The organism is Flagellimonas sediminis, assembly GCF_010500845.1.
Taxonomy (GTDB): Bacteria; Bacteroidota; Bacteroidia; order Flavobacteriales; family Flavobacteriaceae; genus Flagellimonas; species Flagellimonas sediminis.
Genome location: NZ_JAAAMI010000001.1, coordinates 864,494 through 979,836, shown reverse-complemented (window position 1 = coordinate 979,836; position 115,343 = coordinate 864,494). Strand labels below are relative to the sequence as shown.

Annotated in this window: 106 protein-coding genes, 1 tRNA gene and 1 pseudogene (2 of these 108 running past the window's edge); 61 read left to right on the top strand and 47 right to left on the bottom strand. The window is 43.2% G+C overall.

All coding sequences use genetic code 11. From position 1 onward, the window contains the following. From GTK07_RS04385 to GTK07_RS04370, 4 genes are all read left to right on the top strand, one after another. Nucleotides 1-1,800, top strand: partial view of a hypothetical protein gene (locus GTK07_RS04385; RefSeq protein WP_163633352.1) — the 3' portion only. The gene continues 384 nt to the left of window position 1, outside the view; 1,800 of the gene's 2,184 nt are visible here — the last part of the coding sequence; its start codon lies off the left edge, out of view; the stop codon is at nt 1,798-1,800. Nucleotides 1,801-1,889: 89 nt separating this feature from the next. Beyond that, entirely contained in the window at nt 1,890-2,465 is a 576-nt protein-coding gene (locus GTK07_RS04380) for an RNA polymerase sigma factor (RefSeq protein ID WP_163633350.1), read from the top strand. After that, nucleotides 2,455-3,183: a tetratricopeptide repeat protein gene (locus GTK07_RS04375; RefSeq protein ID WP_163633348.1), complete on the top strand. Its 729-nt coding sequence runs from the start codon at nt 2,455-2,457 to the stop codon at nt 3,181-3,183. Before GTK07_RS04380 ends, GTK07_RS04375 begins: the two co-directional genes overlap by 11 nt. 6 nt (nt 3,184-3,189) lie before the next feature. Next, nucleotides 3,190-6,420, top strand: a complete 3,231-nt coding sequence (locus GTK07_RS04370) for a CHAT domain-containing protein (protein ID WP_163633346.1) — start codon at nt 3,190-3,192, stop codon at nt 6,418-6,420. Nucleotides 6,421-6,436: 16 nt separating this feature from the next. On the opposite strand, the gene GTK07_RS04365 is transcribed toward GTK07_RS04370, so the two are convergent. The 4 genes from GTK07_RS04365 to GTK07_RS04350 form a co-directional block, all read right to left on the bottom strand. Continuing rightward, nucleotides 6,437-7,204, bottom strand: a complete 768-nt coding sequence (locus tag GTK07_RS04365; protein WP_163633344.1) for a hypothetical protein — start codon at nt 7,202-7,204, stop codon at nt 6,437-6,439. 96 nt (nt 7,205-7,300) lie between these two features. Then, nucleotides 7,301-8,167 carry a sigma-70 family RNA polymerase sigma factor gene (locus tag GTK07_RS04360; RefSeq protein ID WP_163633342.1) on the bottom strand — a complete coding sequence of 289 codons (867 nt, stop codon included), beginning with the start codon at nt 8,165-8,167 and terminating at the stop codon, nt 7,301-7,303. Nucleotides 8,168-8,182: 15 nt separating this feature from the next. Continuing rightward, nucleotides 8,183-8,917, bottom strand: a complete 735-nt coding sequence (locus tag GTK07_RS04355; protein WP_163633340.1) for an NYN domain-containing protein — start codon at nt 8,915-8,917, stop codon at nt 8,183-8,185. Nucleotides 8,918-8,921: 4 nt separating this feature from the next. Then, entirely contained in the window at nt 8,922-9,116 is a 195-nt protein-coding gene (locus tag GTK07_RS04350; RefSeq protein WP_163633338.1) for a small ribosomal subunit protein bS21, read from the bottom strand. 702 nt (nt 9,117-9,818) lie between these two features. On the opposite strand from GTK07_RS04350, the gene GTK07_RS04345 reads away from it, so the two are divergent. Beyond that, nucleotides 9,819-10,949, top strand: coding sequence for a fatty acid desaturase family protein (locus GTK07_RS04345; protein WP_203583715.1), 1,131 nt, complete (start codon nt 9,819-9,821; stop codon nt 10,947-10,949). Nucleotides 10,950-11,000: 51 nt separating this feature from the next. Next, on the top strand, nt 11,001-11,198 hold the full coding sequence (locus GTK07_RS04340) for a cold-shock protein (protein WP_163633336.1): 198 nt from the start codon (nt 11,001-11,003) through the stop codon (nt 11,196-11,198). 110 nt (nt 11,199-11,308) lie between these two features. Here GTK07_RS04340 and GTK07_RS04335 read toward each other — a convergent pair whose 3' ends face one another. The 4 genes from GTK07_RS04335 to GTK07_RS04315 all read right to left on the bottom strand — a co-directional run bounded on the left by GTK07_RS04335 (nt 11,309) and on the right by GTK07_RS04315 (nt 14,127). Next, nucleotides 11,309-11,521 carry a hypothetical protein gene (locus GTK07_RS04335; RefSeq protein ID WP_163633334.1) on the bottom strand — a complete coding sequence of 71 codons (213 nt, stop codon included), beginning with the start codon at nt 11,519-11,521 and terminating at the stop codon, nt 11,309-11,311. Between the two features lie 33 nt (nt 11,522-11,554). Further along, the gene (locus GTK07_RS04330; protein WP_163633332.1) at nt 11,555-11,887 is read right to left on the bottom strand and encodes a cupin domain-containing protein; all 333 of its coding nucleotides are present in this window, start codon (nt 11,885-11,887) and stop codon (nt 11,555-11,557) included. Between the two features lie 715 nt (nt 11,888-12,602). Continuing rightward, nucleotides 12,603-13,163 carry a helix-turn-helix domain-containing protein gene (locus GTK07_RS04320; RefSeq protein ID WP_163633328.1) on the bottom strand — a complete coding sequence of 187 codons (561 nt, stop codon included), beginning with the start codon at nt 13,161-13,163 and terminating at the stop codon, nt 12,603-12,605. Between the two features lie 58 nt (nt 13,164-13,221). Then, nucleotides 13,222-14,127 (bottom strand): SAM-dependent methyltransferase, encoded by a 906-nt coding sequence (locus GTK07_RS04315; RefSeq protein WP_163633326.1) that lies wholly within the window; start codon nt 14,125-14,127, stop codon nt 13,222-13,224. Nucleotides 14,128-14,694: 567 nt separating this feature from the next. Between GTK07_RS04315 and GTK07_RS19465 the strand changes: the two are divergent. Then, nucleotides 14,695-14,856, top strand: a pseudogene (locus tag GTK07_RS19465) (Arm DNA-binding domain-containing protein); the annotation flags it as partial. Nucleotides 14,857-14,877: 21 nt separating this feature from the next. Beyond that, nucleotides 14,878-15,768, top strand: a complete 891-nt coding sequence (locus tag GTK07_RS04310; RefSeq protein ID WP_235932427.1) for a site-specific integrase — start codon at nt 14,878-14,880, stop codon at nt 15,766-15,768. 100 nt (nt 15,769-15,868) lie between these two features. Here GTK07_RS04310 and GTK07_RS04305 read toward each other — a convergent pair whose 3' ends face one another. The 8 genes from GTK07_RS04305 to GTK07_RS04270 form a co-directional block, all read right to left on the bottom strand. Next, nucleotides 15,869-18,172: a hypothetical protein gene (locus GTK07_RS04305; RefSeq protein WP_163633322.1), complete on the bottom strand. Its 2,304-nt coding sequence runs from the start codon at nt 18,170-18,172 to the stop codon at nt 15,869-15,871. A gap of 305 nt (nt 18,173-18,477) precedes the next feature. Continuing rightward, nucleotides 18,478-18,933 carry a DUF6730 family protein gene (locus tag GTK07_RS04300; protein ID WP_163633321.1) on the bottom strand — a complete coding sequence of 152 codons (456 nt, stop codon included), beginning with the start codon at nt 18,931-18,933 and terminating at the stop codon, nt 18,478-18,480. A gap of 10 nt (nt 18,934-18,943) precedes the next feature. Further along, the gene (locus GTK07_RS04295; RefSeq protein ID WP_235932426.1) at nt 18,944-19,804 is read right to left on the bottom strand and encodes a relaxase/mobilization nuclease domain-containing protein; all 861 of its coding nucleotides are present in this window, start codon (nt 19,802-19,804) and stop codon (nt 18,944-18,946) included. 5 nt (nt 19,805-19,809) lie between these two features. Then, a complete protein-coding gene (gene mbpA, locus GTK07_RS04290) occupies nt 19,810-20,106 on the bottom strand; it encodes a mobilization protein MbpA (protein ID WP_163633316.1) in 297 nt (98 codons plus the stop codon). 45 nt (nt 20,107-20,151) lie between these two features. Further along, nucleotides 20,152-21,039 (bottom strand): CHC2 zinc finger domain-containing protein, encoded by an 888-nt coding sequence (locus GTK07_RS04285; RefSeq protein ID WP_235932425.1) that lies wholly within the window; start codon nt 21,037-21,039, stop codon nt 20,152-20,154. Nucleotides 21,040-21,270: 231 nt separating this feature from the next. After that, complete coding sequence (locus tag GTK07_RS04280) at nt 21,271-22,479, bottom strand: virulence-associated E family protein (protein ID WP_163633312.1); 1,209 nt, start codon at nt 22,477-22,479, stop codon at nt 21,271-21,273. Then, the gene (locus GTK07_RS04275; RefSeq protein WP_163633311.1) at nt 22,479-22,763 is read right to left on the bottom strand and encodes a helix-turn-helix domain-containing protein; all 285 of its coding nucleotides are present in this window, start codon (nt 22,761-22,763) and stop codon (nt 22,479-22,481) included. The genes GTK07_RS04280 and GTK07_RS04275 overlap by 1 nt, the downstream gene beginning before the upstream one ends. Nucleotides 22,764-23,246: 483 nt before the next feature. Further along, nucleotides 23,247-23,328: transfer RNA gene (locus tag GTK07_RS04270), tRNA-Leu, on the bottom strand. Nucleotides 23,329-23,486: 158 nt separating this feature from the next. Here GTK07_RS04270 and GTK07_RS04265 point away from each other — a divergent pair. The 3 genes from GTK07_RS04265 (at nt 23,487) to pth (ending at nt 25,883) form a co-directional block, all read left to right on the top strand. Next, nucleotides 23,487-24,428 carry a ribose-phosphate pyrophosphokinase gene (locus tag GTK07_RS04265; protein ID WP_163633309.1) on the top strand — a complete coding sequence of 314 codons (942 nt, stop codon included), beginning with the start codon at nt 23,487-23,489 and terminating at the stop codon, nt 24,426-24,428. A 101-nt stretch (nt 24,429-24,529) separates the two neighbouring features. Beyond that, nucleotides 24,530-25,165, top strand: a complete 636-nt coding sequence (locus GTK07_RS04260; RefSeq protein WP_163633307.1) for a 50S ribosomal protein L25/general stress protein Ctc — start codon at nt 24,530-24,532, stop codon at nt 25,163-25,165. Nucleotides 25,166-25,256: 91 nt separating this feature from the next. After that, the gene (gene pth / locus GTK07_RS04255; protein ID WP_163633305.1) at nt 25,257-25,883 is read left to right on the top strand and encodes an aminoacyl-tRNA hydrolase; all 627 of its coding nucleotides are present in this window, start codon (nt 25,257-25,259) and stop codon (nt 25,881-25,883) included. A gap of 1 nt (nt 25,884) precedes the next feature. Here the strand turns inward: pth and GTK07_RS04250 are convergent, their stop codons facing one another. Together GTK07_RS04250 and GTK07_RS04245 are read right to left on the bottom strand one after the other, a co-directional pair. Next, nucleotides 25,885-26,571 (bottom strand): hypothetical protein, encoded by a 687-nt coding sequence (locus GTK07_RS04250; protein WP_235932424.1) that lies wholly within the window; start codon nt 26,569-26,571, stop codon nt 25,885-25,887. Further along, nucleotides 26,568-30,233: a reprolysin-like metallopeptidase gene (locus tag GTK07_RS04245; RefSeq protein ID WP_235932423.1), complete on the bottom strand. Its 3,666-nt coding sequence runs from the start codon at nt 30,231-30,233 to the stop codon at nt 26,568-26,570. Before GTK07_RS04245 ends, GTK07_RS04250 begins: the two co-directional genes overlap by 4 nt. Nucleotides 30,234-30,394: 161 nt before the next feature. Here GTK07_RS04245 and GTK07_RS04240 point away from each other — a divergent pair, with 161 nt between their 5' ends. The 19 genes from GTK07_RS04240 to GTK07_RS04150 all read left to right on the top strand — a co-directional run bounded on the left by GTK07_RS04240 (nt 30,395) and on the right by GTK07_RS04150 (nt 43,422). Beyond that, the gene (locus tag GTK07_RS04240; protein ID WP_163633301.1) at nt 30,395-31,327 is read left to right on the top strand and encodes a bifunctional riboflavin kinase/FAD synthetase; all 933 of its coding nucleotides are present in this window, start codon (nt 30,395-30,397) and stop codon (nt 31,325-31,327) included. Nucleotides 31,328-31,435: 108 nt separating this feature from the next. Then, entirely contained in the window at nt 31,436-32,707 is a 1,272-nt protein-coding gene (gene serS / locus GTK07_RS04235; RefSeq protein ID WP_163633299.1) for a serine--tRNA ligase, read from the top strand. Between the two features lie 127 nt (nt 32,708-32,834). After that, complete coding sequence (locus tag GTK07_RS04230) at nt 32,835-34,571, top strand: tetratricopeptide repeat protein (RefSeq protein ID WP_235932422.1); 1,737 nt, start codon at nt 32,835-32,837, stop codon at nt 34,569-34,571. 153 nt (nt 34,572-34,724) lie between these two features. Next, nucleotides 34,725-35,039: a DUF4286 family protein gene (locus GTK07_RS04225; RefSeq protein ID WP_163633297.1), complete on the top strand. Its 315-nt coding sequence runs from the start codon at nt 34,725-34,727 to the stop codon at nt 35,037-35,039. A 4-nt stretch (nt 35,040-35,043) separates the two neighbouring features. Further along, nucleotides 35,044-35,352 (top strand): gamma-glutamylcyclotransferase family protein, encoded by a 309-nt coding sequence (locus GTK07_RS04220; RefSeq protein WP_163633295.1) that lies wholly within the window; start codon nt 35,044-35,046, stop codon nt 35,350-35,352. Between the two features lie 18 nt (nt 35,353-35,370). Then, complete coding sequence (rsmA, locus tag GTK07_RS04215) at nt 35,371-36,243, top strand: 16S rRNA (adenine(1518)-N(6)/adenine(1519)-N(6))-dimethyltransferase RsmA (RefSeq protein WP_163633293.1); 873 nt, start codon at nt 35,371-35,373, stop codon at nt 36,241-36,243. After that, entirely contained in the window at nt 36,230-37,585 is a 1,356-nt protein-coding gene (gene mgtE / locus GTK07_RS04210; protein ID WP_163633291.1) for a magnesium transporter, read from the top strand. The genes rsmA and mgtE overlap by 14 nt, the downstream gene beginning before the upstream one ends. 14 nt (nt 37,586-37,599) lie before the next feature. Further along, nucleotides 37,600-37,959 (top strand): nuclear transport factor 2 family protein, encoded by a 360-nt coding sequence (locus GTK07_RS04205; protein WP_163633289.1) that lies wholly within the window; start codon nt 37,600-37,602, stop codon nt 37,957-37,959. Nucleotides 37,960-37,971: 12 nt separating this feature from the next. Next, nucleotides 37,972-38,337, top strand: a complete 366-nt coding sequence (locus GTK07_RS04200) for a cupin domain-containing protein (protein WP_163633287.1) — start codon at nt 37,972-37,974, stop codon at nt 38,335-38,337. Nucleotides 38,338-38,355: 18 nt separating this feature from the next. Next, nucleotides 38,356-39,288, top strand: a complete 933-nt coding sequence (locus GTK07_RS04195; protein ID WP_163633285.1) for a 2-hydroxyacid dehydrogenase — start codon at nt 38,356-38,358, stop codon at nt 39,286-39,288. A gap of 9 nt (nt 39,289-39,297) precedes the next feature. Further along, nucleotides 39,298-39,714 (top strand): response regulator transcription factor, encoded by a 417-nt coding sequence (locus GTK07_RS19395; RefSeq protein WP_163633283.1) that lies wholly within the window; start codon nt 39,298-39,300, stop codon nt 39,712-39,714. An 87-nt stretch (nt 39,715-39,801) separates the two neighbouring features. Beyond that, nucleotides 39,802-40,317 carry a DUF4199 domain-containing protein gene (locus GTK07_RS04185; RefSeq protein ID WP_163633281.1) on the top strand — a complete coding sequence of 172 codons (516 nt, stop codon included), beginning with the start codon at nt 39,802-39,804 and terminating at the stop codon, nt 40,315-40,317. Further along, nucleotides 40,314-40,772, top strand: a complete 459-nt coding sequence (locus GTK07_RS04180) for a DUF1801 domain-containing protein (protein ID WP_163633279.1) — start codon at nt 40,314-40,316, stop codon at nt 40,770-40,772. The genes GTK07_RS04185 and GTK07_RS04180 overlap by 4 nt, the downstream gene beginning before the upstream one ends. Further along, complete coding sequence (locus GTK07_RS04175; RefSeq protein WP_163633277.1) at nt 40,769-41,155, top strand: VOC family protein; 387 nt, start codon at nt 40,769-40,771, stop codon at nt 41,153-41,155. Before GTK07_RS04180 ends, GTK07_RS04175 begins: the two co-directional genes overlap by 4 nt. Nucleotides 41,156-41,207: 52 nt before the next feature. Continuing rightward, entirely contained in the window at nt 41,208-41,588 is a 381-nt protein-coding gene (locus GTK07_RS04170; protein ID WP_163633275.1) for a TM2 domain-containing protein, read from the top strand. Nucleotides 41,589-41,665: 77 nt separating this feature from the next. Next, nucleotides 41,666-41,989 carry an ArsR/SmtB family transcription factor gene (locus tag GTK07_RS04165; RefSeq protein WP_163633273.1) on the top strand — a complete coding sequence of 108 codons (324 nt, stop codon included), beginning with the start codon at nt 41,666-41,668 and terminating at the stop codon, nt 41,987-41,989. A 2-nt stretch (nt 41,990-41,991) separates the two neighbouring features. Continuing rightward, nucleotides 41,992-42,480, top strand: coding sequence for a DUF6428 family protein (locus GTK07_RS04160; RefSeq protein WP_163633271.1), 489 nt, complete (start codon nt 41,992-41,994; stop codon nt 42,478-42,480). A gap of 10 nt (nt 42,481-42,490) precedes the next feature. Further along, nucleotides 42,491-42,982: a GNAT family N-acetyltransferase gene (locus tag GTK07_RS04155; RefSeq protein WP_163633269.1), complete on the top strand. Its 492-nt coding sequence runs from the start codon at nt 42,491-42,493 to the stop codon at nt 42,980-42,982. Nucleotides 42,983-42,999: 17 nt separating this feature from the next. Continuing rightward, nucleotides 43,000-43,422 carry an arsenate reductase ArsC gene (locus GTK07_RS04150; protein ID WP_163633267.1) on the top strand — a complete coding sequence of 141 codons (423 nt, stop codon included), beginning with the start codon at nt 43,000-43,002 and terminating at the stop codon, nt 43,420-43,422. Here the strand turns inward: GTK07_RS04150 and GTK07_RS04145 are convergent. The 3 genes from GTK07_RS04145 to GTK07_RS04135 all read right to left on the bottom strand — a co-directional run bounded on the left by GTK07_RS04145 (nt 43,419) and on the right by GTK07_RS04135 (nt 47,084). Next, nucleotides 43,419-45,242: a GNAT family N-acyltransferase gene (locus GTK07_RS04145; protein WP_163633265.1), complete on the bottom strand. Its 1,824-nt coding sequence runs from the start codon at nt 45,240-45,242 to the stop codon at nt 43,419-43,421. The genes GTK07_RS04150 and GTK07_RS04145 overlap by 4 nt on opposite strands. Nucleotides 45,243-45,321: 79 nt before the next feature. Then, complete coding sequence (locus GTK07_RS04140) at nt 45,322-46,572, bottom strand: aspartate kinase (RefSeq protein WP_163633263.1); 1,251 nt, start codon at nt 46,570-46,572, stop codon at nt 45,322-45,324. Between the two features lie 29 nt (nt 46,573-46,601). After that, nucleotides 46,602-47,084, bottom strand: a complete 483-nt coding sequence (locus GTK07_RS04135) for a GNAT family N-acetyltransferase (protein ID WP_163633262.1) — start codon at nt 47,082-47,084, stop codon at nt 46,602-46,604. Between the two features lie 110 nt (nt 47,085-47,194). Here GTK07_RS04135 and fbp point away from each other — a divergent pair, with 110 nt between their 5' ends. After that, a complete protein-coding gene (gene fbp, locus GTK07_RS04130; RefSeq protein WP_163633260.1) occupies nt 47,195-48,208 on the top strand; it encodes a class 1 fructose-bisphosphatase in 1,014 nt (337 codons plus the stop codon). On the opposite strand, the gene GTK07_RS04125 is transcribed toward fbp, so the two are convergent. Further along, on the bottom strand, nt 48,205-48,633 hold the full coding sequence (locus tag GTK07_RS04125) for a tellurite resistance TerB family protein (protein ID WP_163633258.1): 429 nt from the start codon (nt 48,631-48,633) through the stop codon (nt 48,205-48,207). The genes fbp and GTK07_RS04125 overlap by 4 nt on opposite strands. A gap of 98 nt (nt 48,634-48,731) precedes the next feature. On the opposite strand from GTK07_RS04125, the gene GTK07_RS04120 reads away from it, so the two are divergent. The 5 genes from GTK07_RS04120 (at nt 48,732) to mfd (ending at nt 56,538) form a co-directional block, all read left to right on the top strand. Continuing rightward, nucleotides 48,732-51,197, top strand: a complete 2,466-nt coding sequence (locus GTK07_RS04120) for a ligase-associated DNA damage response DEXH box helicase (protein WP_163633502.1) — start codon at nt 48,732-48,734, stop codon at nt 51,195-51,197. A gap of 30 nt (nt 51,198-51,227) precedes the next feature. Continuing rightward, nucleotides 51,228-51,581 carry a TfoX/Sxy family protein gene (locus GTK07_RS04115; protein ID WP_163633256.1) on the top strand — a complete coding sequence of 118 codons (354 nt, stop codon included), beginning with the start codon at nt 51,228-51,230 and terminating at the stop codon, nt 51,579-51,581. A 13-nt stretch (nt 51,582-51,594) separates the two neighbouring features. Continuing rightward, entirely contained in the window at nt 51,595-52,110 is a 516-nt protein-coding gene (locus tag GTK07_RS19390; protein ID WP_163633254.1) for a T9SS type B sorting domain-containing protein, read from the top strand. 4 nt (nt 52,111-52,114) lie between these two features. After that, nucleotides 52,115-52,747: a ligase-associated DNA damage response endonuclease PdeM gene (pdeM, locus tag GTK07_RS04105; protein WP_163633252.1), complete on the top strand. Its 633-nt coding sequence runs from the start codon at nt 52,115-52,117 to the stop codon at nt 52,745-52,747. Between the two features lie 329 nt (nt 52,748-53,076). Then, nucleotides 53,077-56,538, top strand: a complete 3,462-nt coding sequence (gene mfd / locus GTK07_RS04100; RefSeq protein WP_163633250.1) for a transcription-repair coupling factor — start codon at nt 53,077-53,079, stop codon at nt 56,536-56,538. A gap of 420 nt (nt 56,539-56,958) precedes the next feature. Here the strand turns inward: mfd and GTK07_RS04095 are convergent, their stop codons facing one another. From GTK07_RS04095 to GTK07_RS04080, 4 genes are all read right to left on the bottom strand, one after another. Then, nucleotides 56,959-58,113, bottom strand: a complete 1,155-nt coding sequence (locus GTK07_RS04095; RefSeq protein WP_163633248.1) for a serine hydrolase domain-containing protein — start codon at nt 58,111-58,113, stop codon at nt 56,959-56,961. A 474-nt stretch (nt 58,114-58,587) separates the two neighbouring features. Continuing rightward, complete coding sequence (locus tag GTK07_RS04090) at nt 58,588-60,570, bottom strand: DUF3352 domain-containing protein (protein ID WP_163633246.1); 1,983 nt, start codon at nt 60,568-60,570, stop codon at nt 58,588-58,590. A gap of 73 nt (nt 60,571-60,643) precedes the next feature. Further along, on the bottom strand, nt 60,644-61,303 hold the full coding sequence (locus GTK07_RS04085) for an aspartate kinase (RefSeq protein WP_163633244.1): 660 nt from the start codon (nt 61,301-61,303) through the stop codon (nt 60,644-60,646). 52 nt (nt 61,304-61,355) lie between these two features. Then, the gene (locus GTK07_RS04080; protein ID WP_163633242.1) at nt 61,356-61,715 is read right to left on the bottom strand and encodes a YraN family protein; all 360 of its coding nucleotides are present in this window, start codon (nt 61,713-61,715) and stop codon (nt 61,356-61,358) included. A gap of 171 nt (nt 61,716-61,886) precedes the next feature. Between GTK07_RS04080 and GTK07_RS04075 the strand changes: the two genes are divergently transcribed. The 7 genes from GTK07_RS04075 to GTK07_RS04045 all read left to right on the top strand — a co-directional run bounded on the left by GTK07_RS04075 (nt 61,887) and on the right by GTK07_RS04045 (nt 73,282). Further along, nucleotides 61,887-63,401 (top strand): DUF1800 domain-containing protein, encoded by a 1,515-nt coding sequence (locus GTK07_RS04075; RefSeq protein ID WP_163633240.1) that lies wholly within the window; start codon nt 61,887-61,889, stop codon nt 63,399-63,401. Between the two features lie 7 nt (nt 63,402-63,408). After that, entirely contained in the window at nt 63,409-65,127 is a 1,719-nt protein-coding gene (locus GTK07_RS04070) for a DUF1501 domain-containing protein (RefSeq protein WP_163633238.1), read from the top strand. A 144-nt stretch (nt 65,128-65,271) separates the two neighbouring features. Beyond that, nucleotides 65,272-67,398: a methionine--tRNA ligase gene (gene metG / locus GTK07_RS04065; protein WP_163633236.1), complete on the top strand. Its 2,127-nt coding sequence runs from the start codon at nt 65,272-65,274 to the stop codon at nt 67,396-67,398. A gap of 85 nt (nt 67,399-67,483) precedes the next feature. After that, a complete protein-coding gene (locus GTK07_RS04060) occupies nt 67,484-69,607 on the top strand; it encodes a Tex family protein (protein WP_163633234.1) in 2,124 nt (707 codons plus the stop codon). A gap of 8 nt (nt 69,608-69,615) precedes the next feature. Next, nucleotides 69,616-70,518, top strand: coding sequence for a histone deacetylase family protein (locus GTK07_RS04055; RefSeq protein ID WP_163633232.1), 903 nt, complete (start codon nt 69,616-69,618; stop codon nt 70,516-70,518). A gap of 30 nt (nt 70,519-70,548) precedes the next feature. After that, complete coding sequence (locus tag GTK07_RS04050) at nt 70,549-71,376, top strand: phosphatase PAP2 family protein (RefSeq protein WP_163633230.1); 828 nt, start codon at nt 70,549-70,551, stop codon at nt 71,374-71,376. Nucleotides 71,377-71,722: 346 nt separating this feature from the next. Beyond that, the gene (locus GTK07_RS04045; protein ID WP_163633228.1) at nt 71,723-73,282 is read left to right on the top strand and encodes a M20/M25/M40 family metallo-hydrolase; all 1,560 of its coding nucleotides are present in this window, start codon (nt 71,723-71,725) and stop codon (nt 73,280-73,282) included. A 61-nt stretch (nt 73,283-73,343) separates the two neighbouring features. Here GTK07_RS04045 and GTK07_RS04040 read toward each other — a convergent pair whose 3' ends face one another. Both GTK07_RS04040 and GTK07_RS04035 read right to left on the bottom strand, forming a co-directional pair. Next, entirely contained in the window at nt 73,344-73,778 is a 435-nt protein-coding gene (locus GTK07_RS04040; RefSeq protein WP_163633226.1) for a hypothetical protein, read from the bottom strand. Nucleotides 73,779-74,002: 224 nt separating this feature from the next. Continuing rightward, nucleotides 74,003-74,335, bottom strand: a complete 333-nt coding sequence (locus GTK07_RS04035; RefSeq protein ID WP_163633224.1) for a single-stranded DNA-binding protein — start codon at nt 74,333-74,335, stop codon at nt 74,003-74,005. A 222-nt stretch (nt 74,336-74,557) separates the two neighbouring features. Between GTK07_RS04035 and GTK07_RS04030 the strand changes: the two genes are divergently transcribed. The 4 genes from GTK07_RS04030 (at nt 74,558) to GTK07_RS04015 (ending at nt 76,757) form a co-directional block, all read left to right on the top strand. Next, nucleotides 74,558-74,782: a hypothetical protein gene (locus GTK07_RS04030; RefSeq protein WP_163633222.1), complete on the top strand. Its 225-nt coding sequence runs from the start codon at nt 74,558-74,560 to the stop codon at nt 74,780-74,782. Nucleotides 74,783-75,053: 271 nt separating this feature from the next. After that, nucleotides 75,054-75,548 carry a Dps family protein gene (locus GTK07_RS04025; protein WP_163633220.1) on the top strand — a complete coding sequence of 165 codons (495 nt, stop codon included), beginning with the start codon at nt 75,054-75,056 and terminating at the stop codon, nt 75,546-75,548. A gap of 49 nt (nt 75,549-75,597) precedes the next feature. Further along, a complete protein-coding gene (locus GTK07_RS04020; protein WP_163633218.1) occupies nt 75,598-76,047 on the top strand; it encodes a hypothetical protein in 450 nt (149 codons plus the stop codon). A 107-nt stretch (nt 76,048-76,154) separates the two neighbouring features. Continuing rightward, nucleotides 76,155-76,757, top strand: coding sequence for a GNAT family N-acetyltransferase (locus GTK07_RS04015; protein ID WP_163633217.1), 603 nt, complete (start codon nt 76,155-76,157; stop codon nt 76,755-76,757). A gap of 10 nt (nt 76,758-76,767) precedes the next feature. Here GTK07_RS04015 and GTK07_RS04010 read toward each other — a convergent pair whose 3' ends face one another. The 5 genes from GTK07_RS04010 to GTK07_RS03990 form a co-directional block, all read right to left on the bottom strand. Continuing rightward, nucleotides 76,768-77,904 (bottom strand): glycerate kinase, encoded by a 1,137-nt coding sequence (locus tag GTK07_RS04010; protein WP_163633215.1) that lies wholly within the window; start codon nt 77,902-77,904, stop codon nt 76,768-76,770. A 104-nt stretch (nt 77,905-78,008) separates the two neighbouring features. After that, nucleotides 78,009-79,928 (bottom strand): carboxypeptidase-like regulatory domain-containing protein, encoded by a 1,920-nt coding sequence (locus tag GTK07_RS04005; RefSeq protein WP_163633213.1) that lies wholly within the window; start codon nt 79,926-79,928, stop codon nt 78,009-78,011. A 92-nt stretch (nt 79,929-80,020) separates the two neighbouring features. Further along, nucleotides 80,021-80,116 (bottom strand): glycerate kinase, encoded by a 96-nt coding sequence (locus GTK07_RS19225; RefSeq protein ID WP_163633211.1) that lies wholly within the window; start codon nt 80,114-80,116, stop codon nt 80,021-80,023. A 60-nt stretch (nt 80,117-80,176) separates the two neighbouring features. Continuing rightward, on the bottom strand, nt 80,177-81,028 hold the full coding sequence (locus tag GTK07_RS03995) for a TIR domain-containing protein (RefSeq protein WP_235932421.1): 852 nt from the start codon (nt 81,026-81,028) through the stop codon (nt 80,177-80,179). Between the two features lie 173 nt (nt 81,029-81,201). Continuing rightward, the gene (locus GTK07_RS03990) at nt 81,202-82,053 is read right to left on the bottom strand and encodes a hypothetical protein (protein ID WP_163633209.1); all 852 of its coding nucleotides are present in this window, start codon (nt 82,051-82,053) and stop codon (nt 81,202-81,204) included. Nucleotides 82,054-82,276: 223 nt separating this feature from the next. On the opposite strand from GTK07_RS03990, the gene GTK07_RS03985 reads away from it, so the two are divergent. The 5 genes from GTK07_RS03985 to GTK07_RS03965 all read left to right on the top strand — a co-directional run bounded on the left by GTK07_RS03985 (nt 82,277) and on the right by GTK07_RS03965 (nt 87,673). Next, nucleotides 82,277-82,978, top strand: coding sequence for an SIMPL domain-containing protein (locus GTK07_RS03985; protein ID WP_163633207.1), 702 nt, complete (start codon nt 82,277-82,279; stop codon nt 82,976-82,978). Nucleotides 82,979-82,997: 19 nt separating this feature from the next. Further along, a complete protein-coding gene (locus GTK07_RS03980; protein ID WP_163633205.1) occupies nt 82,998-83,489 on the top strand; it encodes a DUF6265 family protein in 492 nt (163 codons plus the stop codon). Between the two features lie 99 nt (nt 83,490-83,588). Then, nucleotides 83,589-86,738 (top strand): VPS10 domain-containing protein, encoded by a 3,150-nt coding sequence (locus tag GTK07_RS03975; protein ID WP_163633203.1) that lies wholly within the window; start codon nt 83,589-83,591, stop codon nt 86,736-86,738. Next, nucleotides 86,738-87,310, top strand: coding sequence for a pentapeptide repeat-containing protein (locus GTK07_RS03970; protein ID WP_163633201.1), 573 nt, complete (start codon nt 86,738-86,740; stop codon nt 87,308-87,310). The genes GTK07_RS03975 and GTK07_RS03970 overlap by 1 nt, the downstream gene beginning before the upstream one ends. Nucleotides 87,311-87,319: 9 nt before the next feature. Beyond that, nucleotides 87,320-87,673 carry a hypothetical protein gene (locus GTK07_RS03965; protein WP_163633199.1) on the top strand — a complete coding sequence of 118 codons (354 nt, stop codon included), beginning with the start codon at nt 87,320-87,322 and terminating at the stop codon, nt 87,671-87,673. Nucleotide 87,674: 1 nt separating this feature from the next. On the opposite strand, the gene GTK07_RS03960 is transcribed toward GTK07_RS03965, so the two are convergent. Then, nucleotides 87,675-88,145 (bottom strand): CBS domain-containing protein, encoded by a 471-nt coding sequence (locus tag GTK07_RS03960; protein WP_163633197.1) that lies wholly within the window; start codon nt 88,143-88,145, stop codon nt 87,675-87,677. Nucleotides 88,146-88,266: 121 nt separating this feature from the next. Here GTK07_RS03960 and GTK07_RS03955 point away from each other — a divergent pair, with 121 nt between their 5' ends. The 3 genes from GTK07_RS03955 to GTK07_RS03945 all read left to right on the top strand — a co-directional run bounded on the left by GTK07_RS03955 (nt 88,267) and on the right by GTK07_RS03945 (nt 92,120). Further along, entirely contained in the window at nt 88,267-90,537 is a 2,271-nt protein-coding gene (locus tag GTK07_RS03955; RefSeq protein ID WP_163633195.1) for a M28 family peptidase, read from the top strand. Further along, entirely contained in the window at nt 90,530-91,339 is an 810-nt protein-coding gene (locus tag GTK07_RS03950) for an SDR family oxidoreductase (RefSeq protein ID WP_163633193.1), read from the top strand. The genes GTK07_RS03955 and GTK07_RS03950 overlap by 8 nt, the downstream gene beginning before the upstream one ends. An 82-nt stretch (nt 91,340-91,421) precedes the next feature. Next, nucleotides 91,422-92,120, top strand: coding sequence for a hypothetical protein (locus GTK07_RS03945; protein ID WP_163633191.1), 699 nt, complete (start codon nt 91,422-91,424; stop codon nt 92,118-92,120). Here GTK07_RS03945 and GTK07_RS03940 read toward each other — a convergent pair. Further along, on the bottom strand, nt 92,117-92,626 hold the full coding sequence (locus tag GTK07_RS03940; protein ID WP_163633189.1) for a nuclear transport factor 2 family protein: 510 nt from the start codon (nt 92,624-92,626) through the stop codon (nt 92,117-92,119). The two genes, GTK07_RS03945 and GTK07_RS03940, sit on opposite strands and share 4 nt — an antisense overlap. After that, nucleotides 92,616-93,116, bottom strand: a complete 501-nt coding sequence (locus tag GTK07_RS03935; protein ID WP_163633187.1) for a hypothetical protein — start codon at nt 93,114-93,116, stop codon at nt 92,616-92,618. The genes GTK07_RS03940 and GTK07_RS03935 overlap by 11 nt, the downstream gene beginning before the upstream one ends. Before the next feature lie 64 nt (nt 93,117-93,180). Between GTK07_RS03935 and GTK07_RS03930 the strand changes: the two genes are divergently transcribed. Continuing rightward, entirely contained in the window at nt 93,181-94,122 is a 942-nt protein-coding gene (locus tag GTK07_RS03930; protein ID WP_163633185.1) for an NAD-dependent epimerase/dehydratase family protein, read from the top strand. Between the two features lie 7 nt (nt 94,123-94,129). Here GTK07_RS03930 and GTK07_RS03925 read toward each other — a convergent pair whose 3' ends face one another. Continuing rightward, complete coding sequence (locus GTK07_RS03925) at nt 94,130-94,558, bottom strand: DNA primase (RefSeq protein WP_203583713.1); 429 nt, start codon at nt 94,556-94,558, stop codon at nt 94,130-94,132. Between the two features lie 272 nt (nt 94,559-94,830). On the opposite strand from GTK07_RS03925, the gene GTK07_RS03920 reads away from it, so the two are divergent. The 3 genes from GTK07_RS03920 to GTK07_RS03910 all read left to right on the top strand — a co-directional run bounded on the left by GTK07_RS03920 (nt 94,831) and on the right by GTK07_RS03910 (nt 101,063). Next, nucleotides 94,831-97,125 (top strand): TonB-dependent receptor, encoded by a 2,295-nt coding sequence (locus tag GTK07_RS03920; protein WP_163633183.1) that lies wholly within the window; start codon nt 94,831-94,833, stop codon nt 97,123-97,125. A gap of 211 nt (nt 97,126-97,336) precedes the next feature. Next, on the top strand, nt 97,337-98,239 hold the full coding sequence (locus tag GTK07_RS03915) for a serine hydrolase (protein ID WP_163633181.1): 903 nt from the start codon (nt 97,337-97,339) through the stop codon (nt 98,237-98,239). An 88-nt stretch (nt 98,240-98,327) separates the two neighbouring features. Continuing rightward, nucleotides 98,328-101,063, top strand: a complete 2,736-nt coding sequence (locus GTK07_RS03910) for a hypothetical protein (RefSeq protein ID WP_163633178.1) — start codon at nt 98,328-98,330, stop codon at nt 101,061-101,063. On the opposite strand, the gene GTK07_RS03905 is transcribed toward GTK07_RS03910, so the two are convergent. The 5 genes from GTK07_RS03905 to GTK07_RS03885 all read right to left on the bottom strand — a co-directional run bounded on the left by GTK07_RS03905 (nt 101,050) and on the right by GTK07_RS03885 (nt 108,580). Continuing rightward, nucleotides 101,050-102,312, bottom strand: a complete 1,263-nt coding sequence (locus tag GTK07_RS03905) for a serine hydrolase (protein WP_163633175.1) — start codon at nt 102,310-102,312, stop codon at nt 101,050-101,052. The two genes, GTK07_RS03910 and GTK07_RS03905, sit on opposite strands and share 14 nt — an antisense overlap. After that, entirely contained in the window at nt 102,313-105,231 is a 2,919-nt protein-coding gene (locus GTK07_RS03900; RefSeq protein ID WP_313790685.1) for a PEP/pyruvate-binding domain-containing protein, read from the bottom strand. Between the two features lie 149 nt (nt 105,232-105,380). Further along, nucleotides 105,381-106,460 (bottom strand): sensor histidine kinase, encoded by a 1,080-nt coding sequence (locus GTK07_RS03895; RefSeq protein ID WP_203583712.1) that lies wholly within the window; start codon nt 106,458-106,460, stop codon nt 105,381-105,383. A 167-nt stretch (nt 106,461-106,627) separates the two neighbouring features. After that, entirely contained in the window at nt 106,628-107,224 is a 597-nt protein-coding gene (locus GTK07_RS03890) for a Pycsar system effector family protein (protein WP_203583711.1), read from the bottom strand. A 15-nt stretch (nt 107,225-107,239) separates the two neighbouring features. Further along, nucleotides 107,240-108,580, bottom strand: coding sequence for an adenylate/guanylate cyclase domain-containing protein (locus GTK07_RS03885; RefSeq protein ID WP_163633173.1), 1,341 nt, complete (start codon nt 108,578-108,580; stop codon nt 107,240-107,242). Between the two features lie 237 nt (nt 108,581-108,817). Between GTK07_RS03885 and GTK07_RS03880 the strand changes: the two genes are divergently transcribed. Together GTK07_RS03880 and GTK07_RS03875 are read left to right on the top strand one after the other, a co-directional pair. Next, nucleotides 108,818-110,731: an ATP-binding protein gene (locus GTK07_RS03880; protein WP_163633171.1), complete on the top strand. Its 1,914-nt coding sequence runs from the start codon at nt 108,818-108,820 to the stop codon at nt 110,729-110,731. 20 nt (nt 110,732-110,751) lie between these two features. Next, nucleotides 110,752-111,396 (top strand): response regulator, encoded by a 645-nt coding sequence (locus tag GTK07_RS03875; RefSeq protein ID WP_163633169.1) that lies wholly within the window; start codon nt 110,752-110,754, stop codon nt 111,394-111,396. Nucleotides 111,397-111,445: 49 nt separating this feature from the next. On the opposite strand, the gene GTK07_RS03870 is transcribed toward GTK07_RS03875, so the two are convergent. The 5 genes from GTK07_RS03870 to GTK07_RS03850 all read right to left on the bottom strand — a co-directional run. Then, nucleotides 111,446-111,631 carry a hypothetical protein gene (locus tag GTK07_RS03870; protein WP_163633167.1) on the bottom strand — a complete coding sequence of 62 codons (186 nt, stop codon included), beginning with the start codon at nt 111,629-111,631 and terminating at the stop codon, nt 111,446-111,448. Nucleotides 111,632-111,642: 11 nt separating this feature from the next. Continuing rightward, nucleotides 111,643-113,037, bottom strand: a complete 1,395-nt coding sequence (locus tag GTK07_RS03865; RefSeq protein ID WP_163633165.1) for a radical SAM protein — start codon at nt 113,035-113,037, stop codon at nt 111,643-111,645. Further along, entirely contained in the window at nt 113,027-113,770 is a 744-nt protein-coding gene (locus GTK07_RS03860; protein WP_163633163.1) for a prolipoprotein diacylglyceryl transferase, read from the bottom strand. Before GTK07_RS03860 ends, GTK07_RS03865 begins: the two co-directional genes overlap by 11 nt. A gap of 261 nt (nt 113,771-114,031) precedes the next feature. Next, nucleotides 114,032-114,688 carry a response regulator gene (locus GTK07_RS03855; RefSeq protein WP_163633161.1) on the bottom strand — a complete coding sequence of 219 codons (657 nt, stop codon included), beginning with the start codon at nt 114,686-114,688 and terminating at the stop codon, nt 114,032-114,034. A 16-nt stretch (nt 114,689-114,704) separates the two neighbouring features. Beyond that, nucleotides 114,705-115,343 carry the 3' end of a tetratricopeptide repeat-containing sensor histidine kinase gene (locus tag GTK07_RS03850; RefSeq protein WP_163633159.1) on the bottom strand. 1,296 nt of this gene lie beyond the right edge of the window, so the window shows 639 of its 1,935 coding nt (coding positions 1,297-1,935); the start codon falls outside the window, past its right edge; its stop codon occupies nt 114,705-114,707.

Sequence of the window (115,343 nt, the reverse complement as noted above, 5' to 3'; positions counted from 1 at the left end):
TTGCCTCCTTCGGCCAAGAAAGCCTTTTTGAACGGCGTGGGCCAGATTACGGATTTTGATGGATGGGTGAACAACCTAGGAACACTTTTCGCCAACGACCCGCTCATGTATTCCAAAGGGGCCTATCTTGAACTTTTGAATGATAAAATCGAACAAATATCCAGCAAAAATGGAAACTCTTCGGAAAACAGGATCTTCATCAACGACGTCTTGAATAAAAGTGGGATCGTAATCCAAAACCCGGATTCCGTACACGTGCAATTGCAAAATTTCTTTCCAAGGAGAACACATGCCTTTGTGTATAAAAAATTGGTATATGATCGTGATGGCAACCTGACCGAAATACCCGATTATTCCGAAAACCCCATGGTGCATTTTAATCTTAAGCCAGGAAAAAAACAACAGATAGACGCCTTTCAGGTAGGCAACCAGTTGAGTCAGGTTGGCACTCAAGCCTCTATCATAGAGAATGCCTCCGTCAGTGACCCCATTGCATTGCCCTTTAGCGGAAATACCGAATTTGTTGCGGAATATGAATTGGTAGTAGTGGGCTCCGGGGCAGAAAAGACCATTTCAAGGGACCTATCCTCCGTTGAAAAAGAGGCTTATGAAACATTGAATGTCAAGACTTATATTTTGGATTATTTTCTTCCAACCCTTTTGGATATTGGCGGCAACAAGGACTTACTACCTGCTTTCGGAGACGCCAAGGAAGATGCCCTCTATGATGCGGTACTCCCAGCATTACAGGCCAACAGCACTGTTTTGGATGCGGTAAAACAGAACAAGTTCAAGGAAGCGTCCGAAGTCTTTTTGCCGGAACTTTATGGGAATATTCGCCTGTCCGATGACTTGAGGAACATATTGACAGATGTGTACAACATCATTTCCAATGGAGGATCCATGCCCAACACCTTTGTGCAAAGCCATGAATTGGTGGAAACCGGCATACAACGTATGGAAATGGTCATGGATGCCCTTTACAAGAACATGAACTTGGGGCAAAAAACCAATGTAAAAATGCTCAATACGGAAGCTAATGCAGTGGAGAGTTGGATTATGGATTCCATTAATGCCGAGGTCACCATTTTTCCCACAGAAGCCGACGTATGTTTAGGCGACCCCTTGGAAATCCGGTCAGGATATTACACCTTCTACGAACCTGAAGTGGAAGATTTTGAATACCACTGGAGCACCTCGAACAAATTCGGAGGAAGGATACAGGACATTGAAGGTGATCCAAGTAACTATGGGGTTTCCATCGTGACCACAAGTAATATTGTATCCTATATCAGTGTGGCAACCGAGTCCGATCTCACCGATGGTGACAATTTTGAAACCGTGGAAGTTGTGGTCTATACCAAAAACCTGCAATCAGGGCAACTTACGGAAGTGGGCCGTACATCCATGGTCGTAAACAACAAGAAAACCTGTATCTCTTTCTTCGCCCCATTTGAGAAAGAGGTATTGATCACCACGTTCAGCTCGCAATTGCTTTGCGGCGGAGGACTTGTTTATACTGTAGGCGTACCAGGTTATATAGCCAGATTCAAGGCTGTGGAAGGAGCCACTTCCTACATGGGCAAAATCCTGAAAAAAGATGGGACATATGGCGATGAATTTGTCCTTTCGGATCTGGAAGATATTGGGGATGATATGTTGGAATACCATTTGGGGGTAGGCCCAATAAACGTTTTACAAACTTGCGATCAAGCCGAAGCCGAGCAGGAGCAACAGAGAAAATTGGACTACATGGATAACATTGGACATCAAGGAATTGAGATAACGCCCATATTTTAACAATTAAAACGGATTTACGGTAATTTTTATCGATGCCGCTTTTAATTTGAAGAAGAGAATATTAAATTCCCCATGCTTTCCAACAAAGTATGGGGAATACACACCAACAGGTAGATAAAATAGTCAATGGTTTCAGAAAAAATGATTCGGAAACCATGCGGGAAACCTACCAAGAAGTGTATCCAAAAGTGCGCGCCCATATCTTAAAGAACAATGGCAATGAAGACCAGGCCAAGGATATTTTCCAAGAGGCATTCGTGGCCTGTTGGAGAAACATCAAGGAGGATAGGTTTGTGGAAGGAAATGTTTCTGGGTATCTCTTTACCATAGCCAAGAACAAATGGACGGATTTTTTACGTTCATCGGATTATAAAAAAACCATCAACACGGATTCACAATCCTTTTTAAAGGTGGTACAGGATGACCCCATGCCCAAGGAAGACATCCTTGAGGAAGAACAGAACAGAAACGCCATGAAGGCCGCATTGGCCCAATTGGGGGAAAATTGCAGGAACCTCCTCAAGATGTTCTACTTTGAAAGGAGGTCTATGGAAGAGATTTCAAAAGAGATGGGAATGGCTCCCAATTCGGCGCGCAACCAAAAATACCGGTGCATGGAAAAACTGAGAAACCTTTGCCTTCAAATCAAGAACAATGAACGATAGCTCCTACATATCACAAGAACGCCAAGAAACCTTTGAAAGGTATCTTATGGACCAAATGGACAATCGGGAACGTTCCCAATTTTTGGAAAATTTGGAGCAAGACGCCCAATTGATACAGCAATTCAATGAATTCAAGGCCTTGTTCCATAACGTTGAGGAAGCTGCACTTCGGGAACAGATGGAATCTTTTCATACCGAATTGAAATCGCCATCCAAAAAAATAACAAAAGGCCGCACCTTCCCCATTTATAAAATTGCCGTAGTCATCACAGTTTTGGCAGCCATGGGTCTATGGCTCCTTTATCAGAAAGACCCCAATGAAAAACTCTACCAAGAATATTTCACCGTAGACCCCGGACTTCCAACCGTTATGGGAAACAGCAGCAATTATGACTTTTATGAAGCCATGGTGGATTATAAACAGGGGCATTACAAAACCGCCATCAGCAAATGGGAACAGCTATGGGCTGAAAAAAAGGACAACGATACCCTCAACTATTTTTTAGGTTCCGCGTATCTGGCAGATGGGGAGGCAACCAAAGCTATTTCCTTTTTTGATTTGGTGGTAGAAGACGAAAACGCCTCATTTAAAAACGAAGCTGCCTTCTATCAAGGACTTGCCCACTTAAAAAATGGTGACCCCCAAGCAGCCCTGAAAAGTCTTGAAAAAGCACAAGATGAAAAAAGTCGGGAATTGGTTAAAAAACTTAAGGACTGATCGGTGATGTTCAAGGGCCTATCACCTTTTCTCTTGATGTTTGCCCTTTTGTTGCAGGCATCCATATTCAGCCAACAACATCCTGCTCTAAAAAAACTGGATAGCCTTATATCCATCGATGCTTTTCAGGAAGCACAAGCTCTTATTGCCCAACAAATAGGGAATGACCAAAAAACTCCTTTACTGAATTTGGGCAAATTGGTATATCCACTTGCCAAAACGGAATTTTTGCAAGACCACCAGACCAGCTTTCCAAAAGCACAAGAACTATTGAAAGACCTTGAGGGTAGTCACCAACCGGATTCTGTTCGTTTTGATGCCCTCATGGGTATGGGTCTTGCCCAAATAGATAAGGGAAATGTCATCCAGGCCAATGAAACGGTCCTACGGGCCAATACCATTGCCGCAACCATGCAGGACCCGGAAAGAAAGCTTACATCGGAATACTATTTGGGAGAGATTGGTTTAAAGTTGGGGGATTTTGATCAACTCATGGACCGGACCGAAAAAGCGCTGCGAGTGATGAACGACCATCCAAAAGCCAAATTCCGATTGGCCCCACGAGTATTGAATTACAAGGCATCACTCATGCATTTTATGGGAAAGCCAGATAGTGTCAACTTCTATTTTGAAAAAGCCATCCAAAGTATTGACAAAACCGATGAAGATCCCGAATACCAATATTATCTTCCGAGTGTGATCTATGGCAACTGGACCTTGGCCAAGCAAACGGCCGGAGACTATGAAGCAGCCATGGAATTTACCCTGAAATGTATTTCCAGCTACAATACCTTTTTGCAAAAGACCCACAACCATCCGTTGACCGAAAAGGTTCACGGCAATCTTTCCATTGCATACCGAAATCTGGGGAGTCTTTATAACGATTTGGGAGACAAAGAAAAAGCCATTCAAGTGGCCACTTTGGGATACCATCATGCCAAAAAATACCTGTTTCCCAACACAGTGCAATATTTCAGTGCTATAGTGATGATGGGGGAAGCATACCTCTACGGGGAAAATCCTGAAAAGGCAAGAATGTATCTAGAGGAGGCCAAGGCATCATTGCAGACCATCCCTGGGGACAATTGGCTGTATGCAGCAAACCTGTATTCGGTTTTGGGCGACCTTGAAAAAAAGGACGGGAATATTTCCGAGGCCATCGTTTACTACCAAAAAACTTTGGAGGCGTATGAAAACAGTAGTCCTGACGAGTTCAGCCAAAATGTGGTCTATGCCCAGTTCAACTTGGCCCAGTCCTTTGCCGATGATCATCAGTTCAACAAGGCCGAAAATCTGATTGACGAAACCTATACCGAAACGGCAAAAATATATGGTACAGAAAGTTTTTTGGCCAAAACGGCCTTGCTCACCAAAATTCGGATTTCCTATTTAGAAGGGGATTTTGAAAAGACCATACAACTGTGCGAACAGTTGTTGCCTTCCCAAGAAAACGAAACAGAAGGTCAGGAACGGCTTTACCAATGGGGGGATCGAGCCGAGATTTTATTGTATTTGGCAAAATCCAAATTCCAATTGTTGCCCCATTCCTTGAAAAATCTTCAGGATATTGCCCAAACTTTAGATTGGGCAACAGATTTTGTTGAAAAACGAAAATCATTGGTCTCCTCCCAAAACGGTGTGGCCAACCTCATCGAAAACAATAGGGAAATATTCAATTTTGCCAAAAAGGTATATCTGGAACTGTACCAACAGACCCATGATGAAAGGTATCTCGAAAAGGTCATGACCCGCAACGAATCTTCCATTTACAATCGGATCAGGGCCAGGCTGAACCTTGCCAACAATGGCTTTTCACCAGTTGAAATCAGAGAGAAGGAAAACCGGCTGCGAGAACAGATTGATGAATTTTTCAACCTTGGGGAAGATCAGACCCAGTTCAACGCGGCAAAATGGGATTCCCTTTCCACCGCTTGGCAAGAACATCTGTCCTTGCTTCAAAAAGAATATCCGGAGTATTACAAGATGAGGTATGCCTCCATTTTGCAACCCTTGAAAAATCTCAAGCAACAAGTGCCTGCCAACACCACACTGGTCCGTTATTTTTCTGATGGCGACAAGGCCTATGCATATGTTTACCATGATGGCATGACCAAACTGACACAATTGGGAAACCTTAAAAACTTATGTACTTCTTCCATTTCAGATTATAGTGTTCCCGAGAACGAACTGTTCGAATGTCTGCATCAATTGTTTAAGATTTTGTGGAAACCGATTGAAGAACAAGTGAAAACGGAGAACGTCATTATTTTTCCTGACGGCGAACTTTTTAATCTGAGCTTTGAACTGCTCACGCCCCAAAAAATAAGTTCCTTAAAACAATTGGCCACCAACAGTCTTTTGGCCAAGCACAATATTTCATATAATTATAGCCTGTTCATGCTGGATCAGCAGCAGAAAGTCCTGGAATTTGAAAATAATTTCATTGCCTTTGTGCCAGAGTTTGACGAGCAAATGAAAAGTGAATATGTAATGGCCATCATGGACTCCCTTTATCTGGACAGGACCTATCTTACCTTGTTACCCCAACCCTTCAGTTATGATCTGGCCGAAAAATTCGGAAAAGTGTTCCATGGCGATACGTTTCTCAATGAAAGGGCATCCAAACAAGTCTTTTCCAAAATGGCCAAGGAACACAAGATCATCCATATTGCCACCCATGCCGAATCGAACAACCTGAGCCCGGAACTCTCCCGTTTGGTATTCGCCAAGAATACTTCGGACCTGGAAGACATCAACGACAATTATTTGTACACCTATGAGATTTATGACGAAAACTTAAGCTCCAACCTGGCCATATTGACGGCCTGCGAAACCGGAAAACCAACCTATCAACCGGGAGAAGGGATGATTTCCTTGGCCCATGCCTTTAACTATGCGGGCAGTGAAAGCATTTTGACCAGTTTATGGCAGATCGATGAAAAATCCAGTGCACAAATCCTAGCTTCCTTCTACAATTATCTTTCCGAAGGAAAGCGCAAGGACGAAGCCATTCGGTTGGCCAAATTGGATTATTTAAGCCAATCTGAGGGACGGACCCTGCACCCCCAATATTGGGCAGGCCTAATCTTGATGGGCAACACTGCCCCTATTGATCTTCACCGACCTATGCATTGGACCATTTGGGCCACTCCATTGATCGTAGTTTTGATCCTTGCCTTGGCTTTCTTCCGTAAAAGTAAAACCCCCGCAAAAACGGGGGCAAACTCAAACAACTAACTAACTTCGAAAAATCTTATCCCCCGGTATTGTTGGGAACATTGGGATCGTTATCATCCGGGTCCTCATTGGCGGGAACACCATCATTGTCATTGTCCACAAAAGTTCCGTCCCTACCCACAAAAAGCTGATAATTAATGGGAAAAAACGTGTCCATAACCTGGGTTTCATATTCGTTAGTGGGTGCCGTGGTCACCGAAATGGCAGAAAATGTGCCCCCTGCGGCATAGGTGGAGCGCACCCAAATCTGTGCAGTGATGCCATCAAAACGGAGCAAACGGGCTGTGAACTGAGAAGAAATACCTTCAAAAGTATTGTTGGCCGTGGTAGTGCAGAGCACTTCCGGGGTACCAGAAAATCCGTAGTGGGCAAATACCCCATTGATCTCATTGGCGATGATGCTCGTGGCGGACACTTGACCTGCTACCTGGGTATTGGGAACCCATCGAAATACCACCATATTATCATCGCGGACCAAGTTGACCCCGAGGGTCGCGGTCTGGGCGTCAGTGACCTCAAAGGCGGTAAAACCTGTTGGGTAGGTAAACCCGATCAATGGTTGCAAGCTGTGGATAAACTGTCCGCCCGGATTTTTGATGACGGGCACTTGGGCCAAAGGAGCGGGAATGGAATGGGCAAACTCCCAATAAACACCTGTAATACCGGACACATTGGAACAAAGACCCTGTGGTTCTGCATTGAGCTGCCCGTTGTCAGAATCCGAACTACAGCCCAAGCAAAAAAGAAAAATAAAAATGGCAATTAAAGTTTGAATGGTTTTCATGATGATTATGCTTTTTCCCTTTTATCGGTCAAAAAGAAAAATGTCATCATGTTTTACAAAACAATGCAGTCCATGATTTTTTGGCAGAACAATCGCTTATTCCAAATACTGCTTCAAAAGTCCAATTTTGGAGGAGTTCCTTAACCTGTTCAAAGCTTTTATTTTTATTTGTCTTACTCTTTCGGTTGTCAGGTCTAAATGAAATGCTATTTCTTCCAATCCCATGGAATCTTCTGCTCCAATCCCGAAGGACATTTTAATGATGTAGGCTTCCCGGTAGGATAGTATCTCCAAAATATCATCGATTTCCAGTTGCAACGATTGATTGATCAGCTTTTGTTCCGGACTGTCAAACTCATTGGAATGTATTGTATCATGTAAACTCAACCCACCATCTCCAATCTTTAACGGTTCATCCATAGAAAGGGGCCATGAAGATTGTTTTAAACAAATCTGAATCTCTGATAGCGAGAAATCGATCATTTCTGAAATTTCTTCCGCCGTAGGCAACCTTTGATGCATTTGCTCAAAATGGGAAGAGAAGTTGTTTATCTTGTTAATGACATTTATTTTGTTCAAAGGCAATCTGACCATTCTTGATTTTTCAGTAATTGCCTGTATGATCCCTTGTCGGATCCACCATACCGCATACGAAATAAACTTGAAACCACGTGTCTCGTCAAATTTGGATGCTGCCCTGACCAATCCAACATTCCCTTCGTTAATAAGATCATGTAAATTGAGACCTCGCGACTGGTATTGTTTCGCCACGGAAACAACAAATCTCAAATTGGCCGACACCAATTTTTCCAGGGCCATGTTGTCGCCCTGCCTTATAAGAACGGCCAAATTAACCTCTTCCTCCTCGGTAATCAAAGGGATACGGCTTATATCACTAAGATATTTGTTCAAGGAAAGGGTATCCCTTGCTGTAATTTGTTTTGATATTGAAAGAGGTCTCATAGGTTTTGTTTTTCATTAGGCCATTGTCCTTACATAAATCAGGTTTCCATTGCCCTTTGGATTTTTCCTGGAGCCAATTTCAATTTGACCCATGGATTTGACCAAAGGAGTCAACTTTTTGAATCCGTAGTTCCTGGCATCAAAATTGGGCTGCTTCTTTTGCAATAATGTACCCACCTCGCCCAAAAAGGCCCATCCCTCCTCATCCTCAACATCGGCAATGGTGGAAAGGATAAGATCAACGACCTTAGGGGTAATCTTATCTATCTTGTTCTTATCACTTTTCTCAGGAGTATTGGATTCCCCTACTTGGGTCTTATGAAGTATCTCAAGGTATATGAATTTATCACATGAAACGATGAAAGGGTCCGGGGTCTTTCGTTCACCAATACCAAAAACGGTCATTCCCGCCTCTCTTAGCCTAATGGCCAGCCTAGTAAAGTCACTGTCGCTGGAGACCAGTGAAAAACCATTCACCTTTCCGGAATACAGGATGTCCATCGCATCAATGATCATGGCACTGTCCGTAGAGTTCTTGCCCGTGGTATATCCGTATTGCTGTACAGGGGTAATGGCATTCTTTAGCAGGACATCCTTCCATTTAACCAAGCTTGGCTTTGTCCAATCCCCATAAATCCTTTTAATACTGGGGTTGCCATATTTGGCAATTTCCTCCAGCATTTCCTTTACATATTTAGAGGGAATATTGTCACCGTCTATTAGGACGGCAAGGTTTAAATCTTTGTTCATAAAATCACTCCTCGTTCCTTTTCAAATATTCTTTCCTATGAATCGCCTTTTTCAGGCCCTCTCTCTTCTCCTCGGATTTTTTGGTAAACTCTTCGTTGTCCCTGATACGTTTTAACTGCTGGGTACTCCTCACCTTGTTCCTATATCTTTTTAAAGCCCTATCTATATTCTCTCCTGGGACTATCTTAATTATCAACATATTTTCTTGTTATTAAAATTACTAAATACTGCCACTCAGGGCCAACATTTAAAAATGGCCTCTTTTTCAGGGACATGGCTGATTCCCTGGCATATACAACTTTGGACTTTGACCTATCTAGTCTGGCCTTTAAAAATGCGGATATTCGTTCAAGCAAAAAATAACTAAGAAGTGGCCCTTTGTGAATTGGAAATGGGAAAATTAGAGGGCTATCTTTTTATTTAAGGATTTGAGCAATCATCGTCCATGATCCGTGATGCGCTGTAAAGGAAAGGATTTAAATTGGAACTAAACTCGTTTGTTCTGTTTATTTTAGAATACGGAATGGTTCTACTTTCATAGTACAAAATCATTTTTTTGCTTTCAATTGCCATTGAAACGGCAACAGCACCTTTCAAATAGTTTGCCCCCTAAAACTCCTATTCTCAACAATTAACACATTATTGGGGAATACTCGTCAAATAAATGGTAAGTTTGACAGGTTAAAATCCGGAAAGCCCAAGTCAATTTAGTCTTCGCAGATCCTCAATTCATTTTCAGCTCTCTTCTTTTTAATTTATAACGTAGTCAAATATTTTAAGCCAAACGTTAAGGATGGTGAAGCCCGAGTGGATTCGGACAATTATGTAATGGTCCCCATATTTGGATAATTCTTCTACATGCCCAAGCCAATTACGCTTATCCATTATCCCATTACAACACATGCGCGACCAAGACCGAACCGCAATTAACTGCACTAACAAACCAAGATTTTCGAAAAACTCAGATTCTGATTTTTCAAAAACCCTGAGAAACAGGGTCAGCACCTATTTTAAAACGAACAATATCAGTAGGCATGCCAACAAGAGCATGGTTTTGAAGACCACGATTATGCTCACTGTTTTTTTTGCCCCCTTGATTTTCATAAATACCGGAATGGTGGTAGCCCCCTTGTTGCTTTTTGGTCTTTATATAATAAGTGGAATTGGAATGGCCGGAATTGGAATGGGCATCATGCACGATGCCATCCATGGATCTTATTCCAAAAATCAAAAAGTGAACAAATATCTTGGATATACCATGAACCTTATAGGTGGTAATGCCGCCGTTTGGAAGATCCAACACAATGTACTCCATCATACCTATACCAACATAGAAGGCGCGGACGACGACATCAACGCTCCTTTTTTCCTAAGGTTTTCCCCGCATGCCAAAAAGAATGGACTACACAGGTTCCAATACTTGTATGTGTGGTTTTTTTATGGCCTGTCCACCGTCTCTTGGATTACTACCAAAGATTTCATCAGACTTGACCGGTATAGGAAAATGGGATTTTTCGACAAAAAGAATGGCTACCGAAATGCACTAATGAAGATTGTTGGATGGAAGTTGATATACTTTTCATATGCCTTGGTCATACCCTTGTTGGTTGTGCCTCTGGCCCCATGGATCATCATCTTGGCCTTTCTAAGTATGCATTTTGTTACAGGCCTGTTGATCAGTATCGTGTTTCAAGTGGCGCACATCATGCCCAACACGGAATTCCCGCTTCCTAATGAAGATGGAATGATTTCAAGTGACTGGGCAGACCACCAACTGGCCACAACAACGAATTTTTCCCCAAAGAGCAGACTGTTTTCTTGGCTAATAGGTGGGCTGAACTATCAAGTGGAGCATCATCTATTACCCAATGTCTGTCATATACATTACAGAAAAATATCTGGTATTGTAGCGGATACTGCCAGGGAATATGGGTTTCCTTATAACACAAAAAGAACATTTATAGCTGCCATCATGGACCATGTTGGGGTCTTACGAAAGTTGGGGAAGGCGCAACCTGTTCTTGCCGGATAGAAAGGTGATTGTATAAGAATTGAACAGAATATTAATATTAAATATAAAGTAATGCAAGAAGGAACAGTAAAATTTTTTAATGAAGCAAAGGGTTTTGGTTTTATTCAGCCCAATGACTCCAATGATGATGTATTTGTACACCAAACCGGTCTTATAGACAAGATCCGTGAAAACGATAAGGTAAAATTTACCGTGGAAAGAGGTCAGAAAGGCATGAACGCCATAAATGTTGAATTATTGATCAACTAAGATCCCATAATCCAAGAACAAATAAAAACCATCTTTAAAAGATGGTTTTTTTGTGGGGCAAGGTCCCAAATTTGCTTTCACAATAATCCAATGCTACCTCCTTCATACTGTCATCTGCCCTGTTTAACAGTAGATAGATTACCCAAATACGGTCTAAGTTCACTGTCCAAATAAACCATTTCATTTGCACAGGTGTTGTTCTGGATCATACAGTAATAGACCTTACGCACATACAATCGCACAACAAGAATGACACTGGGCCTTACCTTTGCATAAACAAGATCGCCTTTTTTATATCTTTTTGCTATGTAATTCTTTTTCATAGGATATGCTTTTGTGTAGATAAAATCGATGCGTCATTCATTTTTTATAGTGGCACATAGCATCTTAAACTTATGATTTGCTTCAAAGGAACAGGGTGTAGAGGCGGGGATGATTATGGAATCCCCTCTGCGCATAAAGGTGGAATTACCGTTTATGACAACCTCGGCCCTCCCTTCAATGATGTGGATGAATCGAACAAAAGGTGATTCATTATGGGACAGTACCTTACCAAAATCAAAAGCGAATGCCTGTATGATACAGCTGTTCTGTACACTTATGTTTTTTACCACAATGGAATTGGAATTGAACTCCAGTATATCCGTTAGGTTAAATGTCTTGGATTCCTCAAATTCACCCTTCTCCATGATTAAACAATATAAGATTAGTATCTTTCCCCTATTCCGAACTATTTTTGGTGTTCCGCTTGGCCTTTTTGGCCGCCTTTTTTTCTTTAGGGGTTTTTGAGGCTGGGGTTTTTCCCGATTTTTTCTTTCCTTCTTTTTCTTTAGACATTGTGTATTTATTTAGGTTATCAATGCTTCACGGTAATATGCTGGCCAATACAAGCATTGTAATGAACAGAATAAAATAGATGGCACATTTTCTCATGACTGTATTTATTATTGACTTAGGATAATTTGGGATGGCCCTGACAATGACCATTAATTGTATTGGGGAAAGGGAAGGTAGCACCAAAAAAAAAGAGCAGTATTTTTTAGTTCCTGCTCTTTTTTGGGCTTTTAAAAATTAAAAGCACGTATCAACAAATTAAATTGCTTCAAAGCATATGAGCTAGCATTGCGTTAAAGATTACTTTCAGTTATTTTTAATTCGGATCAACCCAGGTACTAAACTTCTGTGTAATTCACTTTCTTCTTCATATTTAAATCTTAGCCCTTTTACAATTGCTTCGGGAAGACTGAGAAGTTTTTCCAGAATCCCTTTAACCGATATATCTTTTTTAAAAATGTCCATAGCATGGTTTATTATTAAGCTGATCATATAATAGCCAGCAATGAACAAAGATGCGCAAGAACTAGGTTAGGTTTACTACATAAATAATCCCAAGGTTTACACATATCACAGGTTTTCCAAGTTTTGTGTCCTTTTTTCCTTTAATTTTTTAAAATAGGAAGGGGTAAGACCGGTAACCTTTTTAAATTGATTGGAAAGATGGGCGGAACTACTATAATGCAGCTTGTATGCTATTTCAGTAAGATTGAGTTCGTCATATAAAAGCAACTCTTTCACCCTTTCAATTTTATGTTTAATGATATAATGTTGTATGGTGATCCCTTTTACTTCAGAAAACGTGTTGGACAAATACGTGTAGTCATATCCTAATTTCTCGCTCAAATACCCCGAGTAATTGATTTTTGGGATTTCATCAGTATGATGAATCATTTCCACCACTACATTCTTGATTTTTTCAATCAATATGCTCTTCTTGTCATCCAACAGTTCCAACCCAGACTTGAGTAGATTATTTTTTAGTTGGACACGTTTTTCATGGGTAATCTCCCCCATGGTTTCAACCATGCCCAAATTCAACGAGGCATAGCCCAATCCCAACTTTGTCAGCTCTTCCTTTACCAACATTTTGCAACGAAGACTGACCATATATTTGATGTATAATTTCATTCATTCATTTTAAAGGCTTTTCTCGATTGCGAAGATTTAATCAATAAACCTTAATAGCCTAAATTTTCTCAAACACCAATCGATAATGGTCCATTATTTCCTTCTCAAAGCATATTTTGTTCGGGCTGATCTTAAAGACGGCCACTTGATGTCTAAATTCCTTGTCCATAATGTATTTGGGAACCAGGGATAGATAGAGCCAATATTTTTTCAGGTTAAACTTCCTGAACTTCTTCCGCCATTGGCTTATCGTCTCAATGTAATCCAGTCTTCCACTACTTTGCGAGATCAACTTAAAACTCGGTTCGGCATTTCGTATCACCATTTCAGGGCCATAGGGTAGCCATGAACCCGGAAACTCCTTGACCATCAGCGCCATGACATGGGCCGCCGAGCCTTTTTTGGCCTTGACATCCAGTTCTTCATAATCGATCATATTTTTACTGAACGTCATGGTCTGCATATAGAACCTGCCTCCTTTTGGCAACAAATCGGCAACGGTCTTAAAAAAGTCACCGTACACTTTTTCCTGTTTCCCTTCTTTCCACTCCTCAACGGAACAGAAATGTTCCAATCCCCCAATGCAGCTAATGGCATCAAACATTCCAAAATCTTCCGGTACTACATAGCGACAATCCTTCACAAGGACCTTCATTCCATTTTTTTGGCAGGCTTCCGCCTGTCCCTCTGACAAGGTCAGGCCGGTACAAATGCCCCCCCGATCTTTGGCGGCATATTGGATAAAGGGTCCCCATCCACAGGCCATGTCCAAGACCTTACTTCCATATTTAACGTTTATGCTATCCGCTATAAACCTGTGTTTTTCCCTTTGGGCCTCTTCCAAGGAGATCGAAAAATCGCCATCATACTTGGCCCCGCTGTAATCCGCATTTTCACCCATGCTCAAACGGAATATCCTGTCTATGGTGGTGTAGGTAAAATCCAAATCCTTTTTATCGGCCATTTTGCAAATTTTAAGTTTAAGTACTTGTTATCAGGGCACATTATTAAGGACATTGCTTTGCCATACAAAGTCATGAATGCCACTTTTATATTAAACATCAAAGCCAAGAAAGGAAACGCCACTTCATTTTTGTTTCCTGTACCCTGAAGAATTGTGAAGTAATTGTAAATAGATGCGTAAAAAACCTTTGCCCAATTGGTGATAGGAAATATATAAGGCCTTGGCAAAGGATTTGAACAAAAAATATTCCTATAAAGGTAATCATTAAACTGTTCCCTCTAACCAGATATCCTGGCAACATTCGAACAATTTCCCATTGATGGGTACCACTTGAGTGTTTTTCATCCCACCACCGACACACAATTGTCCATAAAAAAATAAACCCCGACAATCAATTGATTGTCGGGGTTTTTCAGTACCTTGGGTGTGAATTTCAGTTTAATTTTATTTGATGCTATTTGTTTATAATTAGTTGTATATCAATTATTTATATAGATTTATCTCTTGTTTATTTTCCCTTCATTTCGTATTTTTAGACAAAAACCGTCACTCTTACGTCACTTTTTTATGTCAGTACAACTTCGAAGCAGAACTTTAAAATCAGGAGCAAAAAGCCTCTATCTGGACATCCATCATAACGGAGAAAGGTGGAGGGAATTTCTAAAAATAAAAATACTACCCAAGGACCCTTCCAAATTTGAAAAAAAAAGAATTGCCGAAAGAATTCGTGCCAACAGGGAATTGGAAGTTTTGTCCGATGAAACAGGGCATATTCCGCAGCACCTAAAGAAGATTAATTTTTTTGTTTTTGCAGAAAAATACATTCAGGATTATAAAAACAAGGATGTACGCATTGTAGCAAGCTCTGTGGAGAAATTTAAAGAGGCTGTCAACAATCCGAGGTTAACCATTACGGGGATCGGTCCCAAAACCATGACCTTGTTCAAAGATTATTTGATACATGATGCAGGTCTGGCCGGTGAAACGGCACATAACTATTTCACTAGGTTCAAGAAAGTTTTAAAAGCCGCAAAAATTCAAGGTTACCTGAATGAAATGCCAACAGCAGACATAAGGTTTTCCAATCCGAACAAAGACGATACATTAAAAAAACAAGTTTTGGATAAGGATGAACTTCAAATACTTGCCAATACCAAATGTGGAAATACTGCAGTAAAAAGAGCCTTTCTATTTGCTTGCTTCACTTCCCTTGGCCTTGCCGAAATCCGAAAGCTCAAATGGAGAAATATAAACAAGGGCCGACTGATAACAACTAGAAACAAAACAGGGGAACTGATTAATAACAGACTTAATCAAACAGCTCTTGACATCTTGGGCAAACCAGGGGAAAAAGATGATTTTATTTTCAATATACAATCATTAAGTGATAATGGAGCCAACAAAGCAATACGCTACTGGGTTAATAGGGCCCAAATTGAAAAGCACATTACCTTTTATTGTGCCCGGCATACTTTTGCCTGTCAATTACTTATCAATGGAGCCAACCTCAAAACTGTTGCCGATGCCATGGGTCATAGCTCAACCAGAAGTACTTTGAAATACCTTAATCATGTTCAACGATTACAGGATGAAGCAATTGACAAACTACCTTCTCTTAATGTTGATTTAATTACCCTATAGCACATTACTACAAGAAACCATCACTTTTAAAGTAGATAGGTCTATTGATTATGGATAAGAGATACTTGACCGATATCTTATACTATAATTATCATATGGATTAGTTTTCGGAATAATTACTTTCTAAAAGCCTGCAGATTTGTTCGGTATAGAATAATAATCCATTTGAAGACATCCCTTCAATAATAACCCTCACCTCTTTCTGTTCATTTAAGGGTACAGTGATTGAATATGGAATTTTTGAGTTGACCTCAATTTGGCTTTCCCACCAAATGGCACCATATCTCTTGTACAAAAATGAGGTGTAATCTGGATAATTTGGGCTAAAATAGCTTTGTGTTCGACTGAAACCCCCAAGCACGGAAAGACTTGTAAACCTTACTCTGTCAAACAATTCATCATAATCATACCGTAATGACAGTGAAATAAAAGGTCCTTGTCTGCTTTTGCTATAAATCATTGATTTTATAGAAGAAAGTGGCATGTTCATCAGCTCAACCGGGCTGGCCATCATACCTTCAACAAACACCGGTACAGCCCTAAGGCCAGGAGGGTCAATAATATATACCCCAATACCCCCTTCTTCTGGTTTCAGACGAGTAAGAAAGCCCAATATATGGACATAATTTTGAAAAGACCTATATCGATTCACTGTCTCTTTATCAATTATTCGTCCTTCAGCCAAAGCGGTTATTTGGAATTTGGTGTTATCCTTCATTTTTTCCGAAACAACGACTTCATCAAGGGATATCGTCCTTTCTGCTAGGTTCAGGTCTTCATCTATTTCTAAAACCAAAGCTTCTGGTTCAATCTGACTCAAATTCACCAACCATTTTGAATATTCAAAAGTGTCCACATGGTAATCGTCAAAATACAGTTCCGCTTTAGGTTTTCTGAGTTTTCCTTTTTCGTTCAAGACACTTACCAAGATAGAATCTCCCTCAAACAAAGGAAGGTCTCCTTTGAAGTTCTTATCTTTTGAAAGGTCAAAAAGATTTATGGCGCCTAATGTTTGCGACATTAAAGAAACTTGTTTTTCATTTTTGAGGTCGGCATCCAAAATCTTGCCTTTAAAAGCAATGTTTTTCTCAAATTCATATCTATTACTTTGGTTATGCCCCGACTTAACATATTGGTTAAACTTTTCAGTTCCTTCCATGAGCAATCTAGTATCCATTTGATAATCCCTTGAACGTTCTTTACCTTCAAAAAAATAGCGACCATCAATAAACTGTTGCCTGAGAAAAGGCTGTACCAAGAAGGATGAAGCTATAGAATTGTTAGGAAAATATGCATTTGATTCAGAGGGAAGCACCGACATACTTATATCAGCCGTTGGGCTTCCATTAGGAAGGATTAAATCTATCTGAAGGGAATCTTGGCTTTGGTTAAGGCAATAGCTCACTTCTATTGAATGTACATCTTTACCCCATCTCGGTTTGTTAAAAAACATACGTTGCGATACGGGTCGCATAGTTTCGTCCAAAATTACTGCTGTGTTGATTCCGTTGGGAATTTGATTACGGTCTACAGAAATAGGATTGTTATCCTTATCGAGCTCATACCGAAGAATGAAATTACCGTTTATATAGTTATAGATAGCCATTGAAAATTTCTCGGTATCACTTGAATCCAAAACAGATTTTGACCTTTTAGGGCTTAGAACAACAACGTCTTTTGCTGTGTTATCCACACTGATGCCCGTCCCCTGTTCTAGCTCAATTTCCAGTTTTTTGGTATTCCAAAGACCGTTTGCATCTTGGAATTTAAGAAGATATGATTTGGTAGGATCCGCAAAAAATCCAAACCTACCTTGACCCAACTGATTTGTTTGAATATTTGACTGAATTTGTTCGCCATCTCCCGTCATCAGCTGAATTCCATCCGTCTTTATTGGATGTAGATTCTCATTAAAAATCATCAAACCTACACTATTGTAGGCGTCTGCTACAATGTGTTGCCCTTCGGGATAAATCAAAATAGAAACATCGTTATTGGTATTTATTGTCGATTGCTTGGTTATTCCGATTATTTTTATCTTTTGAAGAAATGGTGTGGCAACCTCAAAATTCTTCATATAGTTGGTCCATGCCATCAAATAGTATGAATCTTCAACAAATGTCGAATCAATTGCTAAATCACCATGGGAAATACCATTGTCGGCCATAAACATTTTATGCATTAAAACCTTCCCATCGTTTGAAAAAAGGCCAACGTGTAGATTCGTGGTGGTTGCTGAGGGTAACCCCTGGTTTTGATTCTTTATATAGGCCTTAAACCAAAGGCGTTCACCTTTGAAAAAAGTCGTTTTATTCAAGTGTAAATGTATACTTTCAAGCAATCTTGGGGCTTCTGTATCTATGGTTGCTGCTTCTTGTCCATACGCAGCAACAGACAGAATCAAAAAAAAGAAGATTTTATTTATGCTTTTAGTACCTATCACAATGAAATAAAGATAACACATTCTCATTGGAGATTAAACTGTTGAACGCCTGCCAAATGTCTATTATATAAGATTAGGGCCTTGTAAAGCATTTTGAACTTTAATCATCCTCTCAAGCTATTTTAAAAACCATTAAAAGTAGCATGTGAAAAATGTAATAATCCGTAAATCCCAAATCTTACCCCGACTTCAGCGCATGGATCCTGTCCTATTTTTGTAGCGTTCGGGAAGAAAAGCGTTTATCAAAAATAGGATAGGGCGCTGTCCTACTTTTTGCCTTTTTCTTCCAACCATTTTTGGTAGAGTTCCTTTGCCTGTGGGCTCTCATCAAGGAATGCCCCATAATGTCCCATGGCACTGTCCCCTCCTTTGATATATGCTACCTCTTCCTTCTTTAATATCCTTGATAACTGAAAGACCGAAAATCCAAGTACCAACAGCACACAGACCAACAATCCCCAGGACAGTTTTATGGCCCAACTGGGCAATAGAATTGATTTCTCCACCTTGTGAAGGATACTTTGCATCAAACTTTGCTGTTCCTCAATGGTCTTCTTTTGATCGTTACTGTATTCTTTTAGAAGTGCTCTGATCTCAGTGGTATCAGGCCTCAATGGGAGATTTTGCAAATTTTCATGTACCCTTTCCAATCGGCCGATGCTCTTCTCAAAGCCGTTGATCTCCTCGGTCAGCAGTTCCGCTATTTCATCCAGTTTTGCCATGATGTTCTGTTTAGATTCCTATTCCAGTGTCCCTGACCACTTTTATGGCCAGCTTGATGGTTTTATTGATGATGGTCTTGGTGAAACTCATTGGGACATTCACTGTCCTACCCAAAAGTTCCATGCTCTTGTCCTTGGCAATCCGCTGTGCCCTTTCCTTTTCAAAGTTCATTTGGCCCGCTATCCTGCCCATGGACATGGAACGGTGCACTTCGCTTCCCTTTAGGTTGGTTCCCTTGTACTCAAAACGGAAGCCCTGTAACCGGTTCTGTTTGTTGATGCTCGGGATGACCTTTATATTGTTTTGCTCCATCGATTTGATGTACTGGTCAAAGTCCCCTGGCCTGTCCCTGGCCATGACCCTTTCATGGATCCGCTGTATTTCAGACCGGAGTTCCTGCATCCGGTACAGTTTTTCCTGCTGTGCCTCCCTTACCGTGGTAAGTTCCATCTGTCTGGCCACCCGCTCGGCCATCTGTTGACTACGTTTTCCAATGAAACTGTCATTGTAGGTCTTGCCCTCAAAACTTATACGGTTCGCATACAGGTGGACATGTAGATGCTCCTTGTCCCTATGGACAAATGCCACGGCCTGATGTTCCCTCAGCCTCATTTCCTTAAGGAACCGTTCGGTCATTTCCTTGAGCTGCTCTGCTTCCAATTTCTTGCCGTCCTCGATGGTGGGACTCAGCACAAAGCTGAGCGTGTTCTTTTTGCACAGCTCGTTCTGCTCTTGGATGATCCTGAACTCCTCGGTGATCTCCCTTGGGGTCTCCCCGGCCAGATATTGGCTGTGGATGATTTCGGCTTCTTTCTCCTCGTTCATTCCGTAGCTCATGGAGGCTGCGGTGTGCGATATGGATTTTCCCATGCCTATCATTTCCTGAAGTTTAAAAGGTGTTGTCGTATCTCTTTGGCCAGTTGGGCCGTTTCCTCCGCTAATCTGGGGTTCCGCTTTCTGAACATATTGGTGATCAACTTAAAGTTGCGTTGGTACTTCACCAATAGCTTATAGGCCTCTATCTGTTCGTCCGTCATCCGCTCCACAATACGGTCTTCGAAGGCGGCACGGCGACAGTACTCACTAATGGAAAGACCGCTCTTCCGGGCCTTGACCTTCAGCAGTTTCTTCTCGTAGACCGAGCATCGGAACTGGACGAACTCCTTCTTCATTTTCCTATCAACTTTTGCGACCTTCGGGAGCAAAAGCAAGATTTGTCATGACAATGACACATCTTGAATTCGTTGCCAAACTTCATCCTTCGCGCTTTTTACCTTCCATTCGTTTATATCTTTAAAACCTTCATAGAGGAAGGACAAATCCCTACTGTTCGGACACCTTTCCAATAAAAGTTCCGTCATTCTCATCCCCGTTCTGTCCCTATCAAGAAACAGTTCCACACTTTCATATTCCCCTATTTCAGAAATCATCCGTTTTACAAAGGCCGTGGTGTTCAATATCAAAAGGTCATGGCTGTTTCCGAATTCTGGCATCAGCTCCATTAGGGTGAGCATATCGAACATGCCTTCCGTAATGGCCAATTTCTTAAAGCTGTTCCCTATGATCGAAACATCCTTGGGAGAAGTGGACCCTTTCCAATATCTGTTTCGCAGTTCCCAGCCTCCCGACCTGTTCCGGAGTCCAATGGCAAAGTATTTCCTACCACCTATTTTATAATGGACCTCCCCGCAGAGTTTTCTTGAAGTCCTAGTGGATATTTTTCTAGATTGCAAATAGTTTTGAAGAGCTCTGTGTTCGATTTCCTTTTCCTGGATGATTTGAATCGGGTTGGTCCTATGTTCCGTCTTGGTTGGATTCGGCCGCCAGTGAAAAGAAAAATGGTCAATGTTCCCGGATAATCGTTCCAGGGCCTCCTTTACCGAACAGTTATTCATTTTCATTATCAGGTCTATGGTTCTGCCCCCTTCGAAGGTCCCGAAGTCTATCCAGTAGTTTTCCTTCAATGATACCTTGAAAGAGGCTTGGGTCTCGGTCCGAAACGGGCTGAGGAACCAAGCTTCTTTTTCCGTTTTCCGGACTGGAAAGTGCCCCGACTTGGCCAGCGTGGATACGATGTCAATGTTGCGGGCTTTTTCGCAGTCCATTATATATGTAGTTTTTCTTCTCATTGTCTCAAATTTTGTTATTTCTCCTACCTCCCTACCTAACCCAATGATGACGTGGGTTTTCAAGCTAGGTCAGATATTTTTTCAACTTACCTATCTTACCCATTAGGTAGGTTAGGTAACCTCTAGGTAAGATGGAAGTTATATATCCTACCTAAAGTTTTGCCCATGCTCTTTGGCTTTAGACTTCTTTAGGTAATTAGGTAGGTACTATTCTTCTTTCTTTGCAAATTCCATTTCCCAGGGGCTTCCCCCAAAGAGGGGTCGGGACAAATAGCCATAAACCTGTCGTTTGGGATGCTTTACTTTTTGAAAACCAAACCCAGCGAGTGCTCTCCCAATATTTATATGGTTCAACCTAAGGTTGAGACATGCAATCTCTACCATGATATCCGATGCCGTCCTGAAGTCTTTCATATCATTGGATTTTTCATAGTATTTGGCAACCACTTCTTGTTCGGAGGTCAATTTGGTATACTTCCTGTTCCGTTCTTCATTCTCCTGGATGTCCTCAATGGAAAGTTCGGAATCAAAGTTGGGGTCCGAGTAGGCCAAATGATACGCCTGTGACCAGATCTTGTTGATATCGACCTCTTTTGAATACGAAAAATCTATTTTTCCCTTTAGCTCAAAACAGAGCCAACGGACCGACCCGGTCTCATCGTTCAAAAAGGACGACATATTGGTGGAGCCCACAAAGGAGCAAATCCGGGACAGGGTCGTATTCTTTCTATCATATGGCAGGCGTTCATTTATAAAGGTCTTGGAAAAAAACGACTTTAGGGCATTCACATCCTTTTTGGACAGCACGGCCAGTTCATCAAGATTGTACAAAAAATTCCGGCACAGCTGTATCCGTGCATCCTTGTCATTGCTGATGTCCTCGGCCATGTATTCACTAAGCTCGGGCGGGCACAGAAATCGGCACCATGTGGACTTACCAGAGTTTTGTCCCTGATGGGAGAGCACGAAAGCCTGCTTATTGAAATAATTGGGTTCAACAGCACATCTAATGGCACGGACCAACCATTTTTTGAAATGATAGTTAAATGCCTTTTTCTCATAGGTCGGCACATAAGACGCCAACTTTAGGATATAGTCCTCTCCGTCCCATTTCGGGAGGTTGTTGAAATACTCCTTAATGGGATTGTACTTGGAAATCCACTCTGATCGTATCAGTATCTCCAGTTTTCCGGTCGGGATATCCACCCCGGCCTTGGCCAATTCTATAATAAGGGAGTTCAGGTTCAAGTAATGCCAATCCCTTGAACCCTTTAATGCGATTTGAAAGTCATGGGAAATCTCATTGTACATTATATCATATTTGGCCTCCAGATATTCCATGGTGTAGTCAAACACCGTTTTCTTCTTAGAGTCCTTGACAAAATAAAGATTGCCCTCATGCTTGATAGAAGCCATTACCCCTTAATTTTAAATGAGTGCTCCAAAGCCTTCCCATTGACTTCTTCTTGGGTCAATCTACTGTTTTGGAGAAGCCATCCATTCAGCTTTTTCCTTTCAAAGAATATCATTTTCCCATTGGGCTTGGAATGCGGGATATTTCCTGCTGCGGTCAGCTTGTACAGATAGCTTCTGGAAATCCCGGTATAGTCACAGGTCTCTTCAAAAGTGAGTACCTCTTTATTGGCTATCATGAGCCGTTCCAAACGATCTAGCCGTTCAAGTATCAATAAATTGTCCATTTGTTTCCTTTTTGGATTAAAAAATGAACAAAAGCGCTTTTGTTTTCTCTTGTAGAATTCTTGGAATAAAGGTAGAAACAAAAGAAGGCTGTATTTGGGCCAAATTGATATTAGTTATCCACAAAGAACTGATAAACAGATATTTGAAATAATTCAGGTTAAATGACACTAAATGTAATTTGACAAATTACATATGTTTAGAAATCGAACCTTTTGGGATTAACCAGAATTTTGAGAAATTGAAAGAATTTGAGTTATCAACAGTGGGAAAATGGTTTAATGATGGATGGATTATCAATCTTTGTCAATTTGGGATTCGGAGATGAGGATGTCAAATGTTAATTTTTGATAGAAATTAAAACAATATCTAACCTTTATTTTCATTCAAGCTAAATTGCTCATCCTCGATAAAAAACCGTCACTTTTACGTCACCATAAAAAACACAAAACCCTGAAAATCAATCGATTATCAGGGTTGTTCAGTACCTTGGGTGGGAATCGAACCCACACGTCCGAAGACACTGGATTTTGAATCCAGCGCGTCTACCAATTCCGCCACCAAGGCATCATGGCATTTTCAAAATGCGACTGCAAAGCTAACAAAATATTTTAATTTCCAACCAAAAAATACTTGCATTTATCCTTTAGCAACCCGAATAAATTTTTAAATTTGCACCTCTCTAGAAAATAGCCCTTTAAAAAGCTAAATAACAAGAGTTTGCAATGGCCTATCAAGTTCCCGAACCTAAAATTTTTGCGTGCAGCCAAAGTATGGTGCTTGGCGAGAAAATTGCTGCTTCCTATGGGGCCGAGTTAGGGAACGTTCTTTTTTCTAGGTACAGCGATGGGGAGTTTCAACCTTCGTTTGAAGAGTCCATCCGTGGAGCCAGGATCTTTATCATCGGCTCTACCCATCCCGGACCTGAGAACTTAATGGAGATGCTGTTGATGATAGATGCCGCCAAGCGTGCATCTGCCAGACACATCACTGCGGTTATGCCTTATTTTGGCTGGGCCAGGCAGGATAGAAAAGATAAACCCCGTGTTCCGATCGCGGCCAAATTGGTGGCCAAGATGTTGGAAACGGCCGGTGCCACCCGAATCATTACCATGGACCTGCATGCCGATCAGATCCAAGGGTTCTTTGAAAAACCCGTGGACCATCTGTTCGCCTCTACCCTGTTCCTTCCCTACCTGAAGAGTTTGAATTTGGACAATCTATGCATTGCTTCACCAGATATGGGAGGTTCCAAAAGGGCCTATGCCTATTCCAAGGCGTTGGAGTGTGATGTGGTGATCTGTTACAAACAAAGGGCCAAGGCCAATGAGATTTCACACATGGAACTCATCGGTGATGTAGAAGGAAAAAATGTGGTTTTGGTAGATGACATGGTGGATACTGCCGGCACCTTGACCAAGGCAGCCGACTTGATGATGGAACGCGGTGCCATTAGCGTACGTGCCGTAACAACGCACGGATTGCTCTCTGGCAATGCTTATGAAAGAATTGCAAAATCAATGTTGACGGAATTGATCATCACCGATTCCATTCCGATCGACCACAACCAGAAAAAAATTAGGATATTGTCGTGTGCCGACCTTTTTGCCGATGTGATGCATAGGGTCCACCACAACACCTCAATATCCTCGAAGTTTTTGATGTAGCCTTCGATGAAGTTTATACTGAGCGAAGTCGAAGTACTCAGGCCGCCAGAAGCACTTCGAAATAAAAGTTTAGAATTTAATTTAATTAGTTAATAGAAATTATGAAGTCAATTACAATCAAAGGATCCCAAAGAGAAAGCGTGGGCAAGGTTGCTACCAAGGCCCTACGTAATGCTGGAAAGGTCCCTTGCGTGCTGTACGGAGGGGATAAACCGATTCACTTTTCAGTTGAAGAATTTTCATTCAGAGATTTGGTGTACACCCCAAACGCTCACACTGCTGTGATTGAGTTGGAGAACGGCCAAACATTTGAAGCCGTATTGCAGGATATACAATTCCATCCTGTAACCGATAGTATTTACCATGTGGATTTCTACCAATTGTTCAAGGACAAGCCTGTTACTATGGACATTCCTGTTATTTTGGAAGGAAATTCCCCAGGGGTACGTAATGGTGGTAGATTGCTTTTCAGAAAGAGAAAGCTTACCATCAAGGCGTTGCCAGATTTGCTACCTGATTCCATCACCGTGAACATCTCCAAACTTAGGATTGGCGGTACCATTTCTGTGGAATCCCTATTGAGTGAAGATTATACCATTTTGCATCCAGACAACACTTCTGTTGTACAAGTGAAAGCTTCCAGAACTTCTGTTGCCGATGATTCGGAAGATGAAGAAGAGGAAGGTGCAGAGGCGCCAGCCGCTGAAGCTACAGAAGCTGCTGAGGCCACTGAATAGTCCAAACAACAACATTTTAAGCATCCCTGTATTTGTCTCTTACGAACAATTGGGGATGCTTTTGTATTTTTAGCCTTTTACAACCCAGTTGATGTTCCAATTCATTCAAAGATCATTTGGCAGACCATCACTTTTGGAAGAAACAGATCCCATGAAAAAATTCTTGATCGTTGGGCTTGGCAATATTGGGTCCGATTATGATGAGACCCGTCATAACATCGGATTCAAAGTCCTTGATTTTTTGGCCGAACAAGAAGCATTTACTTTTGAAAGTGCCAAACTAGGTTCGGTAGGTTCCTTTAAGCACAAAGGAAAAAGCATTCTTTGCCTTAAACCTTCCACCTATATGAACCTGAGTGGAAAAGCCGTAAAATATTGGATGGAACAGGAAAACATCCCCTTGGATAATCTGCTCATCATTACCGATGACATCAACCTGCCTTTCGGCACCATTAGACTAAAAACCAAGGGCAGCGATGGTGGTCATAATGGTCTAAAAGATGTCCAAAATGTACTTCAAACCGTTATTTACAACCGTTTTAGGTTTGGTGTGGGTTCCGATTTTGGCAAGGGTCGGCAAGTAGATTATGTACTGGGAAAATGGAATGCCGAAGAAACCAAGGCCATGCCAGACCGATTGATTGTGGCAGCAGACCTAGTGCGCTCTTTCGTATTCGCCGGGGTAAAGAATACCATGAACGTATTCAACGGTAAATAAGCTAGAATACCTTAAACTCGAACACTCCCGAATCTGAAGTATTACCTTCCAAATCCGTAGTGATCACTTTCCAATAATACACTGTGGAAGACTCTACGGATACGGCCAATTTCATGGTCGAAACATTCGTAGTTCCCAACAAGGTAGTGGGCGGATTTACATTGGAGAAATACACTTCAAAGGTGTCGATATCATTGTCCACATCGGCCCCAGACCATTCCAGTTCAACCTCATTGGCAATATTCTTTTGTACCGTGGCGCCCGAGGCCGGACTTACCAATTGGGCCGGAAACGGGGCATAGGTAGTCTGTGAACCTGCATTATAGAACAGCCATGTCTCACTTGTGGCCACTTGGTCCGATTTTGAGTTACGGGAGGTCACCGACCATGCAAATGGGGTGCCTTTGGCCAAGGACAAGCTAGCCGATGTGGCAGCTGTTGAAATATTCTGGGGAACATTGGTATTCAGGTTTACCACACTTAAGGTATAACTATCGGTATTTTTGCTCGTATTCCAACGAAACGTGACCTGGCTCAAGGTTTCATTAACACTTGATCCCGTAGTGCATTCAGAGTTTTCTTCCGGAAAGACCAATAGGGCACCTTGTGGTGCCGGTGGAGGATTATCCTTACCACAGGCCACCAAAAATCCCAGTACGGACAAATAGAGCAGTTTCCGCATCATCATCTCTTAATAAATTTAAACATTTCCTGTGCCCCATCCTTGGTCAATCCCAAATAATAAATCCCCTTTGGCAGCACAGACAAATCCATTTCTAGATTTTCCCCGTTGACCGTTTTTTGCATGGACATCACCAATCGTCCGTTACCAGAATAAATTTGGATATCTACCTTACCCTCATAACCTCCCAGATACACTTCCGTAACGGAATCCACTGGATTAGGCGATAATATGGGTTTGGTGGAGTAAAAGAATGTTTTTGCAATGACACCTTGGCATGGTAGATCGGAATAAACGCGCAACGTATTCACCCCTTCCTTCATGGGCAATTGAATCTTGGAAACTTGGGTTTGCGTCACCAATCCGTTCAACTCGACATTGTAAAAGGCGGCACCTCTAAGATCAAGGCTTAAAATTCCAGCATTGATCACGGCATCCACGTCCAAAATATCGGGTTCGGTGATGACTACACTAAAGCATACTTCTTCATAGGTAATCATGCCATTGGTTCCGGATATACAGAAAGAATATTCCCCGGCAGTCAAATTTCCAAAGGTTTGGGAATTGGAAAAATCAACAGTGGCAGGTGCACCTCCTCCATCAAAAACAATAGTATAGGTAATGGAGGTATCCGCTGGAGTGACCGTCACCGAACCATCGTTACTGCTTCTGCATGTTTCGCTTTGGATTTCCACTTCAAAATTGTCGGCATCAAATCGATAAACGGCACATCCATTGGTATTGACCGCAACACCTTTTGGAGTTCCCAAGCAAAGGTCATCACCATCATCAAAAACACCATCTTCATCAGCATCGGGCCTGTAGCTGCCTTCCACACAAACATCCAAAGAAAAACCGATCAGGGTACCACCATCACTTATGGCCGTATCCTTAATTTCCAAAATCCACTCTCCCAAAATAGATTCTCCCTTAAGGGAGGCAAGGGAGCCAATTGGACTTACGGTGCCTGAAACAGCCGGATTTCCTGAGCAAGTTATGGGGTCTCCATCATCATCGAACACCGCATTGATATTGTTAAGATCTCCGCAGGTATTGGAAAGCAAGGTTACCCGGGTACCTTCAGGAGAAACAAGGGTAATCACCAAATCCTCCAAATAGGTATGATCCAGTTCCAGATTTACATTAACGTCCGATATGGGAAGGTCTTCCCAGAAGAACACCGAAGTGCTTATAGTTGGGGTCCCTGTTGAAGAAATAGTTATTGGCAAATCACTGGATTCCATATTCTTACAATTCACTGGGGAAGTAATAAAACTAAAGGCCGCACCAAATGTTCCCGTACCACACCCATTACTTGGCCTTACCCTCCAAAAATATTCGGTCTCGGCCTGCAAGCTGTTCGTTTTATAAAAGCTAAAAGGCACCGTGGCGGATTCGATCACATTCACAAAGCCAGCGTCCGTGGCAACCTCAACATCATATTGTGTAAAAAACGGATTCTCTTCCCAAGTCAACTGTGTATCCAGGGAAACACCAATCTGCCCATCTGTTGGAGAAAGTAACACTACATCCGTGAAACTTGTATCTTCAATGGCAACCGAAAGCACCACACTCTTGGTCACCGTAGCCGAAGTAGAAGTCACGGTAATATCATAAAGCCCTGCAGCAACTGCACCTGTATTGGAAAGGGTCAAACTAACATTCGTATCGTTCGCAGTGGCATCGGTCGGAGCAAAAACGGCAGTTAGTCCGGCTGGTATATCGGCAGAAAAGGTAGATGTTTCGTTAAAGCCTGCATAGGTTTCATATACAAATGGAATCACAAGGTCATCGGGTTGACACACCTCAAATTCCAATTGATCAAAATGTAACACCACTTGTGATTGCTCAATGATAAAATCGGAGGCATTAACGGCAAAGAATACATTATCACTGGCCTTGACCATAATACGAGCACTGGTAGTGACGTCCCCCGGCACCAAGATATTGGCCGACCCATCATTAAGTTCATCTTGCGCTAAAATAATGGGAAATGTTTGCCCGCCATCAAGGGAAAGAAAAATATCGACCATCTGCGTATTGATCGGCAAAATATTGGTTTTGGCCACATCCCATGTAACTTCCTGGATCGAACCCGATGTATAAACTTCATTGGTGTTTTGGGAGGTGACCACAAAAGGTCCGGCTGCCTTTAACACATTTACGGCAAGCACATCTGAAATTACCTGTCCTCCACCCAATGCATTGTCCCTGACCGTGAAGGCAAAATTCAGGGTACGTTCAATTTCGGAAACGGTTTCCCAAGCCTCGTTTATGGTTGGGTTGACTTGGGTCAAATTGCCTTGGGCCACTTCTGATAGTTTTGGAAAATACCGTATGGGTTCCGAACTTGGAGGCATAGACCTAAAGTTGGCCCCACTAGGATTCGTTGGTCCAAAAGTAGTATTGGTGACCACTCCATCATCTATCTGTTCCCACGTAAAGGATAGCACATCGCCCACATCGGGGTCGGTCGCGATACCTTCCAACACAAACGCGGTTCCTTTCGGAATTGTGTAGTCCCCCACCGGTGTTAAAATCGGCGGAGAATCGGTTAAGGGAGTTATTTGGGCACAAGAGGTGGTCTGGAGATAATCCGATATCTGCTGTATGCTGTAATAATGAAAGTAATCATCGCCGTTGGGTGCCACGTCATTATCTTTGGTGATGCCGGCATAACCCATAATAGTGGTGCCGCTCCCAGGTTCCGCTTGAACACCGGTTCCTTCTGATTCGAAGGACCAGGTATGGTTGGCCCCGAATTGATGCCCGAGTTCGTGGGCTACAAAATCCATATCGAAAACATCTCCCTGTGGCGTGGCAGAAGCGGAAAATCCACTTCCCTTTTTATTGTCCACGCAGACTGCCCCTATAAATCCGGCATTTCCATTGTTCTGTTCAGGGTTGTCCACTTTATGGAAAAGATGCCCCACATCATAGTTGGCCTCCCCAATAATGGAGGTTATGGTCGCCTGTACTTCAGAATTCAAATTATTGCCATAAGGGTCAGTGGCAGGATTGGTGAAAATCAAAAGATCATTGTTGGCGATGAGTTCCAAGGTCACGCTTAAATCGGTTTCAAAAACCTCATTGATCCTGGTAATCGTGGCATTGATACCAGCAAGGGCATCCGCAACGGTACCTCCCTGGTCTTGGGTGTATTCACCTGTAGCGGAAACGGCTATCCTATATTTTCGTAACACCTGATCATCCACCAAAGGGATAATGGTCTTGGATGTGAGAAGGGTTTCCTTGGTTTCGCAGACAAAGTCATCTTTGGAGGTTAGTCCCGCCCCTTTTGCATACAAAACATAGGCATCTGTTTTGTTGGAAACAGGTTCCATAAATGTCTGTTCATGGTTTTTCAAATTGATGACCATACTCTCCAATCCATTTTGGGAGCTGCTCAATTTCACCTTATATTTTCCATTGGAACTTACACCGGAATACGATTTGATATTGGGATACTTCTTGGCCAGATCTGGGTGCAGTACCGGTGTTTCTTTCAAAGTAAAGGGGATGATGTTTCCCTCCCCATCCGGAAGGTAAACCACTTTTTTTCCGCTTTTTGAAGTGCCGAAGGCCTTCATCTCATCCATAAAAACCTGTCGGTCCAAAGAGAAGACTTTTTTCGCCTTGCCCATATCCTTGATAGAGGCACTCTTCATGGAAGATTGCTTGGTAATGTTCTTCCAATATCCCTGCTGACCGTAAATGCAAAAGCAACTAAAAAATATGGATATTGAAAAAACAAGATGTAATTTAGCTCTCATACAGATTTAGGGCATAGTATAATTTCAAATGTAAGCCTTTTTTATTTCTTGATCGCTTGGAAACAATCCAGAACATTTCTCTCTTCAAAGACATTCCAAATCAAACGATTATCACCATCGGAACCTTCGACGGGGTACATCTTGGCCACCAAAAGATATTAGAACGCCTCATGAATAATGCCAAAGCCACCAACCTGAAATCTACGGTGCTTACTTTTTTTCCGCATCCTCGAATGGTGCTCCAAAAAGATGTGGATATTAAGCTTTTGAACACCTTGGAAGAGAAAAAACAGATCATGGAAACTTTGGGGCTCGATTATTTGATCATCCATCCCTTTACCAAGGAATTTTCTAGGCTAACGGCTACTGAATTTGTGGAGGATATTTTAGTTGATGGCCTCAAGGCCAAAAAAATCATCATCGGGTATGACCACCGATTTGGGCGTAATAGAAATGCCAACATTCAAGATTTAATCGCTTTTGGCAGCACCCTAGGTTTTGATGTGGAAGAAATTCCCGCCCAAGAAATTGACGATGTTTCGGTGAGTTCCACCAAGATTCGGAATGCCCTTTTGGATGGCGATATTGAAACCGCAAACAGCTACCTAAGCTATGCTTATATGCTGACCGGCACCATCGGAAAAGGAAAAGGTTTAGGCAAGGAATTTGGTTTCCCCACAGCCAACCTTCACATTGAAGAAGAATATAAGCTTATCCCTAAAACCGGGGTGTACGTGGTAAAAAGTACCTTGGAAGGAAAGGAATATTTTGGCATGATGAACATTGGGTTCAATCCCACCGTAGATGGCACTACCAAAAGCATTGAGGTGAACTTTTTTGATTTTGACGGGAATCTTTATGGCCAGAAAGTACAGGTCAGCATCCTGCACCGCATCAGGGATGAACATAAGTTCAATTCCGTAGAAGAGCTGAAACAACAGCTACAAAAAGACAAGGTGCGTTCCTTGGAACTGATATCTAAGAAATAGTCAGTTTAATTTCAAAAGGAACAAAAAACAACATCTATTTAGATGCCTGATGGATTATTGTTGGGCACTTCTTCAGATTGAATTAAATTTGCCGCACAAAACAAGGCCATGCTTCAATTACAGACCATTAGGGAAAACAAGGAAAGTATCATCACCGCTTTAAAAAAGCGCAACATCGATGCAGCACCCATGATTGCTGCCGTTATCGAATTGGATGAAAAAAGACGTTCCATACAAACGGAGCTGGATGGTATTCTTGCGGAATCCAACAAACTTTCCAAGGAAATTGGTCTGCTTTTTAAATCGGGCAAGGCACAAGAAGCCAACGCTTTAAAAGAAAAAACCACTAGTTTGAAGGAAACTTCCAAACAATTGGGTGACGACCTTAATGCTACGGCCGCGGCTCTTCAAGAGCAATTGTACCTGATTCCCAATGTTCCACACACCTCTGTCCCTGCTGGAAATTCAGATGCCGACAACGAGGAGGTTTTTCGTGAGGGAGACATACCCGCCTTGTTCGAAGGTGCCATGCCCCACTGGGAATTGGCCAAAAAATATGACATCATCGATTTTGAACTAGGGGTAAAGATCACCGGTGCAGGATTTCCTGTGTACAAAGGAAAAGGTGCTCGTTTGCAGCGCGCCTTGATCTCTTATTTCTTGGATAAAAACACGGCGGCCGGCTACACCGAAATGCAGGTGCCCCACATGGTAAACGAAGCCTCTGGTTATGGCACCGGACAATTGCCCGACAAGGAAGGCCAAATGTACCACGTTCAGGCTGACGACCTATATCTAATCCCAACTGCAGAAGTACCAGTAACCAACTTGCACAGGGACGATATTTTGGCGGAAAGTGATTTTCCCATAAAATATACCGGTTACACCCCATGTTTCAGAAGGGAAGCCGGCAGTTATGGCGCCCATGTACGTGGATTGAACCGATTGCACCAGTTCGACAAAGTAGAAATCGTTCGTTTGGAGCACCCCAACAATTCTTACCAAGCTTTGGATGAAATGGTGGAGCATGTGAAAAACATTCTTCGTGAGTTGAAGTTGCCCTACCGAATCTTAAGGCTTTGTGGTGGCGACCTTGGTTTCACTTCTGCCCTCACCTATGATTTTGAAGTGTTCTCCACTGCCCAGGATCGTTGGTTGGAAATCAGTTCCGTTTCCAATTTTGAGACTTTTCAGGCCAACCGTTTAAAATTGCGCTACAAGGATGAAAACGGTAAAAGCCAATTGGCCCACACCTTAAACGGAAGCTCTTTGGCGTTGCCTAGGGTTTTGGCCGGTATCTTGGAAAACTATCAGACTGAAAACGGCATTAAAATTCCGGATGCCCTTGTCCCTTATTGTGGATTCGAGCTCATCGACTAGGTTTTTCATCCATTATTTGGATTCACTTAACAGAATCCCGGGTATTTCTGCGTTATATTTGAAATAAAACACGCTATTGCGCCCCCTTTTATTTCTCATATCGTTCCTCCTATTCCAAGCTACAGCGTTGGCCCAAGAAGATTTTTTGGCCAAGCAGTACTTCAATGACGGGGATTATGAAAAGGCAGTGGTGTTTTATGAAAAATTAGCAGCATCCAACCCTAGGCGCACCGATTATTCAGAAGCTTTGGTGGCTTGCTACCAACAATTGGAACGCTACACCGAAGCTGAAACCTTTCTGTTGGAAAAGTTACAGGACCCTTATGCTTTCCCTACCTTTTTTATTGAACTAGGCTATAATTATACACTACAGGATCAATCCGAAAACGCCACCGAATATTATGACAAGGCCATTCAAAAAATTGATGAGAACCCTAATTATGGGTATAGCGTAGGGTATCGATTCCAAAAATATGCACTGTTGGATTATGCCATCAAGGCATACACGAGAGCCATGGAACTGAAACCCGACCTGAACTACGACTTTCAATTGGCCCGCATTTATGGGGAACAGGGCGACATTGAAAAAATGTACCAATCCTACCTCAATCTTATTTGGGAGGGAAAGACCTCGCGCTCCAATGTACTAAGGAACATCGAAGATTTTATTTCCGAAGACCCGGCCAACGAAAACAATGTTCTACTGCGAAAAGTATTGCTTAAAAATGCCCAGAAAAGTCCAGATGTTTTGTGGAACGAACTGCTGAGTTGGCTGTTCATCCAACAGAAACAATATGGAAGCGCCTTCAGTCAAGAAAAAGCCATCTTCAAACGGGCGGAAGGAAGCAATATGGACCGATTGGAAAATTTGGGCGACATCACCCTAGGGGATAATGACCTTGAAAACGCTTCGGCCATTTTTCAGTTCATTGTTGACAATACCGAGGAACCTAGGGTCAAGTTGAACGCACAACTCAAATTGATCGATATAGAACTGAAGAATCCGACCGCTAAAACCCTGGACTCCGTTGAAAAGCAATTTGAACAACTGGTGGCCGAATATGGCAACAAAAGCCTCACACTTCAATTGCAGATTGCCTATGCCAATTTCCTGACCTTCAAACGTGAACGCCCTGAACCGGCCATTGCCATGCTCAAGGAAAGTCTGGAACTCCCCATGGGCCGTGTGGCCGTTGCCTATGTAAAACTGGCCCTGGGCGATATTTTGGTGTACGATCAACGGTTCAATGAAGCGCTGATTCTCTTCACCCAAGTACAAAAGAGCCTTAAAAATGATGTGCTGGGGCAGGATGCGCGTTTTAAAGTAGCGCAGACCAGTTTTTACAAGGGGGATTTTGATTGGGCCCTTACCCAATTGAAAGTCCTGAGGGGCTCCACGTCCCAACTCATTGCCAACGATGCCATGCAGTTGAGTTTACTCATCTCGGACAATTCCTTGGAAGATTCCACCCAAACTGCATTGAAGAAATACGCCCGAGCTGACTTGTTGGCCTATCAAAACAAGAACAAAGAAGCGATTGAGGTGTTAGAGGACATCCTTCAAAACCATAAAGGTGAAAAAATTGAGGACGAAGCCTTATTGAAGCAGGCAGAACTCTTGGCGGAGCAAAAGGATTATGAAGCGGCCGAGTTCAATTACAAAAAGATCGTTGAGTTTTATTCGGATGGCATTTTGGCCGATGATGCCCATTTTGCCCTTGGGGAGTTGTACCGAAATATTTTGAACGAGCCCGAAAAGGCAAAAAGTCATTACGAGAAAATCATCTATAACTATCAGGACAGCTATTATTTTCCGCAGGCCCGGATCAATTTTAGAAAGCTCCGTGGTGATGCCATAAATTAATCACATTGTCATTCCCGCGAAGGCGGGAATCCCAGCATAAAGATTTCTCAATAGTACCAATCACTTTTGGCACTCATTTCGAAATGACGTCAGAAACTATTGAATTCCCAAAAAATAGACTAATTTTCACCTCTTCGAAATTTAAAGAAACAAATGCTCATTTATAACGTAACCATCAATATTGATGCGGATGTTCATGACGATTGGCTTGTTTGGATGCGGGACAAACATATTCCCGACATGCTGAACACAGGCAAATTTTCCCATGCCAAAATGGTAAGGGTGTTGGTGGAAGATGATGGCGGTATCACCTACTCCATTCAATACACCACACCGGATCGTAAAACCCTGGAAGCCTACTACCGTGATGATGCCGAGCGTATGCGGGGCTATGCCCAGAAATTGTTCCCTAACAAGTTTGTGGCCTTTAGGACCGAACTGGAAGTGATCAGCCAACAAATACCCTAACCCATTGGAATATCTTTTCACCTATGGTACCCTTCAGGATTCTCAGGTACAGGAATATATCTTTGGCCGTATCCTAAACGGGAATCCCGATGCGCTCTTGGGTTTCAAAAAAATGGAAAACGCCGTTTACGGTCGTTATCCTTTAGTCATTCAAACCAAAAAATTAGAGGATAAGGTCAGCGGAACGGTTTATGAAGTTTCAGAGATCGATCTTAAAAAAGCGGATATATACGAGACCAGTGCCTACAAACGTGAAAAATTTCCCTTGGAATCCGGATCCAGTGCATGGGTCTATATCGAAAATTCCAAGTAACTTGCAAAAAAACCTCCTGTGTCCAAGAAAAACAAGAAAAAGTCCGCTCAGGGTGGGCATAAAAACCAACCAATAGGACAAGAGGAAGGTGCTGTAAGGGCCAAAAAACATTTGGGCCAGCACTTTCTGAAAGATGAGAACATTGCAAAAAAAATTGCCGACACGCTTTCTCTGGAAGACTACTCCAATGTTCTGGAAATTGGTCCCGGGATGGGCGTCCTTACCAAATATCTGCTGCAACGGAATTTGGATCTAGTGGCCATGGACCTCGATGAGGAATCCATTGTGTACCTGAACCACAGCTTTCCCTTGGAACACCAAGAAATATTGAAAAAGAACAATCGGTTGAATGTGGTGGAGGCCGATTTTTTAAAGTTCGACCTTTCTGAACTGTACGGGGAGGAAGAATTTGCCATCACAGGAAACTTTCCCTACAACATTTCCAGCCAGATTGTTTTTAAGATGCTGGAGATGCGCGGGCAAATCCCTGAATTTTCGGGCATGTTCCAAAAAGAAGTGGCCCAGCGTATCTGCGAAAAACCGGGCAGCAAAACCTACGGCATCCTATCGGTTTTGGTCCAAGCCTTTTACGATGCCGAATACCTGTTCACTGTTCCCCCAAGTGTTTTTGACCCTCCGCCCAAGGTAGATTCGGGAGTTTTACGGTTGAAAAGAAAGGGAAACCAAAAACTTCCCTGCGACGAACGGCTTTTCTTCAAAGTGGTGAAAACCGCTTTCAACCAAAGAAGAAAGACGATTCGAAACAGCCTTAAAACCTTTAATCTTTCCGATAATCTCAAAGAAGATGCTATCTTTGACCAACGCCCAGAACAGCTCGGTGTAGCAGATTTTGTAACGTTGACACAGAAGATAGCCAATGACCCCGTTTAAACTCACAGACGAGCTTTTAGAAGACATCAAGGCACTGATAGCGGAGCAAAAGAATGCCGAGTTACAGACCATGTTGTCCGAGTTCCACTATGCCGATATCGCCGAGATTGCGGACGAGTTGGAGGTAGAGGAAGCCACCTATCTCATCAAACTGCTTGATAGTGAAAAGACCTCCGACATCCTTGCAGAAATGCACGAGGATATCCGGGAGGCCGTACTGGGCAATCTTACCGCAAAGGAAATCGCAAGCGAGTTGGAGGAGCTGGACACGGATGACGCGGCGGATATCATCAACGAGCTTCCGAAGGAAATTATCCAAGAGGTTATCTCGGAAATCGAGGACAGGGAACATGCCAAGCATATTGTGGATCTGTTGCGTTATGATGAGGATACCGCAGGTGGTCTTATGGCAAAGGAGCTTGTGAAGGTGAACGAGAACTGGAACGTGCTTACCTGCGTGAAGGAAATGCGCTCCCAGGCCGAAAATGTGACCCGGGTACATTCCATTTATGTGGTGGACGATGAAGGTCTGTTGAAAGGCCGATTGTCATTAAAAGACCTCTTGACCACATCTACCAAGACCAACATTAAGGATGTGTATATCCCAAAAGTGGATTCTGTAAATGTGAACGAAAATGCCGAAGAGGTTGCCAAGATCATGTCCAAATACGACTTGGAAGCCATTCCTGTGGTAGATGAGATCGGTCGATTGGTGGGCCGTATCACCATTGATGATATTGTGGACGTAATCCGGGAAGAGGCCGATAAGGATTACCAAATGGCCGCCGGTATCTCTCGTGAGGTAGAGGCGGATGACAGCGTTTGGGAGATTACCCGAGCCCGTTTACCTTGGTTGTTGATCGGGACCTTCGGGGGACTTGGTGCGGCCAGTATCATTACCAGTTTCCAGCCTTTGATGAACGATTATAAAATTCTGCTCAGTTTTGTTCCCTTGGTACAGGCCACAGCCGGGAACGTTGGAGTACAATCTTCGGCCATCATGGTACAAGGTTTGGCCAACGATACTGTTAAAGGTGAAGTTGCGGCACGCTTGATCAAAGAATTTCTTATTGGATTGACAAACGGGGGAGCCATTGCTTCCATCGTTTTATTGGTTAGCCATTTTATGTTCAATACACCCTATTTGGTGTCCTTCACCATTGGCATTGCCATTATTCTGGTGATTATTGTGGCGGCCATCATAGGAACCTTCATTCCTGTATTTTTGGACAAGCGGGGCATAGATCCTGCTATAGCAACAGGACCCTTTATCACCACTAGCAATGATATTTTTGGCATTTTGATCTATTTTACCATTGCCAAATTGATATTGGGTGTTTAAAAGATTTTTAAAAAATGACCCCGAAAGAAGTAGTCTCCAAATGGGTAGTGATTTTTAACCAAGCGGATGCAAAGGCCATCGCCGATTTATACCACCCACATGCCATTAATCACCAAGTGGCCAACGAACCCATTGAAGGGAAAGAGGCCATTTACGAAATGTTCAAAAACGAATTTGCCGCTGCGGATATGGTATGTATTATGGAGAACATTTTTGAGGATGGGGAATGGGCCATTTTGGAATGGAAAGATCCCTTGGGTCTGAGAGGTTGTGGCTTTTTTCACATCATCGAAGGAAAGATCAAATTTCAACGGGGGTATTGGGACAAGTTGTCCTTTTTGAAAATGCATAATTTGCCCATACCTAACGAATAAACATAAAGGGATATGAAAGCCATCAACCTGAAACAAAAACATGCCGAGTTTACCAAACAATGGCATCCGCACCAAATTGCAATCGTGGATGATATGCAAATACTCCTGGCCAAATTACAGGGCGAATTTGTCTGGCATGCCCACGAACATGAGGATGAACTGTTCCAAGTGATCAAAGGCACCCTGTACATGCAGTTTCGGGACCGTACCGAAGTGGTGAATGAAGGTGAGATCATAGTGGTGCCCAAAGGTATAGAGCATAACCCCATGACTAAGAATGGTGAAGAGGTACATGTGTTGCTATTTGAAAAACTCACGACCGCCCATACGGGCCAAGTGCAACACGAAAAGACTCAGACCCATTACCCAAGAATCTAGGAATTGTATATTTGACGCATGAAAGTTCTCCACCTCGACACCAACCACCCTTTGTTGATAGAGCAGTTTGCTGCATTAGGATTTGAAAACCACGAAGACTACACTTCCACCAAGGAAGAAGTGGAAAAGAAAATACAGGAATACGATGGCATCGTCATCCGAAGTAGGTTTACCATAGACCAACAGTTTTTGGAAAAGGCCACCAATCTGAAATTTATCGGAAGGGTCGGCGCCGGATTGGAAAACATTGATGTTCGGTATGCAAAGATGAGGGACATTTATATGGTTTCTGCTCCGGAAGGCAACCGAAATGCCGTTGGCGAACATACTTTAGGTATGCTCCTATCCCTCATGAATAACATGTGCAAGGCCAACCGTGAGGTAAAAAAAGGCAAATGGGACCGAGAGGGCAACCGCGGGGTAGAGCTGGATGGCCGTACTGTAGGCATTATAGGTTATGGTAACATGGGAAAGGCCTTTGCCAAAAAACTGAGGGGCTTTGATGTGGAAGTCATCTGCTATGACATTGTTGGAGGTGTTGGGGATGACAATGCGCGCCAAGTGGGCATTATGGAATTCAAACAAAAATCGGATGTGGTGAGCCTTCATGTACCCCAGACCGAATTGACCCAAGGCATGGTGAACACGGAATTCATCAACGGGTTCCACAAACCCTTTTGGCTGTTGAACACGGCCCGCGGCAAATGTGTGGTCACCAAAGACTTGGTGGAGGCCCTTAAATCGGGGAAAATTTTGGGAGCAGGATTGGATGTGCTGGAGTACGAGAAAAAATCTTTTGAGAACATGTTCGTTCAAAAACCCAAGGCCTTCAAATACTTGAGGAAGGCAAAAAATGTACTGTTGACCCCACACGTGGCCGGATGGACAGTGGAAAGCCACGAGAAACTGGCACAGACCATTGTGGACAAGGTGAAGGCAAGATTTTGCTAATTTTAAAGGGTGAAAAAGACCGTTTTTGTTTTTTCTGCCCTTATCATCGCCTTATTGATTCTTTTCAGGCTAAGCCGTTATTCCTATTTATCCAATGATATTTCCGTGGAACTTACCATAGGTTCCATTGCCGTGATTTTTTTCTTCGTAGGCATCTATATCAACAAAAAAACACTTCATAAGGAAAAGCCGTCCCATACCCAAATCGACCATAAAAAAATTGAACAGCTGGGCATCAGCAAACGGGAATATGAAGTTTTGGTATATATTTCCAAAGGATTGTCCAACAAGGAAATCGCCGACGCCCTTTTTGTGTCGGAAAGCACCATCAAGACCCACGTATCCAATCTGTTGGTAAAACTGGATGCCCAACGCCGAACCCAGGCGATTAAAAAAGCAAAGGAACTTCAAATTTTAGGACATTAATGTCCTGATCCCACAAAATTGGTACTTTAGTATGAGTCCAGATTTGGGCCATCCATCTACTTTTGGATCAATCAAATAAGCAAGACCATGAAAAAGACAATCCTTAAATATGGGGCTTTCGGAGCCATCACCATTTGCGTGCTCTTTATTTTTAGTTGGTACGGTCTAAGTACCCTTTCACTCCCTGTGCAGGAGGTATTGGGCTATGTTTCCATATTTCTTTCTCTTTGTTTCGTATACTTTGGTATTCGCCATTTTAGGGACAAGGAAAATGGTGGAACGGTAAGTTTTAAACAGGCTTTGTTTATAGGAATCTTAATCAGTTTAATCACTGCGATAATCTTTGGATTGCTTGATGTTTTTTATACCGAAGTGTTGAATCCAGGTTTTATGGACTACTATTATGCCGAGATTGTGGAAAACATGAAAGACACCCTTCCACCCGATGAATTAAGAATCCGTCTGGCCGAATTGGAGGAGCAGAAAGCCCAATTTTCAAATCCCATTTTGTCCTTCATCTTTATGGCCACCACCGTACTGATGATCGGGTTGATCATTACTTTATTATCCGCATTGATACTACAACGAAAAGCGGAATCATGACCATAGACGCCAAAACCCCGGAAGAATACATCAGCAAAGTACCAGAAGATCGCAAGGAGGCCATCTCAAAATTGCGGGAAACCATAAAAACCAATCTGCCGTATGGTTTTGAGGAATGCATCAACTATGGGATGATCGGGTATGTGGTGCCCCATTCGCTCTATCCGGATGGATACCATTGTGACCCCAAGCAACCCTTGCCTTTTGCCTGCATTGCCTCCCAAAAGAATTTTGTGGCCCTCTACCATTCAGGGGTTTATGCCGATCCAAAAATCCATGATTGGTTTGTGGCGGAATACCCAAAATACGTAAAGACCAAATTGGATATGGGAAAAAGCTGTATCCGGTTCAAGAATATCCAAACCATTCCTTATGAACTTATAGGGGAACTTTGCCGAAAAATGACCGCACAGGAATGGATTAACCTATACGAACAAAACATTAAAAAATCATGAAAAACAGAGTAACGGGATTAGGTGGCATTTTTTTTAAGACCAAGGATCCAGATCAGATTAAAACGTGGTACAAAAACCATTTGGGACTTAACACCGACAACTACGGTTGTTCCTTCTGGTGGAAAGACCAAGACGGGAACGATGCCATGACCCAATGGAGCCCATTTAGCAATGATACCAACTATTTTGAGCCCAGTAAAAAACCCTTCATGATCAATTTTAGGGTAGAAAACCTAGCGGAATTGATGGAAGCGTTGAAAAAGGAAGGAGTTACCATTGTGGGGGAAATTGCGGAGTATGATTATGGCAAATTTGGTTACATCATGGATCCCGATGGTAACAAATTGGAACTTTGGGAGCCTGTTGATAAAGCCTTTCTTTAGGTATTGAATTATTTTTTACATTTAGAACACATTAACCAACACATGTAAAACAATGTCAGAAGAAAACAAAGACTTCGGGGACAAAGCCGAAGAAGCTGCAAAGGAGTTCAAGGAAGAAGCGAAAAAAACCGCTGAGGAATTTAAGGAAGGACTTCAAGGTGCCGGAGGCGACAATAAAAAAATATTGGCAGGGATCCTTGCCATTTTGGTCGGTTCATTGGGCGTCCACAAGTTTATATTGGGCTACAACAAGGAAGGATTCATCCTTTTGGGTGTTTCTATTGCAGCCTATGTGCTTTCCTGCGTAGGGATAGGACTTTTGTTCGTTTGGATTCCTGGTATCATAGGATTGGTAGAAGGCATTATCTATTTGACCAAATCCGATGCAGAATTTTACAATACCTACCAAGTGGGCAAAAAGCCCTGGTTCTAAAAAAAATGGCCAGAGAATTTCGCTCTGGCTTTTTTATTTCAAAATATTATCGTAATATTGCAATATATAATTTTAAAATGGGAGCGACCAAAACATACATATTTTCCACCAAACAGAATGAACTTGCCAAAATTGCCAAGGTTTTGGCCCATCCTGCCCGCGTGGCCATTCTGGAGTACATCAGCAAACAAGATGCCTGTATCTGTACCGATTTGGTGGACATTATTGGCCTGTCCCAGCCCACTATTTCCCAGCACCTGAACGAAATCAAAAAAATCGGCTTGCTGAAGGGAACCTTTGAGGGCAAAAACCTTTGTTATTGTATCGACCAGGAGCGCTGGAAGGAATTACAGGATACCTTTCACCTGTTCTTTTCCAATATTAACCGTAATTGTTGTTAACCATGAAAACATCAGAATTTTTATCCCTCTTAAAACAACACCAGAACAAAAGCCTACTTTTTGAATATGCCCCCAATAAACTTGTTGGCGCCAATTATCACATTACCGAGGTAAAGAACATTACCATAGATTCTGTGGACTGCGGTGCAGGAACCGGTTTTTGGAAGGAAACCATTGTACAACTTTGGGAAAGTTCAAAAGAGAAGGGTAAAACAGAATTCATGTCCGCATATAAGGCATTGGGCATCCTAAACAAAGTGGATAGGATCAAACCTATGGACAAGGAGGCCGAAGTGAAATTTGAATACAGCAATGACCATTTTCATACAGCCCAACTTTTTGTAAACGATTATGATCTGAGCGATTCGGAATTGACCATAAAGCTTTCTGTGGAAAAAACAGACTGCAAGGCCAAGGAAACTTGCGGCGTTCCCGTAGAGGCCGAAGCCGAAAGGGAAGCTTGCTGTGCACCTGGTTCAGGATGTTGCTAATACCGATACCATGACGATTAGAAACATGCAACCCTCCGATTGGGATCAAGTATCCCAAATCTATGCCGAAGGTATAGCCACTGGATTTGCCACATTTGAAACCCAAGTGCCCAGTTTTGAGCATTGGGACAAATCGCATACCCATCATTGTAGATTGGTGGCAGAAGAAAATGGCACCATCTTGGGTTGGGCCGCACTTTCCCCTGTTTCCAGTAGATGTGTTTATGGTGGAGTGGGCGAAGTGAGCGTGTACATCGCTGCCAACAGTCGGGGCAAGGGCGTTGGCAAACAATTGTTACAACAGCTGATTTCCGATAGCGAAAAAGAAGGGTATTGGACACTACAATCCGGTATTTTTCCAGAAAATAATGCCAGTGTTCAACTTCATGAGAAAGTCGGATTTCGCTATATTGGCAAGCGCGAACGAGTGGGCAAGCTCCATGGCGAATGGAAGGACAATCTTCTATTTGAAAAGCGAAGTACCCATGTAGGAATCGATTGAAAATCAACTTAATAACCATGAGAAACATATTGGTACTTTGTACCGGAAATTCCTGCCGAAGCCAAATGGCACACGGCTATCTGAACCATTTTCAGAAGAAATTGGCCAATATTTACAGTGCAGGTATAGAAACGCACGGCCTAAACCCCAAAGCTGTCGAGATTATGAAGGAGGACAAGGTGGACATTTCTCACCACACTTCCAACCATGTGGACGAATACCAAGGTATTGAATGGGATTATATCATCACGGTATGTGATCATGCCAAGGAACACTGCCCCTACATCCCATCAAAAAATGCAAAAAGGATGCATCAAAATTTTATGGATCCTTCCAAAGTGAAAGGTACAGAAAAAGAAATCCAAGAGGCTTTTAGGGCAACCCGAGATGAAATCAAGGCATTTTGCCATGATTTTGTTAGGGAAGAATTGATGGATTAAACCAAATCCTCGGGATTAGTGATCCCTTCGGCCATCTTTCGTTCCAATTCGGCTTGGAATTCCTCCATTACCGGTTTTACCGTACTTTCCGGTAAATCCGCTATGCGGATGTACATAAGTCCATCCACGGAATTGTTGAACAAGGGATCTACATTAAAGGCCACCACTCTGGCGTTTTGCTTGATATATTTTTTGATCAAAACGGGCAAGCGCAAACTGCCGGGTTCCACTTCGCTGATGAGCTTGTCAAATTTGTTCAAGTCCGCTTGGGTCTCATCAAAAACAAACTCCTTGTCGGCATCGTTGAGCTTAACCTTGAATTCCTTTTTGGGACGGATGTATTGGGCCACGTAAGGATCCCAATAATTGGATTTCATGAACTCGATCATCAAGCTTTTGGAGAAATTGGAGAATTGGTTACTGATGCTCACTCCACCGATCAGATATTTGTGCTCGGGATGCCGCAGTGTGGTATGCACAATGCCCTTCCAAAGCAAGAACAACGGCATGGGTTTTTGTTGGTATTCCTTTACAATGTAGGCCCTACCCATTTCAATGGATTTTTCCATCATTCCATAAAGTTCAGGTTCAAAACGGAACAAATCTTGAAGATAGAACCCATCTATTCCATACTTTTTGAAAATCTCGGATCCTAATCCCATCCGGTATGCTCCCACAATGGTCTTCTCCTCATCGTCCCAAAGAAAAAGATGGTGGTAATAGGAATCAAAACTATCCAGATCAATAGCATTGTTGGTTCCCTCTCCCACTTCCCTAAAAGTAATCTCCCGTTGTCTTCCAATCTCGTTAAGGCAAAAGGGCATGTCTTTCTGTTTGGCAAGGAACACCTCATAGTTTTTGCTTTGTAAAACCCGGCAATCCTTTTCGCGCAACTTTTTGATCTCGCCCTCCAGTATCTTGGTACTGATCTGGGTCGCTATTTTTTTGGGCGGCTTGGGGATTTTCAAAGAAGTTGGCACCTTATCGATCAATCGCTCCTTTTCAAAAACATTGGCCAAAAGATAGGTCTTCTTGCGTAGCAGTTCGGTAAAGGACTCCAACGTTTCCTCCTCTTGTTGGGCACTTACCGAAATGGGCTGTCCTATCCTAACCTTTATAGGTCTCATGCTCTGAGATGTCAACTCCGAAGGCAACTTGGCAGTTCGGAACACATCGTTCATTTTAGATAAAGTATAGAAAAGTCGACTGTTTCGGGCATGGAAATAAATGGGGACTACGGGTACTTCCGCTTTGCGGATCAATTTAATGGCCGCTTCTTCCCACGGCCGGTCCACCACCAATTTTCCATCTCGATAAGTTGAAACCTCACCAGCTGGGAATATGCCAAGGGGATGACCGTCCTGTAAGTGTTTTAGGGCATTCTTGAAACCCGTTATGCTGCTTTTGGCATCTTTGTGGGTTTCAAAAGGATTTACCGGCATAATGTACGGTTTCAGCGGTTCAATCCTATGCAGTAAAAAATTGGCAATGATCTTATAATCTGGGCGCTCGTTCAGCAATAGTTTCAGCAACAAAACCCCATCTATACCACCCAGAGGGTGGTTACTAATGGTGATGTAGGGTCCGGTTTTAGGCAACCGTTTGATATCCTCTTCCGGAATGTCAAAGTCGATCTCATAATGGTCCAGGATAGCATCCAAAAATTCGGGTCCCGGAAGCTCCTTGTTCTTGTTGTAAAACCTGTTTATGGTGGTAATCCTCGTGGCAACCATCAAAAGCCAACCCACAAAAGTGCCCAAAAAGCCATACTTGTCCAAATGAATCACTTTTGCAACTTCCTTTGCCGTAACCAATCCCATGTAGTTTCTTCTTTAGCTAGCCGTAAAGATAGAAAAATACAATTACTGGCCCCGTAAGCCCGAAAAAGAGATCAAGACCTTATTGTACAACCAATTGTACCGTTTCCTTGCCGCGTTGCTCCACAAGTACCGACTTCCCATTTTGTAGGGATTTTACAGCTTCCTCATCAAAATGGCGGATGGTGTACAAGGAAACGTCTTCGTGACAGACTACCTTGAATTTCTTTTTCAATTCTTCGAGCAGTGGCTGCAACCCCTTGAACTTGTTGTCCAAGCAGACGGAAAAACTAATGGCGGAATTCTGGATCATATCCACTTTCAATCTATGGTCATGGAACAGCTTGAAGATCTCGCTGATGTTATCCTCCACAATGAATGAAAAATCCAAGGAAGAAAGTTTTAACAACACTTGGTGCTTTTTTACGATGAAACAGGGCACCTTGGGTACGATCCCGATACCTTTGCCCACGGTAGTGCCCATATCTTTGGGATTCACAAAGGACTTTACATGCAAGGGAATCTCCTTGCGCTGTAATGGCTGTAATGTTTTTGGGTGGATTACGGAAGCACCGTAAAAGGCCAGCTCGATGGCTTCACGATACGATATCTGCTGCAAAAGTTGGGCTTCTTCAAAATTACGGGGATCGGCGTTTAAAACCCCTGGGACATCCTTCCAAATGGTAACGGACTCGGCGTTGAGACAATAGGCCAAAATAGCGGCGGTATAATCCGAACCTTCCCTGCCCAAAGTGGTGGTGAAATTATTGTCGTCACTTCCCAAAAAACCTTGGGTGATGTTCAGTTTGGACATATCTACCCGTACAGCTACCTCTTGTTGGGTGCGTTCCCAATTGATTTGGGCATCACGGTAGGTATTGTCCGTCTTGATCATAGTACGAACATCCAACCAAGTGTTGGAAAGTCCAACTTCGTTAAAATACGCACTCAAAATGGTTGTGGACAGCAACTCACCATAACTGACGACTTGATCATATACGAAACCATATTTTGGGGATTTGTTCCAAGCCAAAAAGCCTTTCACTTCATCAAAAAGTAACTTAATGTTTCCATAAATAGGATGGTTCGGATTTTCAAACAATCCGGATAAAATACCCTCATGATAATCGATTACCTCCTGAATGGACGCGTTCAACGCACCTTTGTCATAAAAGTAGGATTCCACTACCTTCTCCATGGCATTGGTAGTCTTGCCCATGGCCGAGATAACGACCAAGGTATCCAAATACCCTACTTCTTTAAGGACACTGACCACATTCCTAACGGCATCGGGATCTTTTACCGAAGCCCCACCAAACTTAAATACCCTCATGTTTATTTTGTACTTGTATCTTGAAAAGCTCAGTGAAGGCTTTCCATATAATTTTTGATTCCGTTTTCGTCCAAATGTACCACGTCCCAATCGCGGAGTACCTTGGCCCCTTTTTTCTCATAGAATTCAATTGCGGGTTCGTTCCAATCCAATACTTCCCAGCAGATTCTTTTTACCCCAAGTGAATGCCCATAGCGAACTACCTCATCAAGTAAGGCGGTACCAAGACCACTACCTCGCATGTTCTCGGACACGATCAAATCCTCCAAATGAATGACCGGTCCCTTCCATGTGGAATATCTTGGATAAACCAAGGCAATCCCCGAAATACCATCTTGGGTCTCGGCCACAAAGCAATGGAACATAGGGTTCTCCCCGAAGCCGTGCTTCAGCAAATCTTCTTTGGTAACCTCAACCGCGTTGGATTCTTTTTCAAAATCCGCCAACTGTTGGATCAAAGTCAAAACGTGCTCCATATCATTGGGTCGAGCATCCCTGATTGTAAATTCCATAATTGTTACAAATAAAACTCAAAGTTATAAAATTCTAAAACTTATCTTTACCGAAAACGTTGTAGTTTCACAAAATGCACGATATTTGTCCTTAAATAAAACAGCCTTCCATGTTTGACAATCAGCACCGCACCCTAGGTGAATTTATCATTGCCAATCAAAACTCATTTCAATATACTTCCGGGGAACTTTCGCGCTTGCTTAATGGTATCCGATTAGCCGCCAAAGTGGTGAACCACGAAGTGAACAAAGCCGGTTTGGTAGACATCATCGGTTCTGCGGGGGAGACGAATATACAGGGTGAAAACCAACAAAAATTGGATGTGCTGGCCAATGAAAAGTTCATTCAAACCTTAAAAAATAGGGAAATTGTTTGTGGCATTGCTTCTGAGGAGGAAGATGATTTTATCAGTATCAACAGTTTTGACAAACAACACCAAAACAAGTATGTGGTATTGATCGATCCTTTGGATGGTTCCTCCAATATCGATGTGAATGTTTCCGTAGGGACCATCTTTTCCATTTACCGAAGGGTCACACCTGTGGGAACACCGGTTACCCTACAAGACTTTCTTCAACCCGGAAGAAACCAGATTGCGGCGGGTTACATCATTTATGGCACCTCTACCATGCTGGTCTATACCACTGGCGATGGGGTAAATGGCTTTACCTTGAACCCGGCTTTGGGTACTTTTTATCTTTCGCACCCCAACATGCAATTTCCGGAAACGGGCAAGATCTATTCCGTGAATGAAGGCAATTACATCCATTTTCCGCAAGGGGTGAAGGATTATATCAAATACTGCCAGATGGAAGAGGGTGATCGTCCTTATACCTCGCGCTATATCGGTTCCTTGGTTTCGGATTTTCACCGCAATATGATCAAAGGGGGTATATATATGTATCCCAAAAGCAGTAAGGCCCAAAATGGTAAATTAAGGTTACTTTATGAGTGCAACCCCATGGCGTTCTTGGCGGAACAGGCCAACGGAAAGGCCAGTGACGGGTTCAATCCAATCATGGACATTCAGCCCAATGAGCTACATGAACGGGTGCCGTTTTTCTGTGGAAGTAAAAAAATGGTGGAAAAAGCAGAGGAATTTATGGCCAAGGCCAAATCTTAGTCCTCCCTATTCACCAATTCGAAATAATCCTCAAAAGGAATTTTTCCTCTGAAAATATTAATGGATTTATCGATGATCTCAGATGCTTTTTTTGGGGAAAAACCCAAACCAATGGCATACCTTTCAACCATTTTGCGCTCTCCCTCATCAATATCATGGTCAGAAAAGATGATCTGAAAAAACTCGAACAGCCTTTTGAATCTTTTTTCGCCACTGTGCGGTGTCTCGATAGGGTATTTGTTCTCCTTCTTCATCACCTCCTTGACCTCTTGTTCTGTAATATTGAGTTTGAAGGCAAATTTTTCAAGGATTGCTTTTTCTTGAGGGTTGATCTCTCCATCAATGGCGGCCAAACTTGCCAAAGTGGCAAAATGGGCCAGGTTCTTCCTATGGTCTCCGTGCTCGTAAAGATCTAAAATTGGCATATCTGAAATTTTGTGGCACAAATATAAATCTTATCGCAAAAAGGTCGGTACAAACCCTTGAAAGAAATTCGTAATTTTCAATCCAAAGTACTACAGGACTGCACCAAAACGAACTCTTTCATATTGCCGAAAACTGGTTCCAACTACAAGGTTGGGAACCCTTTCCTTTCCAAAGACAGACCTGGACTGCCTTTTTGGATGGCAAGCACGGCCTTTTGAACGCCCCTACCGGAAGTGGTAAGACCTACGCCCTTTGGTTTCCCATTGTTCTGAACTACATTCAAAACCACTCCGATTACAGGACCAAGCACAAAAAGGGGCTGAAAGCGATTTGGATCACCCCGTTGCGGGCACTTTCCCAAGAGATCAAACAATCCGCTGAACGCATCACCCAGGATCTGGGCACCCAAATGACCGTGGGCATCCGCACCGGGGACACCTCTACCAAAGAAAGATCAAAGCAAAGAATTGCCATGCCCGATCTTTTGATCACCACTCCCGAAAGTCTACATTTGCTGCTATCTTCAAAAGGCTACGCAAAACTTTTTAAGGATTGCACCGCCATTGTTGTGGATGAATGGCACGAACTTTTGGGCACTAAACGGGGCGTACAGATGGAATTGGGGCTGTCCCGCTTGAAAACCATCTGCAAAAACCTTCGCATTTGGGGTATTTCAGCTACCATCGGTAATCTGGAACAGGCAAAGGAAGTGCTTTTGGGACCCACCTCCAATGAACTGGAAAACTCGGTTTTGATAAAGGCCGAAATCAATAAAAAAATTACGGTCAAGAGCATTATCCCCAAGAAAATGGAAACCTTTCCGTGGCGGGGCCATTTGGGACTGCATCTTTTGGAAGAGGTGGTGCCCATCATCAATAATAGCAAGACTACCCTACTTTTTACCAACACGCGAAGCCAATGTGAAATCTGGTTTCAAAAAATATTGGAACAACACCCGGAATACGCCGGGGAATTGGCCATGCACCATGGTAGCATCAACAAGGAGACCCGACTGTGGGTGGAACAGGCCATCCGCAACGAGAGCCTCAGGGCCGTTGTCTGCACTTCCAGTTTGGATCTTGGTGTGGATTTTGCCCCAGTGGAAACCGTGGTACAGATCGGGGGACCCAAAGGAGTTGCCCGATTTCTACAGCGTGCGGGAAGAAGCGGTCACCGACCCGGCAAGGAAAGTGTGATTTATTTTTTGCCCACCCATGCCATGGAACTCATTGAAGCTTCGGCCATGCAAAAGGCGGTGCTCCACAATGCCGTGGAAGATCGTATACCCTATCTGAACAGTTTTGATGTGCTCATCCAGTACTTGACCACCTTGGCGGTGTCCGATGGGTTTTATCCCGATGAAATGTATCAGGAAGTAAAACAGACCTTTTGTTATCAGGCACTTTCGGAAGAACAATGGCAATGGCTGCTCAATTTCTTGGTGATGGGTAGCCAAAGCTTGAAGAGTTATGACGAGTACAAAAAAGTAGAGGTGGAAGATGACGGTAAGTTCATCGTGAACAGCAGGGCGGTTGCCATGAGGCACCGATTCCAGATCGGGACCATTGTGGGCGATGCCACCATTCATGTGCGCTACCAAAAGGGAGGATATATCGGAAGCATTGAGGAGTATTTCATCTCCAAATTGAGTCCGGGAGATGTCTTCACCTTTGCAGGTAGAAATCTGGAATTCATTCGGATCAAAGGAATGTCCGCCCATGTGGTCAACTCCAACAAACGGACCAATAAAGTACCCAGTTGGATGGGCGGCAGGTTAAGCTTCTCGGCTAAAATGTCGGAACTGCTCCGCCAAGAACTGTATACGGCAGAATTGCCCCAGGAGGAACAATCCGCAGAAATACGGTCCCTTGCCCCCATGTTCGCCAAACAACGGGAAGAAAGTTTGGTGCCCCAACCCCATCAATTTCTAATCGAAACTTTTAAGACGAGTGATGGCTACCATCACATTTTTTATCCTTTTGAAGGGCGTGCCATCCATGAAGGCATGAGCAGTCTGTTGGCCTATCGCATCAGTTTGTTGACCCCCATTACCTGTTCCCTCGCCTTCAACGATTATGGTTTTGAATTGCTTTCGGATAAAAAAATCGATATTCAGGCCATTTTGGACAACAATCTGTTTACTTCGGAATATATGCTTTCCGACCTTCAAAAAAGCCTGAACTCCAACGAGATGGCCCGACGCAAATTCCGTGATATTGCCGTGATCAGCGGCATGGTATTTACGGGTTATCCAGAGAAAGGGGTAAAAATGAAGCATCTGCAAAGCAGTTCCGAATTATTGTTCGATGTATTTAAGGATTTTGAGGATGACAATCTTTTATACCAACAAGCCTATACAGAAACCTTTGAGCACCAGTTGGAAGAAGGCCGTTTACGATTGGCACTGGAACGTATTGCCCAACAGGAAATCGTTTGGAAACAGTGCAAAAATCCAACCCCGTTCTCTTTCCCTATCATCACCGATCGATTACGGGAAAAACTGTCCAACGAAAAATTGGCGGATCGGATCAAACGCATGACAGCCAAGCTTACCCGAAAATAATACCTAACTTTCCAATTCTTTAAGTCATCGATGGCACACGACGAAAAATTGGCAAACCAAATCAGGGAAGCACTTATGCATTTGCCTAAAGTGGAAGAAAAAACTATGTTCCAAACCGTGGTTTTTATGGTCAATGACAAATTATGCATTGGAGTCAAGGACCAAGACATAATGTGCCGTGTAGACCCCGATGTTTTTGAATCTGTGCTAGAAAAACCTGGTTGTCAGCCCATGTACCAAGGAGAACGAATCATGAAAGGTTATGTATTCGTTGAAGAAACCGGATATACTAAAAAAGAAGATTTTGATTTTTGGATGGGATTATGCTTGGCATACAATCCAAAGGCAAAATCATCTAAAAAGAATAGGTCCAACAAATCTTAAATACCATCTATTTGTGAGAATCAAAAAAAACAATCAAAAATCAAACTCAATAATCTGGTATTATTTTGTTTTGGGTATCTGTTTTATTTCTTGTAGCTCTGATGGTCCAGATAATTTGCGCAGTACTTTCAAATGCTGTACAGAAAATATTGATGGCAATGTGAAAAATTTACCATTACAAGAAAATGGAGAAATAGCTGATGTTATGGTTACCAATGTCATTACTCCCAATGGTGATGGGATCAATGATTATTGGTTAATACAGAATCTCTATCTATACCCCAACAATAAAGTTGAAATCTATAATTCTCTTGATCAATTGATTTTTAGCCAAGAAGGTTATGAATCAGGTGGTGCCTATTTTCCCCCTGATAACATAGCACAAGGAAGCTATCGCTACAAAATTGTTATCGAAAATGAGGAAACCTATCTACAGCAAGGTTATTTATGTGTGGTAACAGAATATACCAATTATTTCAAGAATAATTCGGGTTGTGTATCACTTTACCTTGATCCATTTCTGCAATAACCCAATGGATGCCAATATTCAAATAAAAAACCAAAACTTCACACTCCACCCTTTGGGTGGCCTCTTTTGGGAAGAAAAATCCCTGTTGCTCATCAGTGATGTGCATTTAGGAAAGGTCTCCCATTTCCGTAAGTTCGGTGCGGCTGTGCCCCGAAAGGCCATACACAGGAATTTTGTTCTATTGGACAAGATCGTGTCCAATTTCCAACCCTTTCAAATCTGCTTTTTGGGCGACCTTTTCCATTCGTCCTTGAACAAAGAATGGGAGCTTTTTGAAAACTGGGTGGGCAAAACCCCGGCAGAAATCATTCTGGTATCAGGCAACCACGACATCATCGCCCCTGAAAAATTTGAAAAACTGGACGTTAAGATCTTTCCTGAGCTGATCTTGGATGATTTTTTATTGACCCATTACCCCGAGGAGCGCGAAGGGCTATTCACTTTTTGTGGACACATTCACCCTGCCGTGAAATTACAAGGCTTTGGACGACAGCATTTGAGACTTCCCTGCTTCTTCAAATCCAAGAACCAAATGGTATTGCCTGCTTTTGGTGAATTTACTGGAACCCATACCTTGAAACCGTCCAAAAAGGACGAGATTTTTGCCATTGTGGAGGATACTGTGGTGAAGGTTTAGATTCTTCACTTTCCTCACAATGACCCAGTGGTGCTTTGTCATTTTGACGGAGCAAAGCGACGAGAAAACTAAAAATAAATGAGTTTCTTCACTTCGTTCAGAATGACCTGAAACGTCATTTCGAAAGGAGATGCTGGGCATCGATTGAGAAATCCCAATCTTTTTAGATTTCTCACGCTCCTCTTAGTCGGTTCGAAATGACAATTATCCATCAACGCAAACAAATGAAATTATTTTAAACCTTTACCTTTTACCCTAGATCATTGATTATTTCAAAAAACATTTTCCCTAAAAACATTTCAGTTTATCTTTGCCGCAAAGTTTTTGGATTGACCAAAGCCCCGATTTCCCAACTTTTTGTACAGTCTCCCACCCTCGGGAAACTGAAGGATACGATTGCCCAATCCCTTGAATCCGCCCAAAATAGAAATCGAAGAATAAATGTAAAAGGACTCGTTGGTTCTTCCTTGTCCTTTGCGGTTTCCGAGGTTTTTAAAACTGTTGACTCTCCTTTTCTATTGATTTTGAACGACAAGGAAGAAGCGGCATATCTCTTGAACGACCTTGAACTGTTGATCGGGGAGAACGATGTACTTTTTTATCCGGGCAGTTACCGAAGGCCCTACCAAATTGAGGAAACGGACAATGCCAATGTGTTGTTGCGTGCCGAAGTGCTGAACCGTATCAACTCCAGGAAAAAACCAGCGGTGATCGTTACCTACCCCGATGCCCTTTTTGAAAAAGTGGTCACGCGAAAGGAATTGGACAGGAATACCCTGAAAATAAAACTGGAGGACACCCTCTCTTTGGACTTTTTGAACGAAGTGCTCTTTGAATACCAGTTCAAACGGGGGGACTTTGTGACCGAACCCGGGGAGTTTTCCGTTCGTGGGGGTATAGTGGATGTATTTTCCTTCTCACATGACCAACCCTATCGCATCGAATTTTTTGGCGACGAGGTGGACAGCATCCGAACGTTTGATGTGGAGACCCAACTCTCAACGGACAAGGTGAAGAAAATTACCATTATCCCCAATGTAGAGAACAAGTTCTTGCAGGAATCACGGGAGAGTTTTCTAAAGTATATCTCTCCTAAAACTGTGATTTTTGCCAAGAATCCTGCCTTGATCTATGACCGCGCCGATACGCTTTTTGCTAAGGCCGAGGAGAGTTTTGCAAAACTTGGCAAGGAAATCAAGCATGCCGAGCCAAAAGAGCTTTTTACGGATTCAGCTTTGCTGAAGGAACAATTGCAGGATTTTTTATGTGTTGAGATTGGATCAACTTCTGTCACTTCGAGCGCAGTCGAGAAGCAGACAGAAAATTCCATCCTAGCTTCTCCCTCGACTGCGCTCGGGAAGACAGCCAATAATAGCCTTACTATCCAATTCAACACCAAACCCCAACCCGCCTTTAACAAAAGGTTCGACCTGTTGATCGAAAACCTGAACGAGAATCGGGAAATAGGGTACACCAACTATATTTTCTGCTCCACCGAGCAGCAGGTTAAACGCTTCCACGACATTTTTGAAGAAGTGGACCAAACGGTACACTACCAGACCGTGGTTTTTCCGTTGTACCAAGGTTTCATTGACGATGACCTGAAACTAGCCTGCTATACGGACCATCAGATTTTTGAGCGATACCACAAGTTCCACCTCAAAAATGGCTATGCCAAAAAACAGGCCATTACCCTCAAGGAACTCAACAAGCTGGAAATTGGGGATTACGTGACCCATATTGACCACGGTATCGGGAAATTCGGGGGACTCCAAAAAATAGATGTGGAGGGCAAAAAACAGGAAGCCATCAAATTGATCTATGGCGACCGCGATATTTTGTACGTCAGTATCCACTCACTCCATAAAATCTCCAAATACAACGGCAAGGACGGGGCACCACCCAAAATCTATAAACTGGGTTCCGCTGCTTGGAAAACCCTAAAGCAAAAAACCAAGAGCCGGGTCAAGCAGATTGCCTTCAACCTCATCCAAGTATACGCAAAACGCCGATTGGAAAAAGGTTTTCAGTACGCCCCTGATAGTTATCTACAATACGAACTAGAGGCTTCTTTCCTGTACGAGGACACCCCCGATCAGGAAAAATCGACCCAAGATGTAAAAATGGACATGGAAAGCGAACGACCCATGGACCGACTCATCTGTGGGGATGTTGGTTTTGGAAAGACCGAAGTGGCCATTCGCGCGGCATTCAAGGCCGTGGATAATGGCAAACAGGTAGCCGTTTTGGTGCCCACAACCATTTTGGCCTTTCAACATCATCGCACTTTTTCCGAACGGTTGAAGGATATGCCGGTTACCGTGGATTACCTCAATCGGTTCAGGACCGCCAAAGAGAAAAAGGAAACCTTGGAGAATTTGGCAAGTGGCAAAGTGGATATTATCATCGGTACCCACCAACTGGTGAACAAAAATGTGCAGTTCAAGGATTTGGGGCTGCTCATTGTGGACGAGGAACAGAAATTCGGGGTTTCGGTGAAGGAAAAACTGCGTTCCATAAAACAAAATGTGGACGTGCTCACCCTAACGGCAACCCCTATTCCAAGAACACTTCAGTTCAGTTTGATGGCGGCCCGGGACCTATCGGTCATCAATACCCCACCACCCAACCGTTATCCCATCGAGAGCCAGGTCATCCGATTCAATGAAGAGATTATCCGGGATGCGATTTCCTATGAAATCCAACGGGGTGGACAGATCTTCTTTATCCATAACCGTATCGAAAATATCAAGGAAGTGGCCGGGATGATCCAACGTTTGGTGCCCGATGCCAAGATCGGTATCGGTCATGGGCAGATGGAGGGCAAAAAACTGGAACAGCTCATGCTCGCCTTCATGAACGGGGAGTTTGATGTGCTGATCTCCACCACGATCGTGGAAAGTGGGCTGGACGTGACCAATGCGAACACCATTTTCATCAACAATGCCAATAATTTTGGGCTGAGCGACCTTCACCAAATGCGTGGCCGTGTGGGACGAAGCAATAAAAAAGCGTTCTGTTTTTTCATTACCCCCCCGTACGAAGTGATGACCCCAGATGCCCGAAAACGTATTGAAGCCTTGGAGCAGTTCACGGATTTGGGAAGTGGTTTCAACATTGCCATGAAGGATCTAGAAATTCGGGGAGCTGGGGATTTGTTAGGTGGTGAACAAAGTGGGTTCATCAACGAAATAGGCTTTGAGACCTACCAGAAAATATTGACTGAGGCCATTGACGAACTTAAGGAAAATGAGTTCAAGGAACTGTACGAAGAGGTAGAAGGTCGCAAAGAGAAGGTCTACGTGAAGGACATTCAACTGGATACCGATTTTGAACTGCTCTTCCCCGATGACTACATCAATAACATTACGGAACGGTTGAACCTCTACACCCAGCTCAATGAAGTGAAGGATGAAGAAGGGCTCCAGAAATTCGAGGCCGACCTTGTGGACCGTTTTGGGGAACTGCCCGATCAGGCACAGGACCTGCTGAATTCCGTCCGGATCAAGTGGATCGCTACCCATATTGGGTTGGAAAAAGTGGTGATGAAACAGGGCAAGTTCTTGGGATACTTTATAGCCGACCAGCAATCCAATTTTTACCAAACCCCTGTGTTTACCCAAGTATTGCAGTATGTACAGGGCCACTCCCAACAGGCCAGACTTAAGGAAAAACAGACCCGCAACGGATTACGCCTGTTATTGACCTTTGACCGGATCACCAGTGTGGAAAAGGCACTGAAGGTTTTGGAGCCGTTGAAAGTTGTACCTATTCAAATTACCTCAAAGTAGTTTAGATATATTCACTTGCTTTCGAAATTACATTCAAAAGGGAAAAGAAGTTAAAAGTAGATGAAACCAATAATTAAGAACAAGGATGATATTCTATGATTTATTAAAATTGCTTATCGGATTGATTTTAATAGGATGTGGAATATATTTTTTGGTCAGGGTAGTTAAAAATAAAATACTCACATTCAATGATATTACAATGCTAAGTGGTTCTATAGCATTGATTATTACAGGATTTTTTTTAAGCATCAGGTCTTTACTTGAATTTCTTACCTAAAATTTATCCAATTCAATATCTTAAGATAAAGGGACAATTGAGAAATCTATTCACCAATACGGTCATGCTGTCCCGAAAGTTATTAGAATTGTTCAGCATCATAATAGAATGAGATTCCGTGTCAAGCACCGAATGACAATCCATCAAAAAACCTCGTACACCTGTTTTACAAACTCGCCAATTTTTGAGGGTTCCAACCAACGGGTCACGATGACCAAGCCACTTTTTTGGTCCACCACTATAAAATTGCCCCCAAAGCCTGCCGCATAGAACACATGCTCGGGCACACCTTCCCAATGCCATGGCCCTTTTTGGTTGAGCCACCACATATAGCCGTAGTTCACATTGGGTACCGAAGGTGCCGTGGCCTTTTTGATCCAGCCTTCACTGATCAATCGTTGGTCTTTCCATTGGCCATTATTCAAGAACAACATCCCAAAACGGGCCATATCTTCTGTAGAGATAAAGAGTCCTGCACCAGAATGCCCCCCGCCTGTTACGGATTTCATTTGGATGCCATCTACTTCTGTCCAAGCATTGTCATACCCAAACCAACGCCAAGTGGTCGTGGCCCCGATGGGGTCCATCACCTTTTCTTTCAAAATCATGGGAACCGGTTTACGCCATACATGCGTTAAGGAATAGGCCAAGACATTCACACGAACGTCATTGTATTCCATTACGGTGCCGGGTTCGTTCAGTTTTCGGAATTTCCAATCGTCCAATCCACCTTCACGAGGTGGGCGATCAGCCCAATCCTTGCCGCCCCATAGTTCCCCGGACCAATCGGAGTTTTGTTGCAACAGATGCTCCCAGGTAATCTTGGAGTTGTGTTCCCCATCGAAGGTGCCGTCCCAAATATAGCCGCCCACTTTGTCCTTGGTGTTCACGATCAACCCTTCGTCCTCGGCCAAGCCTGCCACGGTGGAGAGAAAGCTTTTGGTAACGCTAAAGGTCATATCCACCCGTTTGGTATCGCCCCAAGAGGCCAACAGATAGCCATTCTTAAAAATCATACCGGCAGGACCACCACGCTTTTTGGTAGGCCCCAAGATCTTATGAAAGGGTTCTTGTTTAAAGCCATCCAAAATGGCAATACGTAAATCGCGGGAACCGGAATATTCGTTGGCGTTGGCATAATCAACGGCTTTGGACAATTGGCTTGCATTGTACTTGAACTGGTCTTTTTCGGCAGCTTTCCACGTTTCGTTCCGTTCGGGGAAATACAGTTTTTGGGCCGATAAAGGGTTGCTAGCCATCAATAGTACGAGGAGGGAAATTCTAAAAAGAGGCTTCATGTAAAGGGTTGGTTAATTAATGCTTCAAGGTAATAATTGTTGATGAAATTCTTATCTCACCTTTGAAAACATCCAACATAACAATATTAAATGGGATTCTTTACTAAGTTCAGAATGACAAGTAGGTTTCATGGTCATTTCGAAATGAGGAGAGAAACGACCATTGAGAAATCTCAATCTATTGAAAAACAGATTTCTCACATGCGTTCGAAATGACAGTTCTGTCATCCTATTGGGTATTTCGACAGAACTTGGCGACGAGAATTCCAAAAACACTGGTCACGCTGAACTGGTTTCAGCATCACAATCAAAGAAGGGATTCTTCATCCCGATAGCTTTCGGGACGTTCAGAATGACCTTCTATGCCTATTGTCATTTCGAAATGAGGAGAGAAACGACCATTGAGAAATCTCAATCCCATGAAAAAACAGATTTCTCACGTTCGTTCGAAATGACAAATGGCAATATTATTCCCTAAAACCGCTTTTTATGCACTGGTTTGCCCTCTTCGTTGTAGTATCGCCAAGTACCCACTTGCTCATCGCTACGGAACCGTCCTGTGATTTTTTCGGTACCTTCGGGATAGTACTCCACATAGCGTCCATGTTTAAGACCATCCTTCAGGTCCACTTCGAACTTGGTTACCCCGTTCGCATACAATTTGCTGAAGGAATTAGCATTCAGGTCGGTAGGATAAATGGGCTTTAGGTCGAAAACGGCATCGGTGATTTCCTCTACGGCAGTATTTTGGTTTGTAGCGATAGGTGTTGGTTTCTTTTGCTCGAACTGGACATTCTTTTTTACCTCTTCCACATCTTGATAGTTGATGACCAACCGGCTTTCGAACAGATCATCCTCTGGGGTCAACTGTAGCCCAAATTGTGGGAAACAGATCAGAAAATCCTTGTTCTTCTTCATTTTTTGTTTGGTTTCAGCATCGGCAAGGGCATACATATTATCATACAGAATGGGCACATTGCTGTACACGAATATGGTGGATTCCGACGCGAACCTTTGATCAAATTCCCTAAAATCCTTGGAACCGGAAAGGGTTTCTTCCTCCACCACATCATCAATAATGCTTTTTAGGGTATTGGGATTGTCACTAAAGATCACATATTCATCGATCTGTGTAAAATAAGGTTTATCAAACTCATTGAACCTACCACCCAATAGCATTTTAAAAAAACCTTTTATGGAAAGAAAATTGATCTCGTAGTCCTTGTATTTCACGGCCTTGAACTTTACTGGGGTCTTCTTCCGGATCTGTTCCAACACAAAATCGAGGTTGGTCTTGGCCTTTTCGGTATCGTTCGCCTTCAATACCAACGCCATATCATTCTTTCCTTTGGAAATATGGGATTGTATCTGCAACAGGGCGATTTCGTCCCCGATCCAACTCACAAAATTTTCCTTAACGTCAATCTTGAGGAACTTTTCGACCTTTTGGATACCTTCCTGATAACTTTCAAACTGTTTGGGGTCTTTCTGTTGGACCCCTTCAAAGTTTTTGTAGAACTCTGCAAAGCTGTCAAACCCATAACTGATGTACAGGGCGGTGCGTTTCGGTGCTATGGTCGGGATGGTCCGCTCAGAGGTACCTGACTTTTGAAGGGCTTCCAAATAATACTCATTGGTATCACTAATATTGGTATACCCATTCGCCGTAAGGGTACTGTTCCGATCCAGATCAAAATAAAATCCGGAGAACAAGAAATTCTCGCTCACCCGCCGCACCCAATCCGATGGCGTGTCGGTAAACCGTTTTATATAATCATCAAAATAGTTGTATTGCACGTACAAACGGAACAAGTCTTCATGCCCCACTTTTTGGTTGATCTCAATAAAATTGAGATTTCTTCCCAGAATTGGTTCTTGATATTGATCTATGGATGCCTCTACCAATGTGTGGGTATACGAAGCCACTAGCTGGTTTTTGATAAAGGCCACGTACATGGTCTCTTTGCTTTCGCGGTCATGCACTTCCAAAATCTCATGGTTGTGGTAATTGCGTTTGCTCATCACATAATCGTCATTGAGCAAGGTGTTGAAATAGGTTTTGAGAAGCTGCAACTTGGCAATCCGTTTTAGATCCAGCACGTAAAAAATGCCGTAGTCCTTGGGCGAGATCATGTGGATGGAAATGAACAGGGAACGTCCATCAAAAAACTCGAACAACTTGTGATTATTGTTAAAAACGGTATCTACCCGCTGTATGTTCTCGGTAAGCTCCGCGAAGTAATCGTTCTTTGTGAGGTGGTGCCAAGCTTTGCTTTCGCTCACCTGTTTCCAACTTTTCACAGGCTTCTCCGATTCTACAATGAACACCGCATCCTTCGGGATCAAGTAAATGGATTGCAGGTTGGAGTTTGGGGAAAGTATAAAAATATAGGCCAAATAGCACAGGTACAGTGCAAACAGGGCCAAAAAACCGTAAAGAATCCTTTTTTTGGTCATCCTTCCTAAAGTGTCTCTTTCTAAAACGAAAGAGTTCCCAATTTAGTTTAGACCAATGGCCGGCACATGCAATTTAAAGCAATTTCAGGTCTTTGATGGTCTTAAAGGCCACATCCACCTGCTCATCGTTTACCAAAATGGTAAATTCGTTGGTAGTAGAGATCACTTCATAAAGTACGATACCTTCCCAGGCCAATCTTTGAAAAATAAAGTAATAGATACCGGGAACGGACACGTTCTCGGCGGGCAATTTCACGGTAATGGAGGAAAGTCCTTCTGCCTTTTGGGTACAGCGTTCGTGCTTAAAATACTTTTCCACCACACTGTCCATAATGTTACTGATCACAATATTGATCTCGTTCACCCCTCGGGAAGAAGTATAGAACACATCTTGGTTGGCATTCACCTCTTCCAACAATTTGGCCTGTTGCTCCAGTATGGTATCAGATGCCAAAAAGGTATAATCGGACAAGTTGGATCGTACGGTAATCTCACCGATGTTCTTTAGAACCTTTACGATCTTGTGCGTTGCGCGGAACTCCAAGTCATCGGAAAGACGCTTTAAGGCCATCACAATGGCTCCATCCTTTACATCTTTGCCCAATTCATCGGCAATTTCCGGTTTGATCTGACGGGAAAGGGAAGTGAGGTTAATAATACCCTGAGCCAGAGCCGTTTGGAGGAATGGTTTTTTCTTAATGTAGTGCTCAACTACTGCTGATATTGTTTTCATTGAGGATTGGTTTGGTGCAAAAATAACATATTGTTATAAAACAAACAAATGGTTAAAAATAATGAAATGCGTTTTCCAGATGTTCCAAAACCGTTTTGTCCTTCATTTTTATCACTTTTATGACATCAAAACGCACCTCAAGGTCCAGATCGTTATCCATTACAAATTGATGGGCGGCAAGGATCAAAAGTTTGATTTTTTTGGCATTGATCACAGCAGTCATATCTTCCAGAAACCCCATGTTCCTTGACTTTACCTCCACCATGGCCAATACGTTCCCCTTCTTGGCTACAATATCAATTTCCGCTTTCAAGTAACGGTAATTTTGGGCCAAAATCTCATACCCCTTATCTCTCAGATAATCAATGGCTTTCTGTTCGCCAAACGTTCCAAAATCGTTATGTGTTGCCATAGAAAAAATACAATATCAAAAAAAAATATGCATTTCGTCGAAAAATTTGGTAGTTCACGGACATTGAAACGTTTAGATTGTAATTTGTTGGCCCAATTGAACCACATCCAACATTAGCATAAACATATAGTTGCCCCAAAACTATGTACCTAATTAACGCCAGACATTGCTATGGAGTACTTCATCAATTGTAATACCTCAACTTTGGCACCGTACAACACTCCCTTGGATGAGTTGCGTGCGGCCCACTTGTACCGAAGACTCGGTTTTAGTGCCTCTGTGGAGACCATTAATGCTGCTGTTGGACAATCTGCCAGTACACTCGTGGACAGCTTGGTCAACCAGGCCCTGTCGGCTGCCCTGATTCCCGCGCCTGCTTGGGCCAACTGGAACAATGCCAACTACCCCGCCGATGACGACCTTGCCGGACAAATGAGACGGGCCCAACAAGAAGAATTTACCACCCAGTACGGTAATGCCTTACTGGACAACGGTCTTCGAGACAGGCTTAGTTTCTTCTGGAGCAACCACTTTGTGACCCAGTTGGAAGTTTATAACTGTAACCAGTTCCTTTATTATTACATCAATTGCCTTCAACGTAATGCCTTGGGCAACTTTAAGACCTTCACCAGCGAAATTGGTCTTACCAGTGCCATGTTGTATTATTTGGATGGCGTAAGCAACCGAGGAAACAACCCAAACGAAAACTACGCCCGTGAGCTCTATGAGCTTTTTACCCTTGGCGAGGGCAACAACTATACGGAACAAGACATTATTGAGACCGCGAAAGCACTTTCAGGTTATACCGAAAGAGGAGAAGAAGGATGTACACAGGTAACCTTTGACCCTACCGAATTCAATACCGGAAACAAGACCATTTTTGGTCAAACTGGAAATTGGGGCTATGATGATGTGATTGACATTTTATTCAATCAAAGAGCGAATGAAATTGGATGGTACATCTGCAAAAAACTGTATGAATTCTTTGTTCACCCCGATTCTACCGGTGATGACGGTAACGGAATTGCCCCTCAGATCATTGATGGGTTGGCCCAAACTTTCATTTCCAACAATTTTGATATTGCCCCGGTTATCCGACAACTTTTCAAGAGCCAGCACTTTTTTGATGAGACCGCCATTGGGGTCATCATCAAGAGTCCTGCGGACCTCTATTTTAACTTTATAAAGGAGACCAACTTCGCTTATGATGACATGGATGTCATCAATTTAGTGGATTCTTGTTCACTTATAGGTCAGACCTTCTTTCAACCCCCAGAGGTGGAAGGATGGCAAAGGGACAGAACTTGGATCAACACCAATTTCATCATTGGCCGTTGGTTGACCATGGAGGTGTTCATTGACCGTTTCTTCCAAAACGATCCTGAACAGTTCAGAACTTTGGCCATGGACGCTGTAGGTCCGGCCAATAGCAATACGAGCAATCCAGAAATTGTGGTAAAGGCATTGGTGGATAAGTTCACCCCAAAGGGCCTTTTGACGGATGCCGATTTTGAAAGGGCCATGGATGCCTTCAAGATTGATGACGTACCTGAGGAATACTATTCTCCGGACTATACTCCCGGCGGTACAGGGGAATGGATGCTGCAATTGAGTGCAGAGCCCCCCACACAGGTTTATATCCTGTTACGCCATTTGTCCAGAGAACCTGAATTTCAACTTAAATAACCCCACCATGTGCGATACCCATCATACCCACAATACTTTCCCATACAAAGGTCTTGAACACGAAGGTCATGACCAGGAACACACCAAATGGAGCCGAAGGTCCTTTTTACAAGCCCTCGGAATTGCAGGTTCAGGTTCCATGTTCCTGGGGAGCCATTTGCTATCGGCCTCTGCCCCATCCCCATTTACCGCGGCTGTGGCAGCAGCGGAGACCGATAATATTTTGATCCTGATCAGATTATCGGGAGGAAATGACGGTTTGAGTACCGTTATCCCGATCCAACAATATGATTCTTATGCCAATGCACGGCCCAACATCTATATTCCAGAAAGCAAGGTCCTAAAACTTACCAACGATTTTGGGGTGCCCACCTACATGAGTGCCCTGGAATCCCTTTGGGGCGATGGCCAGTTCAAGGCGGTGCATGGTGTAGGCTATCAAAACCAAAGCTTGTCCCACTTTACGGGATCGGACATTTTTGCCAACACCGATTTGACCACCACTGGTTTTTCAGGAGAAAACACCGGATGGATGGGCAGACATTTTGAGGAACTCTATCCAGATTACCTCATCAACCCACCAGCTGCTCCGGCAGCGATCCAGATCGGGAATTTGGCCAACCTTATTTTTCAGGGTGAGGAAACCAACTACGCCTTTGTGACCAACAACATTGACCAGTTGGAGCAAATCGCCCAAACAGGTGCCTTTTATGACATAGAAAATGCCCCTTTTGACGATTGTATGTACGGTGACCAACTTCGTTTTTTAAGGGGAGTTGCGAACACGACCTATGAGTATGCCGGTATCATCCACGATGCCTATATGAGAGGGCAGAACCAAGTGCAATACCAAGACAATGGGTTCGCAAGGCAGTTGGCATTGTTGGCCCGATTGATCAAAGGTAATTTGGGCACCAAAGTGTACATGATCTCCATGGGAGGATTTGATACCCACGGAAACCAACCCATAGTGCATGAAAGGTTGATGTCCAACCTATCTATTGCCATCAATAATTTTTATGAAGACATTGCCTTTACCCAGCAAGACGATAAGGTATTGAGCATGACCTTCTCCGAGTTTGGTCGAAGGATTTTTGAAAACGGATCCAACGGCACGGATCACGGTAAGGCTGCCCCTACCCTTTTCTTTGGATCGGGATTGAACGGCAGTGCCTTTGTGGGTGATCACCCTTCACTCGACGACCCCAACGATAGAGGTAATTTAGAATACACCATGGACTTTAGGGACCTTTATGGCACCGTATTGGCCGAATGGCTATGCGTGCCAAGAACTTCCGTAGAGCAACATTTGCTGGGCTACCAATACAAGGCCATCAATTTAGGATTTAGTTGTAGCGGGGAACCGTTTGACGACATTGCCATGGACAACGATCCACCGATATTGCCGGATACCCCGCCGAGTCCAGACCCAGAAAACCCAAATCCGGATATTTTGGACGGGATAGTACATGCAGCTGTTTATCCTGCAACATCACCCCGAAATCCGAACATCTATTTGAATATGCCCATGGCTGCACATGTTGACATTGAACTTTTCAATATTTTGGGACAACGGGTGGGTACCATTTTTAACGAAATGCTAATGGAAGGCCCAGTGGAAATCAACATCCGTGATCGTATGCGCGACACGCTTTCCACAGGAAAATATATTTACAGAATATCTATTGCAGGTAAAAAAATGAGTAAATCAGTGATGATTTCCTAAAGAAGCGGGACATTTTGTTATCTATTTTCGGATACCTTCGAGAATGCACCCCACACCCCAATACGGGTCGCATTTTCGGAGGTGTCCTTTTTTATGACCGATCCCGCTAAATTCAGTATTTTTGGGGCCTAATTTAAAGATTTCATGGCCCAGCATACCAATCCTTCAAGATATACCATTACCGCAGCCCTTCCCTACACCAATGGCCCTATCCATATTGGGCATTTGGCCGGGGTTTATGTTCCTGCGGATATCTATTCGCGCTATTTAAGACTCAAGGGCAACGATGTGGCCTTTGTGTGTGGGAGCGATGAACACGGTGTGGCCATTTCCATGAAGGCCAAAAAAGAAGGGGTCACCCCAAAAGAAGTAATTGATAAATACCACGGCATCATCAAAAAATCTTTTGCGGATTTTGGTATTTCGTTCGATAATTATTCCAGGACTTCGGCAGCAGTACATCATAAAACAGCTTCCGATTTTTTTGTGAAACTGTACGAACAAGGTGATTTTATTGAAGAGGAAACCGAACAGTTGTATGATGATGAGGCCAAGCAATTTTTGGCCGACCGCTTCGTCATCGGAACGTGCCCCAAATGTGGTAACGAAGAAGCCTACGGTGATCAATGTGAACGCTGTGGATCCTCGTTGAATGCCACCGATCTCATCAACCCAAAATCAACCATAACCGGAACCGTTCCTTCCCTAAAAAAAACCAAGCATTGGTTTTTGCCTTTGGATCGCTATGAAGGATTTTTAAAGGAATGGATCTTGGAAGGACATAAGGCCGATTGGAAACCCAACGTTTACGGCCAGTGCAAATCATGGATCGATGACGGGTTGAAACCCCGTGCCGTAACCCGTGACCTTGACTGGGGTATTCCAGTACCTGTGGAAGGTGGTGAGGGAAAGGTACTCTATGTGTGGTTCGATGCTCCCATTGGATACATCTCGTCCACCAAAGAATGGGCCGAACGCGAAGGCAAGGACTGGGAGCCCTATTGGAAAAGTAAGGATACCAAACTGGTGCATTTTATCGGGAAGGACAACATCGTATTCCATTGCATCATCTTCCCGAGTATGTTGAAAGCACACGGCGATTTTATATTACCTGAAAACGTTCCTGCCAACGAGTTTTTGAACCTGGAAGGAAACAAGTTGTCCACCTCCAAGAACTGGGCGGTTTGGTTGCACGAGTATTTGGAAGAATTCCCGGATATGCAGGACGTACTTCGTTATGCCTTGACGGCCAATGCGCCCGAAACCAAGGACAACGACTTTACCTGGAAGGATTACCAGGCACGCAACAATAACGAACTGGTGGCCATTTTTGGCAATTTTGTGAACCGGGTTGCCGTGCTCACCCAAAAATATTACAACGGAATAGTTCCAACTCCTGGTGCTCTTTCAGAAGTGGACAAAGAAACTTTGGAAGCCCTAAAAGGTTTTCCTGAAATTCTGTCCAATTCCTTGGAGCGTTATCGTTTCCGTGAAGGGAGTCAGGAATTGATGAATCTAGCACGTTTGGGCAACAAATATTTGGCCGACGAGGAGCCTTGGAAACTCATCAAAACCGATGAGGAACGCGTAAAGACCATCATGTATGTGGCATTGCAAATCGCAACGGGCCTTGCCGTGTTGAGTGAACCGTTTTTACCCTTTACTTCAGCTAAATTGAAGGGGATTCTTCGCCTTGCTCAGAATGACCAAAATAGTGCCATTTCGAGCGCTGTCGAGAAATCAATTAATTGGGATGATATTGCCTCAGAAGACATCTTGCTTCCCGGTGGGCACCAACTCAACCCCAGTGAATTGCTTTTCCGAAAAATTGAGAATGAAGAAATCCAAAAACAATTGGATAAACTGGAAGCCACTAAAAAATCCAATGCTGAGACTACACCCAGCATAGGTACAACTGAAAAAGAGATTATGCCACAAAAAGAGACCATTGCCTACGAAGATTTTGCCAAAATGGACATGAGGGTAGGTACTATTCTGGAAGCGGAAAAAATGCCAAAGGCCGACAAACTTTTGGTGTTGAAAATCGATACCGGATTGGATACCCGAACCATTGTTTCAGGCATTGCCGAAAGTTTTAAACCAGAGGAAATCATTGGTAAAAAGGTGACTGTTCTGGTAAATCTAGCACCCCGAAAACTCCGTGGTGTGGAAAGCGAGGGCATGATCTTGATGACGGAAAACCAAGAGGGGAAACTCGTTTTCATGAACCCCGATGAAGATGGGGTTGGGAATGGAATGACCATCAATTAGCATCAAAACAACTAATATATTTTAATCCTCTTTCTAGACCCAAATATTAAAGAAGGAGGCATGACCTACTATTCAAAAAAGGAAAATGCAACTCGTACCCTATATCGTCCAGCACACCCAATTACCGGAAAAAAGTGTGGAGCATACCGTGGCACTTTTGAACGAGGATTGTACCATTCCGTTTATTTCCCGATACCGTAAGGAACGTACGGGAAATTTGGATGAAGTCCAGATCGGGGCCATTGTGCAATACAAGACCCAGTTTGAGGCCCTCGAAAAAAGAAAGGCGGCCATCATAAAGGCGGTGGAAGAACAGGGAGCCCTCACCCCGGACCTCAAGGCCAAGTTTTTGGGCTGTATGGACTTGACCAGTTTGGAAGACCTATACCTTCCTTTCAAAAAAAGTAAAAAGACTAAAGCGGAAACCGCCCGTAAAAATGGGTTGGAACCGTTGGCCAAAATCATCATGGCGCAAAATGCCGATGAAATCGAGTTCATTGCCTCCAAATACCTCAACAAGGAAGTCCAGAACGAGGATGAAGCCTTGGAAGGTGCCCGCCACATCATCGCCGAATGGATCAACGAACGGGGCGATATCCGCAATCAATTACGTGGCCAATTGGAACGCCATGCCTTGATTACGACCAAAGTCGTAAAAACCAAGAAAGACGACGAGAAAGCCCAAAAATTCCAGGATTATTTTGATTGGAGCGAACCTTTGGACCGTTGCCCCTCCCACCGGTTTTTGGCCATCATGAGGGCAGAAAAGGAAGGGTTCATCCGGGTGAAAATCGAAATCGACGAAGAGCGTGCCCTTCAGAATATGGAACGCCGTTTGATCAAATCGAACAATGCCTGTACCGAACAAATCGAATTGGCCATTGCAGATGCCTACAAAAGGCTTTTGTTCCCTTCCCTTTCCAACGAACTTTTAAGTGTTTCAAAAGAAAAAGCGGACTTGGCCGCCATTCAGGTGTTCTCCAAAAACCTAAAACAACTGCTCCTTGGTGCACCCTTGGGCGAAAAACGCATTTTGGCCATCGACCCTGGGTTCCGGACGGGGTGTAAAGTGGTCTGTTTGGACGAACAGGGCGATCTGAAACACAACGAAACCATTTATCCCCATGCTCCGCAAAATGACCGAACTGGGGCCATTAAAAAAATAAGTTCCTTGGTGGATGCCTATAAAATTGAGGCCATTGCCATTGGCAACGGGACCGCATCGCGCGAAACGGAGCAATTGATCAAACGCATTCCCTTTAAAAAACCGATTGAAGTATTTGTGGTGAGTGAGGCAGGAGCCTCCATCTATTCCGCTTCCAAAATTGCAAGGGATGAGCTTCCCAATTATGATGTTACCGTTCGGGGAGCGGTCTCCATTGGTCGCAGATTGGCCGATCCGTTGGCCGAACTGGTGAAGATCGATGCCAAATCCATCGGGGTGGGTCAATACCAGCACGATGTGGACCAAACTCAATTGAAATCCTCTTTGGATACGGTAGTGGAAAGTTGTGTGAACGCTGTAGGCGTCAACATCAACACGGCAAGTGTTCCCCTACTCAGTTACGTTTCTGGAATTGGACCCAAATTGGCGGAAAACATTGTGGCTTATCGCAATGAAAATGGGGCTTTTAAAAACCGGGATGAAATCAAAAAAGTGGCCCGTTTGGGCGGTAAGGCCTTTGAACAGAGTGCCGGTTTTTTACGCATCAAAAATGGGGATAATCCTTTGGATGACTCCTCGGTACACCCTGAAAGTTATGGTTTGGTTGCCAAAATGGCGAAGGACCAAAAAATTCCACTTCAGGAAATCGTTGGCAACAAGGTTGCCCTGCAGCGCATCAATCTAAAATCCTATTGCACGGAAACCATTGGCATGCCGACTTTGGAGGATATTGTAAAGGAGTTGGAAAAACCAGGTTTGGATGTGAGGGAGAAAGCCAAGGTGTTCACTTTTGACCAAAACATCAGGGAAATTACGGATCTGCGACAAGGGCAATTGCTGCCCGGTATCGTGAACAACATCACCAATTTTGGTTGTTTTGTGGATGTTGGCATCAAGGAAAGTGGCCTGATCCATATCTCCAACCTATCCGATACTTTTGTAAAGGATGTCAACGAACATGTAAGCCTTCATCAACAAGTGATCGTTAAGGTGTTGGATGTGGATGTCCCCAGAAAACGGATTCAGTTGGCACTGCACAAATAACTTTTTACATGCTCAAGATTGCCTATCACCCCATTTACAAACATCATTTACCGGATGGGCATCGTTTTCCCATGGCGAAATATGAGCTGCTGCCCCAACAATTGCTCCATGAAGGCACCTGTAGTGAAGAACATTTTTTTGAGCCCTCCATTCCCGATGACGGACCTATTTTGGCCGTGCACGATGCAGGGTATTACCATGATTTGTTGAACTTGGAGATTCCCCCGAAAGAAGCTAGAAAAATAGGTTTTCCGCTAAGCGAAGAACTGGTTTTACGGGAACGCATCATTGCCGATGGCACCATAAAAGGATGTGAATTCGCCCTGGAACATGGTATCGCCATGAATATTGCCGGGGGAACCCACCATGCCTATTCCAATCGCGGGGAAGCTTTTTGTATGTTGAACGACCAGGCAATCGGCGCCCGATACTTGCAGCGTAACAAGCAGATTAACAATATCTTGATAGTGGACTTGGATGTGCACCAAGGAAACGGGACCGCTGAAATTTTTCAGACCGACCGTTCTGTTTTTACTTTTTCCATGCATGGGAAGGGCAATTATCCCTTTAAAAAGGAAGTTTCAGATTTGGATATTGCTCTGGAGAAAGGCACTACGGACCAGGAGTATCTTTCCATCCTAAAAAAAACCCTCCCATCGTTGATCAAAAAGGTACAACCCGAATTCATCTTTTACCTCTGTGGGGTGGACGTTTTGGAAACGGATAAACTCGGCACCCTCTCCCTTTCTTTGGAAGGATGCAAGGAGCGCGACCGGTTTGTGCTGCAAACCTGTCACGACGCCAACATTCCCGTGCAGTGTAGTATGGGTGGCGGGTATTCCCCAGAAATCAAAATCATTGTGGAAGCCCATGCGAACACCTTTCGCTTGGCACAGGATATTTATGCTTAATTTTGCCGATTATCCTAGCTTTCAACCTTCATGAGAATATTAAAATATTTGTTTGTCTTGATGATGGCCTATCCCATGTTTGGCCAAGAAAAGGAAACCAACCTCTGGAACGATTTCACCTATGACATCGGGAATATTTTTGGTGGAGTGGGGTATGCCTATTCCCGACCATTTCATTGGCAAGGAAACGATTGGGCCAACCTCGGTTATTTGGCTGGAGGCACCCTTATCTTGGCCACCGTGGATGACGAGGTGAACCATTGGAAAAACGGGTTCCGGGAAGATATCCCGGATTTGGTCATCGATTACGGTAATGAATACGGAAGCCCAGAGAATAATTACATGTTCACGGGTGGCGTGTATCTGGCGGGGTTGTTCACCAAAAATGAGAAATTGAGGCGGACCGGGGTCTTATTGATTTCTTCGGCTACTGCTGGTGGGTTTCTACAACAGGTAAGCAAACGAATCATTGGGCGGGCAAGACCCAAGAGCGGCGAAAGTTCAGACACCTTTGATCCCTTTCACCTGAACAGGGTCTACAATTATGATTCCTTTCCTTCGGGTCATGCCATGTTGGCCTTCAGTAATGCATATGCCATTGCAAAGCAATTCCACAATCCATGGGTAAAGGCAGGTATCTACACCGTTGGGTTGATTCCCGGCTTTGTTCGGGTCATGGATGATTTCCACTGGTTTTCCGATGTGGCCTTCAGTACGGTGCTCAGTATTTTTATTGTGGAATCCATTGATCGCTATCTGGATTCGAAATATGATGAAAAGTATAACAGCAATGCCAAACAGGTAAGTTGGAACCTATCTTTTGGACCCAACACCATGGGGGTATCGCTTCGGTTTTGATTCAACCTGAACACAATAGTGTTAATTTCTTATTTAGATTGAATTAAAATAATTATGTTTGCCCTCTCTGTTCCAAGTGATGGGAAAAAAGAAGAAAGAAAAAAAGAAACTCAAAAAAGCATTGCTGAAGAATTTGTCCAATCAAGGCAAATTAAAATCCAAATGCTGTGAAAAATTCAAAAAAGGGGAAAACAAACGTTGTTCCAAATGTCCCTGTTTTGACCTTTTGAAGAAAGTGGCCTAGCTTCTTCCCCACCTCCACTACTCCTATTCCATCCCTTTTCCTGATTATCCTATTTCCCAAGCTCCCGATTATGTTCTATTTTAGGGACAAATTAAAACCATCATGTTACGAAAAACCTCTCTACTCATCGCACTGCTGCTGGCCAACAGCGTATTTCTTCTGGCCCAGGAACAAGACCCTGTCGTTCAGGCCATCTTAACCGAAGCCAATGAAAACTCCCAACTCGAAACCCTTGGTCACGAGTTGATGGACGGTATCGGACCCCGATTGGTCGGAACCCCACAAATGAAAAAGGCCCATGATTGGGCCGTAGCCAAATATTCCAGTTGGGGCATTCCCGCCAAAAACGAACAATGGGGCGAATGGAAAGGCTGGGAACGCGGCATTTCACACATCGATATGGTATATCCAAGGGTACAAAGCCTACAAGGCACCCAATTGGCATGGAGCCCCGCCACACCCAAAAAAGGGACTACTGCCGAGTTGGTGGTGTTACCTATGGTAAAGGATTCCATGGAATTTGTAAAATGGTTGCCCACAGTTAAGGGGAAAATGGTGATGGTCTCCAAATTGGAGCCCACTGGAAGGCCAGATTACAACTGGGAAGAATTCGCCACCGAAAAGTCGTTCGAGAAAATGAAAAAGGAACGCGACGAACAGGACAAGGCTTGGAACGACAATATGAAAAACATGGGGTATAACTCCAGAACCCTCCCCGAAGCCTTGGAAGCCGCAGGAGCTGTTGGTATTGTTGCTTCCTATTGGTCAAAAGGATTTGGGGTAAACAAGATTTTTAGTGCCCGTACCAAAAAAATCCCGACTGTGGATTTGGAATTGGAGGATTATGGGATGCTATACCGTTTGGTAGAATCCGGACAAAAACCCCAAATCCATGTGGTGGCCGAATCCAAGGACTTGGGGGTATCGCCAACGTTTAACACTATTGCAGAAATCAAAGGTTCTGAAAAACCTGATGAATACGTGATCCTGTCCGCCCATTTCGACTCTTGGGACGGAGGCACCGGAGCCACCGATAACGGAACCGGAACCTTGGTGATGATGGAAGCCATGCGCATTTTGAAAAAAGCCTATCCCAACCCAAAACGAACCATATTGGTGGGGCACTGGGGCAGCGAGGAACAAGGTCTGAACGGTTCAAGGGCCTATGTGGAGGACCACCCCGAGATTGTTGCAGGCGTACAGGCTGTTTTCAACCAAGATAACGGTACTGGAAGGGTGGTACGCATTTCCGGAGGTGGGTTCCTAAATTCCTATGACTATTTGGGCAAATGGTTACATGCCGTTCCGAAGGAAATCACGGATGAAATCGAAACTACCTTCCCCGGGACCCCCGCAAGAGGTGGTTCGGATTATGCATCGTTCCAAGCCGCTGGTGCCCCTGCATTCAGTTTAAGTTCGCTAAACTGGTCGTACTGGAACTATACTTGGCATACCAATAGGGATACGTATGACAAGATTATTTTTGATGATGTGCGGAACAATGCCATCCTTACGGCCATCTTGGCCTATATGGCAAGCGAATATCCGGAGAAAACAGATAGGACAAAAGCGATATTGCCCATTAGTGACAGCACTGGGGAACCAGCGGAATGGCCATCGCCCCGTTCACCGGAACGTAAGGGAGGATTGGAAGAAAACTAAACGAGATAAAACAAAATCGCCCCGAAAATTCCGGGGCGATTTTTATTATAGACTAACTAAACTAAAAAATGCTAATTCCAACTCTGGGAGAGGATACGCGTAGACCTGCACCCACGTAGGTTCTTTTCGGATATTGGTAATCATAATAGGTGTAATAGAAATGGGCGTGACCGTAGTATTCCCTGCTATGATGGCAATGATGATCACAATGTTGGGCATGCTCGGCGTAGGCATCCTGTTTTCCTTTCATATAAGCTTTATAGGCTTCCCTGTCCCGTTTTCTTAAATCCTTTTCGTATCGTTTTTGGTCTTTCCAGAAATCCCTTTCATCCTCTTCATTGTTGGTGGCCAACGACTGTTCGTAAACAGCGTCCTCTTTGGCGCGTTGTTCGTAATAGGAAAGTTTGTCCTGTTCCTTTTCTTGACTTTCTTGGGCCGAGACCGATACTGAAACAGCCAAGGCCAAAATCATTGTTATCGTTCCTGCATATTTCATAGCTTCAAATTTTAGGGTTCTTAGAATAATTACGGAAGAACCGTTCATTTGGTTTTATAACAACTAAAAAATGATTTACCCTAATTTTAAAATGAGGAGGCGTACTTTCTACACCCATTACCCGAAACGTCCGATTCTCGACTGCGCTCGAATGGACATAACTTGATAACTCAAATGACAAAGGCCACCCATGGGTGGCCTTTATATCAATAGTAATCTAAAAATTATTTGCCTAGCATCAAAAGCTCGTTGCATTTGATTTCGGTGATATAGCGCTTTTCGCCCTCCTTGGTCTCATAGGCACGGGACATCAATTTGCCCTCGATCATGACCTCTTTTCCCTTGGCGAGATAGTTTTCCGCGATTTCCGCAATCTTGCCCCAGGCCACGATGTTGTGCCATTGGGTGTCCGTTACCTTTTCGCCTTCGGCGTTTTTAAAGGTTTCATTTGTGGCCAGGGAGAATTTGGCCAGTTTGTTGCCATTTTCAAGGGTTACCATTTCTGGGTCATTGCCCAAGTGTCCGATCAACTGTACTTTGTTTTTAAGTGAATTCATGATGTAAGATTTTAGCGTTAAACAGTTCATGCCATCGAATTGTCATCATTCGACAGGGCAAACATAGAAAGGGTCCAAAACCTCATTCGGTTTGAAATCATTTGCTTTCGTTTGTAATCGGATGTAAACGATTAAAAATAAATATAGGTGCCTTTGCGCTCTTTAAATGTGACCTTCCCTCCCATTCCGGTGTCCAATCAGAAATACCAAACCCCCAACGCTATGCCCATTCGCTCTATCAACCAATATACCGTGACCAAAAGGTTCAGTCTTGGCAAAAGAATGTATGACAAACTGGAAACCATCTACATTCAGGAACACGATGCCTTGCACGAGGAGCCGCAAAAAGTCTTCGATAACCACAAGGAATATGTAACGGATATCTCCGCAGATATTTACAAATGTCTAAGAAAAGGGTTTATCGTTGCCTCCGGGGACAACCAGTAAACAATCCTCGGGACAAAGCCTCCATACAAACGTTAAATCATGTTAAATACTTGGTATTCTGACAAATAAATGTATATTGATAGTATGGATGCAACAATAAAGCACTACACAGTCTTCTAGGTCGACACCTCGACCGACATTCCTATTTGGGAACTCCTTTTTCCCATCATTTAAACAAGAGCAAGCGCACCACAACACCTTAGGTAGGATTTTTTCCACCTGATTGTTTGCGTGCCCATTTCAACTGAAGTCAAATCAAAAATTTAAAAACATGGAAACCGTAAAAGCAAAAAACAAGACATTTAAAAAATTGGGATTCACCTATTTGGAAACCGCCGAGATCGTGGTCAACCTGAACACGCTGTTGGCCAATTACCAAGTATTCTACAACAAGTTGAGAAACTTTCACTGGAACGTAGAAGGTCCCGACTTCTTTGAACTTCACGAAGAGTTCGAGAACGAATACAACACCACCAAAAAGAACATTGACGTGGTGGCGGAGCGTATCCGGGTCTTTGGCATGAAACCCAACTTCACCCTACAAAAAACCTTGGATATGGCCCAAATCAAAGAGCCATCCAAAGAACTGACCGCCATTGAAATGGTGCGCGAAGTGCTTCGGGATTACGAAACCCTGCACAACAACATGCTGGATGGCATCAACGCTTCCTTGGATACCGGGGATGTGGTCACAGAAAACATGCTCACCGAGTTCATGACCCATTTGGAGAAAAGGAACTGGATGTTCACTTCCTACCTCAAATAATACCGCACAGAACCTTTTAAACGATTCATTAACGATAAAAAATAAAACCATGAAAACATTGACAACACTAGCAACACTTTTATTACTGACCGGATTTGTCGGATTTGGACAAACCAAAACTTCCGGCAACATGAACGCCACTACGTTTAAAACCTTTGCCATAGAGCGCAACGGTACCGAAATGCCCTACCACGTAAAAGTGGTGGAACAACGCAAGTACCCAAGGGATATGGAGAACAAAGACCTAAAACCGGAAGCCGCCAAAGTGACCAAACTTATTGCGGTAGACTCCGATAATGACAATGTGTACGAGCATTATCTGGTATTGAAGTACAACAAATCTGTTACGGACAGCTTTGAGGTGGTCCCCACCGAAAAAGGCTTTGCCGTAAAGGTAGATGACAAGTCCATGGAATACTTTGTGGGCAAAGGCATCTATTTTATCAACGAAAAAGACCAAGATTTCTTCACTGTGGAGGAATTTAAGGAAATAGGATAATTTTCAGGTTTTGTTTTTTGATTGACAATGGGCCGGGAGTTTTTCCCGGCTTTTTTGTTTGCCATAATCGAAGGATTTCCTCCTATCTTTGGGGCAAAACACTAGCTATGCAACCTTGGTTGAAACCCGTGACCCTTGAAGGAAATTTGGTAAAACTTGTGCCCATGAAAAGGGAACACAAGGTGGATCTGGCCTTTGCCGCATCCGATGGCAACCTTTGGGAACTTTGGTACACCTCCGTCCCTACCCCTGCCACCACGGATGCCTACATCAACACCGCCCTGTTGGAACAAGAAACGGGCAAATCGCTTCCCTTTACCATTGTGGACAAAAGGACCAATGCCGTGGTGGGCACTACCCGTTACATGAATGTGGACGCCCCGAACAAACGGCTGGAAATCGGTCATACCTGGTACGCCAAAAAAGTACAGCGCACCGGGGTGAACACCGAGTGCAAATACCTGTTGCTGAAATATGCCTTTGAGAATTTGGGCTGCGTTGCCGTGGAATTCCGGACCCATTTCCACAACCATCCTTCCCGAAATGCCATTCTTCGCTTGGGCGCCAAACAAGACGGTATTTTGAGGAACCACCGCATTGATGCACTAGGAAATTTAAGGGACACCGTGGTATTTTCCATCTTGGAGAGCGAATGGAAAACGGTGAAAACTTCTTTGGAATTCAAGATGCAAAGAGGGCCGTTGCACTAGCGAAAAATGCCTAAGCTTTGCTTGTTTTGAGCAGATGGGCAAAATTATAGCTGGTCAGTTCCAGATTTTGAAAGCTTTTGGCCTTGGCCTCATCCAAGTTACCGATCTGGTTTAAAATGGAAACGGCATAATCCAATCCCATGTGTTGCATTTCCGTGATGGTCACATCTACCGAACCACAAAAAGCGGCCACGGGAACTTGATACTTTTGGGCAGCCTTGATCACCCCGTTGATGGTTTTGCCGGAAAACGTTTGTCCGTCCAACTGGCCTTCCCCGGTAATGACCCAATCGGCGCCTTGCACCACCTCCTCAAAATTCGCCAACTGCATCACCAAATCCACCCCAGAGGTCAGGCTGGCGTTCAGGAACACCACGGCCCCTCCCCCAACACCCCCAGCGGCACCCGCCCCGGGAATTTGCTGCACATCTATATCAAAAGTGGTTTGAAGGACCTTGGCGAATTGTTCCAATCCTTGATCTAAAAAGGCCACCCCATCGGGTGAGGCTCCTTTTTGTGGACCGTAAATTTTAGCGGCCCCTTGTTCCCCATAAAACGGATTGTTTACATCGCAAGCCACTTGAATTTTGGCTTTAGCCAATTGCGGATGCACCTTTTTCGTATCGATTTGAGCTACCAACCCCAAGTTTTTACCCACAGGTTCCAATTCTTTCCCTCCGCTATCCAAAAACCGATACCCCAAGGCCTGGGCCATGCCCATGCCGCCATCGTTGGTAGCACTTCCACCAATACCCAAAACGATTGTTGTCGCCCCTTTTTCCAAAGCATCCAAAATGAGTTCCCCGGTGCCCAATGATGTGGTGTGCATGCAGTTCATCTCGGACTTTTGGAGCAGCTTGTAGCCCGAGGCTTCTGACATTTCAATAAAAGCGGTCTGCTTGTCTTGGGAAAGCAGATAAGGGGCTTCTATTTCTCGGAACAAGGGATCATGAACCCGCACGGGAACGGAAGACGCATTCAGGTAATGACTCACCACCTCAATGGTGCCATCCCCGCCATCCGCCAAGGGTCTTTTTACGATCTCCGCATGGGGAAAGACTTTTAGGATACCACTGGCCACCGCTTCGCAGAATTCCTGCCCGGTCAGGGAGCCTTTGTATTTATCGGGTGCGAGGAGGAATTTCATGGTCTATTTAATTTTTGTAACGGTTTCGGCCAGGTGTAATGGTGAAATCGGGACTGCCCCATGATGGGAACTCAATATCGAAATTGATCTAAAAAACTTGTTTTTTAATATCTCACATCAATATTAAATCCGACTCCCATACTGCTATGCTTCTTAAATTTTGCCTGACTTGATTTTTTATAGAACGTTCCACTATTGAACATTCCAACAGAAAAAAATATAGCTTCCCCTTTGTTGTTTTCTCCTTCCGTTTCCACCCATTCCAAGGTAACCATAACATCATCGTTCAAAACAATGTCATAGGGTTTTAGATCCACGGTTATTTTGCCGACTTGTTTTGGCTCAATGGGAACGATAATATTCTGCGTAAGCATGTTTTCTTTTGGTCTGTTATTTTCAATGTTATAAAAATTAACCCTAAAAATAGCTGTTGCGCTTAATCTATTGTATGAAATATTGAAATTAAAGGCATCTACAAAGGTCGAGGTTTTCCTAACGTTGATCTTAACACCCATTTCAGCGCCAAGTTGGTCATAACTAAATCCCGTACTTATAAACTTGGACTCCGTTTTGTTCCCAAGTGTTTTTTTCTTGAAAGCCTTTGCGGTGACGACTACTTCGTTCAATGTACTTATTTCTTCTTCCAGTTCTATGGATATAGGCTGTTTTCTTGACAAAAAATCGTTGACCAAAATTTCGACCGGTTTGTACCCAATGGACGAAATCCGTAGGGTATCCTTCTCCAATTCCTCATTTAAACTAAGCGTAAATTTTCCATGGGTATCCGTAACCGTCCCAATTTCTTTGTTCAAGATCCCGATGTTTACGTAGGGCAGCGGCTCATGGCTTTCATTATCGAGAACCATGCCTTCTATGTCGGTCCCCATTTGGGGTGTACCGGATATATCATAAAGTTCTTCGGTGACGTAGCTTGATTTACTTAAATTCTTCCAAACAGATTGAAAAACGGCTTTGTTCCCAAATGATTCCTTGAAAAAAGCCGTGGCCAGTTTTACGATATCGTCATAAATCTGCACCGAGCTTTTTGAAGCCTCCAGTATCGAGGGAATACATGTAAAATCGACATGGGCACCCTTTTTGAAGCGCAAATAGTATTTTTCGGAATTCAGTTGCCTGAAGTAGCTAAAGTCTTTTGAGGGTTGAAACCCGTCAAGTTTATCACCACTTTCCAAATAAAGGTACTTGATAGGTTGTGTTTCGGGATCCAAAAGATTTGAATCATGGATTTCTTGAATAAATCGGTCATTTTCATCCTCTTCCCCAAAATAATGGGTTTCTGTTCCGTCGAGCGATACAAAGGCTTTTGTGGTTGGGTTTCTATCGATGAAAACCGCAGAACTCATTCCGCCCCAACTATAGCCAATAATGCCAATAGTATTAAAATCGGCATTGAACAGGTTGTTCTCTTTGAGATAACGCATTGCAAATTCAGCGTCATAAACTTGTTCAAGCATATCTTCCTTTTGATTGGTCATATCGCCAGGATAGCGACCCACCGACCAAACAGAAACCACCAAAAATCCATTCTGGGCCAGCACCTCAAGGATCTTATAGTTTTCAAATCCCATTCCATTAAAACCTGCCATATAAATAATGACGGGGTGTTTAGACGGGGAAGGTTCGAGGTCTAAAAAGCTATTTGTTTCAATATTCAGCAGTTGTTTACCGTCTGCACCAACACCTAATTGTGCCACATAAAACTGGGCCAGCTCGTTCGTTATTCCAGAATAATCTTCGGTATCTTGATAGTTGACCGCTCGCTGTTCAAAAAGGTTGAACAGGTTCCCGAATTTTAAGGTGCTTGCCTTTTTGTCATTTGATGGATACCAAATGTCCAAATCCACGGGTCTATAATAGAGTTTGTCCGTCTGTTCCGTGTTTGGTTTATAGGTTCTTGTACTGTCTTTTAGTTGGAAAGATCTATAGCCAGCGTTATAGGTTTGGGCAAGGTTAACCCCAAAAGTCAGTAGGGCTACAAGGATGATCAGTTGGTTATTTTTCATTGAAAAGTACATCTATGGTTATAGACGTTCATAATATGCAAAGGGTTGTCTGTGTTTTTCAAAATGCGGTACAACGCCTAAGCTAAGAGGACTTAAGAGACTTTTTGGATCCCACTGGCCACCACCTCGCAGAATTCCTGCCCGGTGAGGGAACCTTTGTATTTATCGGGTGCGAGGAGGAATTTCATGGGTTTTGGGAGTTAGGCAAAAACGAGCTATTCCTTTTAATTATTGTTGGGAGAAGTTTTTTATAATTTGTTCATGTCAATTTTATATCCAGAACTTTTTAATTCTTTCGCAATTCGTAAATTCCAAGCGTCATCGTCATCCATTTTCACGTAAACAACTCCAGAAATATCATTTGGAAGTTCAATATTTCCTTTAACCAAAGCGCAGACGTTTTCTCGACCAATTTTCCCAATTAGATATCCGTGTTCAAAAACTACATTTTGACGAGCTCTGTTATTCAATTCTTCTTTCTTAGCCATAACTGCTCCAACATCACAAGGTGTGTAAAGAACTATTCCAAAACCTACATTAGAATATTTCTCAATTTTTTCAATTATTGTTTTTCCTGAAGTTGACTGCTCGTGCAATATTATAGGTTTTAGACCTAGTTTTTCAATAAATCGTGCGGTTTTTGTTCTTGCTAGTTCATCGTGTCCATGAACTATAAAAACTTCATCTTTAGAGAGTTCATGTGTCCTACTCACTATCGTTTCTAAAGAATTAGATTTTAATAAATTAGATTTAGCAGATAGGGATTTTAGGTTCTCTAATTTGTATTTGATTGTATTCCTTTTTGATTGTACAGGATTGCCTTGAACCTCTCCCATTGCTCCCAAAAAAGTATATCCTGCGTGGTTATAATTGCTTGCATATTCGTTATCAGGGATATCAAAAATCTGTTGTAAATATTCAAAATTATAATCATTCCAGATTTTATAGTCAGATTCTAAATTGTGCAATTCAGATTGATTAACAACTTGTCTTTGAAATAATTCTTCTCCAATATCAATTCTTTCAGACAATTGATTTTTAAACTCCGAATTAGAAATTGTTAAAATTGGTTTAGCATTGTAGTTATTGCTTTTTGCCATTTAATTCTGTTTTGTTCAAATTATAACCAACGTTTTCGGGCTTTTAGTTCGGGCGGGTTTCGGGGAGCAAAGTTTCAATTAATTATTAAAGTTTATTGGAAGCACGAAGCCCCAAATTTGAACGTCACCCCGCCTGACGCAAAACCCGCGTTACCTGCTGTGCTTTTGTAAATTTAGTTAAGCCTTGTCTTTACTTCGTAACCTGCTTCAACAAGAGCATCGACCGACCTTCTCAAATCATTCCTAGTTTCAAAATCGACATCAAAGGATAGTTTTCCGTCTTTAGCAGATTTTGGAATTGATGCCCTCATAACTCTACCACTAGAAAACACTGTCGATATTATTTTATCTTTTTCGGATTCTGTATCCTCAGCTTTTACTTCTATTGTTGAAGAGAATCCTCTTAAGCTTTCATTAACATTTGGCTCCCTAACACGGCTATATATTCTATTCATTTGCATAGACATTTCTTCCAGTCTATTTAAAATATATGACTGGACATCGTCACTTTTTGCAGAAACAACTTCCTGCATGATTTGAGACTTAACCACTCTGTATATGGGGTTGTCAGGTTCTTTTTCCTGAACTGCTTCTAAAACCATTTTTTGAAGTTTTGACTTTAATTCAATTACCCCTGCCATGTCATTATTGAAGAAAATTGTTCTTTCTGTTGCAATGTCAAAAGGTAAAATTGTCCCTGTTTGAACAACGGAAACAACTGGTAGTCTTTTGGCATGTCTAACTGCAAGTTCATACATCACGTTAGGATTTAATTCGGTTAAATTGGCAATTACAAGTTCTGCGTTAAGCAAGTGTTTTATTATTTGAGTTGTAATCGAACCTGGATTGTCAATTTCGTGCGGTGCAATAACTTCGAAGTCAAGTTCTATTAATAATGGTCGTATTACTGAATTGATTAGCCCATCCGCTGCACGTCTAGTATCTGAATTATCTTTACCGAGTGGAGAAACAATAAAACAAGTCTTCTTAGTTTTCATCTGTTTTGGTTCTGATGATTTATTCATTATGATTAATGTTTGTATTTGTTATTAGCATTGCACGTAACTTAATGTCCCTAAAACAGCATACTATCGACGCATCCAATCACCCTCTTCCACATCCCCTATTCAGTACTCAAGTTAATCAAAGAGTTCCAAGGATTTTACGGAATAGCGTATTCGCATGTGTAAAGTGGTACAGGTTTTGTATCTCACAGGGAAGTATTTACCTTTAAACAAAAATGAAACTATGAAAAAGATTATCCTATCGATTGCCGCTTTGCTTTGCACCACTACCTTTTTTGCCCAAACCAAGAGCTTTTTAGATGTGCCCTATCTGGAAACATCCGCCCAAGTGGACACCTTGGTAACGCCGGACAAAATCTACCTCAGCATCACCATTCAAGAAAAGGACACCAAAGGCCGTGTGTCCGTGGAGGAGCAGGAGAACAAAATGGCGCAGCGTTTCAAGGCCATGGGCATTGACATAGACAAGCAGTTGGTCATCAAGGATTTTAGCAGCGATTTTAAAAAATATTTCTTGCGCGACAAGGAGGTGCTGAAAAGCAAACAATACGCGTTGGAAGTCTATTCCGGCAAACAGGCCGGGGAGGTCATGGTTGCCTTGGAGCAATTGGAGATTGCCAATGCCTATGTAGAAAAGACCGAATATTCCAAAATGGATGAACTGGAACTGGAACTGAAATCCAGGGCCGTGAAAAAAGCCAAGCAAAAAGCCGTTGCCCTAACCAAGCCATTGGGCCAGAAAGTGGGCATGGCCATCCATATTGTGGATAACTCACAACCGTATTACCCCCGTTACAACCAGCCCGTGATGATGGCCAAAATGGAAATGGCGGCAGATGCAAGCATGGAGCAACCCTTGGACATCGATTTTGAAAAAATAAAAGTGGAATCCATGGTGAACGTCAAGTTTGCCCTTTCCAACTAAACCACAAAAACAACCACACATGAGACGCTTATTGTTCCTTTTATTGATGGGCACCGGCATCGTTTCTGCCCAAAAGACCATGCAACTGTCCGAAGGACAGGAATCGCCCAGTGCTTCATTAAAAGAGGTGGCTTGGATCGAGGGTCACTGGAGCGGAGAAGCCTTTGGAGGAACGGCGGAAGAGATTTGGAGTGCACCTTTGGGCGAATCCATGATGTTCGTGTTCCGTTTGGTGAACGACAATAAGGTCTCTTTTTATGAAGTGGGACACATTCAACAGCTGGAGAATTCCCTCATTCTCCAGCTTAAACATTTTGATGGTAATTTGAAGGGATGGGAGGATAAAATTGAGACCATCGACTTTAAATTGGTGAAACTGGAAAAGAACAAAGTGTACTTTGAAGGCCTAACCATGGAGTTGGTAGATAAAAACCACATGAACGTGTATGTGCTCATCGAGGAAAATGGCGAAACCGAGGAAATTCTTTTTGCATACACTAGGAAACCTTGATTTTTTACTTCGTTTTTACAGTTAGTTTTACGCTGCTTGTTGTATTTCCAATGGCTTTGAATTAGTATCTTTAACAGGATAACTAATTCCAACATTCTCGTGAAACCAAGACTGCTACTCCTATGTGCCCTGCTGCTGGCCATTTACCCTTTGCATGCCCAAAAACGAAACAAAAAATCCGACACTCCCGCGGTTGTCGTCAACGATTCCCTTTTCCCGGGATTGAAATGGCGTAACATTGGGCCGTACCGTGGAGGTCGAAGTGTCACTTCTACCGGGGTGGTGGGTCAACCACACACCTATTACATGGGCTCTACCGGTGGTGGTATCTATAAAACCACGGATGATGGTATCAACTGGGAAAACATTTCTGATGGCTTTTTAAAGACAGGCACCGTAGGGGATATTGCCGTTTCCGAAACCAACCCCAACTTGGTTGTGGTAGGCATGGGAGAACACCCTGCCCGTGGGGTGATGACTTCCATGGGCGATGGTGTCTATAAATCCACCGATGCGGGCAAGACCTGGAAACATATCGGTTTGGACAAAACCCGACACATTGGCGATGTGATCATCGACCCAACCAATCCCGACATCCTTTTTGTGGCTGCCCAAGGTGCACAATACGGCCCATCCGAAGACCGTGGCATCTATCGCTCCCTAAATGGGGGCGAAACTTGGGAAAAAGTCCTTTATGTGGATGAAAACACAGGGGCTTCCTCCCTTTCCATGGATATGAACAACCCCATGATCCTGTATGCCGCCATGTGGCAACACCGCAGGTATCCTTGGACCATGGAATCTGGCGGAGCTTCCTCCGGACTATACAAATCCACCGATGGGGGCACCACTTGGACCAAGGTGGACAAGGGCCTTCCAAAGGAATTTGGCAAATCGGGCATCTCGGTTTCCAGGGCCAATTCCGATATTGTTTATGTGGTTTTGGAGGCCGAAGGCGAAAAAGGCGGGGTCTACAAAAGTGTGGATGCCGGTAAGACCTGGCAACAGACCAGCAAGGACCGCATCAACATTGCCCGTTCTTGGTACTATATGGAAATCTTTGCCGACACCCAAGATGAAAACGTGGTGTATGTGTTGAACGCCCCCGTGACCAAATCCATTGACGGCGGAAAGACCTTTGCGCCTTTATCCACTCCACATGGGGACAACCATGACCTCTGGATACATCCGCACAACAACAAGATCATGATCAACTCCAATGATGGGGGTGCCAACATCAGCAATAATGGAGGAAAGAGCTGGAGCTCACAGGAGAATCAGGCCACTTCCCAATTCTATCGCGTGATCACGGATAATTTGGTGCCTTATAACGTATATGGCGGCCAGCAGGACAATACTTCGGTGGCCATTGCCAGCAGAACCCATGACGATGGTATCGATTGGAAGGATTGGTATGCCGTTTCGGGTTGTGAAAGTGCCTATTTGGCCTTTGACCCCAATAATCCCGATTTTATTTATGGTGGCTGCTACCAAGGGATCATCGAGAAATGGGTGCGGGCGTCACAAGAGGCCAAACCCATCAAAGAATATCCTGAACTTGGCCTGAGTAAAGTTCCGAAGGACTTTAAGTTCCGTTACAATTGGAATGCGCCCATCATCAGTTCGCCACACGATCCGAACACCATTTACCATGCCGGGAATGTGGTCTTCAAAACACAGGACGGAGGAAACTCTTGGGAAGTGGTGAGTCCCGATCTTACCCGCAACGACCCAAAACAACAGGGCCCAGGCGGTGGACCGTACACCAATGAAGCGGCTGGGGGCGAAAACTACAACACCCTGATGTACTTGGTGGAATCCCCACACGAAAAGGGAGTACTTTACGCCGGTTCGGATGATGGTCTGGTGCACATCACCAAAAACGGTGGCCAAAGTTGGGAAAACATTACCCCTCCCAATCTAAAGGAAGGCATCATCAACAGCATTGAGGTATCTCCCCATGACCCTGCCACGGCTTACATGGTGGCCATGCGATACAAGTTCATGGATTTGGATACGTATATCTTCAAAACCTCGGATTATGGAAAAACTTGGACCAAGATTACCCAAGGTATTGATGGTGAACACACCTTTGCCCGCGTGGTCCGGGAAGATCCAAAACAAAAAGGGCTCCTTTATGCCGGTACTGAAACAGGCTTGTTTATCTCCTTGGATGATGGACAACATTGGCAGCCCCTACAACTCAATTTACCGATTGTTCCCATCAACGACTTGGCCATTCATGACAACGATTTGATCGCTGCCACGGCGGGACGTTCCTTTTGGATCTTGGATGACCTTGGAGCCATTCAAAATAGTGTGAACCCAGCCACAAACCTGAGTATTGTCACTCCAAAACCATCCTATCGAATCTTTAACGGAAGCACCGACAAACCAGTTCAAGGGTTGGGGCAAAATCCAAAATCGGGGGTAACCTTCGATTATTATCTGCCCAAAAAATTGGATTCCACAGAGCTGAAACTGGAAGTGCTTTCGGGTGGAAAAGTGATCCGAACCATCACCAATCAACCCGCAAAAGATTTCAAAAGTTGGCCCGGTGGCCCATCAAAACCAGCGGTTCTACCTTCCATGAAAGGATACAATAGATTCACTTGGGATTTTAGCCGTGAACCTGTGCTTCCTGTGGATCAAGTTTTTGTCTACGGAAATTATCAAGGGGCACGCGTGGCACCTGGCACCTACACGTTACGACTTTCAATGGGTGATGCATCCGTGGAAACTAACGCAGTGGTGCTGGCCGATCCCAATGTGGAAGGCTCTCCAGCAGATTATGCAGAACAGCAGTCCGTACTTACCAAAATTGACGAGACCCTTAGCGGTATACACAAGGCTGTCAATCAAATCCGCAAAGCCAAAAATCAGCTTAAAACCTACAAAGATCTATTGAAGGACAACGAGAAAGCCAAAGACTTGCTAGAAAATGGGGATACGCTTTTGGAGCGCATTACTACTTGGGAAGAAAAGTTGATTCAGCCCAACCAAAAGACCTTTCAGGATGTGATCAACTTCCGAAACCAGTTGAATGCCGAATTCATGCATTTAAAAGGATTTGTTGATGTGGCCGAACCGAAGGTGACCAATGGCGCCAAAGAACGGCTACGAGACCTTTTGGCCCAATGGAAAACCTACGAGGATGAAAAAAACGCCATTGTAAAAGATGGCATGAAAGCCTACAACGACATGTTCAAATCGCTGGAAATTCCGGCTATCATCCTATCCGAAGAATAATGGCACAACCCTTTTGGTTCGATCAGGAGTTCACAAAGCAGGATTATTCGCAAAACAAATTGCCGAAGGGTGATTATGAGAATTGCCGTTTTGTGGACTGCCTGTTCACCAAGGGATTTTTGGACAATCAAAATTTTGTGGAATGCACTTTTGAAGGTTGCGACTTTACCAACGCCAACATTGCCCATACCATTTTTAACGAGGTCACTTTTGTGGATTGCAAAATGGTGGGGGTGCAGTTCGAAACCTGTAATCCAATGGTTTTGGCCTTTCAATTTACAGGATGCAATCTTTCGGTGGCTTCCTTTTACGGCATGGAAATCCCAAAAACCACCTTTTTGAACTGCAAACTGCACCAAGTGGATTTTTCCGAAGCCAATCTCAAAATGTCGCAATTCCCCAATTCAGACTTGGAAAACGCCATTTTCAACCATACCCAACTGGAACAGGTTGATTTTTCGTCCGCTTTCAATTTTTCCATTGATCCTTCCATCAACACCTTAAAAAAAAGCAAGTTCAGTAAGGAAGGATTGATTGGTTTGTTGAAAAAGTATGATATTGTGGTCACCTAATCTTATGCCATGTCCGAAAGAAAATGTTTGGAGTGCGGTGCAAAACTAGTCGGTCGGGTGGACCAAAAATTCTGCTCGGACCATTGTCGGAACTCCTATAACAACCGATTGAACCGCGACAGCAAGAACCTGCTGCGGAACATCAACAACAAGCTTAGAAAAAATTACCGCATCCTCGATAGCTTTCCTTTAAAGGAAGGAAAGACCAAGACCACCAAAATGCGTTTGCTGGATAAAGGTTTTGATTTTGAATACATCACCAACCTGTATACCACCAAAAAGGGCAGTACCTACTATTTTGTGTATGATCTTGGTTACCTACCGCTTGATAATGATTATTATATGATCGTAAAAAGGGAATAATCTATTTCCAACTATGGGCTGTCAGTTTAAGAGCGGCCACCACAATATCCTTCCGGCTGATCTGCCCCACCAAAATGTCGTTTTTCATAACGGGCAACCTACGCCTGTTATGCCGGGCAAAAACACCTGCGGCATCAAAAATGGACATATCATGTGGAATGGTCTCCACATTCTTGGTCATGAAACGCTCCACACTCTTATCCAATATGGGCTGGTTGAAATACCTGCTCTCCGAAATTTGCTTCATGCAGTCCGCTTCGGATACGATCCCAACCAAAAAACCATTGCCGTCCAATACCGGTCCTCCAGAAATATGGTGCTTGGCAAAAGTCTCCATGACTTCCAAAATGGATTGGTCAGGGGAAAAAGTAATCAGCTTTTTGGTCATATAGTCTTCCACCAAAATTGGGGCATTGTATTTCTTCTTGTTCTCCTCCTTGGAACGTACGCCTTGAAAACTTTTGATTGCCATATGGTTAGAATTTAAAGTTGAATTTTAAATATAGCCTTTTTTAGCGAAAAACCTAATTTTTCGCATCTAAATATGAGAACCTTTCATAAATTCATACATTTATGTTCCAACAAACCAAAACATGAAATTCTCCCGAACTCTTTCCCTTTTGCTTCTTTGTATTGTGGTGTATTGGAGCTTTAAATCCTTGATGCCTACTTACCATTCCGATTCCACTATTTCCATGGATTCATTTTCCACAGATCGGGCCTTGGTACATGTGAAAAACATATCCATGGAACCCCACGCGGTGGGCTTCCCTGGTCATGATCGGGTAAAAAGCTATGTCATTTCCGAATTGAAAAAAATGGGGTTGGAGACCACTACCCAAGAAGGCTATACTGCTGGTGACTGGGCCAATTTAAGCCGGGCCACCAATATTCTGGCCCGTATAAAAGGCTCCGGCGAAGGGAAGGCACTTCTTTTGTTGTCGCACTACGATAGCGGGCCTCATTCCTCCTACGGGGCCAGTGATGCCGGAAGCGGGGTGGCTGCCATTTTGGAAGGGGTACGGGCCCTATTGGCCAGTAACGAAACCCCGAAGAACGACATCATCATCCTCATTTCGGATGCTGAGGAATTGGGGCTGAACGGGGCCGATCTTTTTGTGAACCGCCACCCTTGGGCCAAGGATGTTGGACTTGTTCTCAATTTTGAGGCGCGTGGCAGTGGGGGACCCAGTTACATGCTCATTGAAACGAACCGGGGCAATGGCACCCTGATTAAGGAATTCACCAAGGCAAACCCTCAATTTCCTGTAGCCAATTCATTGGCCTATAGCATTTATAAAATGCTTCCCAACGATACGGACCTGACCGTTTTTCGCGAAGATGGCGATATTGATGGGTTTAATTTTGCCTTTATTGATGACCATTTTGACTATCACACCGCTTTAGACACTTACAATCGACTGGACAAAAAGACATTGGCCCATCAAGGGAGTTACCTGATGCCCCTGTTGCATTATTTCAGCAATGCCGACCTCAACAACCTGAAAAGTTTGGACGATTATATTTATTTCAACCTTCCTTTTTTTAGGTTGGTCTCCTACCCTTTCGAGTGGATCTGGCCCATGTTCGGCTTGGCCTTATTGGCTTTTGTAGCACTATTGGTCCTTGGGTTTAAAAAACAACGACTCAACACAAAAGAAATCCTGAAAGGGTTTTTGCCCTTGTTGATCACATTGGTGGTCAATGGAGTGGTGGGTTATTTCTGTTGGACCATCATCACCTGGTGGTATCCCGGTTTTAAGGATATGCTCCATGGCTTCACTTATAATGGGTATACCTACATCACTGTTTATGTCACCTTTGCCTTGTTCGTTTGTTTTTATACCTATCACAAGTTCAAAAAAATAAGTACTCCCAATATATTGGTGGCCCCTATTGTTATCTGGCTGATCATTTGTGGATTGGTGGCCACGTATCTAAAAGGAGCCAGCTTTTTCATTATTCCATTATTTGGGTTGTTGGCGGCCTTTATGGTGACCATCAATCAAGAAGAACCAAGTCCGTACCTTTTGGTGTTTTTGGCATTACCCGCGGTGTTGATCTATTCGCCCTTCATCAAAATGTTTCCCGTAGGCCTTGGTCTAAAAATGATGGTGGCCGCCACCCTGTTCACTACATTGCTGTTCGTTTTGGTACTTCCCTTCTTTGGACAATTGAAAAGTAAAGGGCGGTTGTCCTATCTATTTCTGTTGCTCTTCTTTGTTTTTGGCATCATGAGTCATTTACAATCCGAATTCAACCAAAAACGACCAAAACCCAGTAGCTTGGTCTACATTTACAATGCCGATAACGATACTTCGGTTTGGGGCACCTATGACCAAAAACTGATTGGATGGAATGCCCAATTTTTAGGTAATGACAAGAGAAAACCGGAAGCCGAGACCCTTTTTAGCAAGTACAGGACCAAATTGAACTACATTTCGGATGCCCCTAAAAAGGATATTGCCCTTCCACGAATCGATAAGATAAAGGACACCGTCATCGGTGAAGAACGAATCATTGAACTTTGCGTTACCCCTACACGAAATGTAAACCGTTTGGATGTGTACACCAACGCCGCTCCGGTAAATGCCGCCACCGTGAACCGAATTCCTTTATCTCCCTACTTTTTACAAAATCGGAACAGCAGGCTGATCACCCATTACATCACCAACAATGATTTTACGGAACTGGAATTGAGTTTTCCGAAAGATTCCGTTTTGGAACTTAGCTTTTATGAAGCCTCCAACGACCTGCTTACCAATAAAGAGTTCAGTGTTCCCCAAAGACCGGATACCAGCATTCCCATGCCGTTTGTACTGAACGATGCCATATTGACCATTAAAACCTTAAAGTTTGAGTAATAAGATTGGGGTTTTAGGTTGTGGGTGGCTTGGTCTGCCCTTGGCCCAGAGATTGGTCGAAAAGGGGTTTGAGGTGCACGGGACCACCACCTCTTCCGATAAATTGGAAGCACTTCAAGATTTGGGGATTATTCCCTATCGCATTTCCTTATCGGAAAATAGTATTGACGGGGACATCGAAACCTTTTTGTCCCATATCGATATTTTGGTCATCAATGTACCGCCCAAACTTAGACAGGGCAATGCGGAAAGTTTTATTGAAAAAATCAAACTACTGCATTCCATGATTCAAAATAGTTCCGTTTCCAAAATTTTATTTGTGAGCAGTACGGCCGTTTATGGTGATGAAGATGGTGATGTTACCGAAGATACCCCTCCCAATCCCGTTACGGAATCGGGCAAGCAATTGTTGGCCAGCGAGCAACTTTTCAGCAATGATTCCGACCGATTGACGACCATTTTAAGATTCGGAGGACTGATTGGCCCAAACCGACATCCCATCAAACAATTATCGGGTAAAAAGGATTTGAAGAATGGGCATCATCCGGTTAACCTGATCCAACTGGAAGATTGCATCCATATGATCGGCACCATTATCAATGAAGGTTACTGGGGTGAAATCTTCAACGGGGTCTATCCACTGCATCCCAGTAAAAAAGAATATTATTCCAATGAAGCCGAAAAACGTGGTGTTCCTCCACCGGAATACTTGGATCATCCCGCAAATGACGAAGGTAAACGTGTAAAAAGCGAAAACTTCCTTCAAAAAGGGCATCAATTTACCACTTCGATCCTTTCTTGATGCGCATAACCCTTACTTATGGGATTCTTAACAGGAGGGTAGCAATAATTTTTTTAGTTTTGGCGCACTAATTTGAAGATCAATGAAAAAGATTGTATTTGCGCTGTTGTTATTCATGGGAATCAATGGATTTTCTCAAACCAAGAGCGAACTATTGAAGCATTATGAAGCTTTTTACAACGAAATGCGCTTACAAGGCGATGTGAACGGGATCATTGGGGCCCTGACCCACTTGAATGTCCTTTCCCCATCCAAGGAGCGAAAGGACACCTTGGCTTTTGTATACATGAACAACGGTCAGCACATGCAAGCCTTGAACACCATTGGAATTGAAACGAACACAACCGATTCCGATTTGGCGGTACAGATCAAAGCAGTCTCCTTAAAAGCGCTGAACCAACCCAAAAGAGCTTTGGAACAGTTCGAAGAACTTTATAAAAGAGAACCATCTCCTTACGTAGCATATGAAATGGCGGACCTTAAAATACAGACTGGTGACATTGCCGGGGCAGCTTCCAACATTGAGTATGGTATCGCCAATGCCAAAGATGATATGCTCTATGCTTTTTACGAAAGACAACAACCTTACGAAGTACCTTTAAAAGCTGCATTTTACCATCTCAAGGGTTTAGTGGACTTTAACAAAGACAGGAACAATATCGATGCAGCCATTGTTTCCATTGACGAAGCCCTTAAAATTGCGCCCAATTTTAATTTGGCCAGTTTGAGCAAACAAGCCTTGGAAGCCAGGAAGAAAGAGGGAACGACCGAAGGAAACTAATTTTGCCGCTTGGCCTTTAGTTCAAGAAGCAATTCATCATCCTTTTTTTCCTTAATCTGGATAAGCTCGTCCACATTTTCATTGGGAACGGCAATGGACAATACATAATGGGCAATTTTCCATTGCCCATGTACTTTTTTAAGTACTCCTGAACCCCTACAGATTTTCATTTGGGTGTCCAATAGTTCATCGAACCAGGCAAAGGTTTTGCTTTCGTTCATGTATATATTGCGTTGTACAGAAGTAAAACTCCAAGCCTTTCCCCTATCAAAATAGGGCTTGGAAAAACTTTTGAATGCTTCATTCTGCCAATTTTCCATGGCATCGGTTCCCAAAAAAACGGCATCTTTCGTCATTAATCCGAAATATGCATCAAAATTGGCATTGGCAGCGGCAAGGTGCCAATTGTCCAACACTTCATTGATTTTTTGCTTTTCGGCCACCTGTGCATTAATGGACAGGGCGGTTACCATACACCACAAGAGAGAAAAAAGTTTAGTTTTCATCAAGGATCAATTTTTTGTCCAATTGACTGTTTACGATCGTATTAAATTGTTTACGCATGGCATTGTAGGCCTTTATCATATCCACAGTGGGTTCAGTGGTAGGTTGGTTCTCCATGATACTAGCCTTAACCTTATACAGATAGGTTCTAATTACTTGTTGTCTGCTCTTGATCTGAAACGTATCGAACAACTCTGGGTAATTACTGGCAGCCAATTTCTTTTCTTTTTCGATAAGGTCGTCTGCCGCCAACACCAAATCTTCGTTATTGGTGGCTTTATACAGTACATCGAAACTGGTATCGAACGCCTTGAACTCCTCCCAGCCATCCAAGATTTCGGTAGCCTTCGGGTTAATGGTGGCCCTTGAAGGTAATTTTTGGTAATCAAAGGCCAATTCCACATTGGTGGACTGGTGCTTAGTACCTTCATCAGTTTTTTTGCATCCTACTAAAACTGAAAAAACAAAAAGTGTAACTAACAATTTTCGCATAGGCGAATGTACAAATTTTAATAAAGGGTATCTTTGCCCCCAAACCGAATTAACTTCATTTTTAATGCACAAACCTATTCTTATTATTGGCGCTTGTGGCCAGATCGGCACAGAACTTACCATTGAACTTAGGAACAAATACGGTGGGGACAATGTGATCGCCAGTGATATCCGTGAAGGGAACGATTCCCTTATGCAATCCGGTCCTTTTGAGCTATTGGACGCCACCAATTATGCGGCAATTGAGGATGTGGTGATGCATTATGATATTGATGAAATTTATCTAATGGCCGCTATGCTCAGTGCCACTGCGGAGAAATTTCCTATGCGGGCCTGGAACCTGAACATGAACTCCCTGTTCAATGTGCTCAATCTGGCAAAGGAAAGCAAGATCAACAAAATCTTCTGGCCATCCAGTATCGCCGTTTTTGGCCCGAACACCCCAAAGGAAGGCACCCCTCAAAGCACCATAATGGAACCCAGTACGGTTTATGGGATCAGCAAACAATCAGGGGAACGTTGGTGCGAATACTATTTTAAAAAATACGGGGTGGATGTGCGCAGTGTACGCTACCCTGGATTGATCAGTTGGAAGACCATGCCCGGTGGAGGCACCACGGATTATGCGGTAGAGATATACCACGAAGCACTTAAAAATGGGCAATATGAAAGCTTTTTGAAGAAGGGCACCAAATTACCCATGATGTACATGGACGACGCCATCAGGGCCACCATCAATTTGATGGAAAGTCCGGCGGAACAGATCAAAGTGCGTTCCTCCTATAATTTGGCCAGTATGAGCTTTGCCCCGGAAGATATATCCGCCAGCATCCAAAAACACATCCCTGATTTTAAAATGAGCTATGCTCCGGATTTCAGACAACAGATTGCCGATTCGTGGCCGGGTAGCATTGATGATACCGAAGCACGGGAACATTGGGGCTGGGAGCCTAGGTTCGATTTGGACCAGACTACCCAGGAAATGCTTAAAAATTTAGGAAATTAGGGACTGATCAATAGTCGTCTTCGTCGTCATCCTCGTCGATGTCGTCTGCAACATCATCCACATCGTCATCGTCATCCTCGTTGTCAACATCATCACGATCGTCATCGTCATCGGTATCTACATCGTCACCGTCTGAACCTGAGAAATCGTCGTCGTTGCCTGGAATTTTGCCCAAATCTTCGGAGTCCAGATCAACATCATCCTCGTCTTCGTCGTAATTGGCCATACTGTGTTCCAATTTCAAACTGATCTTTACTAAATATTTGGTGTCTTCCGTAGACACTTCAACGGCTTCTATTAATTCGCCCTTTAAATTGCGGAAAGTGATCACATCATTGTCCCCATAACCATCGGGGTACTTTTCCACCAATAGTTTAAGTACCTCTGGGGTCAACTTCTTGTAATCCACTATCACTCTTCTGAGGTTGTTGTTCATGGTGCTTGTATTATCTAAATGATCGAGCTAAAATTAGAATAAAACTGATTCCTTGAAAAAAAATTATGAAAAAAATCGTTCGAAGCCAATTTTTGAGATTTCCAGAGCACGCAAACCTTCAGAAACACAGGAAAATACCCTATTTAATTAGATAAAAAAAATCCGATCATGATTACAATTGCTCGTCTACAAAATTAAAAAACCTACCACCTTTTGGTTGTACGTTTTGTAATTTCCATCCTGAAACAAACCAACTCTCTAAATTCAACCCCATGACGAAATTTTTATCTGTTCTTGTTTTCTTGGTTGCTTCGTTCACCATACAGGCCCAAACCTCAATAAAAGGCACTATCACCAATAATGAAACCTCTCAACCTTTGGAAGGTGCATCCATCTATGTGAGTGCCATCAACAAAGCAACCGCAACGGATACCTTGGGAAATTTTCGCCTGTCAGGATTTGGGAAAGGCTTTTACAGTATACAAGTAAGCTTTGTAGGTTTTGAAACGGAAGTAGAAACCTTTGAAATAGATGACGAACAGGAACTCAACCTGAACATTGCCCTTGAACCACAACCTTATGCCTTCAATGAAGTGGTAGTAGCCGCAGCCTATGAAAAACCCCAACAAGAGGAAACCTTTAAAATTGATGTAATCCCCAAACAACAATTGGCCAAGACCGGTGGTATGAGCGTTATGGACATCATGCCAAGAACACCGGGGGTAAGCGCCGTTTCCACAGGACCCTTGGTAAGCAGACCTGTTATAAGGGGACTGTCAAGTAACCGTGTTTTGACTGTGGTAGACGGAATCCGTTTCGAGACACAACAATGGGACGACGAACACGGTATTGGCATCAACGAATTGGGACTGGATCACATTGAAATAATCAAAGGTCCATCCTCATTACTTTATGGCCCCGAAGCCATGGGTGGCATTGTCCGTTTTGTGGAGGAAAAACCAGCCGAAGTGGGAACCATGGAAGCCGACATGGAAGCCATGGCCTACTCCAATAACCGCGGGGGAAGAGCCGAGGCCGGGGTAAAAAGCTCCATGGAAAAATTCAATTGGGGTGTCAGTGCCCTAGGCAAACTGCTTTCCGACTACTTTTATGACGGATTCAATTTTAGGGTCCCCAACACTCGTTTGTTGGAATATGGTGCCAAAGGTTTTGCTGGCATCAACAGATCTTGGGGAAATTCCAAACTTTCCTACACCTTCAACCAAGCTTTCTATGGCATTTTGGATGGAAAGGATATTGTGAAGGACGAAGATGGCCGCATCATCAATATTGATAGCCTGGAGAAGGAAAAATTTCCATTTGAGACCGAAGCACCCTACCATGGGGTCATAGACCATAGAATCATATCCAAAACAACCCTTTTAGCCGGTGCTTCCACTATTAAGGCCACTTTGGGCTACCAGAATAACCATCGCACCGAAAATGAGGAGCTCGCAGGCAATAAAAAAGGATATACGTATCTGGACATGATCTTAAAATCCTACACCTATGATGTAAAATGGCTGCTACCGGAAATGGGTCATTTTCATACTATCGTAGGTTCACAGGGCATGCATAAGAGCAATACCAATGGCGGCAAGGGCACTACTCAGCTGATTCCGGACGCGGAAATTAATGATGTTGGCATTTTTGGAGTTAGCCGTTGGGAAGAAGAGCATTTTAACCTTAGTATAGGAGCCCGTTACGACCATCGAAATCTGGACACGGAGGAAAGTCCCCTTGCAGCGGTCATCCAACCCGCCATTTCCAGAACGTATGATAATCTCAGTTACTCCTTTGGTGTGGCCTATGAACCCATGGAACATCTGATATTCAGGGCAAGTGTAGCCACTGGTTATCGGTCCCCAAACCTAAATGAACTCATGTCCAATGGGGTAAAATTGGAAAGCCAACGGTATGAAGTTGGTAGCCCAAATTTCGTGAAGGAGACCAACACTGAATTGGATACAAGCATTGCTTATGAAGGAAAACAATTTTCATTGGAAGGAAGCCTATTCTACAATGGCATCAACGACTACATCTACATAACACCCACTGGCCAAGAAACGAATAGTAATCTTGATCCAGAGGTGATGGTTCCCCTTTATGAATTTCAGCAACACGATGCGACCATTTATGGGTGTGAAATCATGTTAAACCTTCACCCAACTGGCATTTCCTGGGGACATTTGGAAACATCCCTTTCTTCCCTGAAGGGAAAACTAGCCGATGGGGGCGAGTATCTCTACCAAATGCCTCCCACCAAATGGAACAGCGATCTGTTCATAACATGGGACCATTGGGGCAAATTGACCGAATGGACGTTCAATATCGGCACCAATACCAGTTTTGAACAACACCAGGTAGCTTCCAACGAAATGGAAACTCCAGGCTATACCTTGGTCCATTTGGGATTGGACACCCATTACCGAAAAATGGAATTTTTCTTGAACGCCAACAACCTATTGGATCATAAATATTTAGATCACATGAGCAGGTTCCGTTCCTATGAGATCTACAGTCCAGGGCGAAATATTTCCTTGGGAATAAAAATGCCATTGCTATAGTCAAAACGAAAAATAAAAATACCTGTTACAGCGTTTTTACCAGAAGAACTTTGTGCAAGGTTGGAAAAGTTTTTTAACAAATGGACCGAGGATATGAAAACATAGTATGCATCATTGCTCGCGTTTACATTTTATCTAAAATTTAATTTTTAACACATTGTGCATCTTTAGATTATATAATTTTAGCTAGTTTTTTATACCCCACTTGTTAATGAGGAAGTTTTTTGTTGTTTTATTTTTTTCGGCCCTTATCCCCTCCGTTTCGGGACAACAAATGTTGCCCTTGAAAATGAGCCGCGAAAACATCAAGCCGCTTACAAAGCTGGTGGATAATTCTCTTCAAAACAATTTGGAAGAAGAAATCATGGGCAATGAGGCCTGGTCCCATTTGATCTCTCAAAATAAAATGGCCATTGGCATTGTAGATTTGAGCAACCCGGAAAAGGTTCGCTTTGCCAGGATCAATGGCAATTATATGATGTATGCTGCCAGCTTGCCCAAAATAGCCATTCTCCTTGCCGCTATGGAGGCTATTGAAAAGGGAGAATTGACGGAGACCCCAGAGGTGAAAAAGGATATGCGTTTGATGATCAGCAAATCGGACAATGCAGCTTCTACTCGTATGATCGACCGTATCGGTTATTCCAAAATAGAATCGGTTATGACCGACCCCAAATATGCCTTTTATGACGAAGAAAACGGTGGTGGCCTTTGGGTGGGCAAACGCTATGGCGGCGGCGGTGATACCAACAGGGAACCTTTGAAAAACCTAAGCCATGCGGCCTCGGTAACTCAGGTTTGCAGGTTCTATTATCTTTTGGCCAATGGTCAATTAGTGAACGAGAAAAGGTCCAAACAGATGTTGAACATCATGGAGAACCCTGAACTGCACCATAAATTTGTGAATACTTTGGACATCATTGCCCCAACCGCACGCTTGTTCCGCAAGTCGGGGTCCTGGAAAACGTTCCACTCCGATTCCATACTGGTTTGGGGAAAAGAATCCAATCGCAGATACATCTTGGTGGCACTTGTAGATGACCCTGATGGAGAGCAGATTATCCGGAATTTGGTGAAACCCGTGGAAAAAGTATTGAAAAAACCCGAAATTTAGACATTGGATAGTATCTCAACCAATGATCTATAGACTAGCGAACCAATTTTTTGATATACGAAAGGGAGAATACAAAATCTCCCTTTTTATGTTTTGCTACATTTTTCTGATCATTTCGGTATTGCTGATCATTAAACCCACTATCAATGCCCTGTTCCTTTCCGAACTCGGTGCCGAAAAATTGTCGTTGGCATATATTCTGGTGGCCCTTACGGCAGTGGCAAGTTCCATGTTCTACACCAAGATACTTGCCAAGTTTGGACTGAACCGCATCATAAAAACAACACTATCAACCTCGATCATCATTCTGATCGCCCTTGGCTTGCTTTTGATTTTTGGGTTGATGAATACCTCCCTTTTGTTTTTCTTTTATATATGGGTGGCAATCTACGCAGTTTTGTCCGCCTCGCAGTTTTGGGTCTTGGCCAACTTGGTCTTCAATGTAAGGGATGCCAAAAGACTATTTGGATTTATTGGCTCCGGGGCCATTTTGGGAGGTATTTTCGGGGGATACCTCACTTCCATATTTGCACCGGTGTTCGGTAATGATGCCATGATTTTTATAGCCGCGGTTTTGCTGATGGGATGTTTTCCCCTGCTCCGTTACATTTGGAGATTGCGCGTGAACAAACTCGATGAATTCAAGCAGAAAAAAAGGATTTCCCCCACCGATGGACACCCCTATCAACTCATCAAAAAGTCCAAGCACTTAACCTACATGGCCTTAACGGTGGCTGTTGGGGTTTTGGTAGCCAAGTTGGTGGATTACCTGTTCAGCGATTTTGCGGCCAAATCCATAGAAGATCCCGAGGAACTTACATCGTTTTTTGCCTTTTGGTTTTCCACCTTCAACTTGCTTTCCTTGGCAGTACAATTGTTTTTGACACATCGGATTGTGGGTATTTGGGGTGTTGGGTTTTCACTATTATTGTTACCTCTAGGTATCTTATTTGGAGCTGTCTTTTTTCTTTTTCTTCCAGAACTTTCGGCCATTGTGGCCATAAAGGCCATGGATGGGGTCTTAAAGCAATCCATCAACAAAAGTGCCTCTGAATTGTTGGCCTTGCCACTTCCTTTTGAACTGAAGAACAGGACCAAATCCTTCATTGATGTGGTGGTAGACAGTATTGCCACGGGCTTTGCTGGACTTTTGCTGATTTTCTTCGTGAACGGACTTGAACTGGGCACCTTGAGCGTTACCCTGTTGATCATCGGTTTGGTTTTGGTGTGGATCTTTTTCATCGGGATATTGCGCAAGGAGTATTACGCCACTTTCAAACATAATTTGAAATCGGCCACCGCCAAGGACAAGAATGTATCGGTATCAAAAACCAAAAATGTCTCCGTGGTGGAGGGAATGAAAAGTGTCTTCTCATCCGGTAACGAGGATCAAATCTTGTTCATGCTCAACAAGCTGATGGAAATCAATGATAGGCGGTTCACAAGCGATGTATTGAGGTTATTGGACCATCCATCCGTAAAAGTAAAGGCGGCCGCCATGCGTAACCTATATTTCTTGAACAGCTCTTCCATGGTGGTCCAGATCAACGAATTGTTGGGATATGGGGACGAAGACCTCACTTTGGCCACTTTTGAATACCTCTTATTGCATTCCGATCATAAGGAGGAATATGTGTTTGATCAATTTCTGGATTCCGAAAATGTATTGGTTAGGGATACTGCCCTATTCTGTCTGGCAAGGGAAAGTGCAGGCAATATGACCTTAAGGACAAGCCATGACCTTCAAGGAAGGTTGGCAAAACGTTTGTCAGATAGCGAAAATCCCATCAATCCACTTGTTTTAAAAGCTATCGGTGCCTCGGGCTACCCGCAGTTTTATCATGTGATCATGGACGGTTTGGACAATCAGGAAGAGATTTTGAAAAAAGCGGCCATTACCGCAGCAGGAATTAGTATGCATCCCATGTTCATTGACAAATTGTTGCATTTGCTGTCCAATAAACCCTATAGGTCCACAGTAATTGAAGCATTGAACAATTATGGCCCTGGCATATTGCCCATTTTGGTTTCGCAAGTCAGAAATAGATCAATAGATCTGGAAACGTGCCGTTTTGTACCCTTGGTCATCAAATCCTTTAAATCGAAAGAAGCCGTTCACTGTCTGTTCCAGCTTTTTGATGATGTAGATCTCAGTATCCGGTTGGAAGTGGTCCGTGCACTCAGCGATATCAGAAAGGACCGCCCTACCCTGCGTTTCAACCGATTCAAAGTTGCTTCCAAGGTTTTTGATGAATGCAGACTGTACCATCAGACCTTATCGGCCATGCATACCCAAATCATCATCTCATACCGCAACAGAAAGAAGTCGGGGTCAGGAATCGATGTAGAAGAAAGGGATGCCAGGGCTTCCCTTTTGGAACTCTTGGAACGACGGTTGGATGCTGGTCTTGAACGCATTTTTAAACTATTGGGGCTAAAATATGTGCAAGAGGATGTACAGAACGCCTATTTGGGACTTTTGAGCCCAAAACAAGAGGCGCGGAACAAATCCATCGAGTTTTTGGACAACTTGTTGACTGGAAACCTAAAACAGAAATTACTTCCCATCATTGAAGAAGCCACGATGGATTTTTCATCGGAAGAAGCAATCCAGAAAATCAAGCACAATATTCCGTCCGAAATGGAATGCTTTGAACAATTGCTACAGGTGCCTGACGTAAACTTAAAACTGGCGGTACTTTATCTCATCGGCAAACAAAAGGAAAGCAAGTACGAGCCTTTATTGAAAAGATTCACCTCGGACGAAAACCAAAAAATAAGGGATTTTGCCCAAAACGCCTTGGCGGAAATCAACCTTTCCTAACAATCTTATCTATGGCCGAGGCCAAATACATATGGTCAGAAGCAGAATTCTTTCGCAGTACGTTGGTCATCAACACCACCATATACCTACAATTGTCAGGATGTTCCACAATGATGACGGAGTTCATAAAATTTTGCACGTTGCCCATGTACTTTCCACATTCCTCGCCCTTGCTCCTATCGCATTTGTACAAGCTTCCCGATTTAAAGTAAACGGCTGCATCTTTCAACGCTGGGGATTGTGCATAACGGATCCTACGATCGGTCATATACATCAATCGCTTCATTTCCAGACTACTGGCCTCGTCAATAACGTTACCCTGTTCCAATTGGATCAAAAACTTCATCAATCCGTAGGGGGTACCAATACTTCCCCCTTTATCGCCCACATAGGTGTTGGCGCCAGTGGTGAAGAAACTGCCCAACCGCCATTCATCCGAAGTAATGCCCAAACTGCGCAAAGGAAGATTGACCACATCGTTGGCCAGATCGGTGAGGTCCTTTTTAGGGGTTTCCTTAAAATAAGTCATCGCCTCCTCCTCAGTAAGATCGGGGTATTTTTCCCCAAAAGCTGCCATCAAAAGAGCCTCACGCCACACAATACTGGCCGCACCATTGTTGCTCACCGAAAGCATATGATCGGCCCATTCGTACAAGCTGAATACATCGCTGGCAATAACCTGTCGTTTTACCAAGGTATTCTTTTCCACATTAAAAATAGGAATGGTATGTTCATCCGTAAGGCCCCATACCCCTGCCTTTACCACTTTATTTTTGAGCAATTGGGTCCGCAGCTCAAAGGAATCGGGGTAAATTTTGGCCAATTGTTCAAAAAGGGCGGTCAATACTGCCAATTTGCCTACACTCCCAGGTTGGTAGCCCAAGGTTTTGTTACGTTCCGCATACCGAACGCTATCGGGTTCGGAAATATCGAGAATGGTCAGGGAATAACTTTTATCCAGTCCACGGAACAATCCGTTGATGTCCTTTTGAAAAGACTCATCTATCTCAAAAAAAACGCCCACGCTGTCCGTTTTCCTGGAAAGGAGGTTCAACTGAATGTCTTCCCATGCTCTTTTGGCACCTTCGGGCAAAGGCGAAGTATCTTTCAGTTCGCCATTTTTGATCATTTCCAGCCGTTTGAGCCTTTTAATCCCCGTTCGCTCATATCCATCAATGGGATATTCCACAAATTCGGTAAAACCCAACCCTATTAACCCCAATATGCCAATTGCAACAATCTTTTTCATTTAGATTTTTTTGGAAAGTGAAATACGTTTGGCCAAGTCGATCTTTGGTGTGATGGATTCTAGATAAGTGGAACCCAACGCTTTTTTATTCTCTACAAAGGGCCTGATTTGAAACAGCCAAAGCTTGTTGTCCTTAAAACCCAGTTCTACATCATAGGCCCCTTGATAATCGGAATGCGTTTCTTTTGGAACGCGCTCCCGAATCATATGGGCCAATTCACGGATCTCATCGATATTGCCATCGTTCAGCACGCGCTTTTGAAAAGTGGCCTTTTTCCTTTGGGTGCCCCCTGTTTTGGGAAGTCCGTTGTAAAAACGTTCCCGAGCCGGGGCCAATAAGGTGTATCCACCCTCATCTTTGATGAGATATTGTTCCGCAGCCTGTCCATCCACAGCACCACCAGCTCCCCTGCTAAAAGCAACAGTCAGGTCCTTATCGGTGCCCATGCTGATACCCTTGGTGATCAATACTCCAGAATAATCAACATCCACACTGGGAATGACCAAAATGGATGGAAACACATTTTCGGGGTTCAACAGGTATTTTTGACGCCATTTGAAACTGCGTTCTGTGTAGGGAGAGGCCCAAACATCCTTGATTCCTGCCAAAATCTTTTCCCTTTCCACCGAATTGAAGATGGTTAGGTTGAGTCCGGCACCGGTAAAATCCTTTAGATCCTCCATGTTGGTATCGCTGCGTAGAAATACGGGGACGGAACCCAAATCGGAACCCAAAACGTCTTTGAAGCCAGTTTCCAATTGGTTGATAAAATCATCCTGTAACGGCATTTTTTTAATGGCATCCCTCAAGATTTCCAATTGGCGCAATTGGTAATTTTCAACTTCCTTTTCTGAAATACCGGATGCCAACATGCGATTGGCTTCTTCGAACATCTTGGTCAGGAAATTCCAATAGGATCCCTCTTGATCGGGCATTTTTTGGTCCATGTGCGTTCTGAAAATCCCAAAGGGAATCACCAAACCTTCCACAACTTTTTCGGGAAACATTTTTTTGAGTTGACCCAAATTCGCGGCTTTTGGGCCACATAATTTTCCCGAATCATCGGCATCCACATCCCGCATGTTAAGCACCTTGTTTACATCCAAACGGATCTGTTGAATGGGTACCTCGATACGTTCCTCTTTGCGTTCCTTTTTTTCAAAAAGTGCCAATTCATCCTTGGTCATTTGGCTTTCGGGTTTCAGGATAACATTCCCTTTATTGGAAACGGCATAAAACACCCTTGAACCGTCATATTTTTTTAGGTCTTGAAGATTTTGGTCCGATAACGCCGCATTGGGAATTCCGAGGTTACGGGCCAATAATTGCACGTGGGAAACCATATTGCCTTCAGCAACCGTTGCAATCCCAGCAACGGGTTTTAAATCGGATGGGGGACGTTGGAAGACATAGATCTTGTCAGAAGACACCTCAATATCATCCGAACTGCCTCCCACAACGACCAATTCCCCAAAAGCGTAGCCAGGATTCAGGCCGCGAATGGTACTCTGGTTTTGTATGTCCATGACTTTATTGGCCAATTGGGATTCGGCAGAAATGAGATTGCCCAATTCCCCGACACTTTGCCCTAGATGAAGGGCCACAGATCCTCTAATCTTGTCATCCACAAAACCTGCGGTAAGCGGTTCAAAAGCAATATATTCCTTTACGATGGCATCATAATTGGCCTTTACCATGGCCGCACTCCATTCCACTACGGAACGGGCACGGTTCAATACTTCTGTCAATTCGCCCAATGAGCGTTCGTCTGTTTCATAGTTGGTGAGGTTGCTTGCCAATTGCTCCCACTCCCATTGTTCCAAATACCCAGATCCTGTAACGGCCATTCCCAAATAGCAGATTTTATGCAACAGTTCCTTTAAGTTTTCAGGCTGGTAATCGGGAGAGCTTTTGAAAATGATCTCTTCCAATTTTAAGGAAACATCTAGTAATTGCAATCTGGCCATAGGCCTTTTTTCGTCCAAAAGCCCGTTCCTGATATCGAAGGACAACTGGGAAGCTTGTTCCATCAACAGTTTTGGATTTTCCATCAATTCCTTGTTAGCAGCAAAGCTTTCAATGGCTTTTCCTAAAAGGGTCCCTTTGGTAAGGGGTGCTCTTTTGGGAAGGGCGGTGATATCCACTGGCTTATGGAATTCCCTCATGGTGGCCACCAGTTCATCCAATTTTTTGGATAGATCCGTTGTTAACTTGGCACTATGCTTTTGTTTGAACTGCAGTACTTTTTGGATATCGCCATCTTCTGGCTGACTGTGGATTTTCGTTCTAAGATCCATGAAGGGCTCGTACAGGTCGGAAATAACTTTGGATTCGCTCCTCATCTTCTGGGCCACATTGTCGTCCCCATTATGTGGAATATCCTTCAACGACTGGCGAACCAGAAAAAATTCATTTTTTAGAACCTCATCATCTGCCAAAAGCCATTTGTAAAATTCGATGCCCCATGTTTCTTCGTCTTCGGATTGGATGGCGCCACGATAATATTGCCCCTTTTGGTTGATCCAACCGTTGTCTACACTTCTTAAATATTTATCGAGTTGGTATTGCTTCAACCTGGAATGATCATTGGCCACATCCCAAAATGGTTCTTGATCGGTATAAGTCAAAATCTGCCCTAAATAAATGTGATTGGTCGTACCCAAGGCCTCAACCTCATCCTTGTAACGGGCATGCTGTACCCCTGGCCCAATTTCATCTGGGCATGGGTCTTTTGGGGCGCGGATACTCCCATCTGTACAGAACCAACGAATGTCCTTGTACGGGCCACGAATATCCTTTTTTAGATTTTGTATCAGTGTTGCTATCTGTGCTGCCTCTTTTTTTTGGGCCGATACCTGAAGCATGGCCAACAATAGAAGAAAAGGTAGTATGCAAAAAGTAAATTTCAATTTCATCATAAAAGAATCTTTTGCAATGGGATTGATTTTTAACCTATATAAAGGTATTTATAAACCTACAACTTTGTTGATATTATGGCATTTTTAAGATGAATCCCTTATATGGGATATACTGGCAATCGCCAAAACACTGGGATATGGAACCTTTGTTATTTGAACAGAATGGTAAAGGTAGTTCCTTGATCCACCTTGCTGTCCACTAATATGGTACCACCAAGACTTGTAACATAGTTATGGATCAAATACAGACCAACTCCTTTGCTATCTTCCTTGGAATGGAACCTTTGATCCAGGTTGAATATCAAATGACCTACTTTGTCCATATCAAATCCCAGACCGTTATCGGAATAGGTCAAGGTTTTTACCCCGTTGATTTGTTCTGTTGTAATTGAAATGGCCGGAGCAACATGGGGTCGGCGGTATTTGATCGAATTGGTGATAAGATTAAGTAAAACACTCTCCATGTATGCCTCATTGAACTGTACATTTTTCAACCCAGAGAAATCCAACTGGAATTCTGTACCTGCATTTCGGATGAGAGAACTTATGGAATTTCTAACTTTCTCAAATACTGTTTTAAAATGGACTTCCCTCAGTTTAACAGCCGAAATGTCGTCATTCTTAAATGTATCCAAAAAGGAATCCATTGACGATTTTAGGCCTTCCGCAGAAAGTCTTATATATTGGATCAATTCCAATGTTTCCGTATCATCTATCTTGTCAACATTAATCATATTGACAAGAGATAATAGATTGTTAAGCGGAGATCGCAGATCGTGCGATGTAGTATAATTGAGTTGCTTTAGCTTGTTGTTCACCTTGGAAAGTTCACTAAGCTTAGAAATCCGCTCGGCCTCAAGTTTCTTTTTATGTGTAATGTCCCTGGCAATGGCATATATCAATTGTTCGCCTTCCATAGGAATGGATGTCCAGTGCAACCAAACCAAATTTCCTGATTTGCACACATATCGGTTCTCAAAATTGACCAAGGGAACATTCTCTTTCAATCGCTGTCTGTGGGATGCCGTAAGCGCGCGGTCTTCGTGATAGATAAATTCTGAAATCAATCTGGACTTCAATTCCTCCTCCGTATAGCCCAGCAAGGATATAAAAGCAGGGTTGATTTTTACAAAGTAACCATTGTAGTCGGCAATGCATAGGCAATCTTTGGAAAGGTCAAAAAAAGGATCCAATTGAAGATTAATGGAGTCTGGCTGCTTCAAGTCCATAGGAGTAAGTTTGTACTGCTTTTTGAGCAAACAACGATTTTAATGGTTACAACCATTAAAATTAGAAACTTATTGTATGGACTTCAACAAAATCCAATGAATTTAACAAGAGAATGAAAAATGTAATTTTAAATCCTATTGACAAACATTCATTGTCATCGTTTCCTTTAGTCCACAACAATGATCGTATGAACGGTGTACACAACAACAACCAACAGGAACAGGAGCAGGCCTATGGCCAAGAAACGCAACGACTTGTTAACGTAGCGGAACTTTTGGTCCGCTATTTTTGAAATGATAAAAATCTGTTGTCCCAACTGGTCAAACAGTTCCTCTTCTTTCAGACTTAGTTTGTAGAAGGTTTTTGAAAAGTCGTTGATCGTTCCAAATTTGGTGATCACATCCGCAAAGAAGAAGACATTTTTCTCAAACTTACCTTCAATAAAGGGCATGAAACAACGGATGCTATAATAAATGGATACCACGGTTGATAGGAACCAAAACCCCATTAGAATATATAGCATGAATTGTTGTGATCCTTGGGAAAGGATCAAATCAATTTTTTGAAAGATGAAATTAAGTAGTATCCCATAAAAAGAAAGCAACAACCCGGCCTTTATTTCCGAAGCTCTTATCAACCCGAGTACGTAGTTGATGCTGCCCCAATAATGGTCCACAAGCTCCTCCGCATGTCCTCTTGTCTCAATAATTTTTAAGAGTTCATTTTGGAAGTTGGGTACTCTTTTTTTGTGGTGTTTATACATCAGCTTTGAAATTCATTAAGCGTAAACATGCTCAACATTGGGTCTTGCACTGGACTTCATGGTATCGATCACAAAATCGAGGGCCGCATTCCAAGCTTTCAAACATTGTGGTGTACCATTTTCACCCATAACCTCTTCAATGGTTTCCATCATGGCTTGTTTTACAACGGGATAATATTCTTCCTTTACCCCATATTGCACATGGCTTTGCCCCAATTTCATCAATCCTTTTTTAAGATGTTCGGGCCGGGATAGGGAATAAACGATACCGCCCAACATATGCGTGAGCAACCTTCCTTGATCGGCCATATTGCTTTTGAATAAATGCTTTACGAAGGGTGCCAGCTTAAAAACTTTGTCGTAAAATACTTTTGCGAACGTCTCTTCATCTGCCAACATAATGTTCATGGAAGACTGAAGTTCCAACTGAAGGTCCATGTCATTGAAGCCGATCAGCTCATATAAACTTAAGGGATCGTCTTTCCCTGCCAGTTTGTTCAGGAAATTCTTTCCAACCACAACGGTATCCTTATTTATATTCTCAAAAACGGTATCCGAAATAAGAATATCGGTATTGGTAACCTTGGTCTCGTTTTGAATTCTACTGGCAACATTAACGGGATCACCGATCACAGAAAACTGTTTATGGGTGGGATGCCCCAGGTGACCAATGAAGGCATTCCCGAAATTGATGCCAATCCCTGATTTCAATTTCACGCCAATATCCTTTAGGTCGGAACGGTTCAAAAACTCCAGGGCATATTGCATTCCCAATGCCGCCCGTATGGCATCCTCACAATTTTTTTGGGCGGTTCCGCCGGTAGTCCCAAAAACACCTATGATTTCATCCCCCACATATTGATAAATGATCCCATTGTTCATTAAAATGGGTTCTCCCAATGCGGTATAGAACTTGTTTAACATGTAGGCAATGTCAAAATTCAAATTGTTGGAAGATAGATTGGTAAAGTTCCGAAGGTCGCAGAACAATATAGCGATCGGCCGTTCCTCAGCCAAACCGGTAGGTACCAGTTCCTTTTGTAGCGTATTGACCTCCCCACTGGACCATATCAACCGTTGAATGGTAACATCTCCCTTCGGACGCGCCTGGCAGGCCAACCGAATGGAGGGATCCCACTGTCTAGCATTACAGCTGGCATTTTCGTATTGGGTCTTAGGGGTTAGGTTTTGAATGCCTTCCAATACCCTTACCCTGCAGGTAGTACACACCCCATTGCCCCCACATTCGTGCAAATGTGGTATTTTGTTCTTGATCGATATATCCAACAACGAATCTGTGGTGGAATTGGACTCAACCTGTCTATTAATTGCTGCATAGGTAATCTTGTTGGTCATTGCTTTGGAATTAAAGAGGTTATTTTTTCTGTCGATCGATAGTGCCAAAGTTAGAACCCTACCCTCGGCTATTTTACCCCCTATTGTATGATTTTTAAAAATCATCCTATTGTTGTACCCCGCATCACACAATTGTGTGATATTGATAATCATGGTTTTATGTGTTGTGCGACTTTTTTAATTCGATAACTTTATCCCTAGCAAAACATACTTGCTTCAAACCATCAAAAACCAACTATGTCTGTGGAGGATATCATTCCATCCAAATACAAAATTGCCTTCCGAACAACACGGTTGTTGATTCTTTTCGCGCTATTGGGAAGCCAGATGGTCCTTGGACAATCGAAAGAATTGGATAGCCTACGGGCCGTGGTTAGTAACATGCCGGATGACTCCGTTAAATGTGAGACCCATTTAAGAATCGCATATCTGTTGTATGATGGTGAAGAAGCGGTGCAGCAGTCAAAATCTGGTTTGGCCTTGGCCAAAAAATTGGGTAGTCCAAGACTCATTGGAAAGTCGTTTCACCGATTGGGTTGGTGTACCGGTTTTGATGAAATGGATAAAAAGACGGCTTATTTGGATAGCGCTTCGGTCTATTTTTCACGAATCAATGACCTGTATGGATTAGGGAATGTTTATGACACACGCGGGGTAATCCTATTAACATATGGCTCTTTGGAAGATTCAAAGTTAGCCTTTCAACAAGCGTATGATTATTTCGCCCAGATACCCAACGAGGAACGGAAAGCGGGTATATTGAACAATTGGGCCGTTGCGGAATATACTTCTGGGAATGCAGAAGAGGGATTAAAAAAGTACCAAGAAGCTTTGGATTATAGATTGACGGAAAATCCTGTGGCCCATGTGGAGATTGCCAGGCTTTACCAAGGTTTGGGAGAATGCCATAAAATGAAAGGGAACTTGGAATTGGCGGCAACCAACTACTTAAAAGGATATGAACACCGAAAAGATGCAGAGGATGTTGGTGTTGTGGAATCCATGATGAGTATTGTTTCCATGATGTATGATGCTGCGCAAAAGCAAGTGGACACGGTTGCTATTTCGGATGTAATCAAAGCATACGGCTTTGAGAGCTCCACAGATATGATCCAAAAAGCGGAGCAAACCCCAGGGCTTGACGACAGGATCGGACTGAAGAATTATATCATGGATGTGAGGCGGGAACAATTTTTAATGAACAAGAATTATAAGGCCGCCTATGACCTGCTCCTAAAGCAAAAGCAAATGGAGGAAGAATATAAGCTGAGTGAAAGCAGTATTGAGGCCCTGGCCGATATGAAGATAAAATTTGAAAAGGATCAGTTAAAGATCCAATTGCTGGAAGAAGAAGTATTGAACCAAAAAAAACAAGATCACGTGAACATGTTGCTATTCTCTTTGGGAGGACTCTTGTTGATTACATTAGTCGGTTTTTTATATTATAAAAATAGGATGCATACCGCCAAGCTGGAGCTGCATGAGGCACAGCGGGAGCAGCAGATCATTTCCATGCGGTCCATGTTGGAAGGACAGGAAAAGGAACGCACCCGTATTGCAAGGGACCTGCATGATGGATTGGGAAATCTGTTATCGAGTTTAAAAGTGAACATCGGAAGTTTGCAGATCAATTTTGATGACAACAACTCCAAAAAAATATATGTTTCCGCCAGTCAAATGATCGATGAGGCCTGCACCGAAGTCCGAAAGATTGCCCACGAAATGATGCCTCAGTCCCTTAAGAAATTGGGACTCAGAAAGGCCATTGAGGACTTGGTGAAAAAAATGGACGCCATTCATCCTTTCCATGCCGAATTTCAGGTACATGGCACGGAGAAGGTATTTGATGACAATACCAACATCATGATTTTCAGGATTGTACAGGAATCTTTGAACAACATTGTAAAATATGCCGATGCAAAGGAAGTATTGGTACAGATTACCTATAGTGACGACTGGTTTGACCTTACCATTGAAGACGATGGTGTCGGCTTTGACCCGAAAAGTTTAAAAGCAGATAAAGGTATGGGATTGAAAAGCATCGCGTTCAGGACCGAATTTATTGGGGGCACTTTCGACATCAACAGCCGAGAAGGCATGGGAACATTGGTAACCATAAACATTCCATTGAACAAAAAGTACAGTACTTAGCATTTTAAATTGAAAATAGTATGGAAAAGATCAAGGTATTGCTAGCGGACGACCACCAAATCATGTTGGATGGATTAAAGGCCATTTTTGCAAAGGATAGGGAACTGAGCATTGTGGGTACGGCCAGTAATGGTCTTGAAGTTCTGGAGTTTCTCAAAAAAGAACCTGTGGATGTCTTGTTGCTTGATCTACAAATGCCGGTTATGGACGGATTGGAAACCACCATGCACGTGAAAAAATCATACCCGGATGTAAAAGTGATCATGCTCACCACCAATGACGAAGGCAGCATCATCACCTCCCTGTTCAAAATAGGGGCCAATGGGTATTTGCTTAAAAATGCATCCAAGGAATATCTCATCCAAGGAATAAAGGATGCCCATGAAGGCAAAAAGGTCATCAGTTCCCATTTGACCGCTAAAATGATCGAGAGCCTTACCGAAGAACCCAAAATAAAAGAAGGCACGATCCCAATGATCACAAAGCGCGAGATTGAAGTCATCAAATTGATAGCTAAGGAACATACCACACAGGAAATTGCCGATCTGTTGTTTGTTAGCACCAATACGGTAGTGACCCACAAACGCAACCTCTTTGTAAAAATGGATGTGAAAAACTCCGTCGGGATGATCAAAAAAGCCGTGGACTGGGGATTGATCCAATGATGTTGCAAGGCTCTTTGCCAACATCCCAGTAGGATTACTTATTCAATTCTTAGGATAACATCGCACCGCAAACCCCGAAACCAACCACCAACATGACCGCTGCAACAATAAAAAGGATTTTTGCGGTTTTTGGTTTCGACTTTAGTTTTACAATGCCAATGATGAACAATATGATCGGGGTCAACCAATACGCAATCAGCAGAAATATCAACAGTAGTATCATTATTTCATCCATAAGTTGAAGGTTTAAACTGCATTTTCCTTAAGTTTTTCCAAGTAGTCCACTTTCTCATCCCGATAAAATAGGTTCATGGTTTCAAATGGAATTATTTTATTGTCCTTGTTAACGATATGGACACACGACTTTTTTATCGCCCTTACATCAAAGTTATGTGCATCAATAAATTGCATGATGATTATCCTGAACAAATTGTCATACCCAAGATTTGGCGCCTCCACAAAGGGAAGGCAACAGAGTAAACTGTGCAATTTGGACGATGCTTTGTCCGTAGATGTCCCGGTGCTGAATATTTCGAACATTTTTTTATGCAAGGCTTCATCTTGCTCATACACAATGGTATTTTTGCCTTTGTCCAGCAAATCGGCTGGGTTCACATATCTTGTTAGTGGAATATTGTTGCCTTCCAGTTTTAAGACGTAGCCCATTACCAACGCATCAGGGTTACAGGGCACGGGTATTAGATCATCTGGTGTGAAAATGGGTGCTTGTTCCAGAATCTTCCGCCTTACTTCCGTTAGGGTAATCCTATCTTTTTCCGCATCGAAGTTATCCAGCCTGCCCGCAATTTGTGTAGGTTGAAACGTAACGCCCCTTACACATTTTTGTTGAAGGGCATAGTCGATTACCTTCCCGATTTCATGATCGTTCAACCCTTTTTGGAGAGTTACCACCAGTGTGGTTGAAAGATTGAGTTGGTTTAAATGGTCAATGGCCTTCTCCCTGATTTTCTTCAGGTTTGCACCCCTCAACGTTACCAGGGCATATTCCTCGAAGGAATCAAACTGTAGGTAAATTTCAAAGTCGGGCGAGTAGCTTTTTAACCGTTTTGCAAATTCAAAATCCTTGGCAATTGCCAACCCATTGGTGTTTACCATAATATGCTTTATGGGTAGGGTTTTGGCATAATCGAGGATTTCAAAAAATTGAGGGTGTATGGTGGGTTCACCCCCGCTGATCTGCACCACATCCGGTTCCTTTTCGTTAGCCACAATGGTATCCAGCATGGTTTTTACTTCTTCAAAGGTTCTATGTCTTCCATACGTTGGGGAAGAACCAGCATAGCAAGTGGGACATGTAAGATTACATCGGTCCGTAATTTCAATGATGGTTAGGCAGGAGTGTTGCTCGTGATCCGGACAAAGTCCACAGTCATACGGACACCCATAATGAGTTTTTGTATTGAATTTATAGGGCGTTTCGGAAGGCTTGTTATAGTTTCGGATGTTTTTATAATACTCAATATCATCAGCCAGTAAAACTTTTGAGTTACCATGTTCAGGACATCTCTTTAGCATGTAGACCTTTCCATCTTCGAAAACAATTTTGGCATCAATGCGCTTCAGGCATTCCGGACAAAGGCTGATGGTATAATCGTAATAGGTATATTTTCTAGTAGGCATTTCTAACCAATTTATTTAACGTGGGCAGGTAATACAACCAACACACTATACAAAGCCATTGAATACTACTCAATCCCAAAACGTAAAAAACATTGGGTTTCAGGAACTCTATAAAGAAACGAAATCCAAAGTACGCCAACATAAAAACCTTGAAAAGTAATCCATTTTCCCGTTCAAGGTAATTCGAAAATCGCTTCAAAAGGACAAACAGAAGTATTAAAAATACCATTTCATATAGTGAGGTTGGGTGCCTTAGCAATCCATCGCCCAAGTTCATCCCTGTAAAAAAATGGGTTTCCTTACCATAGGTGAATTCATTGGTGCCACTTAAAAAACAGCCTAAACGGCCAATAAGGATTCCTAATATAATTGGAAAAGTGAAAAGGTCCCCCGAAGATTGCTTTTCATGGATTATTTTTTTTGATAATTCAACACCAATCAATCCGCCAAACAAGCCTCCCATTATTGACTTTGTATTGAGCAACTGCAGCATGTTAACGGTGTTCATTGAAATCATCGGATTTTCCAAAAATCCCATAAGTCTTGATCCGATAAAGGCGCCAGCAATGGCACCGAGTATAATCGAAAGCCTGTTCCCGTTCGATATGTTGTCTTGGGACAACCTTCGTAACCGCACATAATATCTGAATCCAATAAAGAAAGCCAGATATTCCAATATAAGATGGATATTGATCTTAATTCCGAAAAGGGAAGGCTCGAAGGGTATGGTCAAAGTATTGATTGTTTATTGGAACATTTATAAATGTAGAGTTTTTCCATTTATCAAGAATTCTGGTTCTGGTGAAAAGAACAGTAGTCACGTAGCTTTGAAAATCCTTCTATTACAGTTACAAAATGCCCGGTACAAAGCCCTGTGAGGATACATAAGGAATTTTCATCCCTAAAATTCTGGATACTTCTACAATCTCTTACACAAAAGCTGTTGCTGGACACAAAGTTCATTGTCTTCCATGAATTGAACTGCTTTAAATACTTAAACCAAACCCCGCCTCCTTGCTTTTTGCACGGCCTCCAATTTGTTATGCACCTGTAGCTTTTTGTAGATATTCTCGATGTGCTTCCGTACTGTGCTGGGCGAAAGGAAGAGATTGTTGGCAATGATCGTGTAGCTAAGTCCCTCTGCCAGTTGTTCCAATACTTCCAGCTCCCTTGTGCTAAGTTCGACTCCATCCTCCTTTGTGGATAAAGATCCCTGTCGTTCGGGGTATCGCAATAGCTTTAACGTCTTCACCGCAATGGATGGGCTCATGGCGGCACCCCCGCCCATGGTCTCCGTTATAGCATCGTGTAGTTTGTCCGCCTCTATTTCCTTCAATAAATAGCCATCGGCCCCTGCTTGGATAGCATTGAAGATATTCTCATCATTGTCAAAAACGGTAAGCATGAGAACCTTAATATGCGGATATCTTTGTTTTATGATGTTCACGGTCTCTATCCCGTCCAATATGGGCATTTCAATGTCCATGAGTACTAGGTCCACGTTATGGTTTTTTTCCAGCCTGGCCAATAGTTCACTTCCATTGTACACCATCAATTTGATGTCCAAGTCTCCATAATCGGCAAGTTTTTCATGGATGGCCCTTGCCAAAAAAGTATTGTCGTCCACTATTGCCAACTTGATCTTGCCCATCGCTTTGTCTTTGAGTTTACACGTTCACCTTTAGCTCCACCTTGGTGCCTTTTTCCGGTACACTTGTTTGGCTAAAATCAATGCCTGCTTTCTGCGCCCTATTTTGCATGATGTGGAGTCCGTTTCCTGTTGATCCTTTTGTCGTATCGAATCCTTTACCAAAATCTTCGATTACGATCTCGACCTGATTTTCCAACTCTGTAAACGTTACGACTATCTCGGGGCTTTCCGAATGCTTCACAGCATTGTTGACGGATTCTTGGATGATCCTGAACAGGTTCATTCCCACAAAGGCATTGAGCACCTTGTCGGAAGGATTTCCCTCGGTACGCACTATGATTTTATTGTCTGTGGCCTCATGGACGGTCGCGGCCAATTGTTGGGTACGTTCCTGAATGTCTTCCAAACTGATCTCGTCCTTGTTCATGGCCCATATCGTATCCCGTAGTTCGGAGATGGTGACCAATGAAAATTGTTTCATTTGGGTGAGCTTTTCCATGAGGAAAACCTCTCCCTTGTCAATCCCTCTTTTGGCGGAATCGGTTATCGATGTGAGGTACGTGAGTTGGGAACCGATATTGTCGTGCAGGTCACGGGCAATGCGAATACGCTGCTCCTTCAGGTTCTCCTGCGCCTTGGCTTCGGCCATGGCCTT

Bases quoted from the DNA above. Each gene is read 5' to 3' on its own strand.
- GTK07_RS04295 (WP_235932426.1), bottom strand. From the start codon at position 19,804: ATGGGAAAATCCATATCGCACACCGCAGCCTCCATGAGCTACGGAATG.
- mbpA (WP_163633316.1), bottom strand. From the start codon at position 20,106: ATGAAGAAGGAGTTCGTCCAGTTCCGATGCTCGGTCTACGAGAAGAAA.
- GTK07_RS04095 (WP_163633248.1), bottom strand. From the start codon at position 58,113: ATGAAGCCTCTTTTTAGAATTTCCCTCCTCGTACTATTGATGGCTAGC.
- GTK07_RS04200 (WP_163633287.1), top strand. From the start codon at position 37,972: ATGAAAGCCATCAACCTGAAACAAAAACATGCCGAGTTTACCAAACAA.
- GTK07_RS04145 (WP_163633265.1), bottom strand. From the start codon at position 45,242: ATGGGATTGGTTACGGCAAAGGAAGTTGCAAAAGTGATTCATTTGGAC.
- GTK07_RS04140 (WP_163633263.1), bottom strand. From the start codon at position 46,572: ATGAGGGTATTTAAGTTTGGTGGGGCTTCGGTAAAAGATCCCGATGCC.
- GTK07_RS04085 (WP_163633244.1), bottom strand. From the start codon at position 61,303: ATGAAAACAATATCAGCAGTAGTTGAGCACTACATTAAGAAAAAACCA.
- GTK07_RS04050 (WP_163633230.1), top strand. From the start codon at position 70,549: ATGAGAATATTAAAATATTTGTTTGTCTTGATGATGGCCTATCCCATG.
- GTK07_RS04345 (WP_203583715.1), top strand. From the start codon at position 9,819: ATGCGCGACCAAGACCGAACCGCAATTAACTGCACTAACAAACCAAGA.
- GTK07_RS04150 (WP_163633267.1), top strand. From the start codon at position 43,000: ATGAGAAACATATTGGTACTTTGTACCGGAAATTCCTGCCGAAGCCAA.
- GTK07_RS03900 (WP_313790685.1), bottom strand. From the start codon at position 105,231: ATGATGAAATTGAAATTTACTTTTTGCATACTACCTTTTCTTCTATTG.
- GTK07_RS04375 (WP_163633348.1), top strand. From the start codon at position 2,455: ATGAACGATAGCTCCTACATATCACAAGAACGCCAAGAAACCTTTGAA.
- GTK07_RS03935 (WP_163633187.1), bottom strand. From the start codon at position 93,116: ATGCGAAAATTGTTAGTTACACTTTTTGTTTTTTCAGTTTTAGTAGGA.
- metG (WP_163633236.1), top strand. From the start codon at position 65,272: ATGGCCCAGCATACCAATCCTTCAAGATATACCATTACCGCAGCCCTT.
- GTK07_RS19225 (WP_163633211.1), bottom strand. From the start codon at position 80,116: ATGAAATTCCTCCTCGCACCCGATAAATACAAAGGTTCCCTCACCGGG.
- GTK07_RS03925 (WP_203583713.1), bottom strand. From the start codon at position 94,558: ATGAACAACAACCTCAGAAGAGTGATAGTGGATTACAAGAAGTTGACC.
- GTK07_RS04245 (WP_235932423.1), bottom strand. From the start codon at position 30,233: ATGAAGAGTGCCTCTATCAAGGATATGGGCAAGGCGAAAAAAGTCTTC.
- GTK07_RS04135 (WP_163633262.1), bottom strand. From the start codon at position 47,084: ATGGAATTTACAATCAGGGATGCTCGACCCAATGATATGGAGCACGTT.
- GTK07_RS04365 (WP_163633344.1), bottom strand. From the start codon at position 7,204: ATGAAAACCATTCAAACTTTAATTGCCATTTTTATTTTTCTTTTTTGC.
- GTK07_RS03985 (WP_163633207.1), top strand. From the start codon at position 82,277: ATGAAAAAGATTATCCTATCGATTGCCGCTTTGCTTTGCACCACTACC.
- GTK07_RS04060 (WP_163633234.1), top strand. From the start codon at position 67,484: ATGCAACTCGTACCCTATATCGTCCAGCACACCCAATTACCGGAAAAA.
- GTK07_RS04205 (WP_163633289.1), top strand. From the start codon at position 37,600: ATGACCCCGAAAGAAGTAGTCTCCAAATGGGTAGTGATTTTTAACCAA.
- GTK07_RS03910 (WP_163633178.1), top strand. From the start codon at position 98,328: ATGTTTTGCTACATTTTTCTGATCATTTCGGTATTGCTGATCATTAAA.
- GTK07_RS04330 (WP_163633332.1), bottom strand. From the start codon at position 11,887: ATGGAGAAGGGTGAATTTGAGGAATCCAAGACATTTAACCTAACGGAT.
- GTK07_RS03855 (WP_163633161.1), bottom strand. From the start codon at position 114,688: ATGGGCAAGATCAAGTTGGCAATAGTGGACGACAATACTTTTTTGGCA.
- GTK07_RS04315 (WP_163633326.1), bottom strand. From the start codon at position 14,127: ATGGCCGATAAAAAGGATTTGGATTTTACCTACACCACCATAGACAGG.
- GTK07_RS03990 (WP_163633209.1), bottom strand. From the start codon at position 82,053: ATGAATAAATCATCAGAACCAAAACAGATGAAAACTAAGAAGACTTGT.
- GTK07_RS03955 (WP_163633195.1), top strand. From the start codon at position 88,267: ATGAAATTCTCCCGAACTCTTTCCCTTTTGCTTCTTTGTATTGTGGTG.
- GTK07_RS03880 (WP_163633171.1), top strand. From the start codon at position 108,818: ATGTCTGTGGAGGATATCATTCCATCCAAATACAAAATTGCCTTCCGA.
- GTK07_RS03970 (WP_163633201.1), top strand. From the start codon at position 86,738: ATGGCACAACCCTTTTGGTTCGATCAGGAGTTCACAAAGCAGGATTAT.
- serS (WP_163633299.1), top strand. From the start codon at position 31,436: ATGCTTCAATTACAGACCATTAGGGAAAACAAGGAAAGTATCATCACC.
- GTK07_RS04010 (WP_163633215.1), bottom strand. From the start codon at position 77,904: ATGAAATTCCTCCTCGCACCCGATAAATACAAAGGCTCCCTGACCGGG.
- GTK07_RS04025 (WP_163633220.1), top strand. From the start codon at position 75,054: ATGGAAACCGTAAAAGCAAAAAACAAGACATTTAAAAAATTGGGATTC.
- GTK07_RS04040 (WP_163633226.1), bottom strand. From the start codon at position 73,778: ATGAAATATGCAGGAACGATAACAATGATTTTGGCCTTGGCTGTTTCA.
- GTK07_RS03895 (WP_203583712.1), bottom strand. From the start codon at position 106,460: ATGGACTTGAAGCAGCCAGACTCCATTAATCTTCAATTGGATCCTTTT.
- GTK07_RS04030 (WP_163633222.1), top strand. From the start codon at position 74,558: ATGCCCATTCGCTCTATCAACCAATATACCGTGACCAAAAGGTTCAGT.
- GTK07_RS04335 (WP_163633334.1), bottom strand. From the start codon at position 11,521: ATGAAAAAGAATTACATAGCAAAAAGATATAAAAAAGGCGATCTTGTT.
- GTK07_RS04045 (WP_163633228.1), top strand. From the start codon at position 71,723: ATGTTACGAAAAACCTCTCTACTCATCGCACTGCTGCTGGCCAACAGC.
- GTK07_RS04340 (WP_163633336.1), top strand. From the start codon at position 11,001: ATGCAAGAAGGAACAGTAAAATTTTTTAATGAAGCAAAGGGTTTTGGT.
- GTK07_RS04265 (WP_163633309.1), top strand. From the start codon at position 23,487: ATGGCCTATCAAGTTCCCGAACCTAAAATTTTTGCGTGCAGCCAAAGT.
- GTK07_RS04195 (WP_163633285.1), top strand. From the start codon at position 38,356: ATGAAAGTTCTCCACCTCGACACCAACCACCCTTTGTTGATAGAGCAG.
- GTK07_RS04250 (WP_235932424.1), bottom strand. From the start codon at position 26,571: ATGATGATGCGGAAACTGCTCTATTTGTCCGTACTGGGATTTTTGGTG.
- pth (WP_163633305.1), top strand. From the start codon at position 25,257: ATGTTCCAATTCATTCAAAGATCATTTGGCAGACCATCACTTTTGGAA.
- GTK07_RS04275 (WP_163633311.1), bottom strand. From the start codon at position 22,763: ATGGACAATTTATTGATACTTGAACGGCTAGATCGTTTGGAACGGCTC.
- GTK07_RS03920 (WP_163633183.1), top strand. From the start codon at position 94,831: ATGACGAAATTTTTATCTGTTCTTGTTTTCTTGGTTGCTTCGTTCACC.
- GTK07_RS04015 (WP_163633217.1), top strand. From the start codon at position 76,155: ATGCAACCTTGGTTGAAACCCGTGACCCTTGAAGGAAATTTGGTAAAA.
- GTK07_RS03915 (WP_163633181.1), top strand. From the start codon at position 97,337: ATGAGGAAGTTTTTTGTTGTTTTATTTTTTTCGGCCCTTATCCCCTCC.
- GTK07_RS03965 (WP_163633199.1), top strand. From the start codon at position 87,320: ATGTCCGAAAGAAAATGTTTGGAGTGCGGTGCAAAACTAGTCGGTCGG.
- mgtE (WP_163633291.1), top strand. From the start codon at position 36,230: ATGACCCCGTTTAAACTCACAGACGAGCTTTTAGAAGACATCAAGGCA.
- GTK07_RS04020 (WP_163633218.1), top strand. From the start codon at position 75,598: ATGAAAACATTGACAACACTAGCAACACTTTTATTACTGACCGGATTT.
- GTK07_RS04370 (WP_163633346.1), top strand. From the start codon at position 3,190: ATGTTCAAGGGCCTATCACCTTTTCTCTTGATGTTTGCCCTTTTGTTG.
- GTK07_RS04075 (WP_163633240.1), top strand. From the start codon at position 61,887: ATGGAGTACTTCATCAATTGTAATACCTCAACTTTGGCACCGTACAAC.
- GTK07_RS04355 (WP_163633340.1), bottom strand. From the start codon at position 8,917: ATGAACAAAGATTTAAACCTTGCCGTCCTAATAGACGGTGACAATATT.
- GTK07_RS04080 (WP_163633242.1), bottom strand. From the start codon at position 61,715: ATGGCAACACATAACGATTTTGGAACGTTTGGCGAACAGAAAGCCATT.
- GTK07_RS03865 (WP_163633165.1), bottom strand. From the start codon at position 113,037: ATGCCTACTAGAAAATATACCTATTACGATTATACCATCAGCCTTTGT.
- pdeM (WP_163633252.1), top strand. From the start codon at position 52,115: ATGGATGCCAATATTCAAATAAAAAACCAAAACTTCACACTCCACCCT.
- GTK07_RS04225 (WP_163633297.1), top strand. From the start codon at position 34,725: ATGCTCATTTATAACGTAACCATCAATATTGATGCGGATGTTCATGAC.
- GTK07_RS03875 (WP_163633169.1), top strand. From the start codon at position 110,752: ATGGAAAAGATCAAGGTATTGCTAGCGGACGACCACCAAATCATGTTG.
- GTK07_RS04170 (WP_163633275.1), top strand. From the start codon at position 41,208: ATGTCAGAAGAAAACAAAGACTTCGGGGACAAAGCCGAAGAAGCTGCA.
- GTK07_RS04035 (WP_163633224.1), bottom strand. From the start codon at position 74,335: ATGAATTCACTTAAAAACAAAGTACAGTTGATCGGACACTTGGGCAAT.
- GTK07_RS03905 (WP_163633175.1), bottom strand. From the start codon at position 102,312: ATGAAAAAGATTGTTGCAATTGGCATATTGGGGTTAATAGGGTTGGGT.
- GTK07_RS03980 (WP_163633205.1), top strand. From the start codon at position 82,998: ATGAGACGCTTATTGTTCCTTTTATTGATGGGCACCGGCATCGTTTCT.
- GTK07_RS04005 (WP_163633213.1), bottom strand. From the start codon at position 79,928: ATGAAAAATAACCAACTGATCATCCTTGTAGCCCTACTGACTTTTGGG.
- GTK07_RS04320 (WP_163633328.1), bottom strand. From the start codon at position 13,163: ATGAAATTATACATCAAATATATGGTCAGTCTTCGTTGCAAAATGTTG.
- GTK07_RS04155 (WP_163633269.1), top strand. From the start codon at position 42,491: ATGACGATTAGAAACATGCAACCCTCCGATTGGGATCAAGTATCCCAA.
- fbp (WP_163633260.1), top strand. From the start codon at position 47,195: ATGTTTGACAATCAGCACCGCACCCTAGGTGAATTTATCATTGCCAAT.
- GTK07_RS03945 (WP_163633191.1), top strand. From the start codon at position 91,422: ATGAAAAAGATTGTATTTGCGCTGTTGTTATTCATGGGAATCAATGGA.
- GTK07_RS04165 (WP_163633273.1), top strand. From the start codon at position 41,666: ATGGGAGCGACCAAAACATACATATTTTCCACCAAACAGAATGAACTT.
- GTK07_RS04055 (WP_163633232.1), top strand. From the start codon at position 69,616: ATGCTCAAGATTGCCTATCACCCCATTTACAAACATCATTTACCGGAT.
- GTK07_RS04350 (WP_163633338.1), bottom strand. From the start codon at position 9,116: ATGTTGATAATTAAGATAGTCCCAGGAGAGAATATAGATAGGGCTTTA.
- GTK07_RS03890 (WP_203583711.1), bottom strand. From the start codon at position 107,224: ATGTATAAACACCACAAAAAAAGAGTACCCAACTTCCAAAATGAACTC.
- GTK07_RS04360 (WP_163633342.1), bottom strand. From the start codon at position 8,167: ATGAGACCTCTTTCAATATCAAAACAAATTACAGCAAGGGATACCCTT.
- GTK07_RS03940 (WP_163633189.1), bottom strand. From the start codon at position 92,626: ATGAAAACTAAACTTTTTTCTCTCTTGTGGTGTATGGTAACCGCCCTG.
- GTK07_RS04260 (WP_163633307.1), top strand. From the start codon at position 24,530: ATGAAGTCAATTACAATCAAAGGATCCCAAAGAGAAAGCGTGGGCAAG.
- GTK07_RS03885 (WP_163633173.1), bottom strand. From the start codon at position 108,580: ATGACCAACAAGATTACCTATGCAGCAATTAATAGACAGGTTGAGTCC.
- GTK07_RS03995 (WP_235932421.1), bottom strand. From the start codon at position 81,028: ATGGCAAAAAGCAATAACTACAATGCTAAACCAATTTTAACAATTTCT.
- GTK07_RS03870 (WP_163633167.1), bottom strand. From the start codon at position 111,631: ATGGATGAAATAATGATACTACTGTTGATATTTCTGCTGATTGCGTAT.
- GTK07_RS04280 (WP_163633312.1), bottom strand. From the start codon at position 22,479: ATGGCTTCTATCAAGCATGAGGGCAATCTTTATTTTGTCAAGGACTCT.
- GTK07_RS04125 (WP_163633258.1), bottom strand. From the start codon at position 48,633: ATGCCAATTTTAGATCTTTACGAGCACGGAGACCATAGGAAGAACCTG.
- GTK07_RS03930 (WP_163633185.1), top strand. From the start codon at position 93,181: ATGCACAAACCTATTCTTATTATTGGCGCTTGTGGCCAGATCGGCACA.
- GTK07_RS04160 (WP_163633271.1), top strand. From the start codon at position 41,992: ATGAAAACATCAGAATTTTTATCCCTCTTAAAACAACACCAGAACAAA.
- GTK07_RS03960 (WP_163633197.1), bottom strand. From the start codon at position 88,145: ATGGCAATCAAAAGTTTTCAAGGCGTACGTTCCAAGGAGGAGAACAAG.
- GTK07_RS04070 (WP_163633238.1), top strand. From the start codon at position 63,409: ATGTGCGATACCCATCATACCCACAATACTTTCCCATACAAAGGTCTT.
- GTK07_RS04180 (WP_163633279.1), top strand. From the start codon at position 40,314: ATGACCATAGACGCCAAAACCCCGGAAGAATACATCAGCAAAGTACCA.
- GTK07_RS04380 (WP_163633350.1), top strand. From the start codon at position 1,890: ATGGGGAATACACACCAACAGGTAGATAAAATAGTCAATGGTTTCAGA.
- GTK07_RS04185 (WP_163633281.1), top strand. From the start codon at position 39,802: ATGAAAAAGACAATCCTTAAATATGGGGCTTTCGGAGCCATCACCATT.
- GTK07_RS04175 (WP_163633277.1), top strand. From the start codon at position 40,769: ATGAAAAACAGAGTAACGGGATTAGGTGGCATTTTTTTTAAGACCAAG.
- GTK07_RS04090 (WP_163633246.1), bottom strand. From the start codon at position 60,570: ATGACCAAAAAAAGGATTCTTTACGGTTTTTTGGCCCTGTTTGCACTG.
- GTK07_RS04300 (WP_163633321.1), bottom strand. From the start codon at position 18,933: ATGGCAAAACTGGATGAAATAGCGGAACTGCTGACCGAGGAGATCAAC.
- GTK07_RS04115 (WP_163633256.1), top strand. From the start codon at position 51,228: ATGGCACACGACGAAAAATTGGCAAACCAAATCAGGGAAGCACTTATG.
- GTK07_RS04285 (WP_235932425.1), bottom strand. From the start codon at position 21,039: ATGGACTGCGAAAAAGCCCGCAACATTGACATCGTATCCACGCTGGCC.